A 115343-nucleotide genomic window follows, 5' to 3' on the forward strand; every position below is an offset into this window, starting at 1 on the left:
GCTAAATGACTTCGACTTCTGGAAGGGGCTTATGGAAAAGCCACCCTTGAAGGGTGGTGAGTAGGTATGGATATTAAGGCAAGATATTTAGGCTCAACATGTAAATCTGAGAGGGTGCTACCTAAAGATAAAGCAATGAATACTCGTTACGCTCAAAAAGCTAAACGAAGAAATAGTGGATTCAGGAGGGGTAAAAATGGTCAAAGACTTAAAGCAAACTAGAAACATTGATATTAAACTGCACACCAGAGCAGCTTCGAGTGGAAACGATATGTTCATCGAAGGTTACTTCGCTCTTTATGGAGTGGAAACCATGCTGTGGGAAGGAGCATATGAGGCAATTGCTCCTGGGGCGTTTGAAGATGCGTTAAATGATGATGTAAGAGCCTTGGTAAACCATGATACTTCATTGGTCCTAGGCCGCAACAAGTCCGGTACATTGGAGCTTAAATCTGATGCTAAGGGCCTGTGGGGACGAATCAAAATCAATCCGAATGATGCCGATGCAGTTAACCTTTACCACAGGGGCGCGAGGAATGATGTTACCGGCTGTAGTTTCGGATTCAACATCCTAGATGAGGAAACGGACTTCCGTCAGGATGGATCAATTAAATGGATTATTAGAAAGGTCAAACTGTTTGAAGTATCCGTCTGTACCTATCCGCAATATGAGCAAACAGGTGTGCAAGTTAGAAAAAAACAATACGATCAGGCTAAAGAGCAGATGAAAACCAGAGGGGTTAAAAAACCTGATGCGACAAAGAGACAGCCAGAATCAGTTCTTTCACAAGAAGAAAGAAGACAGCAGTTGAGAAACAAGTTGAAAGCCAGTTCCAATAAACAACAATCACAAACCTTTGGAGGCGAAGAAGTAATGAAAATAAGAAATCATGTAATGACAAGATCCCGGCGTTCTGAGTACCTGAATAAACCTGAAGTTCGTTCGTTTTATAAAAAGCTAAGTGAAGTTAGAAACATGCAGGTAGCAATCCCTGAAACCGTGCTGAATGTAATTCGAGATGGACTTTATGAACATTCAAAGCTTCTGAAATATGTTCGATTGAAGCCGGTTAAAGGTAGTGGAAGACAAATCATTTCAGACAATGTGATCGAAGCAGTCTGGACTGAAGCGTGTGCAGCTCTTCACGAACTCGAACTTGGTCTGAATGGATACGAATTTGAAAGTTACAAGCTTGGAGGGTATATCCCTGTTTGCAAAGCTAACTTAGAAGATGCCAATGAAGATGCCCTATCTGAGGATGCAGAGTTTATGTTAATGAAAGCAATCGGATACGCACTAGACAAGGCGATCATATACGGAACAGGCAATAGAATGCCGTTGGGGTTTGCATCAAGATTGGGACAGTTGCAGAAGCCAAGCAATTACCCGGAATATGCTCCTGAGTGGAAGGATCTCCATACATCGAATATCAAGAGTTTGAACGGAACAACATTAACTGGTGTGGAGCTATTCAAAGCTCTCATTAAAGAAACGGTTCATGCCGACAGCAATGGATCTCATAACGGTATGGTGTTGGCTATGAATGAAAAGACATGGAAAGGTTCAATCCTTCCTGAATCTCTAGCTATTAGCGGCGGCTTAATTACAACAGCAAATGGAGGTTTCTTCCCAGCACTCAACGCCAATATTGAATTCCTAGACTTCATTCCTGAAGGAGACATTGTAGGTGGCTACCTGGAGAAGTATCTGTTGGCAGAACGTAGAGGCGGAGAGATTGGATCATCAGATCATGTTGGGTTCTTGACGGATGAGAGAGTTTTCAAAGGCACAGCTGATTATGATGGCCTTCCGCTGAATCCTGAATCGTTCATTACAATCAATGTGAACAATGAACAGCCAGCTACAACAGTACCATTTGCATACGATCTAATTAATCCTTAATAGATAAATATAGAGGGCCATGCTCTAAGGAAGATAATGGCCCTCGTTTACCTACACGGCCTTCAATGCTTCAATGCGCTCAATAAGGATGCGATGGAATTCATTTAAATCACCGCTGTCTATATTCTTATCATTCAGATGTATCTCATCACCATTGGGCGCATAGATAGCTAGGGCTGTTACCTGATCGGAGTTCATGTTAACGGTAGCTCTGATTTTTAATCCAACAAGCTCATAGAAAGTAGTGTGGTGAATGTTCATATCGAACTTCAATAGATGTGGATTCTCAATGCTGTACTTGATATTACCTGAATCTATACTAGCTGGGTTACGGGACATCTCATTCACTCCTACATGTATTGGTTCATGAATACATTCGACAAGATTCATATTAAATCCTTTGAAGGAGCAGCAGAGGTATCCCCCCTGGGTGACACTATTTTCTAGAAAAACCTGGGGACCGGTATGGGGAGCCACTTCCAATAGACTGAAATTTAGAGAAAAAGGGGTGTTTGAATGCCAAAGACAAAGCAGGCGCTTGAAAAGGAAATACAAAAGGAAATGACCGCACTTGGTATATATAAACCGGAGTACAAAAAGCTAATTAACATTTTTGCTGGGATGCTGTTCCAATACCAGGAATTCGAAAGACAGTTTGAGGAAAGCGGCTTTCAACTTACGGAGGAATACACCAATAAGGCGGGGGCGACCAATGATCGTAAAGTGCCATTATACACGGCAATGGAGAGCCTTCGAAAGGACATAGCAACATATAGTGATCGATTATGTTTAAATCCGAAATCGCTTGAGACAGTGACCACAGAAGTAAAAAATAAATCAACGTTAATTAATGTTATTAGTGAGCTAGGTAATCGTTAACTAAAAACAGGTAGTTTTCATTAATGAATATAAATTGGAAGGATGTTGATATAAAATGGCAAACATCGAAATCATTAGAGGTGCAGACAACGGTAATCCACCTGATACTTTGAGACAAATGTATCCCAAAATTAACCGTAATTTCAATAAAATAAACAATGAATTATCTAATACAAACAGTGAATTAGACGCACATAAAAAATCAACAGCAGCACACAAAGCCGAAAACATCACATACGCTGGATTGGTTCCGGGCGATGATGTAAAAGAAGCTATCGACAATGTAAATGAACGCATTAGCGAGATTGTCGCTCAATCTGGAGATGATATCACAGAGTTAGTCGATGCCCGCGGCGGATACTCAGTTTTATCAGCTCGTCTCAATGCGTCTGATACAAGGTTAGAAGGAAAAGCAAATAAACGTTGGTTTGATGTACTGGATTATGGAGCAGTTGGAGATGGAGTGACATTTTCAGCAGCTTCCATTCAATTAGCATTAGATGCCGCTGAATTAAATGGGGGTGGAGTAGTATTTGTTCCTTCTGGGGTGTATCTGATTAACGAAATACTAAGGATCGGATCAAATACGACTTTACTATCAACAGCTAACTCCATATTTAAGAGATCGGCAGAAATAACCGCAATAATACTAAATAAATCAGACGGCACTATTGGAGGGTACAACGCAAATAAAAACGTAGTTATTTCTGGAGGTGTTTTCGATGGGAGCAAAGATGAATATACGACTGCAGCATCTAGTATTGCCTTTGGACATTGCACAAACATACTAATTGAAAACGTGAAATGTATAAATACACAAATTTATCACTCAATTGAGATAAATGCTGTGAAAAATGGTGTTGTTCGAAACTGTGTTTTTGACAATTATTCTGCTGGAGGCACCGAATATATTCAAATTGACCTTGCCTTAGAAGCTCCTTTTCCATGGTTTGGACCATATGATAGTACAATGTGTTACAACATTACTATCGAAGGATGCTTATTTCAGAATGGTATCGACGGTATTGGGAGCCATTCTTCGCAAACTAATTTAACACACAATAATATTTCAATATTGCGTAATACCTTCAAAAGCATGTCTGGAATATGCATAAAACCTCTAAATTATCGTGATGTGGCAATCTCTAATAATCAGGTAGAGGACTGCTTTAGAGGGATTGAAATCCAACCAGCTGACGGGGCAGGTCCTGGTAATTATACGATCACTAATAACGTGATGACAAACATGAGATATTCTCTTGACCAGTCACGCGGCATACTTGTCAATGCAGGTAACACACATGGTATTATTTCAGGAAATATTGTAAGAGGCACTGGTAGACATGGAATTGGTACAGACGGATGTTCCAATTTCACGGTTTCTAATAATATAATTGAAGGTTGTGGTGGAAATGGGTTATGGGTATACAACTCAGATGATTGCATTGTTGAAGGCAACAGGTGCTACAACAATTTTAGTAAAGTCGGAACTGGAGATATATGCATTGGAGAGGCAGTTACATTTGTGTGCGATAGGATCTTAGCAACAAATAATTATTGTGGAAGGATGGCTATATCTTATACAGATAAATTAATGATGACTAATAATTTTATCAACACTCTTTCTAACAGCAGCAATACGAATTTACAGAATAAAAACAATTATATTAATGGAGTGTGGACACCTTAATATCTCCAAGAACCTTCCAGTGATTGGATTATAAGTAGGTATTGATTGTGGCTGAGCAAAAGATTATTTCCAAAGAGCATGTGTATGAAGATGGCGTGGTTGTTATAAAAGAAACAATTGAAAAGAAATTTTCGATTGATGAACTTCAGAAAGAAATTAGTCAGTATCGTACACAACAACAAGGGATATTGAGACAAGTTGATACTCTTAAGGCACAATATAATTTCCTTAAAAGCGCAGCAGCTGAAGTGCAAAAAATATTAGATGCCGTAGAAAGTTTAAACGTAGATTGAATTATCAGCGCAACTTAACTTGCCGCCTATGTATATGGCGGCTTTTTAATTAGTAATAAACGATTTACAGAATGTTCCACTCGTGATAAGTTATAAGAGTTATATTGTTTTCGGGTGAATGGGGTGGGGGAATATTGGCTGATATACTAAAAGAGTTTTTTAGTAAACTATATCCTTGGCATTTTCATGTTGCTGGAGCTATGTTACTTGTTGCATTGGCACTTTTTTTATGGTTCATGATCTTTGGGGTTAGAAAGTTCTCACAAACTGTGGATTCAGTTATTGAACGCGACAAAGAGGCGCAAAACCTCCGTAATGAATTAGCGGATCTTAAAGCAGCGAAAGAAACAAATGAAGCATTAGCATTATATTTGTCTCATATAGTATTCGGAGTGAAATCATTTATTGATGACTTAAACGATCTGTCCTTTATTCAAAACCCTGAAATAAAAATGACAGAAAGTTATAATTTGATACAAAGAACTATTGACTCGTTAGCTTCAGATATTAAATTTCATTCTGGAGATCATCACAGATGTTGCTTGTGGCTTCTTGATAGCGACGAAACAAGATTGCACCCAGCCTTTGTTAGTGCCGGTTTCCCCTCGAATTACTCTCAATCTAGGACGTTACATAAAGATCATTCAGTTGCAGGAAGAGCGTTGCGGACTGGCCGTGCTCAGAATATTTCCAACGTCACGATAGATACAGACTGGAGTAGAAACGAGGATTCACGTAGTAACTATAATTCTCTTATCGCGGTCCCAATCGAAAATGGAGTATTAACAATAGATGGGGTCAGCCCCATGAATACAGAGAGTCAATACATAGCAGAACTATATGGCGCAGTTATTGTTGGAGCCATGAATTCATATTACTCGGCACACATTGAATATAGTTCCTATGCGGAAGTTGCGGCAAATGAAGAAAATGTTTAATATAGAGTAGAGGAGTGATATTTATGAATAGCATATTAATGCGATCTTCCGCTAAAAAGGCTCTAAACGACGGTAACGTTAGCCAAAGGAAATATTCAGAGATATTAGCCCGTGCACAGCAAATAGACAATCAAAAAAGAATGTTAGACAAAGAAACGATTAAAGCGATTCAACGTGACTTGATATGCAAAAAAAATTGAATAATGCCATCATTAAGTAGGCTCGTAGGTAGTATTTTACCTACGAGTTTTTTGTAATGATTTTTTTAAAAAAATGAACCACGATAAAGGGGGATACCATTCAAAAGAGGTATGGTAATACAGTAAAGCGTGAATGGGTATTAGAATATGGAGGAAAGTTTGATTCCATAAGTGATGATTTATTATGAGGAGATCATGATCTAATGAATATAAATTGGGTAACTATATTAACTTCAACAGTCGTCTCTACATTAATCACAGTAATACTTGGAGGGATTATCAAATATTCAAGTGATAAAAGGTTAGAAACGCATAAACAAAAAATTAATGAATTGAATGATTCCTTAAGGTTTAATTTGCAAAGACAGATTCATGATTTCAATCAATATTCAGTTAAGAGGCATTCATTATACCCTGAAGTGTATAAGCTCTTACTCATAGCTCATGGTAATATTAGCAGCTTGTATGGCTTAAAAAGATCCTTGTCTTTTGAAGAGTTTAATGACCAAGACTTTTTAATGTTTATGGAAAAGGAAAACATACCGCTCGGCAAGAAAAATTCAATTTCGTCATTGTTAAGTGCTGGAAATAAAAAAGGTGCAATAGATAATTTGAGATTGTATCTGAGAAACCTTGAATTTCAAGAAGCAAGAAAAAGCTTACAGGAATCTATTAATCTTATCCTTTTTTCCGAATTGTTTATGTCGGATCAAGTTAGTAAAGGTTCTAAGAAGACGACTAATCTTCTTAACGAGATGTTGTTATATATAGAATATCCTGATCCTGGGTCCTACAGAGAAAGAGATCGAATAAATGATCAAGTTGGTGAAGAATTATCAGAACTAAAGAAAACTATGAAAGAAGAACTCTCTTCCTCGTATTACGATAATTATAAGTGACCAGATTAAAAACTACATTTCAGTATACATACTATCGGTATTGTCGTACCTGAAAGATGATAATGATCAACCACAATCGATGACAACAAGGAGTAAAAGATGTGCTATTGCACATATTAATGACCCTGCCGGTTGGCAGTTCCCTGGTCTTTGATTTAATCGTAAAAAAGGTAGGTGTATGATGTCATGAGAAAGAGCGAGGAGTTAGAACCATATGAAATAGAATTTTTAAAACTTCTTGCTAAAGGAGTTCGAGTAATGGCTGAAAAGAGAGAACAAGAAAGGGCAGAGGCTAGAGATTTAGATAAGAAAAATAAACACGTAGAAGACAACATAACTCAGAATCCGAAAAGAATTTTGTCTCGTTCAGAACTGCCTAACTATCTAACACCAAGGAACATTCATCAGTTCACAAATATTAACCTTCGGTCAGTGTATGACCTAATGAATAAGAGCCTAGACCATGGCGGCATCCCAGCATTTAGGATCGGTAAATCATTATACTCAGACAGAGAAGAATTTTTAAAATGGTGGGACGAGACCAAAGAGCGAGGGAGAAAATGAATTCCAAAGAACAATTACTTAGTCGAATTACATCAGAAATTGAACGATATATTGATGAAGAAGTTGAACGAGAAGTTGAAAGAAGGACAAAAAAACACCTAAGTGATAAGATCCCTAATGAACCAGATCTCCCACAGGCCATAGATATATTAACAGCAGAAGAAATCTCAAAGTATCTTGGGGTATCAAGGGCAACCATATATGAATTGTTCAAGGTGAATGTTGAGTATGGAGGTATACCAAATTTCAAAATAGGAAACTCAAGGCGAGTTGATAAAAGGGATTTAATCAAGTGGATTGAAGATAGAAAAAAAGAACACAATGAACAGTTTCAAAAATAAATCGAATCAGCAAAATTATGTTATAGGTGGTGTTGCACTTGCTTAAACATACTGAGACAGTAACTGTTAAATATAAACCCCATGGAATACTGAAAAAACTAATGAAATTTAATGTAGAGGAAGGTAAACAAGTATTTGATTGTTGGTCATTTGAATCGGAGGACTTTTCAATCGATTTCGAAGATAGTAGCCTTATTCATGCGTTGGAAGAGTTATCAATTGAAGGTTGGGAACTAGTTTGTCATTCAGAACAGGAAGGATTTATTTTCAGGAAGAAAGAGGAGGAAGAAACCACGATTGATTTTTATGAGGACGACGAGATCTTTCTTTACAAAAAGTAAACAGAGAATCGAAGCTTGTGACAAGAGAGCGCTTAGATAGCGCTCTTTCTTTTGCCTATTCCTAATTTAAGTGACGTTTCACCTTTCACATCTTCAAAGTTATAATAATTCTGGTGGAATTTCTATACCTGTATGAATCAAGTAAGCTTTCTTTAATAAATTCATTTTTTTAGGAGTTACTTCAGTGATTTTAAATTTAAAATTCGAATAATGTAGAGTGGTAATTTGTTCAACAAGAGCTGTGCTATCTTCCTTTAGTCCTTCATAAGTGAAAAAATCAACATGAACAGGAAACTTCTTCTTCACTTTTGATGTTAATGGAACAATGCCAATCAAAGGTGAGTAATCGTGATTAAACATCACAATGACCGGTCGTCTACCACTCTGAACACTACCCTCTTTTTTGCCTAGATCGGCAAACCAAATTTCACCCACGTTGATATTTTCCTTAATATTCTCCATCATATCGGATTCTTCCAATCTCATCAGGATTTTTTTAAAAAAAACTATATATCTAATCCCATAATAAAACATGTGGACGATCATGCATACGGAAATTTATTAATGTTCTTGATGTGAAATTGATGTGAATATTGATGTCAAACACCACTATAACCCAGCAATAAAAGATAATCGAAAGCGAAAAAAACTTGTAATCATGCGGTTTCTTGGCAATATAACAGAAGGGCTGATAATTGGATGGTTTCCCGCATACGGTGCATGTGGAGTGTTGCGCACTGTTAGTGCGATAGGTGTGGAAGGCAATTAAAGTCATCTCAAAGCAGATAAAGTCGTGTTAAAGCCTAAAGTTGTGTTACAAGCCGGGCGAAATTCAGGTATCCACTCCTGTTTTTCCTCGGTTTTTTTATTGAATCCTTCCCCCTTCATTTTTCCATAGTCTTTCTTCTGTTTTTAGCACGACTTAAATTGCCTTTTTGGTCCCGATCTTCATATCCTCCTACCGTATTATTAAAAACAGTGGAATTAATTTAGGAAATGGAAATAAAGTAATATAATAGTAAATTTAAAACCTGTAGCATGTCTCATGGGAGCGCTACAGATAAATAAAAAACAAGGAGGTTTGAAAAATGACTAATAAAAGGTTTTCTTTTAATCCCGTATCACTTTTGCTAGTTTTAGTAGTATTTCTATCCACATTTTGCACAGCCTTACCGTCAGTGAGCGCAGCCGCTAGAGGAGCATGGGCTCCAAATACCGCATATGCAGTAAATGACACAGTAACCTATAGTGGAAGCACTTATACCTGTCTTCAGGCACATACTTCTCTCGTAGGTTGGGAACCGTCCAATGTCCCTGCATTATGGCAGAAAGGCGGAAGCGGCGGAACTACGCCACCAACCACACCACCGACAACGAACGGAGTAACATTCTATGCAGATATAAACTATGGAGGAAAAGCAGTGACACTCGGGATAGGCAATTATACACTGTCTCAGTTGAACGCATACGGAATTCCGAACGACTGGATGTCGTCTCTTAAGGTTCCAAGCGGTTGGACAGTTGAAGTATATGAGAATGATAATTTTGGAGGAACCAAGTGGACCTTTACTTCAGATTCTTCCTGGGTTGGCAACACGATCAATGACAAAATGTCATCGGTCAAGATTTATACGGGTTCACCACCTCCTACAGTAACAAAGCCTGCCGAGGTTCCAAGCCATATATGGACATATGTCATGAATGCGGACAATGCCTATGGGAAAGGCGGAGATTTTGCTTTATTGCTAAGTGCCGTTATCAAAAAGGAAAGCAGCTTTGGAGCGGGTTTACCAGGTAGTCCATCGGCCGGCGACGGATTGATGCAGGTAGAACCAAACACACGCAATGCGTATTTATCTCAATTCAGCTCAAAATTTGGCCGTGCGTATAATCATAGTAGTGAACAAGATCAGGTATATCTGGGGGCATTAATTTTAAATGAGAAGATTACGAAGTTTGGAAATATCTACAACGGATTATTACACTACAACGGTGGAGACAACTGGTATCCGGGAGCTACCGATTCTTATGGCCGTCCGATTCTGGCAGATCAATATGCAGATGCAGTTTACGCTACTTACAAGGGCTATGGTGGTAAGAATTAAGTTACATTGATAGGTAAATTGAAAAATAGCGAGACGTGAAAGGATTTGCTTGTTGAGTGGAAGCGTCTTATTTAATTTGAAAGGGCATGAGTTACCAAGCAGATCATTGCTTTCATAACCCATGCCCTTTTTTCTTTATCAGGTTTTCTTCGACTACTAATTAGGCACCAAGGAACATCTTCATATCATCTTCCACATTGGTAATGCCGCCGATGCCGAAGTTTTCCACGAGGACTTTGGCAACGTTAGGCGACAGGAATGCAGGGAGCGTAGGGCCCAGATGAATATTTTTAACGCCAAGATATAGCAGGGCCAGCAGCACGATCACCGCTTTTTGCTCATACCAGGCAATGTTGTAGGAAATCGGCAAATCATTAATATCCTCAAGGCCGAATACTTCCTTCAGCTTCAATGCAATCACGACGAGGGAGTAAGAATCATTGCATTGACCCGCGTCCAGGACCCGCGGGATACCGCCGATTTCGCCTAGATCCAGTTTGTTGTATTTGTATTTGGCACAGCCTGCCGTTAGAATGACCGTATCTTTAGGAAGTTCAGCCGCAAAATCGGTGTAATAGCTGCGGGATTTCATCCGTCCATCGCAGCCGGCCATGACGAAGAAGCGGCGGATCGCCCCGGTTTTCACGGCATCGACGACTTGATCGGCCACGTTCATCACAGCGGCATGAGCGAAACCGCCGATGATCTCACCCGTTTCAAGCTCCGTTGGAGCTGGGCATCCTTTCGCTTGCTCGATTAGTAGGGAGAAGTCTTTCGGAGCACCGTCTGTTCCTTCTGGAATATGGCGGACACCCGGAAACCCCGTGTTGCCTGTTGTATAGATACGGTCCTTATAACTCTCTTTCGGCGGAACGATACAGTTGGTTGTCATTAATATCGGTCCATTAAAAGCTGCGAATTCGCTATTCTGCTTCCACCAGGCATTCCCGTAATTGCCTACAAAATGCTCATATTTCTTGAATGCCGGATAATAGTGGGCAGGCAGCATTTCACTGTGCGTGTACACGTCCACGCCGGTTCCTTCCGTCTGCTTCAGCAGCTCCTCCAAATCCTTCAGATCATGGCCGCTGATGAGAATGCCGGGCCGGTTGCTTACCCCGATATTGACCTTCGTAATTTCCGGATTTCCGTAAACCGAGGTGTTCGCTTCATCCAGCATCGCCATGGCGTTTACGCCGTATTTCCCGGTTTCCATCGTCAAAGCGACCAGATCCTGCACTTCAAGGCTGTCGTCAAGCGTGGCGGCAAGCGCACGGCGCATAAAACGGTTTAATTCGTGATCATCCTTCTCCAGATGCAGCGCGTGGTACGTATAAGCAGCCATCCCCTTCAAGCCATAAGTAATCAATTCGCGCAGCGAGCGGATGTCTTCATTGCGGGTCGAGAGGACACCCACCGTACGTGCTTTTTCATCAAAAGAAGCTTCGTTATCTGCTTGCCAGACGGCAGCATCAGGGAGATTGGCGGTTCCTTCCGGATATTGTTCGTTATAATAGGTGCGCACCTCGCCGCGGAGCTCGATCGCTTCCCGGATTCTTCCCACAAAAACCTCGCGGTCAAAGTTGGCGTTCGTAATCGTTGCAAACAAGGAGTCCATCATAAACAGCGATACGCGCTGTTCAAGCACCTCCGGCAGCCGGACATCCAGACTGAGAAAAGAGATACCTTTCAGCAGATAAATCAGCAAATCCTGCAGGTTTGCCACATCATGCGGTTTGCCGCATACGCCGACAATGGTGCAGCCTGTTCCTTTGGATGCTTCCTGACATTGAAAGCAGAACATAGACGGTTGATGCGTTAAGGTCTGTTCTGTCGCGTTGTTATTCATTATTTCTCCTCCAATTTCGTGATTATTTGTCGTAAGGTCAATTTAAGATTGCCTCGCAATTGGACTGTTGAAGACAGTATACTTCGCTCCCACAACCGACATAGTGATTGGAATCACAATTTCTTAAGTAGTGAGTTTAATCACAAACCCCGTCCGTTTCTTCTTTTAAACTGGAATTAATGACCTAAGAAGAAATGAGGAGAGAACATGTCGATTTTACCTCAAAAGAATGAACTGGGATTTTTCGAGATCCGTCTCGAATCCATCGGCGGGCTTGGCGCCAATCTGGCCGGAAAAATGCTGGCCGAAGCGGGGGTTACCGGCTCCGGACTTAACGGTTCGAATTTTTCCAGCTATGGTTCGGAGAAAAAAGGGTCGCCAGTGAAGAGTTTCGTAAGGTTCTGCGCTCCCGAGGTGGAAATCCGCGATCACAGTCCCATTGAGCAGCCGCATGTCGTCGGCGTATTTCATGAAGCCTTGTATAAGACGATCGATGTCATAAGCGGATTACAGCCTGATGGAACGGTGCTTGTTAATACGGCGCGAGACCTTTCCGAAGTGGCCGTGGATCTGAACATGACCCAGGGAACGCTGGCCGTCGTTGATGCACTGAACATTTCCGTTGAGGAAAAAACGAAAGTGAATACGGCCATGCTGGGGGCTTTGTTCCGGATTTGCAGCTTCCTGAACCCGGACGATATGCGGCAGGTGATCCGTTCAACATTTGAGAAAAAGCTGCCCCACCTCGTGGAAGCGAATGTGAGGACCTTTGACAGAGGATATAACGAAGTCCTGTTCCTTTCCTTGGGAAACGGCTCAAAGCTTATAGACCAAATCGCTTTCGCAAGACCGCAGCCGATTCTTGGATATGAAACGCAGGAGCTGGGCGGGATTCTGAACGTTACGGCGAACAGTGTCCTGAAGGATCTTAGCGGCTCCCGGCAGGGATATTTGCCGGAGTACAAGATCGAGGACTGCATTCACTGTGCCGCCTGCGATACGGTATGTCCGGATTTCTGCATCGTGTGGGAGAAGAAGCCGGATAAGCGCGGGAATATGCAGATGTTTATGAAAGGCATCGATTATCAGTATTGCAAAGGCTGCTTGAAGTGTATCGAAGCTTGTCCGACCACCGCTTTGGCCGCCATGTTAGAAGAGCCGCATTATGCGGAGCAGCACCGTGTGCCGCAATTTTTTCCCTATTTAACTGCGGAGGGAGTCCGATCATGAATATGCAAATTCAAGAAACAACGGAGAACAAGCTGGCGGCCGCTCAAACGGCAGTCTTCGAATCGGGCAACGAAATGGCTGCCATGGCGGCTGCCCAGATTAACTATCACATTATGGGTTATTTTCCGATTACACCTTCTACGGAAATTGCCCAATATCTTGACATGATGCGTACACGCGGCGAACATGACATCAAGCTGATTCCAGCTGACGGCGAACATGGCTCGGCGGGGATTTGCTATGGTGCGGCCGCAGCCGGAGCACGGGTATTCAATGCTACCAGCGCGAATGGTTTCCTGTATATGATCGAACAGCTTCCTGTGCAGGCGGGCACACGTTTCCCGATGGTCATGAATTTGGTGACGCGTGCAGTCAGCGGACCGCTGGATATTCGTGGTGACCATTCGGATCTTTACTACGGCCTGAATACCGGCTGGGTGATTTTGACCGCTCGTTCACCGCAGGCCGTGTATGACATGAATATCATGGCGCTGCGTATCGCGGAACATGAAGACGTGCGCCTGCCGGTCATTGTAGCTTATGACGGATTTTTTACATCGCACCAGAAACGCCGGGTACACATATTTACGAACCGGGAAACCGTTCAGGCGTTTGTAGGGGAAAAGGCGCCTGAATATCCACATGTGCTGGACGAGAACAACCCGATCGTTGTTGGGGCTTATATGAACGGCGACGATTTGATGAACAACCACTTCCAACAGTCCAACGCCATGTACCGTGCGGGCGAGGTATTCAAGGAAGTGGCAGAGGAATACGCAGCTTTGTCCGGAAGATCCTATTCGCCGCTTGATCTGTACCGAATGGAAGACGCGGAGGTGGCTTTATTCCTGCTCAATTCGGCGGCCGAATCCTCCAAAGACGTCGTGGATCGGCTGCGGGCGAAAGGAATTAAAGCGGGCGTAATCAGTCCGAATATTCTCCGGCCGTTCCCGGCAAGAGAAATTCGCGAGGCGCTTATAGGTGTCAAAGCACTACTGGTTGGCGAACGTGCCGATTCTTACGGTGCGCACGGGGCCAATCTGACCCATGAGGTCAAAGCGGCCCTGCAGGAAATCCGTGGTCCGCAGCCAATTGTGTTGTCCCGCATATTTGGACTTGGCGGGAAGGACTATTACGCGGATGACGCGGAAGCTTTTTTTGCCTTGACGATTGAGGCCATGGAGCTCGGTTATGCCAAAGTACCGTTTGATTATTACGGCCAAACACCGGGAGCTGAGGAGCAGAGACTGCAGCCGGTCATTGCCCCGATGAATGGAGATAGCTTTAAATCGGGCCTGATCACCGTAAAGGTAGATGAAGAGACAAGTAAACTATCCGTTAAAGTGCCGCCGATGCGGGCGCTTGCCGCGAAACCGAAACGGTTTGCTTCCGGTCACGGAGCCTGCCCGGGCTGCGGCATTTTCCCGGCGCTGGAGCTCTTTTTCAAAGGGATTGAAGGCGATGTCGTTACTTTATTCCATACTGGCTGCGCTTATATCACAACCACGGGTTATCCGTATAACTCGCATAAGCAGAGCTTCATTCATAATTTGTTCCAGAACGGACCGGCGACTTTATCCGGCACGGTAGAAGCGTTCCTTGAGCAGAAACGCCGTGGGGAAATCGAAGTTCCTGAGGATTTCACTTTTGTGATGGTGACCGGCGACGGCGGCATGGACATCGGGATGGGTTCGGCCATCGGGACGGCGCTGCGGGGCCATAATCTGATCATTCTGGAATATGATAATGAAGGCTATATGAACACCGGTGCGCAGCTTTCGTACTCCACACCATTAGGACACATGACCAGTACGTCCGGTGTCGGCAAACAGCAGCAGGGCAAAGCGTTCCATCATAAAGATACGGTACAAATGATGGCGGCGGCGCATATTCCGTATGTATTCACGGGGACGGAAGCATTCCCGCAGGATCTTGTGAAAAAGGCGGCAAAAGCGCAGTGGTACGCCCAGAATGTAGGTACCGTCTATGGCAAGCTGCTGATCACATGCCCGCTGAACTGGAAATCGAGCGACAAGGATGGGGAGAACATCGTCCGCGCGGCCGTGAATTCAAACTTCTTCCCACTGTATGAAGTGGAGCAAGGAGAAACGAACATTACGTACGATCCTGAAGCGAAGAAAAAACAGGTGCCGCTCAGCGACTGGCTAAAATACATGGGCAAATCAAGACATCTGCTCAAGGAAGAAAACAAAGAAATGCTCGGCGAATTTGAAAAAGAAGTGGAGCGGCGCTGGTCGATTCTGAAAGCGAAACACGAGAACCCGCTGCTATAAAATATTCAATTCAGCATACTAGGTTTACAACAACGGAGCGGGCATTGTCCCGCTTCTTTTTTTTGTTTAGGTATGGGCGTATCGTTATGACTATGGAGAACTATAACCCAAAAGGTGCTTTTTAAGTTATAATAATTAAAAATTCGTGAAAAAACGGTGGGAGGGTTGATCATGCAGAGATCCTGGTACAAGCGTCTATTGCTCTCCTATATGCCCATTTTTGTCATTGTGATTACCTTTATATTTTTTGTTTTCTTTCAGCTGTTCAGCGAACAGAGCCGGCGGGAGGCGCTTAATGCCAATAAATCGCTTTCCTTGCAAGCGATGCGCATGGTGGACACGTCGCTGAAGGTGATCGACAATATGATCGTCCTCGAGAGCATCAACAGCAAGGCTTTGAATGATTTTTTCAAATCATCTGCCGTTGGCGATCCATATATTAATATTCAAGCTGTTCAGAAGCTCAAGGAGATTATTAATTATTATCCCTTGATCGATTCGATTTATCTGGTGAGGAATTCGGACGGCTATGTGCTCAGCAATGCCACGAATGGATACATAAGTACATATCCGGACCATGAATTTATTGAACAATATCAAGTATCGAAAACGCCGAAATGGACAGGCGCGAGAAATTTCGAACAATTTAAAATGAAGGGCGGCAAACAGGTGGTCAGCCTGGTCAGAGGATCGCCTTATATGAAAAACGACTTAGGCATGATCGTTGTCAATGTGAGCACGGAATCCTTGAACAAGCTTACCGAAGAGATGCTGGATTCCAACATGAGCTTCATTCAGGTTCAGGATACCTCCGGAAATCATTTGTTCGGCACCAAAGCGGATCGTCCGCCATCCCAAGTCAATTCCCAGTATGTATCAAGCTATACGAATTGGAACTATGGAAGCGGTTTGTTGAACAACGGTTTTGTAAGCGCTGTCTCTTATCTCTATAATCTTTGGTTTATCATAGGTCTTGGCATGATTGCCATCGGCTTCCTATGGATGATTTATGTTTCCAGGCGAAATTCCAAGCCCATTGAGGAGATCGCTGCCCGTTTCAGCAGCTATTCGCTTCCGGTGGTGAGCAGTAGCCGACGTAAGGGGAAGCTGGATGAATTCGCATTTATCGAATCCGCCTTTGACAGCATACTGGAACAATCCAAGGAATATCAGGAGAAATACCGGGAGGATCTCCATGTCAGGACCCGGTTTATGTTCCGCCAGCTGATCGAAGGGGACTCGCCTCTATCTGTATCCGAATGGAAGTCTGAAGCGGCTCGACTGAATTTGCCGCTGCCACTGGATCGATATCGTATGCTCATCCTGGAGATTGATAAGTACGGGGATTTCTGTCGGGATTATTCCAAGACCGATCAAGATCTGCTTAAATTCACTCTGCGGACGGTCGTGGATGAGATCGCTTCGAAATGGGACTGCCGGCTGTGGTCGGAATGGACATCACCTCACAACCTGTCCATTATTCTGTTTGAAGAACGGGATCAGGACAAGTTTGAGGAGGCCGTACTGGTTCCGATTGCGGAACAAATCCTGGCATGGACGCACCAAAACTTGAAATTTACAATTACGATGGGAATGGGTCGGTCGACAGATCAGATTGGCGATATTCCGCAATCCTATAAAGATGCGATGCAAGCCTTAAAGTATAAAATTGTGCTCGGTGAGAATCGTTTGATCCGCAGCGAGGATATTTCGAGCCATGGCATTGTCGAGGTTTATACGCATTTAGGTGAGATTCGTGCAATTATCCAGTCCTTCAGAATGCAGAAGGAGCAGTGGAGCGAGGATTACGATCAATGGTTTGAACAGCTGAAGAACAGCTTCTTGACCAATGATGAAATATTCAGCCTGATGAATTATCTGGTTTATTACACCGGCAGCGAAATGTCGCGACTAGGCAAGGAAATTTACAACAAGTGGATACAGGAGGAATTGCCGAAGCTGACGGTAAAGGTAGACAATTCCTATTCCCTGGAACAGCTGAGACAGGAAATTAAACAAGTGCTGACGGAGCATTATGAACAGATGAAGCAGATTCATCATGACAACCAATACTCCAGCATCATTAGAAACATATGCGATTTAATTGAGCGTGACTATGCCAATCCGGATCTGTCCCTTGAAATGCTGGGGGATCGTTTTCAGCTGAACGCCAAATATGTGAGCAAATTGTTTAAGGAAAATACCGGACAAAGGTTCGTTGATTTCCTGATTGATATCCGTATGAAGGAAGCGAAGCGGCTGTTGACGGAAACGGACTATTCCGTGCAGGAGATTGCAGAGCGGGTCGGATATGCCCATGCTATTTCGTTTACCCGCGTTTTCAAGAGGACAGCTGGAGTTACCCCGGGCGAATACCGGAATGGCCGGAAGGCCAAGGAACGGGGAGAAAATGATTCAGCAGTAGAAAACGGTTAAGGCGGCGATCATGGATCGCTGCCTTTTTTGATTGAGAATGAACCCGTTGTTAAGGCGTTCCGTCCGCCTGGAATGAACCCCGATTCGCTTTCTATGAGGAGGCCCAGGCGAAAATGGTTAGTCGTTTTTATTTTTGTTTCTTGTTGCCGGATGACATTGTTGTATACACTCGGTTTACATCGCAAGGACCTGAAAGTAGGAATGGACGAAAGGAGCTAACCCGCATGCCGAGACTGAACGCTAGGCTTCAAACCGAACCAAGCCTGGAACCGAAACCTCCCACAATACTGAAAGCGCTGCCAGAAGTGAAGAAAGGAAGGTCCAGAGGAAAACAAATTAAGCGTCATTGGCAGCTGTATCTCGTTCTCTTGTTACCCGTGCTTTATTTGATTATTTTCAAATACATACCGATGGCCGGTATTGTAATCGCATTCAAGAATTATAACGTCATCCAGGGAATCTGGGGCAGCGACTGGGTCGGGCTGAAATATTTTCGCCAGTTCTTCGATTCGCCGAACTTCTGGCTCTACATTAAGAATACGCTTGGCATTAGCTTCTACGGATTGATTGTAGGCTTTCCCGCACCGATCCTGCTGGCACTCGCGCTGAATGAAATCCGCAACGGCCTATTCAAGAAGACGGTACAGATGGTTTCATATGCCCCTTACTTCATATCTACGGTGATTATGGTTTCGATCATTATCGTCAACTTGACGCCAAATGTGGGGATGATCAGTAAATTTTTCGAGATGTTAGGTATGAGTAATACGAATTTTATGGGTATACCGGGCCTGTTTAAGTCCATTTACGTCTGGTCCGATGTTTGGCAATTTACAGGTTACGGAGCGATTATCTATATCGCGGCACTGTCCGGCGTTAACCCGGAGCTGTACGAATCAGCCAAAGTAGATGGCGCGTCCCGCATCCAGAAGATTCTGAACATCGATATACCAAGCCTTATTCCCGTATCGGTCATTCTGCTCATTCTCAATCTGGGCAACATCATGAAACTAGGCTTTGAAAAAATATACCTGATGCAAAATCCGCTTAACTTAAGCACATCGGAAGTCATATCCACTTATGTGTACAAGGTTGGTTTGCTGGGCTCCAGCTTCAGCTTCTCAACGGCGATCGGTCTCTTCAACTCGGTCATCAATCTTATTCTGCTGGTGTCCGTCAATTACATCGCCAGAAAGCTGTCGAACAGCAGCTTGTGGTAGGCCTGTTCTACGCAGCCAGTAAACAATAGCAACTTTGGAAAGAGAGGAGACCCTATGTTCAAAAAAGCCGCTATACGTGAATCGAAAGGCGACCGCCTCTTCATGTTCTTGATCTATCTGTTTTTGACCCTGGTTCTTATTGCCGTAGCTGTACCATTAATCTACATCGTAAGCTCGTCCTTCAGCTCGCCTCAGGCGGTTACATCGGGCAAGGTTTGGCTGTTTCCCGTAGATTTTACGCTGGACGGCTACAAGGCGGTATTCAATAATCCGCAGATCGGCGTCGGCTATCTGAATTCCCTCTTTTATACCGTTGTCGGCACCCTCATCAATGTAACGCTCACGATTATGCTGGCTTATCCGCTGGCGAAGAAGTCGCTTTACGGCCGCAATTTCTTCATGGTTCTGCTGGTGATCACGATGATGTTCGAAGGAGGACTGATTCCTTATTACCTCGTCGTTAAGAATCTCCATCTGCTGGATACGCGGTGGGCCATGATTTTACCGGGGGCACTGGGGGTATTCCAGGTTATCGTCGCAAGGACGTTTTTCCAAACCACGATTCCCGATGAATTGGCGGAAGCCGCGGAGCTGGACGGATGCAGTGACATCCGGTTCATATTCAGCATTGTCCTGCCGCTGTCCAAACCCATTATTGCGGTCATGACATTGATGTATGCAGTCGGGCATTGGAATGCTTATTTTGATGCACTGATCTTCTTAAGGAATCCTGACTTGTTCCCGCTTCAAATCATTCTCAGAAACATTCTAATTCTGAATTCAGTCGATGCTTCCATGATGGCGGATGTGAGCCAGATGCAGGCGCAGCAGGGGCTCAAGGATTTGCTGAAATATTCCTTGATCGTTGTTGCCAGCTTGCCTGTGCTTATCATATATCCTTTCGTCCAGAAACATTTTGTCAAAGGCGTCATGATCGGCTCGCTAAAGGGCTGATCATGACAGAGCGATCATGGTTTCAAGGAGGTGAGGCTGTACATTATTCAGATACGGCAAAAGCTGGTGGAGGTAAAAGCATAGGAAAGGGCCAAACGCCCGAAATACGGATGATAAACGGGGGGTATATTCGATGGAAAAGAGCATGAAGAAGAAAAACTGGCTAGGTATCATTAGCTGCCTAATGGCTTGCATGCTGCTGCTTAGTGCCTGCGGCGGAACCAATTCCGGCAATCAGTCAAATGGCAAGACGGCCGACAACGGTGCTGCCAATGAAGATTTATTTAATGCTGTTGGTTCCTATCCGATCGTGAAGGAGCCGATGACCATTAAAATGTTCGCGCCTCAGTTTGCGTCAATCGAAAACATGGATACCAACCTATTTACCAAACATCTTGAAGAGAAGACGAACATCAATATCGCTTGGGACCTTGTACCGGAAAATGCTTTGAACGACCGCAAGCAGCTCATGCTGGCCGGCGGCGATTATCCTGAAGTCATTCTCCAAGGGAATTTGACCAAGGAAGAGCAAATGAAGTATGGGGCGCAGGGCGTGTTTATCCCTCTGAATGATTTGATAGACCAATATGCACCCAATATCAAGAAAGCGATGGAGGATATCCCTTACATGAAAGCCTCCATCACGACTCCGGACGGCAACATCTATGCATTGCCGCAGGTCAATGAATGCTACCATTGTGACAATGCGCTCAAAATGTGGATCAATAAAAAATGGCTCGATCAAGTGGGACTGCCTGTTCCAACGACAACTGACGAATTTTATACGGTGCTGAAAGCGTTCAAAGAGAAGGATCCGAACGGCAACGGTAAACAAGATGAACTCCCGCTGACAGGCTCGGATGAAATGTGGGCAGGCAACGTCTCCGCCTTCCTGATGAACTCGTTTATCCTTGATGATTACGTCGACAAGGGTTCGGGTACGTTCCTCCGCGTCATGGATGGCAAAGTTGATTTTACGGCAAACAAAGAAGAGTGGAAGCAAGGCCTCCTTTATCTGAATCAATTGTACAAAGAGGGATTAATTGATCCCGCAGCCTTTACCCAGAATGCCGATGCTGTTCAGCAAATGGCCAACCGGGAACCGGACAATATTATGGGTACGTTATCAACTGCATTAATTAGTTATGCTTACAGCATGGATGATAAGGCGCCGCGTCATAAAGATTATGTTGCCCTGCCTCCGCTAAAAGGCCCGAATGGTGTGCAGCAGACGCTGAATTTTGCGGGAATCGCTGTCTCACAATTTGCGATTACGAATAAAGCGACGAAAGAGCAGCAGATTGCCGCCATCCGGTTAGCGGATTATCTGTATACGGAAGAAGCGATCGTGTTGCAGGAATATGGCCCTGAAGGCAAAGGGTGGCGGAAAGCTGAATCCGGAGAAAAGGGTATGGATGGAAAGCAGGCTAAATATACAGCTATTCCTATCCCCGACAAAAAGCCGACGCATAATGACGGTTGGGAGCAGATCGGTCCATCACTGAGAACCTACGCTTATCGCGCGTCCTGGACAGCTCCTCAGGATCCGCTCGCTCCCGATGGATACGGTACCCGTCTGAATAAAGTCTCCGAGGAATATGAACCGTATCAATCCAAGGAGCAATATCCATCGGGATTGTTCATAGCACTTGAAGATGCCGAGCTCGTAGCTCAGATCAAGACAACGCTTGTCGACTACGTGAAATCCAATATGGCCCAGTTTATTACAGGCTCCAAAGATATTAACAAAGAATGGGATGCATATGTGAAAGGGCTGGACGGCATGCAGCTGAACCAGTACCTGGAAATCTATCAAAAGGCATTGGATGCCGGAAAATAATGCTAAATCGGTTCCCTGCACACGGGTCTCCCTTGCGCAGGGGATCATCATTTTCATAGAAAGCAGGTGTATGATTCAATGAATGAACTTGCAAAGCCATCTCCGCAGCAGCTGGCATGGCAGGATATGGAGCTGGGTATGTTCTGCCATTTCGGTATGAATACGTTTTGCGATCAGGAGTGGGGAGACGGAACGGATTCAGCGGAAATCTTTAATCCGGAGCAGTTGGATGCACGGCAGTGGGCCAGGACCGCAAAACGCGCAGGCTTCAAGTATCTGGTATTGACCGCAAAGCATCATGACGGGTTCTGTCTGTGGCCGACGAAAACGACCGATTACTCCGTGAAGTCCAGCCCATGGAAAGGCGGCAAAGGAGATGTCGTCCGTGAGGTTGCCGATGCCTGCAGAGAGGAAGGGCTCCAGTTCGGATTATATCTGTCCCCCTGGGATCGGCATGAACCTTGCTATCCCGATAAAGAGGCTTATGACGATTTTTATGCGGAGCAATTAACGGAGCTTCTGACCGGGTATGGACCGCTGGTCGAAGTATGGTTCGACGGAGCCGGTTCCCAAGGCAGGGAATACGATTGGAACAGAATCATCGGTCTGATTGATAAATACCAGCCGGATGCGATGGTCTTTAATATGGGGCGCCCAACGATTCGCTGGGTAGGGAATGAAGACGGCGTTGCGCCTTATCCGTGCTGGAATACGGCCACCACGGCGAAGGAGAGCATGTTCACCAGCGATATGATGACCTGGATGGAAGGGACTCCGTCTTGGGTACCGGCTGAATGCGATGTTCCGATCCGCAAGCGTCACTGGTTCTGGCATCCTGACGATGAAGCAAGCTTAAGAAGCCTGGAGGAAGTATTGGATATTTATTACCGCTCGGTCGGTCATGGCGCTACGCTGCTCTTGAATATATCCCCGGACAACCGCGGACTGCTGCCTGAAGTGGATGTGGAGCGCGTCATCGAATTCGGAGATGAAATCCGCCGCAGATTCGGGCTGCCGGTTGGCCAAACGAGTGGAGAAGGAACCGAGCTGCTTCTGAAGCTGGAGTATATTCAGCCAGTCAATCACGTCATCATCATGGAAGACATTGCCCATGGGGAGCGTGTGCGTGAATATGTGCTCGAAGCATTCAGCTATGGCGAATGGAAAGAGCTTGTACCTGGAAGTGCGATCGGGCATAAAAAAATCGACCGGTTCGACACCGTCGAAGCCGATCAATTGCGGGTTCGTATTCTTTCCAGCGTGGAGCAGCCTTTGATCCGCAATTTGGCTGCATATCACGTGGAATGAAATTAGTAAAACCAAGAACAGACTGCCGCGGCAGTCTGTTCTTGGTATTTGGTACTTCGTCTATATTTCTTAAGTGGAGCTTAGAAAATACGGCATGGGTATCTTGATTTTACGCGCTAATCACGTTACCGCAATAGTCGCATTCCTTCTCATCATTAGCATGCACGATGATCCTGGCTCCGCAGCTCGGGCATTCCATGGATCTAGGTCCGCGCCCCCGATCCTCGCTTTCATCGTATTCGTATTCGTTGTCTTCATATTCCTCATCACCATATTCGTCAACATATTCTTGTTCATAATCAGCATCATAGGCTTCATGATACTCTTCGGGCTCAAGTTCGAGGGTGCCATTCTGAATTCGGCCGAAGGGCAGCATGTGCTCAGTGATCATAAAATCCAAGTCTCGAATGACGTGACTGGGAGATTGTTTCGTCTCTACGGCGATATGATCCATTTCTCTGATCCTTCTGTTCATAACAAGGTGGTAATACTGGTGCAATAATAGGCTGAATTTACTGTCTGCCCGGCGGCCCAATATGAAAAAAACGATAGCCGGAATTAGAAGCATTATTCCATATATCCAGGCAGAATCCCAAAAAAGTTGAACATCCTCAGGGTTGTTAAAGTCAAAAGCTAAAATAAATAACCCCATGATTAAAATAAAAGTATAAACCAAAAGCCATCCAATCAGTCGATGATTTCTTCCCTTGCGAGCGTGATGAACATGAGTCGCCAGTACACGGAATAATGTCATCAAGAGACCGACGGGATATAATGTGAAGGCGAGTGTTAGGATGACACGGTCGAACTTGGAATATTTCGATTTATAAGGTAAATAATCTTCCATCCTTAGTACTCCTTTTCATACGGTACTATCAAATGTATGTATACTGGTTCTAATATACGATCATTGTATACGATTTATGGTCTTTGTTGTTGCAATATTTGGAAAAAACGGTCGGACATTAGGGGAACGGCAGAGAAGGAAGCCTTGATGAGCTGTCTAAACGAACCTAGAAGCCGATATTCCATTCAATATGCGGGACATGTTATGGGTTGTTTTTTGGCAGGGGTTTATTCATACTGAATAAGATGTGCAGATGAATACCGCACCCCTCAGGGTTTGAAAACATAGGAGGAACCATGTCCTGGAGCAAATTGAAGCAACAGCTGGAGAGTTTTCTCAGTCCTGCATTAGCTGGAAGAGTTGAATATCGCGCAACCGGTTATCGTTATTTACCTGATAAAGCAGGGCTTTGTTATATTTCGGTTGATAAAAAGAACGTACTCCATATGAGTGATAAAACCAGCTCCATAAGGTGGTATCAGACGGAGCTGGAAATTAAGAATGATCCCCGTATCCAAATTCCGATCAGCGATGATGAATTGGAAGCCGTCAGAAAGGAAACCAAAGGGACCGTTCCGGAGGATCGTCTAATCGTCATTGCAAGAAATAGAAAAGTGTCCGTACTTGCAAAGGAGCTTTTGTCAGCACAGGCTGCATTAAGTAAATCCAATTTTGTCGCTACAGCGAATAAGTTCTTATCTACTTCTATAGAAGAAAGCATGGAGAGCGATGATATCTTATTGAATATTCTAGCTTTGGTAGACAGACGAGTTGGCAAAAAGCGGATTGTAAACATGGCCGAGAAGATGAAGTTAAAGCATCCGATTGTGCAGTATTTTTATGAACTGCGGCGCCGTGCGTGATGAGCATGAACTTGCATTGACGGGTCACATCGCTTTAGGAGTGCTTTCACTGCTACGATTAACATATACTGCCGTTTGATTTACGCTGCTTAAACATGCTATAAGTGAAGAAAAAGCAAGGACATGAACAGGTTGTATTTACTATTTTGGGATAAAGATTTGTCCTGGTATGTATAGAGGAGTATTGGATATGACAGATAATTTTTGGCGTGATTTACCGCGGCCTTTCTTTATACTGGCGCCCATGGAGGATGTGACGGATGTTGTGTTTCGTCATGTCGTAAGTGAAGCAGCCAGACCGGATGTGTTTTTTACGGAGTTTGCGAATACCGAGAGCTATTGTCACCCGGATGGGAACCACAGTGTGCGCGGACGTTTGACTTTTACAGAGGATGAACAGCCGATGGTAGCCCATATCTGGGGAGATAAGCCGGAATACTTTCGTCAAATGAGTATCGGCATGGCGAAAGAAGGGTTTAAAGGCATCGATATTAATATGGGTTGTCCTGTAGCGAATGTAGCGGAGAATGGGAAGGGAAGCGGGCTGATCTGCCGTCCCGACATTGCAGCGGACATTATCCAGGCCGCCAAAGCCGGGGGACTGCCCGTCAGTGTAAAAACAAGGCTCGGTTTCACGGCCGTAGACGAATGGCGCGACTGGTTAACCCATATTTTGAAACAAGACATTGTGAATCTGTCCATTCATCTGCGAACAAGAGAGGAAATGAGCAAGGTCAACGCTCACTGGGAACTGATTCCGGAGATTAAGAAGCTTCGTGATGAGGTGGCACCCGATACACTGCTAACCATTAACGGGGATATTCCTGACCGTCAGACCGGCCAGAAGCTTGCTGAACAATACGGTGTGGATGGCATTATGATCGGGCGTGGTATTTTTCATAATCCGTTTGCTTTCGAGAAGGAGCCGAAGGATCATAGCAGTGAGGAATTGCTTGATCTGCTGCGACTGCATCTGGATCTCTATGATCAATATTCAGCACAGATGCGGCGCTCCTTCAGCGCTCTTGTCCGCTTCTTCAAAATCTATGTCCGTGGATTTCGAGGGGCAAGTGAACTCCGAAATAACTTAATGAACGCAAAGTCAACAAGTGAAGTACGTGCGCTGCTCGATGAGTTTGGAAGCAAGAATCAAGATGAGGTAGATGAACGCGGAAATTAAATGGACAGACTGGAGAAACAACAGCGCTTCAGGAGAACAAATAACATGTTTGGAAAACATGGCCGACTTGGCTGTGTTTTTTCTTTTGGAAATCTCATCCGTCATTCTTGCTATAGCTTTTAGCTATAACTAGTTATGAGATTTTGGTATGCCTTATAACTCCTCTCGTCGTGATATGATATCGCTATACAACGAGGGGGTTATGTACATGACTGATAAGTTCCAGATCGTAGGAAGTTTGTTGCGGCCCGAAGAGCTGCTGAAATATAAAACGCAAATTGAACATCGTGATGATATCCAGTATCCGTTCTATGAAAACTTCGAAGGGTATGCCGAGTGCGAGACCGAGGCGATCAAACAGGTCGTGAAAAAGGAAATCGAGCATAACCTGTCGGTTATTACGGACGGCGAATTCTCCAAATCGATGTGGCATCTGGATTTTGTATGGGGTTTTGGCGGAGCCCAGCGTTATATCGCGGACCATGGCTACTTTTTCCGGGATGTGGACGGAACCTCGAAATATGAAACACGCAAAGATATTGGCCTGCGCATTACTGGCAAACTGAGCGGAAAGAATCATCACTTCATTAAGCTGTTCAAACAGCTGCAAGATACGGCTGGAGATCAGCAAACGAAACTTTGCGTACCGTCTCCTTCCCATATCTTCGGTGAGCTTTCCTGGTCGGATAACATTGGCGGCACCGATGCGGTATATCAGAACAAACAGGAGCTCAAAGCGGGCCTTGTAAGCGCGTATAAGGAATTTGTGGCGGAATTCGCTGCGGCTGGCGGCAAAATCCTGCAATTCGATGATTGCTTGTGGGAGCTGTTTGCAGATGATAACCCGAACTCTCCGTTTACAGGGGAGCATATTAATCAAGCGGAAGTACAGGGTCTCGCCACCGAATTTATTGATATAAACAATACCGTGATTGACTTCGGTCATAGCCTGGGCTTGAAAATGTGGACACACAACTGCCGCGGCAACTACGATTCCCGCAACATGGGCGGTGGATCTTATGCGAAAATCGCCAACCTGTTCCTGAAGCAATTGAAATATGACCGCTTCTTCCTGGAGTGGGATGATGATCGTGCGGGTTCGATTGAAGCCCTGGAGGTTTTCAAGGACAGACCGGAAACGGAGATTGTTCTGGGCTTGCTGTCTTCCAAAACCAATACGCTGGATGATGAAGCACGCGTCATCCGTCTGCTTGACGAAGCCTCCAAAATCATTGATAAGGATCGTCTGCTGCTCTCGCATCAATGCGGCTTTGCGTCCTGCGATGGCGGTAACGAGCTAAGCGAAGCCGAGCAATGGGCAAAAATCGATCAAGGTCAACAGATTGCCAAGCAATATTGGAATAACTAAATTCGGATATGTATCAGTATCATCTTGTGCTAAAAGGGATGACTCAAAGGGCCGCTAATGGACCCCGCGAGCCATCTCTTTTTGTATGCAGCGTGTTCCTCTGTTCAAAAGCAGAAACTACGAATCAGGTCGTGAATATGAATTGTATGCCTAGCTTCTTCTATACATCAAGCAGGCTGCAAAAGGCCGATTCCGTAGGCGAAGTCGGTCTGAAATGTCGCATCGAACAGGAGAAGCCTTCGCTGATGAAGAAGTTATATACTCCCAGGATGCTCTACCGGAATCATGAGCATGAGGCGATTCGTCTGGCGGCACTGGATATTTAGACCGTGCTTGAATAGAAGGGCTGTTTGGGGTGGATGGTTGCATCCATAGAATAGCCAGGTATGAATATCAAACTTGCATTATTTAATTTTCCGGGAGGTGAGCGAGTTGATGCTATATTTAAGTAACTTCAAACTCTCTTCGACCATTTCCAGCAACCCGAATATATATCCCGATCATGTGTTCAGGCACATGGCAGGGGAAGTTCTGCTGTTTGATCGAATCACGGTATTATACGGCAGTAACGGCTCCGGCAAATCCACCTTGCTGAATCTGATCGCCAACAAATTGGGAATGGCGGGCGCTGAGCGAATGGCCACTTATGGACACAGCATCTATGTTCAGCGGTTTATCGAGGAAAGCAGCTATCAACTCGGGCATGATGATCAGGAGCGTCCCCTATATAAGCTTCCCGATGGGAGCCGGTACGTCAAGTCAGAGGATCTGTTGTATGAAATCAAGAAAATACAGCAGGAAAGCGCGCTTCGCGAAGGGCTGCTGCATGAACAGTTCGTACAGGGAAAGAGCAAGGCTGAGGTAGAAGAGCTGGGGCAGTCGTATGAATTCAAGAAGAAGATGGATATCATTCAATTCGCTCAGGAGAAGTATTCGAACGGGGAAAGCTCGATGCAGTTTTTTGAGGAATATTTGCTTCCCGGGAAACTGTATTTATTGGATGAACCGGAAACTTCGCTTTCGCCGGCGAATCAAATCAAGCTGGCCGAGCAAATGAACGATTTGGCGCGTTATTTTGACAGTCAATTCATTATTGCTACGCACTCTCCTTTTGTTCTGGGTACACTTCATGCGAAGATCTACAATCTCGATGCCAAGATTTTGCAAACGGCAGAATGGTTTGAACTGGACAATGTACAGTTTTTTTACCGATTTTTTCATAAACATCAAAGATTATTTGAATGAATAGGTTCGGGTTTCTAGAAGAGGTATCCTTCGAGTAAAGGATATCTCTTTTTGGTATGGGCTCCCACTAGGTTATGTACTCGACTCAGGTATTTAAATATGCAACAATAGAGGATCAGGTGCACGGGAGAATGGACCTTAGGCACAGCAATGCAAGCCGCAAGATCACTTACCAATTTACGTTCCAATAATTTATACTATATAAGCTAGAATATATCTAAGGAGCTGCCGAATCCGATATGAACAAAAAAGAAGTTGCCAATATACGCAAGCAATTTAAGCTGGATCACGATTTAATGAATATTTACGATATTCTCAATGTCTATATTACGAAGGAAACGAATGAAATCTATCATTGGGAGCGCCTGCCGTTCGAGCTGGTGGATCGGGAGAAGCAAGAGTTATACATGGGTAATTTCAAAAAACTGCTGACCGGCGAACTGGATCAAAAATTGTTCGAATTGAGGTTTCAGGAAGCAGCGGAGGAACCGGCGCAGGTCATGCTCCACCAAGCTCTCGTGTCGGGTGATCCGGAAGAATGGCAGGACTTGATGCTGATGCTGGTGGATCGAATGCTGAAGGATGCCCAATATGAGCGGGATATGGTGGTCACGTTCGTGCGGGGACAGTATTATTTGCCGACCAAGGCGAGAAACGATGAAGCGGAAGAGAGCGAGAAGAACGAGGTGTTCGCCCATCCGTTCATTTTATGCAGCGTGAATTCTACGGAGAAACAACGGAAGACGCTCTTGTTCGATTATGTGGAGCGGGAGTTCAAGTACAATGTCATTGTAGATCCGATTATCAAGTTAAGCACGCCGGAGCAAGGATTCCTGTATCCTAGCGTGACCGACAATTATTCCGATGTGAATCGTATTTTGTATTGTACGGGAAAATCGAATTTTCCGGATCCGCATTTTGTCGCGCAGGTCTTGAACGGAGAAAGATCCGTGACGGCACTTGAAGAGCGAGCGATCTTCGAGGATATCGTCAAGGAAGTGGCCGGCGAACAGCTCGATTCAGCCACCATTGCCCAGGTGTACGAGGAAATCAACCGGGTGATCGAAATGAACGAAGAGACGAAGGAGGAAGAACCTCCGAAGCTGGATTATAAAGATCTGGAGCGCGTATTGAACGCAAGCGGTGTGGAGGACGTAACAACCGAGAAGGTGGAGCGGGCATTCGAAACCATCGTGGACAACAAGAACTATGAAATGAAAGCAACCAGCGTCATGCCGAAGTATACTTCCAAATCCATTAAGATCGAAACCAAGGTAGCTACGATTTCGATTAGCCCGCAGGATTTAAGGTATGTCAAACAGGTGAATTTCCAAGGTAAACGCTGCATCATGATTGAAGTCGACGAAGATGTCGCGATTGAAGGGTTTACGCTAGCTTCAGAGACGCTTTTAAGTTAAATCAGTTCCATTCAGACAAGATCAGGTATCGTACTTAGGAACAGACCTCTATCCCACAGTTGGATGGCGGTCTGTTTGTTTTTTGCCTTTTGGAAAATTCCTTCCTGATTCAGCAATTGTAAGCGCAGAAGAAGAAAAAATGTGAGGTGGGAGCCCTTCCGGATTCTTCGGAAGGGTTCTTTGTTTGCTTGAGCCTCGTGTTTCCTCAGGAATGGAGAGGATACAGGGGAATACCGGAGCAAAGTGATCTATGTCGACCTGGATAGCTGCAAGGCGGTTTTCACCTATGAAGCGAACTTCCTGAACTGGTACGAGCTTTGGCTGGATGTGACCTAAGAACACACACTATCTTCACATCTTAGTTGATAATATATTTACAGGGGATAAATACCTTTTTGACTTCTAATTCAAGGATTATTTCTATACATTGCAATGAAGAAAGGGGGAGCCCATGATCAAGAGTTTACCGCATGAAGTGATTGTCGCGATACAATCTCATGAACCCTATAACGTTATCTATTGGATGTTATGTGATCGAAGCATAGATGGCGAAGGCTACGCACACACGTACTTAATTCTAAGCAAGGAAAAGTTGCTTGTTGTATCTTACCCAGGGGATGAGGCGAATGTAGAGTCCATTGATATTGACAATATTGAAACCGCATTCACCGTCAATTTAATCGCCTCCGGTATCCTTGTTCTAAAAGAGGATGAGGAGCGGGTCATCGGAGCATTTACGAATGGACAGATGGGGAGTGCTGCCAAGTTTGTCTCGATTTTTACTAAGATGAAGAAGAAAGAAGACATTCGCGATGAAGATGTTGAAGATCGTCAGGAGAACATCACTTGTCCAACATGCGGAATGAGATATCCCGAAGAAGGCAGGCCAATTTGTCCGAAATGTATGAAGAAGCATGCCATCTTCTCTAGGCTGCTAAGATTTGCTGGACAGTATAAACTTCTGATGTTTTTCATTGTTCTATTTATGCTGCTCAATTCGGCTACAGGTCTTGCCATACCCTATCTGCAAGGTACGGTATTGTTCGACCAAGCACTTGGGAATACCGGAGACTTCGCTGGACGAATAGGTCTCGTGATCCTACTCATTTTCGGTTTTCGAACGATTTCCTTATTGTTCGGGGTTCTATTTAGCATGATCAATGCCAGATTGGCGGCGAATGTCGTATTTGACTTGAAGGCAAGCGTGTTCGCTGCGATGCAGCGGTTATCGCTTAGTTTTTTTCAGAAAAAACAAACCGGACAGCTCATGACCAGGGTTAGCAATGATGCGCAAGAATTGCAGTATTTTTTCGTAGATGGCATTTCTTACTTTATCGTCAATGCCATGAATATCGTCGGTATTACAACCATTATGTTGATTATGGACTGGAAACTCACATTGATCTGCTTCATCCCGATTCCATTTGTCTTGCTGCTGATCCGATGGGTGTTCCCTAAGCTTTGGCGGTTGTCTTGGCGGAGACACAGACGTGTGAGCATGCTCAACGCCATGATCAGTGATACGATACAGGGTACGCGAGTCGTAAAAGCATTTGGGAAAGAACGTCAAGAGCTTGAGCGTTTCCAGAGAGCAAATTCATCTTATTCTGAATCGGAACAGTCCTTTAACCTGATGAGCAGTACAATCTTCCCGATATTAACGATTGTTACTCAATTCGGGGGCATCTTAATCTGGGCTTTTGGTGGTTGGAGGGTCATGCAAGGTAGTATCTCGTTCGGTGAAATCATGACTTTTGTAAGTTATATTTACATGCTGTACGGTCCACTGCAGTTTATGAATAACATTGTCAATTGGTGGTCCAGCTGTATGAGTGCGGCACAGCGCATTTTTGAAATACAGGATTCCGTTTCCGATGTTGTTGAAAGGGAGGATGCGGTTCCTCTGGAGCGCTTGAATGGTGATATTCGACTTTCCCATGTCACCTTCGGTTATGAGCCGAACAAGTTGATACTGAAAGATGTGTCAATGCATGCAAAACCAGGCCAGATGATCGGTGTCGTGGGACATTCGGGTGCCGGTAAATCCACACTCGTGAATCTGATTTCTCGCCTATATGATGTTACAGATGGTGAAATCGTGATAGACGGAGTTAACGTGAAAGATCTCAAAATCGACACGATGCGCAAAAACATCGGGATTGTGTCGCAAGAACTATATGTGTTCATGGGAACAATCGCCGAGAATATTGCTTACGCTGATCCAGAATGCTCGATGGATGACATCATTACCGCTGCTCGAATTGCGAATGCGCATGATTTCATTGAAAAGCTGCCTGATGGTTATGACACGATCGTAGGTACTGGAGGTCATATTCTATCTGGTGGAGAAAAGCAAAGAATATCCATCGCACGAGCGGTTCTGCATAATCCCAAAATTTTAATCCTGGATGAAGCAACGGCCTCACTGGATACCGAGACGGAACTTCAAATTCAAGAAGCACTTGAAACGTTAATTCAAGGCAGAACGACGATAGCGATTGCACATCGGTTGTCTACATTAAGAAATGCGGATTACTTACTGGTTATGGATGGAGGCAAGGTTGTTGAAGAAGGGACACATGAACAATTAATGATGATAAAAGGCATATACCATGGCTTAGTACAAAAGCATGATGAAGCGCTGAGCATGAGAAGGGTGGGTTAATCTTTTAATGCATATCACGGAACCTAATCAATCCGATTTGTCTGTCGCAGCGGGCATGAATTATTTAACGGCTGATAACACAGTGTTTACAAAAACGAAAGGCCAAATGCTTATGGTTCAAGTGAATGATGAAAAATATCCGGCGGTATATTTGCACTGCTCCTTCCCACACACCAATAGAAGAGAATATATATCGGTTCGCACAAGTGAGAATAAAGAGATTGGCATCATCAAGTCTTTGGATGAAGATTTTCCGAAGAATACCGTTAGCCTGCTTGAGGCGCAAATAAAAATGAGATATTTTGCTCCTGAGATAACGAAACTGATCAGAATTAAAGAAGAATTCGGGTACTCCTACTGGGAGACAGAAACCGTTTCCGGGAGTGTACGGTTTACGGTTCGCAGCGGCGGAGGGAATGTGAAGCTCGTGACCGATCGCAAACTATTAATTATCGATGTGTATGGGAACCGATTCGTCATCGAGGATATCAAGCATCTAAGCGAAAAGGAATATCGACTGGTGGAAATGTATATATAGGGGAGGCTGCGATGAACCTTCAATATAAGCTATCAGAGCAAGATCTTCTAGCTGTTCAGCAAGCCTTAGGAGAAAATATTACGTATTGCGTCCCCGCCGATTTATCGTTTGACAGCCGAAGAACGGATGGTTACTTTGTGATTGGGGAGACCAAGTGGGTCCACGTAGACAATGGGACAGTTACCGAAACCTGTGGTATTCATGAGGCACATGATTATAAGGTTGTTCCTTTAATCGGAAATGTGATGATTGAGGCGACGCATATGCAGACCCCGAGGATCATCATCCGGTGCACGATGCAGCATGCGGCAAGGCTCTCTTACATCGCTCAAATTCTGAATTACATGGCTTCGAACAGTAAGATCCGAATCTACAACAATGAGAGCGAGAGTGTATGTTCACAATGTGGCGGCTACCTTGTTAAAGGTACTAGGTTATGTCCGAAGTGTATGAATAAAGGAGCAGCCTTTAAGAAGCTCTGGGACGTTTCGAAGTTACATTGGAAAATATTGATCACGGCACTCGCCGTTCTATTAATCATGTCGGCTGTTACATTAACGGGCCCTTATTTTCAAAAAATACTCGTGAATTCGGCTTTGCAGCCGCCAGACGGCGTAAACCCAAGTACGCGGATATTTCTAATGGCTATCGCGGGAATTGCATTTGGTTTAGTGGCAGGAGAGCTGTTAGGGGTATTAAGGGGTAGAATTATGGCTCGTGTAAGCTCAAGAATTGCAGCGGATTTGCGTAATCTTGTCTTTGAGAAGATTCAAAGCTTGTCGCTTGGATTCTTAACCTCGCAGCGTGCTGGCGATATCATGAACCGAATTAATTCTGATACAGACCGCATCCGAAATTTGATTCAAGAAGTATTTTCAATGGCTATTTACCAAGTCATTATGCTGGGCGCTGTGAGCTTCCTGCTATTTTATACCGACTGGAAGCTTGCCCTTATTATTATTTTGCCGGCGCCGATCGTTGTATATGTTCAATATTTTGTTTGGAAGGTCGTGCTTAGAAAGCTCTTTCACAAGCAGTGGCGGGTTCATGATAGAGCCAGTTCATTCCTGCATGATGTGCTGAGCGGGATCCGCGTGGTCAAAGCATTCGGTAAAGAGAAGCGGGAGATTAAGCGGTTCAGAGCCTATCATCGAGAGTATGCCTTAGCTACAATCCGAAGTGAAAAAGTATACAGTTATTTATCGCCTATTTCTCATTACTTGATCCAGATCGGACAATATTTTGTATTGCTAGTAGGCTGTAACATGATTCTGGGCGGGAGGCTGTCCCTTGGTGAATTAGTTCAGTTTACGGGTTATGCAGCCATGATCTATGGTCCACTTGGATGGTTAATGAATATGCCTAGATGGATCGCTAACGCCCTAATCTCTGTAGAGCGTGTATTCTCCGTCATTGATGAACAGCCGGAGATCATCGACACGGCGAAGTCCACGAAGCACAGGATCGATGGGATGATAAGCTTTAAGAATGTTACCTTCGGATACCACTCATATGAACCCGTGCTCAAGTCCATCGATGTCGATATCAAGAAGGGGGAAATGATAGGACTCGTTGGTCACTCGGGATCGGGAAAATCTACGTTTATCAATCTCATCTCCCGCTTCTACGATGTCAATGAAGGAACGATAAGCATCGACGGTGTGGATATTAGAGATATCAAGCAGGAGGATTTACGTTCTCAAATCGGGGTTGTGCTGCAGGAGACATTTTTGTTCAGTGGAACGATCATGAATAATATCAAGTATTCAAAACCGGAGGCAACGATGGAAGAAGTGATACAGGCTGCAAAAATAGCCAATGCTCATCATTTTATTAGCCAGTTCCCAGACGGTTATGATACCAAACTGGAGGAGAACGGGAACAACATTTCAGGTGGTGAAAGACAGCGGCTTGCCATTGCTAGAGCCGTGTTGAACAATCCTAGAATCCTAATATTGGATGAAGCAACGGCTTCGCTAGACATCGAGACAGAGTCGGAAATCCAAGAAGCACTGCAGCGTGTCACCAAGAACCGGACAACCATTGCCATAGCACATCGATTGGCCACATTGAAAAATGCGGATCGACTTCTTGTACTGAATAAAGGAATCATAGCAGAAATCGGGACCCATGAAGAATTGATCGAGAAGCAAGGAATATATTACAAGCTGGTAACTGCGCAGCGAAATATGTCTAAGACCCAAACCGAACGGATGCTGGAGCACACCTTACATACTTGATGCATTCGGATACTGCAAGCCCGGCGGATAGCGGCCCTGATCCCAGAAAGATAGAACCTATCCCGGTCTTTGTCGGGATAGGTTTTTTATCCAAAGAGGGGAGTCCGGTCATAAATGCTTGAAGCGATGGAAAGGGAACGAAAGGCGAGTCCTTTGTCCACAGTTATATTAAAAATTCACACGAAACACACATGATAATCACTGGAAATTCACACCGGATTATGAATTTTTTGATACATTATATCTAATCCATTCATCTGACATATCCAAAGGAGGGGACGCGTCACTAAAAGTAGATTCTGTACGATTTAGTGTAAGGGCTTACATCGTGAGCCTACAATTCGAATGGGGGCATTTTATGAAAAAGTTCAAAAAACTACGGTTTATGTTACTTATTTCTACGTTCCTTGTTTCAATCTTTCTCTCTGCATGCACAAGTAGTGGTGAAGTCAAATCGGATGAGAATAAGACAGAAGATGTAACCGATTCAGGTGAGCAAGTGACGATTAAATTTATGACACCTTGGGGTGCGGAAGAAGTTAAAAGCCGACTTTCGGATGCACTAGAGGCAAAATACCCGAATATTAAAATCGAACATATTGGTGCATTTGCATCTGCTGAGAAAATCCAGGAAGCCAATGCCGCGAATAATTCTCCAGATATTATGCTCGTAACCGATCCGTTCGTGACATTAGATGAATTGGAAATGACCTATCCTTTGGATAGTTTAATTGCTGAAAGTAAGCTGGATTTGACTAAATTCCGTGATGGCGCAATTGATGCCATTCGGTTACGTGATCCGGAACAGCAGGGCCGATTACTTGGCTTACCATTTGAAGATGTTGTCGTGAATCTATTCTATAACAAAGATATCTTCGATAAGATGGGGATTGAATACCCAAGTGAAACACCAACATGGGATGAAGTTCTCGATAAGGCAGCGAAACTTGCAGGAAAGCATGGTGACAGCAAATACGTTGGCTTAGCCACACGTGGCCTATCCCAAGCGATGCTTCAGTTATCCGCTCCTGGTACAAATCCGGAAACAGGAGAAATTATGTTTGAGAAAGATCCTGCTTTCGCTAAATATTTTGATTTAATCCATCGTGTCGTGAGTATCCCGGACAATGTTCCCGCTGAATCAGAGAAGGATGATTTTGGCTTTGAAAAAGGGAATGTTGCCATGATCCTGTCCTTTGTAAACAGTGCTAATTTATATGCTCATACAGAAGGTTTGAATTTCGGTATGTCTGCGTACCCAAGCTGGAGCGAGCTTCCGGGTGTATTGCCAAACAACGTACCGCTTACACTGGCTATTAACCCGAACAGTGAACACATTAAAGAGGCGTTTCAAGTGTTAGAATTCGCAGTTTCTGATGAGAACCAGAAGAATTTATCCATTGGCGGAGCTCCTCCAGTGGTTAAGAACGCTGAAATACGACAATATATGGCGGGCGAAGATAATGTAGGCGTTTATAACATTGATGCTGCCTATAAAGGAGAACCGGCTAAACCGGTCTATTCACCTTTTGGTCCAGACATTTTCTATTACGAAGCCAACATTATTGATGATAAGACGGCAGAGTTTATTAAATTGAACGGCAAGGAAGACATAAACACATTTTTACGCAAAATGGTAGAAGAATATGATGCGTTATTGAAAGAGAAAGAGAGCAAGAAATAAAGTCATGCATTATACCAGATTATGATTAAATAAGGAGAAGCAGGCTTGTATAAGAAATGCCTACTTCTTCTTGTTCTTATTTTTAATTCATGCTGCTTATTTTAGGGAAGGCTGTTAGGTGATAGAATATATGGATATTGAGTTTACTAAATTATGGGGGGAAGAAGAAATATAGCATGAACATTTTAATCGTTGAGGATGATGAATCAATTTGCAATATATTACAATCATATCTGGTGAATGAAGGTTGGACGGTATATACCTCGGAAGATGGTAATGATGCCCTGCAAAAAATTCATAACTTTAAAATTGATTTGTTAATTCTGGATTTGATGATTCATGGCATACCAGGGGAAGAAGTTTGTCGGAAAGTAAGAGGGTCTTCCAGCATGCCGATCATTATGATTACATCCAAGGCTCGAGAAATCGATACGATTAATGGTCTTAATCTTGGTGCGGATGACTACATTACGAAGCCTTTCCGTATGAAAGAAGTCATCGCTCGAATTCGAGCTCTGGAGCGAAGAATGAATATGCTCTCTATAAATAGCCGAACTGTGATGCGATTTAACAAAGGAAGACTTCAAATCAACTTTGAATCGAAGGAAGTATATGTAAACGGTAAACTCGTGAATTTAACGGTTACAGAGTTTAAGCTGTTAAGTGTATTGCTCAAAAAACCAAATAAGTTATACAGTCGACAAGATTTATCTTATGAAGTTCAAGGTTATCGAGATATTGGGGACGGGAGAACGACAGATACGCATATTAAAAATATCCGCAAAAAAATTGAAGAAGATCATAAAAATCCGGTTTATATTGTAACTAAAATTGGTGCGGGGTATAAATTTACGTTCCATCCGGATGAAGATTACTAATGGAACTGTGGAATAGATTACGCCAGACCCACTGCATTCTCTTTATCACCCTTAGTTTGACGTCTTTGTTCTTTTTGTTAGCGGCCTATTTCTTATTCCGTGTTTCATTTGATCGTTCCATAGAGGTTTATAAGATGAAGTTTGTAGAGGATCAAACGCAGAAAATTGCCTTTACTTTGCGCACTCATCTAGAACCGGGCAAGCTATCGATCGAGAAGATGGACTGGCTTAAACAGGCAGTTAATGTATATTCAATGAGCGTACGTTATTATGCTCCGGACCATGAAGAAGTGCTGTATGATTCAGGGCTGGAAATTCAGCAATATGGCCGGCCCTTCACGGCGAGCAGTCCGATTTATGTCGATGGCCAGTTAATCGGAGTTTTGGATGCTACGGTTGATTTGGATCATGATTTCAATCTTCCTTCCGTATCGTTTTTTTCGTCTGCTTTATTGGGAGGTAGCGGCGGTGTTGCCATCATCTTATTATGTCTTATAGTAGTTATCTGTTATCTTCTTGCCAAGCGATTGTCGAAGCCGCTTCGTTTAAGCAGCCTTCAGGCGAAACGTATTGCTGGGGGGCATAGGGACACTTTAATTACGGAAACGGGAACGTTGGAGCTGAATCAGCTAATTACTTCGATGAATAAGCTTGTCGTAGATTTGAATAACCAAGAACACTGGCGGGAACAATCGATGCAAGATTTAACGCATGAACTTCGTACTCCGCTAACTTCGATGTTATCCAGAATGGAAGCGCTTATTGATGGGATTTATCCAGCGAATGAAGAGAATTTAAATCGGATTTACGCCGAAATTGATCGGCTATGCCGCCTTGTGGATGATGTGGAAAAATTGTCTGAAGCAGAGGGAGCTAAATTCCAGCTGGATACCGAATTAATCGATATCCGTAATCTGGTGAAGGATGTTTACGAGAATTTAATCTTCTTAGCTAAATCCAAAGATATAAATTTTACCCTGCATACCATCTATACCCCTTGTCACGTGGAAGTAGATCCTGACCGTTTCGTCCAAATTATGACGAATATTATATCCAATGCGATCAAGTATACGGCAATTGGAGGGAGCATCGATGTGGGAGTCACGATTGATCACAAAGAAATGGTTACTATTTATTGTAGAGATAACGGCATAGGGATATCTGAGCATGATTTGCCGCTTATTTTCAACCGGTTTTATCGGGCAGATAAAGCCCGTACTAGAGATACAGGTGGAATTGGAGTTGGATTAAGTATTGCTAAAGCACTGATTGAAGCTCATGGGGGAACTGTTCAAGCAGAAAGTAAGATAGGTGAGGGTTCGATGTTTCGAATTGATATTCCGTTAGTCCGATCGCCCAAAAACGAGCTGCTGGTGAAGTCCTATTCGCCATATAAGTTGTGACGGAGGTTTTACTTCATCATGAAAAAAACATTCCGCTTGCTAGTCAGAAACCCATTAATTATTATGTATCCGATTATTTTGGATGCGCTATCATTCATTATAGGGCTTATGATTGTTGGTTTTATTGGAGTACCTTCACTATCCATACGTCTTATTCTGGAGATGGGGATTCCATCGGTCAGTTATGTGAGTAATATTCCGCAGCTCATCAATCAAATGCAGTTTATGGGTGATACGGTATCCGTGAGAGCGTGGATTCCCGTTATTTTCATGCTGTTGCTGATGGCTTTTGCTCAGGGGGGTTATATCGCTTCTTTGCGTAATGTTGTGGAAGGCAGTCCCATTTCAATCGGCCAATTCATGAAGGACGGCAAAAAATACGCGGTCCGCTTTATCTTCTTGTTTATGATCATAACAGCAGCAAAGACAGCAATTACAACGTTATTGGCAGCGTTTCTAGGTGTTATCGGACTGTTCCTGTCCCTCGTTATATTTGTAGTTCTCCGGATCATCTTTATTTATGTAGAATATTGTATTGTTGTCGATCAATTGAATGTTGATGCAGCGTTCCGTCAGAGCAGACGTTATTTTCAAGCGTCAAGTTTTAACACGTCAGGGATTATTATTGTCATGATGATCAGTTCAGGCGTCATTAGCTTGCTGCTTCACTATTTATGGAGCCCGGCAGCAGTAGTTGTGGCGATCCCTATCTGTGCCGTTGTCATGGGTGTTGTTCAAATTGCCTTCATGCAGCAGTTGTTGTTAAACAAAGCGTCTACATAAATAAATGTAATGAATCCCTGATACATAATTAATCTTTTTAAATAGCAGTAAGGACACTCGTCCTTACTGCTATTTATCGTTATGGATCATCACATGAAATACGCAGCATCTTCACACCACCTTCACAACAGAATTGTTAAGATTAGAAAAAAAGTTGAGGGGGGTCTTTATGATAACGAATTCGATGATTAAACCTACTCTTAGGCAGTTAGAGTATCAGGGCTGGGAGTTTGGTATGTTTTTGCATTTTGGTCTGCGTACATTCTATGAGGGGTATGTTGATTTTGATAAGCGCCCGATGTCACCTTCGGCATTCAATCCGGTTCAGTTAGATTGCGAGCAGTGGATTCGAACAGCTAAAGAATCTGGGATGAACTACGCGGTATTGACAGCCAAACATCATGACGGTTTCTCTAACTGGCCATCGAAATATAGTTCATTCACGGTTGCTGAGTCCCCATGGAAAGAGGGAACAGGGGATGTGGTGAAGGAGTTCGTCGCCGCTTGCCGTAAGTATGATGTGAAACCCGGATTATATTATTCTCCATTTGACGGCTCGGCAGATTTTTATAATCAGGATGCCCGTGCATATGATGATTACTTTGTTAATCAAATTACGGAACTGCTTGGAGATTATGGAGACATTGATATTCTGTGGTTTGACGGTTGCGGCTCTGAAGGCCATGAATATGATTGGGCAAGGATTATGGGTGAGATTCGAAGGCTGCAGCCGAATATTTTAATTTTTAATATGGGCGATCCTAATTTCCGGTGGGTAGGTAATGAAGACGGAATTGCACCGATTCCTTGCTGGAATGTTACAGATGCAACGGAATTCTCGATTTTAACCCAGCAGAAGGATGCATTGGGTGAACATATATGGTTACCTGCTGAATGCGATGTACAGATGCGGGCGAATTGGTTCTACAGTGACAGTGATGAGCACACCATCAAGAGCCTGGATCAACTTATGGGCTTGTATTATTATTCGGTAGGTCGAGGCGCTAACTTGCTATTAAATATCGGACCGGATCGAGAAGGTCTGTTACCTGCGAAAGACACAGCACAGTTACAGGCAATGGGTGATGAGATCCGTAGAAGATTCGATCATCCTATTGCTTCAATCGAACAGTGTTCGCAGAATAAGTCAGGATGGTCTTATGAGGCAACGAAACCTCATCTAATCGATCATATCCTGATTCAAGAGGACTTAGCGAACGGAGAACATGTACGGAGCTTCCGGATTAACGTCACGACTGAAAAAACACATCGGTCCATCACGGTGTACGAAGGAAGAAACATTGGGCATAAAGCAATTATTCGCATCCCTGCGATTAAAGTTCGGGGTCTTCAATTAGAAATAACAGATTATGATGGTGTGCCTTCAATCCGCCAAATGGCTATCTACTATGTGGGGGGGACTCGAGAACAATCTGAGCATCAGCCAGAGAAGTAACTAACCCCTTACAGTACGGGGGGATGCTTTTTTAAAAATTTGTAGTTCATATATGTGAGGGGGATGAATTGTGATGATAAACCGAAAAATGTGGAATGTACTTATGATACTGTGCCTTATGTTTACCATTTTTGTAACCGCTTGCAGCAGCTCGGATAATACAGCTAATGAACCGGAAAGCCAATCTGAAGCGACGGATACCAATAATACGGATACAAACACGGAGGAAGGTAAGGAAGAGGAACCGAAAGAGCCTGTCAAACCATTTAGCGATGAACCCGTAACGCTGAAAATAGCGACGCCGTGGGGAATCGACTATTTCACACCTAGAATGATTGATCCGATTCAAGAGCAATTCCCCCATGTCACCGTCGAGCATGTTGACTGGAACGGAACGGCTGAGAATATGCAGGAATTAAGCGCGCAGGGTATTGTTCCAGATATTGTATTAGGTTATACCGGTCAAGCACCGTTTGAAGAACTTGAAATGGTATTCGGTCTGGATGACATGATTGCTGAGTATGGCGTTGATTTAAGTGGTGTCAATCCGCAACTGCTTCAGGAATTGCGTTCAAGGGACAAAGAAGGACGTCTGATTGGTCTTCCGGATGCTGGCGATGTCCTCGCATTGTACTATAACAAAGAAATATTTGACCTGCTAGGGGCTGAATATCCGACTGACAATATGACTTGGGATGAACTTCTTGACCTGGCGAAGAAGCTAACCGCTAAGAAGGATGGTGTTCAATACAGTGGTCTTGACTTAGGGGCCATGCCAACGGCGTTATTTAATCAACTATCGATGAACTATACAGACCCGGAGACGGGTGAAGTATTGTTCGATAAAGATCCTAAGTTTGCAAAGATGATGGAGGTTCTCAAGAAATATTTCAGTATACCCAACATCTATAATCCAGAAGAACAAAGTAAATTTGAAGGCAAAACAGCTGCAATGGTCGTGAACTGGCATGGCTTCTTAACTTGGTTTGGCGGAGAAATCGAAGAGAGAGTCGAATATGAGAAAAACATGGATATGGTTCCCGTTCCTTCGTTTGCAGATATGCCGGGATTAGCTCCTAAACCAGGCGCTCATCCATGGATCATCAATGATTTCAGTGAACATAAGGAAGCAGCACTACAAGTGTTAACCTACGTGATCTCCCCTGAATACCAGATACAATACCGGATGAGAATGGGAACGCCTTCCGTATCCTTAAGCCAAGAGGATGGGAAATTGTTCGGTGCAGACGATCCAACGTATACAGGCAAAAATGTGACTGCGATGTTCCAAAATCCATTTGCTGAACCACCCGCACGTAAAAGTCCATGGGATCGGCATGTCGCGTTCAGTGAGGCACTTACTAAGTTTGCGACTACCGATTTGAATATAGCGGAGTTTACACGTGTGCTGAAGGAAGAGTCAGAAATCAAGATTAAGGAAGAGCAATCCAAGAAATAAACATGAAATGCATTAGGGGGAGCGTTATATGAAGCAGAAACGCATATTAGTCCTACTGTCAGTGTTTATTTTATCCATTTCAATGTTGTTGTCAGGGTGCAGTACGGATGGTGGTGGCAAACAGGAAGACACAACGGAAACGGTAGCCACGGATACACCATCTACGGATGCGCCATCCACAGATGCGAAAACAGAGGATGAGCAGGCCGTATCGACAGATGAGGTTACCATCAAGATTTTGTATCCATGGGGACAAGAGGCGTTCGATAAACTTTTTAAGGATATTGATGAGAAGCTTCCGAATATTAACGTGGAATTAGTTGACTCCCAGGCACAATTGGAGCCATTGCAAGAGCTGAACGCGAAACAAATCGTTCCCGACATCATTTTTGCCAATTGGGGAATCGACGCGCTACAAGAGCTAGATATGATCGAACCGCTCGATGGTTTGATCGAATCCCATGAATTTGATCTTAGTGGCATAGACCCCTCCATAATAGCTTACTGGCGATTAGTCGATTCTGAGGGCAGATTGCTAGGGATGCCTACGGCTAGCGACAATTATGCGTTGTTTTACAACAAAGAGGTTTTCGATCTGTTTGGCGTGTCTTATCCAACAGAGGATCTGACGTGGGATGCTGTGGTTGATCTTGCGAAGAAGCTGACGGGTGAAAGGGACGGCATCCAATATCATGGGCTAGAGATGGGCCCTGGATTTGCAGGAACAGAAGCCTTGGTGCCTCTAAAACAATTGAATGTGAACTTGACAGACCCAGAGACCGGTGAGGTATTGATAACGAAGGAACCGGCGGTTACGAAATACCTGGAACTGATGAAGAAGTTCTACAGCATCCCTGGCATTTATAGTGATGATCCGGAAGTCAGAAAGGATTATTCCTTTCAAAATAAAAATGTCGCTATGATCGTATCTTGGCCGGGATACATAAAATGGGGCATTGGAGATCCGGAAATCGCGAAACATATTCAATCCGTACCTGTGCCGGTATGGCCGGAATTACCGAATATTGCACCAGCTTCATTCTCGCATCCATTCATTATTAATAAACACAGTGAGCATAAAGATGAAGCATTTCAAGTTCTTGCTGAATATGTATCTCCCGAGCATCAGACTAAATTAGCCAGAATTGGTGACCGCCCTGTACTAACCGATCCGAAAGTTTCCGAAGAGTTTGGCGCGGAACTTGAAGTGTATGAAGGTATGGATATTAGCGCATTCTTCTCACGTGAGCCAGCCATTCCAACAACGATCAGCAAATGGGATCAATATGTGGATCTTTCAGGGAGTCTTCTGAAATTCTCGGAGTCAGATATGAACATTCCAGAGTTTCTAAGAGTATTACAGGAAGAATCCGAGGCGAAAATCAAAGATGCCATGGCTAAGGGACAGTAGAGGTTCCCGGACCAGATAAGATTCAAACTATCTAGATTGAACTAATGAAAAGAAGAACCTCAACGGAGAAGGCGGAATTATTCTGGAGAAGCGGTAGCGGTCGCCTTTGCACCCGGATTTCAACCATTTTTAATAGATTGATAGAAATCTGGGGGCAACAGCGATCGGAAGAATAATCCGTATTCGTAGTGATGCTCCGGCTGAGAATCTTTAGTTCAACTTATATAAGTAAGGATTGGGGAAAAACGGGATCTGCAAAGGAGGAATTCCAGTGTCGAGAATTATATTTAATCATGTTCACAAACGTTACGGGAAATATAAAGAATACGCGGTGAAAGACTTTAACCTCGAAGTTGAGGATGAGGAATTTCTTGTCTTTGTAGGTTCTTCAGGATGCGGTAAGTCGACAACATTACGTATGCTAGCGGGATTAGAGGATATTTCAGAAGGCGAAATTTACATTGGCGATACCATTGTGAATGATATGCCGCCTAAAGATCGTGATATATCGATGGTATTCCAAAACTATGCGTTATACCCGAACATGTCTGTCTACGATAATATTGCCTTTGGTCTGCAAATGAGAAAGCTTCCGAAACATGAAATTGAGTCATCGGTTAAACGGGCTGCCCGTGTACTCGAAATTGAGAACTATTTGGACCGTAAACCAAGAGAATTATCTGGCGGTCAGCGACAGCGTGTTGCACTAGGTCGGGCGATCGTTCGTACACCACAGGCATTTCTTATGGATGAACCGCTCTCCAACTTGGATGCTAAACTGCGCGTGCAAATGCGTTCGGAAATTATTCGCCTTCACAAAAAAATCGGTGTCACGACGATTTATGTTACCCATGATCAGATCGAAGCGATGACGATGGGCGATCGTATTGTGGTCATGGAGAAGGGGATTGTTCAACAGGTAGATACGCCAGAGGTCATTTATAATGAACCAGCTAATCTGTTCGTAGCCAACTTTATCGGAAACCCGCCGATGAATTTTGTGACCGGTAAAATTGAAGAGCGTGAAGGGTTCCTTGAATTCCATACGAAGCGCTTCGGGCTCAGGCTCACAGAGAAGCAAGCTCATACGATAAGACAGATGAATCTTGTAGATCGAGGAATCATTATTGGAATGCGGCCAGAAAACATTAGCTTTGAGGAAATCATGTTGGAAGCGTATCCACAATCGATTATTAACGGAACGATGGAATTAAGTGAATTTGTTGGATCGGACCGTTACTACCATATGAATATAGGGTTGGAGAAATATTTAGTTGCCCGCGCTCACCCACGCTATCACTTTGATGATGGAATGAGAACTGCTGTCGCAGTGGATATGAACAAAGTATTATTTTTCCATAAGGATACAGGGATTCTATTAACAAAGTGATGGAGGGATACGAATGGTAAAGAGAAGTACTAAATTTCTTAACCGATTATTGCTCGTTATCTTATCCGTAGCCCTTATAGGTAATCCGGTATTGCCAGGTAACGCACAAGGGGATCCCAAGACTGCGGAAACTAGCAGTCCGGATGCACTTACTCAAGATTTTTCGAGCCATGAACCCTATTTTTATACCATATCGAAAGCATGGGAGCAGAAGAAGGTTAAGGTGGGAACGAAGGAGGTTGAGATCGACGCTAAATCGTATCATGCGAAGTCGGATGATGCGGTCGTCTCCGTTGGCTCCTATGAAGGCGAGAATGATGTTCTTCTATGGTCTCAGCCTAAAGGCTGGGTAGAGTACAAAGTAAATGTAGATCAAGAAGGCTTATATGAATTGGCTACGGATTATCACCCGTTTCTTTCAAAGGATGGGCTCGGTCGCCAGTCGGTGATCATGAGTGTCCAGATTAATGGGGAATATCCGTTTCGAGAGGCACATTCCGTCTCGTTGGAACGGCGATTTTCTGAAGTGAGGCCTGAGAAATATGATGAAGAGGGGAATCAAATCCGCTCATTAATTGACGAAGAAGCGGGTTGGAAAACGACTTCTTTTCGTGATTCTGAGGGGTCTTATAGCCAACCGTTGCAATGGCATTTGAACAAAGGGGAAAACACGATTCGTATAGAGACGATTCGTCAGTCGGTCGCGCTGAAATCATTCCGTTTAAAAGCACCTAAAGACATTGTTAATTATGAAGACGTGAAAAAAACGTATCCAGCTAATGGAACGAGCGGCAGTAAGGAAGCCATTGTCATCGAGGGTGAGCAGTTCTGTCTTAAAAACTCCTCTTCGATTCAAACGCAATACGATCGGAGTCCGTTATCTGAGCCTAAGTCGCTCGATCTCGTTCGATTTAATACGATAGGTGGTACGGGCTGGAACAAAGGCGGTCAAGCGGTGACTTGGGATTTTGAAGTTCCGGAAGATGGCGTATACCATCTGACATTCCGTGTGAAACAAAATTTGCGTAAAAATGCTACGGTATTCCGAAATATTTATATTGACGGTGAAATTCCTTTTAACGAAATGAAAAATTATCCGTTTCCGTATGACAGCGACTGGAAAAAGGTAACGCTTGCTAATTCGGATGGGGAATCATTTGATTTCTATTTCACCAAAGGGAAGCATTCGATCAAGATGGAAGCCACTGTCGAGCCTTATATCCCCGTCATAGCCGACATCGATCAAATGTCGAAGGAACTTCGCGATGTTTCCAGAGAACTTCGTATTGCCACAGGGAACAGCACGGATGCGTATCGCGTATGGAATATCGAGAAAGATATCCCGGGTATGACCAAGAGGCTTGAAGCATTAAGGGATAGCTTCAACAAACTTACAGATGAAATGCTCGCCATCAACAAGGTAAGAGACAATGTGTCACAATCCTTTAAGTCCAGTGTGCGAGATCTGGAAGATTTATTGAAAGATCCGAATGAAATTCCTTATAGTCAGTTAACCATTGGAACGATGCAAGAGAAGATTGAGGCCCAGCGTGTGGATTTGATGAATACCCCGCTGCAAATTGATCGAATTTATGTAGCTGCCCCCGATACAAAACTGCCTAAAATCGAGGCGAACTTCTTCGAGAAATTATGGAACTCGATCGTTACGTTGTTCTATTCCTTTACAAGCAAGAATCAGCTTGATCGGAATGCAGAAGATGAATTGAATATTTGGATGTTCAAAGGGCGTGATTACGTCGATGAGCTGCAGCAGCTTGCCAATGAACGATTTACACCAGAGCATGGCATTAAAGTGAATATCAATTTGGTCCAATCGCCAGATTTAGTAGTTCTCGGTAAAGCAGCCGGGATATTACCTGATATAGCGATTGGGGTACCGAGTGCATCGATCTTTGATTATGCATTACGTAATGCCATTTATGACTTTACAAAGTTCCCGGATTCGGAGGAATTGTTAGATGAATTCCATCCAGGTATTATGCAGCCTTACCGTTATGACGGTGGCGTTTATGGTATACCGGAGACGAATAACTTTAACATTATGTTTTATCGCAAGGATATTATGAATCAGCTTGGCCTATCGGTTCCGGATACTTGGGATGATGTATACCAGATCCTGCCGACGTTATTGCAGAACGAAAGTAACTTCTATATCCCGCCTGATAACTTCTCGTATCTGTTCTTCCAAAATAACGTGGAGTTGTATTCGAAGGACGGACTGACGAGTGCATTGAATGACCCGAAAGCTTTTGAAGCGTTCAAAGAATGGACGGAAATGTTCAATGTGTACGGGATGGAACGACAAGTGAACAGTTTTTATCAACAGTTTAGAGATGGAACCATGCCGATCGGTATTTCAGATTTCAATACATACATGCAGCTGCTTGTCGCAGCACCGGAAATTATGAATGAATGGGCAATTGCTCCTATTCCTGGAACCAAACAGGCAGACGGTACGATTGCAAGATGGGCTGCCGCGGGAGCACCGACAGCGAACGTTCTTTTCAATGATACACCGAAAGAGAAACGCGATCTCGCTTGGGATTTTGTGAAATGGTACATGTCCGAAGATATTCAAACCGAGTTTGGACTTAATCTGGAGCAATATCGCGGTGAAACCTTCCGCTGGAATTCAGCTAATGTTCATGCGTTTGCGAATATGCCTTGGAAACAGGAGGATCTCAGCGTTATTTTGGATCAATGGCAGTGGATGCAAGAGTGGCCCAATGTACCGGGAGGATATATGACGGCTCGAGAACTTGGTTTTGCTTGGAACAATGCAGCCATTGATCAAGTAAATCCAAGGATTGCATTAGAGAAGGCGGTTAAAGAAATTAACCGGGAGATGAAGCGTAAACAGCAAGAGTTCAATTATATCGATGAAAACGGGCAAGTATTGAAGAAACTCGATCTGATCCGGATTACAGAACCTTGGGAAGGAGCGATTCTGAATGACAGATAATGCAGCAGCCCTTTCTGAGAAGATGAGCGGAGCTCCTACCAAGCTCGGTAAGACGAAGCCTAGTATTTCGGAACGGATCCATTATTTACTGAAAGACATGTGGAAGTACCGCTTATCTTACTTATTTATTTTACCGTTTATGGCGATGTTCATCATATTTATTCTGATTCCTGTTGTTTCAGGTATTTTGTTAAGCTTCACCTATTTTAATGCCTTTGATTTTCCATCATGGCGTGGCTGGCTTAACTATCAGAATTTATTCTCACAGGACATTATTTTCTTGCAGTATGTATTGCCTAACTCGTTTAAGTTTGCCGTATTCGTAGGGCCGGTTGGTTACATCTTAGCCTTTTTGTTAGCCTGGTTAATTGCTCAGTTGCCAACAACGATGCGCACTTGGTATGCACTTGCCATGTATGCTCCTTCGTTATCTGCAGGTGTTGCGATGGCAGTCGTTTGGACGGTTATGTTTACCGGGGACCGATCGGGTTATATTAACAGCTTTTTGCTCAAATGGGGAATCATTGATCAGCCGGTTTTATTCTTACTCGATAAAGACTACTTGCTCAATATTATGATCATTGTCTCGATTTGGTCATCCATGGGTATTGGTTTCTTGGCCATCTTGGCCGGTATTCTCAACGTGGATAGACAATTGTACGAGGCAGGACGAATTGATGGTATATCGAGTCGTCTTCAAGAAGTGTGGTACATCACCATTCCAATGATGAAGCCGCAGATGATGTTCGCAGCCATTATGGCGATCGTTCATACGATTAAATCCGGTGGTATTGGGGTTCAATTGTCGGGTACGAACCCGACCCCGAATTATGCGGGTCAATTATTAATTGATCATATCAATGACTATGGCTTTATTCGTTTCGAACTCGGTTACGCGAGTGCGATTTCTATCGTCGTTCTTCTGATGTGTTATGTGTTAAGTAAATTTTTCGGTTATTTATTTGCACCGAAGGAGGATGAATAATGCAAGAGGCACGGATGACTGCCATGCAGCGGAAATTAAAGATAAAATGGAGCGATTTTGTATTAGCTCTGAGATTGATCGATCGAGCACAAATATGGATTGCCATCTGTATCTTACCGCTTGCCATTTTCATGCTCCTTCCGCTTATTTATTTGTTCAACCATGCATTTAAACCATTACACGAGCTATTCATGTTCCCGCCCACATTTATTGTTAGGGAGCCGACAACGGGGAGTTTCTCGGAACTGTTTGCCATGACGGCAAGCACCATTGTGCCGGTATCCAGGTATGTATTCAACAGTATTGTGGTTACCTTGTTGTCTAGCGTTGCCATGGTGATCACAGGAGCGATGTGTGCCTATCCTTTATCAAAGCATCCGTTCCCAGGATCGAAAATAGTGCTCGGTTTAATTATGCTGTCGTTGCTATTTGCAACAGAAGCCATCGCCATTCCGCGTTTTATCGTCATTCAAAGCCTAGGGATTATGAACACTTATTTGGGTCACGTACTGCCCCTTGTCGCGATGCCAGTGGGCGTATTCCTATTAAAGCAGTTTATGGACCAAGTGCCTAACGAGCTGCTGGAAGCCGCGAAGATCGATGGCGCGAAAGAATTCACCATTTTCCTACGCATCGTTATGCCCATCGTTACACCTGCCATTGCAACGATTTCAATCCTTGCTTTCCAATCGGCATGGGGGAACGTAGAGACTTCAACTTTATTCATGCAGGAAGATTCCATGAAGACGCTCCCGTTTTACATGAGCACATTAACATCTGGGCTAAGTAACTCGGTAGCTAGACAGGGAGCGGCGGCGGCAGGAGCATTGATCATGTTTTTACCGTCATTGATCATCTTTTTGATCTTCCAGAGAAGAGTAATCACGACTATGGCGCATTCGGGGATCAAATAAGCAGAGGAATGGGGGAGGTGTACCGTGCGCAACCATCAAAGCAAATCGAAATATGTGCTTTGGCTAGTCTGCTTGATTGCACTGACTGGATTCCCGATGATCGCAAGCGCTGATGTTCCTTATCGTACCTTCACAGAAGATAGTTATGAACGTACGATTATGACGCAATCTGCTTATTCTCCGGTCGGCGTATTAGCGCAGGAAATTCCAGTAGTCAATGAAAAGGGTGAAGTAGAGTATACATCGCTGCAACGCCCTCAAGATCTATTCATCGCAGACAACGATGATATTTATATTGCGGATACCGATAATAATCGGATTGTTCATCTGAATGAAGATGGTGAGCTCGTTCGGATAATCACATTGCCAGAAAGTCCGCTAAATCAACCACAGGGTGTGTTTGTGGCCGGTAACGGCGATATTTACATTGCGGATACAGGGAATAAGCGGGTGGTTCACCTTGATAAGAATGCGAAATTATTGAATGAAATTGGTCGTCCTGAATCACCACTTATTAATGAATCCTTTGTATATGAACCGACAAATATGGTTATCGATAAACGCGGCTTTATCTATGTTGTATCGAAAGGGAGTTATCACGGGATCATTCAATTTACCCCTGAGGGGAAATTCGACCAGTTCTTCGGTACGAATAAAACGGAAGTAACGCTGATGGATATCATTCGGAGACAGTTCTATTCGAAAGAGCAATTGAGTCGGCAAGTTCGATTGCTGCCTGTAACGATCCGGAATATAGATATCGATGATCAAGGCTTCATCTATACGGTTTCCGGTTCCAAAACAGAGCAAGTCAAGAAATTGAACATTCGCGGCGAAAATATATGGAAAGAGATGTCGTTCAATGAACGATTGTTTTCCTTAGCTTCCGTAGAATCGGACGAATTGATTGAGAAGCAGCTTACCGATGTCTCATTGGACCAGAATGGTAATGTAACGATTATTGATAAATCACGGAATATTGTTTCCCAGTATGATGCAAACGGAACGATGTTATTTTATTGGTCGGGCCGTTCGGCCTTAGGTAATTCGCTGGTTGGATTAACAGCGGCACCTGTTGCAGTAGAAACCAACTCGAACAAACGCCTTTATATTTTGGATGAGGCGCTGAGCCTCATTCAAGTCTATGAACCGACTGAGTTTGGAGCAACGGTTCACGAAGCTTACAAGTTAATGGAGGAAGGAAAGTATGCAGAAGGGGAGCAATATTGGAACAAAGTACTGAAGTTGAATGCTCATTTCTCTCCAGCTTATAAAGGAATCGCTCAGGCCGCATTTTCTCGCGGTGAGTACGAGCGCGCTAGAGCCTTGTTCAAGCTTGCAGGAGATGGTGAGGGATACTCAGACTCATTCTGGCAAATTCGCTTGCAATGGTTCCAGAAAAACTTCTCGACCTTGGCGAACTTTGCTATTATAGCCGGCCTCGTATTATGGGTGTTTATCAAGCTCAAGAGAAAATTCAATTTCCGAATGATGCCGAAATCGAATAAGTTGAACAGTCAAACCTGGTTCCAGCAATTAAAGCATGTATTCTACATTTTGAAACATCCCATAGACGGATTTGGTGATTTGAGATATTTGAATAAAGGTGGCTACATTAGTGCTTTCGTTATTCTCATATTAACGGTGGTCATGCTTCTGGTGAAATCGTTCTATACGAGTTTTACATATAATCCAGTGCCGGTCTATGCAAAAGGTTCAACTTATATGCTCACAGTCTTCTTGGCCGTATGGTTATCATGGGTGGTATGTAACTATCTGGTAGGTTCGATCAAGCAGGGTGAAGCAAGGTTTAAAGATGTATTCGTTGGAAGCTGTTATTCATTGTTCCCGGTCGTGTTACTCGGGATCCCGCTTGCTCTTATTTCGAATATCTTTACACAAAGCGAAGCATCCATTTACAGCTCTATTGAGGTAGGTATGCTTTTGTGGAGCGGGCTATTATTCTTCTGGAACATTCAAGCGCTGCAAAACTACGGCGTTGGCGAAACGGTATTGAACATTACACTTACGGTCATCACGATGACCATTATGTGGGTACTTGTGTTCATCTTAATCGGACTCACATCCGAATTTGGCAACTTTGTTTACACGATCTATCAGGAGGTGTCGATGTGATGCGCTTATTACGCTCCAAAACACGATTCATGGTAGCTGCGATCTGCGTCTTATTCGCGTCGACGCTCGTCGGTTTTATGTTTGCTGCATCCGCTTCAACCGATAAGAAGCAGACCGAGGTTCAAACTACGGCACAGACTGAAACGCAAACGGAGACCAAAAGGGCACCTCAGACGAGTACGACAAAGACAGTAACCCCTGCAAAATCAAATGGAAAGTTGCCGGATGAAACCCAATTTCAAAGGATAGCGGAAAATGAGAAATTATTGCTTAAAGCGGATAAGGCCACCGGTCATTTTACCGTAACAAGTAAAACGACAGGAGAAGTATGGCGCTCTTTTCCTAATCCGAAGGATTGGCAGGATAAGCTGAATACGGATGCATGGAAGTTGCATCTTGCTTCACCCTTTATGTTCCGTTATGTAGAGTTTAATCTGCGTAAAGATTTGCTGAAGGAGACTAACCTTTATGCTCAAAAAGGGGGAATAAGCCAGTTCGAAGTAACGGATCAGGGATTTAAAGTGATGTATGACATGCCGGATCTTGGCTTCATGATTCCTGTAGAAGTAAAGCTCGGCGAAGATTTCGTGGAAACGAAAGTGTTGGCTGAAGGTCTTGTGGATGAGAAAGTCATTCCGAAGGAAGAGCCGGCGGCAGCTGCGGTTGATAAGGACGGCAAAGAAGTCAAGAAACCGAAGCCCAAGAAAGATCCGATGGCTCGCCTAGCGTCCATTCGCTTATTCCCTTTCTTGGGTGCACAAACTTCGGATGACGAAGACGGATTTCTATACATTCCAGACGGTCCGGGCGCTTTAATTGATTTCAGAGAACGTCGTGCGGGTACACAAAACCTCTATACGGAACGTGTTTATGGCGACGATTGGGCATACAGTAACCGCAATACCATGTCTGATCGTAATCCGATTACCATGCCGGTATTCGGGATTAAATCGAATAAGCAAGCACTCCTAGGAGTCATTACAGAAGGTGAAGAGTACGCGAACGTGGTTGCAGCACCTTCGGGATCATTCAGTCAATTCAACTGGGTTGCACCAGAGTATCAGTACCGGTTCAAGTTCTTCCAACCGACAGATACGAAGAAACTTAACGGTTACCTGACGTATAGCAAAGAAATAACGAAATCGGATCGTGCGACCCGTTATTATATGATCGATGAACAAGATGAAGAAATTAGCTATGTTACATTAGCTGAACGTTATCGGGAATTATTGATGAGAGAGTCTGCGATGAAACCGTTAGAAGGTGAACAAGCGAAGCTGCGGCTTCAGCTGCACTTACTTGGCGGCGATACCGAAGACGGATTTTTGTGGGATTCCTATCTACCATTAACAACCACGAAAGAGGCTGAAGCTATCGTCCAGGAGTTGTCTGCACTCGGTGTGGATCACATGGATATCACTTACCTCGGATGGCAGAACGATGGATACAGTAAGTTCGGTGGTGACTTCCCCGTTCCAGATGAACTTGGCGGTAACAAGGGAATGAAGAAATTTACCGATTTCGCTCATTCGAAGGGCTATGGGGTTTATCTCGATGCCTCTTCCTATACGTATAACAGAGGCGGTAAAGACGGATTTCGGAAGAATAGAGACGGTCTTCGTGACCTAGCTTCTTCTGTCATTGAATCGATGAATTGGGATAGCAGACGGAAGACGTTTGTCAGTCCTCAATTTATGAAAGGTGTTATAGAAGAAGATCTCCAAGAAGCGAAATCATTAGGAATCAATGGCTATGTATACGGTCAAGGAATCGGATCGTTCTTGAATACGGACTTTAATGAGAACTATCGAGCGACAAGAGAACAATCAAAGGAAATTCAGACCCAATTGTTTCAGAAGGCTAAAGAAACATTCGGCAGCGTAAAAGGGGCAGGAGGTAACGCATACACCTTCCCCTATATCAGCCATATGGACAACATGGCCTCTAACTTCTCTTATGACATGTTTATCGATCGTGTCATACCATTCGCCCAAATTGCTCTTCATGGTCTGACAACATACTCATTCGAGTATGCGAACTTGAGTGATGACTATGCGGACAATTTCTTAAAGGGAATCGAATACGGCGCAGTACCATCGTTTGTCGTTACGAACGCTTCATCACAAGAATTACTTAAATCACTTTCTCTGCATGAATTCTACAGTACCAACTACAAGGACTGGCTTGAAGAGATCGTGTCACAGTATCAAAAGTACGAAGAAGCACTTGGTGATGTGCAGAACGAGTTCATTACAGGCCATCGTGAAATCGTAGGCGGCGTATTTGAAACAACTTACAGTAACGGGAAGCAAGTCATCGTGAATTATAACGATCAAGAGGTTCGTGTCGGGAATGTTGTTGTGAAAGCCAAAGACTACATCGTAAGCAAAGGAGGTGCGTAGTATGGCCCCAAAGCGAATACTCTCTGCTAAGAGATCTCGAAAGCTGGAAGGGTCGTTATTTATTGCACCGTGGTTGATCGGATTTATCGCTTTTTTAGGATTTCCGTTAGTCTTCTCACTCTTTATGAGCTTTCACACGGTAAAAATATTGCCGAAAAAAATTGTGTACGACTTTGTTGGCATTAAATATTACCGGGAGATCTTGTTTAACAGCTCGGATCTATACGATAAGTTAATTCCGTATTTTCAAGAAGTCGTCATCATGATCCCGGTTATCGTCATATTTGCCTTGATGATCTCTATTATGCTGAACCAAAAACTGCCCGGTCGATTTTTATTCCGTGCCATCTTCTTCTTACCGGTTATCTTCTCTACGGGTGCTGTGCTGATGTCATTTATTAATCAAGGGGAAGGCAACCTGGGATTCCTTGAACGATTTAATATTGGCGGTTACATGGATATGTTCCTTGGGGATAGCTCCTGGGCGAAACCCGTAAAGACCGTATTGAATCAGTTTGTCCTCGTTTTATGGTATTCCGGGGTGCAAATTCTGCTCTTTATTGCAGGGCTGCAGACCATTTCAACATCTGCGTATGAATCAGCTCGAATCGATGGTGCGACACCGTGGGAAGTATTTTGGAAAATAACCCTCCCAGCGATGTCACCGTTTATCCTGCTGAACTTAATTTATACCGTTGTAGATATGTTTACGTTCCCGTCCAATCCTGTCATTAGTTTGATTAATACAGGAAACTACGGATTTAATAGTGCACTGGCATGGATTTACTTCGCTATTATTCTTGTATTCTTGGGAATTGTCATTCTCATCTACAGTAGAATTAACCGGAAACATGTCGGAGCAAATCGTTAGTGAAGGAGGGAGGCAGAACATGAAGGTTGAAATAGCGACGCGTGTGAAACAAAAGTTCACAACGAAACGTGGATTACGGCAAGTGAAGTATACGATTCTAGGTCGAGAGATGAATCAAGGGCTGTTATTTAAACTAGTCTTGTACGGCATATTCATCGTAACCTCCTATGTGTATATGAACCCGATTTTAAAAATGCTCGTGAAGATGGTCATGAGTGCCAAGGACTTAATTGATCCAACCGTGACGTGGATTCCGTCTTCCGTCTACTTAGGTCATGTGGTCGAAGCATGGAAGCTTTTAGATTATCCGAAGTCTCTCTCCATCAGTATACTGATTGCGATTTCGACTGCTGTGCTCCATTGTATTTCGTGTGGGCTAGCGGGCTATGCCTTGGCAAGGCTCGATGTCCCATTCAAGAGGACGATTCTATTCCTCGTCTTCCTGGCATTCATTATTCCGCCTCAAGTTGTTATTTTGCCTACGATTATGGTGTATACGAAGCTTGGGTTGAATGGTCATTTATTAACCTTAATTTTGCCTTCTATTTTTGGGTTCGGTGTCAAGGGTGCACTCTTTGTCATCATTTTTCGTCAATTCTTCTCCACGCAGCCTAAAGCATTGGAAGAAGCGGCACGGATCGATGGTGCTAGTGCTTTGAGGTTTTATGTACGCGTTATGTTTCCGTTGGCAAGACCAGCCATTCTCGTCGTCCTGTTGTTCTCGTTCGTCTGGACTTGGAATGACACGTACTACCCTAGGATGTTCCTGGGTTCAAGCGGCGATATGCCGTTAGCACTGAAGATGTCATTTATCGATAGTCAGTTGACGACGTTTATTACGAATGGAGGACTGCCGGAATATCTAGCTGAACCGATTAAAATGGGTGCAAGCTTCCTGGTTATATTGCCTCCGCTTATTCTTTACCTCGTTGCCCAGCGTTACTTTGTTGAGAGTGTTGAACGTACAGGTTTGGTCGAGTAGACCTGGATCCATCATTTGGGATAATACAGGAGGATTATGAATGAAGAGAAAATCGATTTTTCTAATCATTACTTTTGTATTCATGCTAACCACATTACTTTCAGGTTGTACCGGCAATGATTCGGTAGATAAAGCACTGGAAGCTGCATCCGAAGCGAAGCCTGCTGGGACTAACGAAGAAGCTGCACAGGAAGAAGAAGTGGATTGGACGAGTAAAGCTGTGACGGATTTCAGCGAGGAGACAACGATCACCATTCAACATGAATGGGGCATAGATCAGATTGCTCCTCTCATGCAGCCCATTGAAGATAAGCTTAAAGCAGAAGGTAAGAATATAACCGTTCATTGGATTCAAGGTGATTCCACTTCGGAAGCATTGCAAGAATTGAACGCTAGTGGTGTCATCCCGGATATTATTTACAGCTCCAAAGGAATTGATGGTTTGAAAGAGCTGGATATGGTTGAGCCCATTGATGACTTGATGAAGATATACGAAATGGATGAAACCAGTATCAATCCATCTGTCATATCCTTGTTCCGCTCCTACGATGATAAGGGTTCCATGGTAGGTGTACCTACGTTTGCTGATACCATTACGTTATTTTACAATAAAGAGATTTTCGATATGTTCGGCGTTCCTTACCCGACAGACCATATGACATGGGATGAAACCTTTGAGTTAGCTAAGAAGTTGACCGGAGAACGAAATGGTGTAAACTACCGTGGTCTGGAGATGGGCTATACGAACAGCCTGACAAGCGAAGCGCTCGCACCTCTTAAAGAAATTATTACGAATGTTGTGGATCCTGAAACCGATGAAGTATTGCTTACGAAGGAGCCGGCAGTTACAAGATATTTCGAATTGATGAAAAAGTTCTATAGCATACCAGGGGTATATGAACGTGATCCGGATAAACAAGCAAGCTTCTTTGCCGGTGGAACGGCTGCGATGTTAGTGTCTTGGCCGACATATCTGGAATGGGGGATTCCTGAAACCATTCGACCGAATGTAGATTCGGTTCTCATGCCAATCTGGGGAGGGGAAGATCAGTTAGCGACACCAACGCAAGCCCATATGTATGTATTGAATAAATACGGTGAGCAAAAAGATGCAGCTTTCCAGTGGATGAAAGAAGTCGTTGCGGAAGATATGCAGATGAAGTTCTCCGCTGCAGGGTATCCGACGGTTTTGAAGAGTCCGGAAGTTATCGCGGCATTCGGCAGCGAAAAGGATATTTACGAAGGCAAAAATGTAAAAGCGTACTTCCCGGAAAACGCAAGAGTCATTGAAGGTAGAAAATCGCAATATCAACGATTAGCTGAAGGTATGATTACCGAGAAACTGAAGGACTTCGCAAACTCGGATATGAATATCGCCGAATTTTTGCGTAAGCTGGAAGAAGAAATGACGATTAAGATCAAGGAAGAGAAACAAAAGAAAGAGTAAGGGCAATAAGAACCTCTGGTCGCTTGCATACGATTTGGTTAAGAACCTGAGGCCATCGTCTCAGGTTCTTGGCGCTATATAGCTTTGCGCACGTGTTGGACTATTTTGCTGATTAAATCTTCACACTATCTCTATGGGGATTATTGTATTGTAAAGGAAAGGGATTAAGCAGCCAAAAAGCGGAGAAGGTGAATTCTTGATGTATGATAAGCTTCCAGTCCTGGATCCAGAGGAAACGATCCCGTTATTGCAGGATCAATTCTATTACCCACCTTATATTACGCTTGCCCATATGTACAAACCTCCAACGGGTTGGTTTATGATACCTCAACAAATTAGTCAATATCAGCTTCTATATGGAGTTGATGGGAAAGCGGATAATATGATGAATGGCGTTAAGTGTCCGCTTGGAAAAGGGGATATTTACATCATTCGCCCCGGTGCTGTTCGTTCATTGCAACCCTCTAAACATGATCCATATGTGGGAATAACCATTTCATTTCATTTTGGAATGTCAAAGTCGCCAATAGAATTCATGTTTGGAAAAGACTACATTAAGGGGAGCGATCCAGATGGATCGTTACTAGGCAAACTCATCCCCTTAATCCAGGCCATCCAGCAGCATTCCTTGTCAAGCAATATGCTTGCGCAAGGACTGCTGTTACAAATATTATATGATTTGGCTAATAACCATCCGGTTGATGGAACAGCGAAGCAAACCACAAAAATCAATGCAAAGATGGTGAAAATCTGTAATTACATTAAAGAAAATTATAGTACGACGATTCGTTTGGATACGCTAAGTGAGATGACGGGGCTGAGCAGAAACTATATCATACGGCAATTTCGCAAGTGTTACGGTATGACGCCGTCTGATTATCTGGCTACGATTCGTATAGAGAAGGCGAAGCAGCTCGCGCTTGAAACCGATCTTTCGATCAGCGAGATTGCGAACCAGGTCGGATATACGGAGCTGCATTCATTTAGTCGGATGTTCAAAAAACGAATGGGAATCAGCCTAAGTCAGTTTAATGCAACGCTTATTTCGTCGCTCGATATCGTCTCCCCCCTAGAAGAATCTTAGGGGGTTATTTTTGTTATAAAAGTGTTACTCTGGGCTAAATACTTCCAAAGATTCGCCGAGTAAACTATGAATTAAAGACCGGGTTGAGAACGCTTCCGAAGGATAGGGAATAGTTCAAGTTGATTCTGGATTCGCTTGTTCAAAGGTAAAAAATCCGGATCGAATGGCTCTTGCATTGATTTAATCCATTATTTTCACATCGGTATTATGAGTTAATGACAATGGGAGGGTTTATGTATGAAAAGAAGTGGTCAAAGAACTCTGGGTCTGCTGTTCATGATGTGTCTCTTGTTCATGTTCGTTCTGGGAGCATGTTCATCAGGAGAAAGCGGTGAAGTAACAAGTGATAAGCCAGATACAACCGAATCCACCGAAAGAACGAATGCGAACACGGAAGAACAAGCGGAGGAAGCTGAACCTGTAGAAGTGAAGCAATTCTCGAATGAACCCGTTACGTTAAAGGTAGCAACCCAATGGGGGGAAGAAAATTTCCAGAACAATTTTGTTCAGGATATGAAGGAGCTGGTTCCCCATATTACATTCGAATATGTCGATTGGAATGGAACGGCTGAAGGGATCCAGGAGATTAACAGCGCAGGGACGGTTGTGGACCTACTAACGCCCAACCTTGGGGTGGATGTGCTGCTCGATCTTGATATGGTACAGCCGCTGGATGAGATGGTAAAAGAGTATGGGATCGATTTGAGCACAGTGGACCCGTCGTTTATTGCTCTGATTCGCTCCCAAGACCCTGAAGGACGGCTGATTGGATTGACGGGCAATGGAGGGATTTATGGTCTCTTCTACAATAAAGAAGTATTCGACCTATTTGGTGTTCCTTATCCGACGGACAACATGACTTGGGATGAACTCATTGACCTAGCTAAGAAGACGACAGGTACCCGAGATGGAAATCAATACGTAGGACTGGAGTTCGGCTCGGATACGGTGGATGCTGCACTGTTACAGTTATCCACAACATTGACGGATCCTGATACGGGGGAGGTGTTATTGTCCAAGGATCCGAAGTTTACAAAGTATATGGAACTCATGAAAAAAATATATAGTATTCCCGGCATCTACAATCCGGAGGAAAAAGATAAGTTTATGCAAAAAACAGCTGCGATGGAAATCAACTGGCATGGTTTCCTGACTTGGTTCGGAGGGGAGACCCCGGAGGAAAGAGCAGAATTTAAGAAAGACATGGACATTCTGCCGATACCATCCTGGCCTGATATCCCAGAGACTGCTCCAGCCGTTCATACGGCCCCTACCGTCATTAACCCGTATAGCGAGAAGAAAGAAGCAGCGCTGCAAGTCCTTCAAGCGATTATTTCCATCGAGAATCAAACGAAGGCTACAAGAAAAGGCACGATACCGGCCACATCGGATGTGGAAATTCGCAAGCAATTTGGTGCAGATAATCCAGATCATCAAGGTAAAAATGTAATGGCCATGTTCCAACATCAGTTTGCGCTTCCTCCTGCTAGAGCAAGTGTATGGGATAAATACGTTGATTTGAATGGGGCTATGCAGAAGTTTGCGACCTCGGACATGAACATCCCGGAGTTTATCCGTGTGCTGGAAGAGGAATCTGCGATCAAGATTAAAGATGCTATGAATAAACAGTAAGAGAGTTTCAGACAAAATGGATGCACGGAATAGGAGCGAGTAAATCATGACAGATATGTTGCATAAGGAAGGCTGGACCCTCGTATTTCATGAAGAGTTTGATGGCCCAACGCTCGATCAGACGAAGTTCTCCCCCTACGGTTTATCCCATTGGAAGACGTTAGAGGAAGCAGAGGCGACCTATCAATTCCGGGATAGTTGTATCGTGTTACAGCTGCCTGATGAGCATAAGCGTGTATCCGCGATTGTTACGGGGATGCGAGATGGACTGCACCGTTACGGTGATGATCTCGGGCTAAACCATCATGACCGTGCCTTCATGAACCTTGTGACGAAATATGGTTTCTTCGAGGTACGTGCGAAGGTGGCGAAAGGGAGCGGGCTTAATTCAGCTTGGTGGATGATCGGTTTCGAAAATGAGAAAGAGCAAAATGCCGAAATCGACATTTTCGAATTGTTAGGCAAAGATACGCGTTTACTGAATACAACGCTTCATTCATTGCGTGATACGAAATTGAAGTATGCCCATATTCCGTATCGAACGGATGTGGACTTATCTGAAGATTTTCACGTATACGGCTTTGAGTGGGATGAATCCGGTATGAAATTCTATCTGGATCATGAGCTATATTGGGAAGTTGATCAGTCACCGGATTATCCGATGGTTACCTTGCTGCAAATTAATGATGGGGATGGAGGATGGATTGGCGACCTGGATCGATCCATTCCGTATCCGAAGGAATTCCTCGTTGATTATTTAAGGGTGTATAAGTGTGAAGGGATGCCTATGGAGCTCATTCCGATGGAAGGCAAAGAAGGCAATCTCGCCCGGTTTGCTATTAGCGGTGTAGGTAACGATATTACCTGGGGAGATTTGTACAACGCACAATCGCATATTTGTTATATCAATGACGGCGATCCGAATACCGCTCTAATCAGCAAACCGGAAGAGTCATTACCTCACTATATTTATTTGGATTGGATGGAACCGAAAGTATTGGATACGGTATCGTTAACGACACGAGCTGGATTGAAGCAAGGTCCGACACAGTGGGATATTGAAGTATCTCCTGATGGACTAACCGATTGGCGTAGAGTGGGGGAGTCAGGGCAGGTTGCATGGAGCCATCGTGAGGATGAGACAGAAACGCACGAAATCACGCTTACACAAGAAGAGCATGCGAAGTCGATTCGAATTGTGATTCAAGCATTCAATGGGAGCCAAGAGGCAGGAACGTATCTGATTCAGGATATAGCTGTCTACTTGAGCACAAAGGCGTAATGGTGGTGACTGTAATGGGCCCTGGAACATCATACAGACAGATAAAAGCCGTCAAGTTCGCTTGACGGCTTTATCCTGTAAGGCGGGATCAATCGGGCTCGGATTGCGGGATCCACATTCAGGATCTGGAGAAGGAAGATCCACCGGTTTATAACGGAACAGTACCGTTTCTAGGTATAACTAAGTGTACGGGCGGCAGCACCTTGATCTATAATAGGGGACGTGGCATTCAATGGAAAAATTCAATCGTGAATGAATAGGAGAACAGGATGAATAAACAAAGAATGGCCGTTATCGGCTTAGGGCATATGGGCCGGCATATGATTCACCGCTTACTGCCCCAATACACAGAGAGGATCGAATTGGTCGCCATTTGCGACAGTGCTGAATCCAGTCTGCACCGGGAAGTCGCAGAGGCAGAGACTCGTCCACGGCTGTATACCGACTATCGCCAGCTGCTGGACGAGGTGCCGCTTGACCTGGTGTATATCGCGGTTCCGCCGTCCCTGCATTATGATGTGGCCCGGATCGCATTTGAGAAAGGCATCCACGTCTTCTGCGAGAAGCCGCTGGCCAACTGCTTGACCGAAGCCCGGAGTCTGATGGAGTTGGCCGAGAAGGCCGACATGCTCCATGCCGTTCATTTCTCGCTTCCGCTCGACCCGGCTGTTCTGAAGCTGCGGGAATTGCTTGAGGAGCAGGCGATCGGCCAGATTCAAAGCATGGATCTGTACCTGGAGTTTCCGCAGTGGCCGAGGGCCTGGCAGCAGAATCCATGGATTACGTCAAGACAGCAGGGCGGATACCTGCTGGAGGTCGGCATTCACTGGATCCAGATGATCCAGCAGGTGTTCGGACCGATTACGCATGTGAAGAGCGAGATCGAGTTTCCGCCGGATTCGAATCAGTCCGAAAGCCGTGTCCAGGCCGTTCTCAGATTACATAATGATATCGAGATTCGCCTGTCGGGAACCGACCAACGGGAAGGGGAGGAGCGTGTCTCCCTGGTGGTCCACGGTATGGAAGGAACCTTGGCATTGGAGAACTGGTGCAACCTGTACCGAACCGGCAAGAATTCCGATCTGCAGCCTATATCTGTGGATGATGTCGTCAGCCCGCTGCCGATCCTGAAGCAAATCATTCAGATTTTGAACGGAGAGTCCGGTCTCATATATGATTTTCATGACGGGTATAACGCGCAGGTAGTTTTGGAAGCTCTGCGTAAGCCGGGCGAGGGCTTTGTGGATGTACGGCCGCAATTGATGGGGGATCAAGTGGTAGGGATTTAGAACGATTGAAAGCAAAACTAAGCAGCCTTAGTGCGTTTTTTTTGATGGCTAACGCAACGGAAGATGATAGAAGGAACTAGTGGAGGGTTTATTATGTAAGGTGAAAACGAATCGTCATAGAGGTTTGCAACAGATTCGCGACATAATCAATTAGCATGCTAGCGATTCATATAGAAAGGGGGATTTCTCAATTCGATAGCAATTTCTTCTTGGCCCGTGTGGTAGACGATGTTGTTGTTTTTGCACGTTAGAAGCTCTTTGGTCGCCTCAGAAGGGTCTTGAATGGCCCGAACAAGAGCAACCTCGTCAACGTACTGTATGTTGTCTTCGGTATGTGAATTAAGGATTTCTAACAAGACATATTGATCGGGATAAATCGAACGCACTTCTCGCCATTGCATTGTGATCACTCCCATTCGTTTATTGTAATTTCCGCTTTGATGGGTGAAATGTGAAGATTATCTTGATTATATCTTATATCAGGAACAAAGAATCGCTCACATTCTGGAGTTGTCGAAACTGCGGGAGTCTATAGGAGTATGGGATAAGGAGCTAGTGGATGCTATGCTGTATTCTGGCGTGAAATTGCATCAGGAATTTGTGGCTGGATGAGCTGCTGCAGGATTCAGGCTCGTTGACTCCAGGTGTGTGAGAAGGCTGAGCCCTTAGATGATAAACCAAATAGATTCTACAAGACTAGTGTCTTGATTCACGGTAACCATTCCTTACTTAAGAGGAGTGGTTTTTCTTATTGCTCTTGTAACGATTTGAGTTTTTCCTCATTACACGTAGGAAGCCTTCTTCAAGGGATTTTCTGATATGATACAATATGAATACATAATTAACCATGTAAAGGATGAGAATCTATGCCGGTTTACAATAAGCTAGTTCGGGATCTGATTCCCCAAGTCATTGAAGCTACGGGCAAAGAATTTCGCACACGGATCTTGGATGAGGAAGAGTATAAGAAAGAATTGATCATAAAGCTTAAAGAAGAGTCGGAGGAATACTTTGCCGCTGAAAGCTCAAAGGAGTCATTGGAAGAACTTGCAGATATGCTTGAGGTTATCCGGGCATTGGCAGTCGTACATAGAGCAACATGGGAAGAGCTTGAAGCCTTGAGAGAGAAGAAGGCGAAAGCTCGAGGCGGATTCCAAGAACGGGTGTATCTAATCGATGTCGACGACAACGCTTAATGTCAAACTGATTACAGAAAACTTAGCAGATGATTTAATCACCGGGATGCAGAATGCTTCTGGAATCTATATTATGACTTCCTTCGTTATGCAATCAGGGGTGCGTTTATTAGCGCCCCATTTGAAAGGTGCGATCGAACGGGGAGCTGAAGTAAAGGTTCTCGCTGGGGATTATTTATTCGTTACGCAGCCTGAAGGTTTGCAGGCATTACGTAATATCGATCCCCGGTTGGAGGCAAGGCTATGGCGTAGTATGGGAACTTCAGAACGTTAGAAGAAGAATGTGACAAAGCTATGGTCGTCATGGCAACCGGACTCGGAAAAACCTATCTAGCAGGCTTTTTCGCCCAGCGTTTTCAACGGGTGCTGTTTATTGCGCATCGAGAAGAAATTCTCTATCAAGCCAAACGGTCATTTCCAGCGCATCATGCCGGACAAAACTTTCGGTATCTATAACGGTGTCAAAAAAGAAGGGAACGCGGATTGCGTGTTTGCCTCAATCTACACGTTAGGGATGAAGAAGCATCGTGAATCGTTCGCACCAGACGGATTTGATCTTATCGTGGTGGACGAATTCCATCATGCAGCTGCAAACTCATACCAATCGGTTATCCAGTATTTTGAACCGAAATTTCTACTGGGCATTACGGCAACCCCAGATCGAATGGATGGGAAGGATGTGTATGCCCTTTGCTATGGCAACGTCGCCTACCAGATTCATTTCATTGAAGCCATCCGTCGTGGCTGGTTGTCCCCGTTCCAATATTACGGGGTCTATGACGATACAGATTATTCATCAATTCGGTGGCTCGGAACGCATTATGATGACGAACAGTTGACTGCAGCTCAGCTGAGAGAGTCGCTGGCAGACAAGATCTACGATGCCTGGAACGAGCATAAGCAAACACGGACGATTGGCTTTTGCTCATCGATTCGACAAGCGGATTTTTTGGCGGGTTATTTTCAAGACAAAGGAGTAGCAGCAGTCAGCCTTCACTCAGGAGCCATAGGAATCACGAGGGGAGAGGCAATAAACCGTCTAGATAAAGGAAATCTAGAAATCATATTTACTGTAGATTTGTTCAATGAGGGAGTAGATATTCCTAGTGTGGATACGCTGCTTTTTGTCCGACCGACCGAATCCTTAACCGTATTTACACAGCAGGTTGGCCGGGGACTGCGGTTATCGGAGCAAAAGACGCACTGCACAATCATTGACCTCATCGGTAATTATCGTAATGCAGACGTGAAGCTTCGATTATTCGGAAATGATGGTGAAGGAAAGAAAACGGCAAAGGAACGGATTATCCCGACTGTACCGGATGGATGTGAACTCCATTTGGAGACGTCTGTTGTTAACCTACTGGATGAACTAAGCCGTAAGAAACTGCCGCATCGCGAGCGTCTGCACCGTTCTTTCCTGGATCTCAAGAATGAGCTCGGTCGCATCCCTACATATTTGGAGCTTCACCTGCATGGGAGCTCGAACAGCTGGGAATATCGGAATGAATTCGGTTCTTATATCGGATTTCTCCTCTGGGCCGAGTGCTTAACGAAGGAAGAAGAGGAGATTTATTATCAATATGAGTCTTGGATGCGTGATGTCGAAAAGACCGTCATGACCAAGAGTTATAAAATGATCGTGCTCCTGTATATGCTTGAGCGTGGTCCTGAGCACTGGGCAGAACCGGTTACTCCTCAGGAGGTAGCGCCATTCTTCCACAGCTATCTAACAGAAAAGGAATACCGGAGAAGAATCGATTTCTCCGATAAGGATTCGAAGCGTCTCTGGGAATACAATGAGACCGGCGTTAGCCAGCTCATCGAGCGGATGCCAATGACAAAATGGGGTTCGGCTAAAGGAAGCATGACCCGCTTCGAGGATGGTGTGTTTAGTCTAAAAATTGAAGCTGCTCCTGAGCATCGATCCACTTTGCACCGGTGGACAAAAGAAACCTGCCTATATAGGCTGCATCATCATTTTGAACGTAAAGAGCAAGCAGGAACCCCTTCAGTGATGAGGGGGTTTTCAAATATTAAATCGCTAGCTCAAACAATTAAGGAGTTGCTGCCATATGAAACAGGGCCTTTATGAGCAGATTATAAATAATCTTACTAGAAGACAGTTATTGACTTTGGATAGTTCCTTATACGAAATTGGGATTGAGCCATTAGACCCGGAGGAAGCGCGCAAGGTGCTCTCTAATTACTTAGGCACCGTGATTCGTAGAGCTTTGAAAATCATTCGGGAAAGTAGCAATGATGATGAAGCACTCCTGTTACAGGTACGTGCCTGCAATGAAATTATTGCCACTCTACGTAATACTCTGGACAATGAAGAATTAAGGGAGTGGCAGCTTGATGAACAGGGTGAGGTTTTAACCTATGTCTATTCCAAACTAAATCATATTCGAGGCATCAAGGAGTCTAAGATTCATCGTCCTACAACCCCCTTGTCACAAAGTTCATTGTTTACGGGTTCCCATTCTGAGCCTAATATGATGAGTGAGCTTAAAGCAGAGATTATTACTTCGGATCAGGTTGATCTGTTGGTATCTTTCATAAAATGGAGCGGGCTACGTTTCCTAATGGAGCAGTTAGAGGAGTTCACGGCAAATGGAGGCCAGTTACGTGTCATAACAACAACCTACATGGAAGCGACGGATTACAAGGCTGTGACAGAATTAAGTAATCTCCCGAACACAGAAATCAAAATCTCATACGATACAGAGCGAACACGGTTACATGCGAAGGCATATTTGTTTAAAAGAGACACTGGATTTACTACGGCTTACGTCGGATCATCTAATCTTTCAAATCCTGCTCTTACGAGTGGCTTAGAATGGAACTTAAAGGTTACGGAGAAGGATTCTTATGACGTCCTACGGAAAATAGAGGCAACCTTCGAGAGTTATTGGAACGATCGTGAATTTAAAAGTTTTTCCTTTGCGGATCAGGAGCATCAATTGCTTCTCCAGCAGGCACTTGGCAAAAAGAAAGAACATGAGCGAAATCAGTTAACCTTCCCATTTACCCTTACGCCTTACGATTACCAGAAGGAAATCCTTGAGAAGCTCGAGGCTCAGAGAGTGATATATGGAAGAACGAGAAATCTACTAGTGGCGGCTACGGGAGTAGGAAAGACGGTTGTTTCCTCTTTCGACTACAAACGGTTTGCCGACCGGAATCAAAAGTCGAGATTACTCTTCGTAGCCCATCGTGAGGAAATTCTAAAGCAAAGCTTAGACACCTTCCGTTTTATACTGAAAAACCTGAATTTTGGAGTGCTTCACGTAGGGAGTAACCAGGCCGATTCGATTGATCATCTATTTATTAGTATTCAAAGCTTCAATACTTTAAAACTTACTGAAAAAACCACTCGGGATTTTTATGATTACATCATCGTTGATGAGTTTCATCATGCCGCGGCCCCTTCTTATCAAAGGCTACTGGCATATTATCAGCCACAAATTTTATTAGGTTTGACAGCTACGCCTGAGCGAATGGATGGGAAAGATATTTTGCACTACTTTAATGATACAATTGCAGCAGAGATTCGCCTAACAGATGCAATTGATCGAAAACTGCTCTGTCCCTTTCATTACTTCGGTGTGACGGATAGTGTCGATTTGTCTCAGGTCAAGTGGTCAAGGCGAGGATACGATCTAAATGAGCTTGAAAATTTATATTCCCATAATAAAATTCGGGCAAGCCAAGTTATAAACAGTCTAAAGAAATATGTAACCGATTTGGATGAAGTCAAGGGCCTTGGTTTTTGCGTGAGTGTCGCTCATGCACTTTACATGGCTAAAGTTTTCAATGAATCGGGGATAGCCGCGATTGCCTTGCATGGAAAGTCAAGCAACGATGAGCGTAACTCTGCGAAGAGACGATTAGTGTCAGGGGAAATCAAAGTGATCTTCGTTGTAGACCTTTATAATGAAGGGGTAGATATACCGGAGATTAACACGGTTTTATTCCTTCGTCCCACAGAGAGCTTGACCGTATTCTTACAACAGCTTGGCCGTGGACTTCGTTTGGCAGAAGGAAAAGAATGCTTAACGGTTCTTGATTTTATTGGGCAAGTCCATAAAGAATATAATTTCCAGGAGAAGTTTAGAGCATTGCTTGGAAAAACAAAGCATTCAATACAGCATTATGTCGAGAATGGTTTCTCGAGCCTGCCACGTGGAAGCTTTATTCAGCTTGAGAGGCAAGCTCAGGAATACATCCTGAGAAATATTAAGCAAACCACAATCAATAAGAGAAGTCTGATTGAGAAGCTGAAACACTTTACAGAAGATACCGGATTAAGCCTGACACTTGATCATTTTACTCAGTATCACGGAATGAGTCTTTACGAGTTTTATGGTGGACGTAATGGGAGACGGACATTTCGAGGATTGATGGCTGAGGCGGATCTGATCGAACCATTCGAATTCAAGAATATGGAGTATCTGATAAAACGTATTCCAGCTTTATTAAGCATAAACTCCAGGAGATTTCTAAGTTTTTTAATCGACTATCTTGAGGATCCTGGGAAAACCGCACGTACAGAAGAAGAACGACTGATGTTAAATATGTTTTACTATACCTTCTACCGATCAGAACCGAAGAAACAAGGGTTTCTGGACATTAACCAGGCTGTTCAGTCTATTGTTTCCTGTAAAGAGTTCAGGGATGAGATCGTTGAAATATTAAAGCATAATTACGCACACATTAACTTTGTTGATAAAAAGAATAAATTCCCATTCGTATGTCCATTAGATTTACATTGTACATATTCAACGGACCAAATTTTGGCGGCTTTTGGTTTTTGGAATGAAGAGAAGGCCCCAGCCTTTCGTGAGGGTGTGAAATATTTCGAGGATAAGAAAACGGATATTTTCTTTATTACGCTAAATAAATCCGATAAGGACTTTTCTCCTTCTACTTTGTATGAAGATTACGCCATAAATGAACACCTGTTTCACTGGCAAACACAAAGTCGTATTTCGGAAGAAACGAATACGGCTAAGCGATATATCCATCATAGACAGACGGAGAACAGAATTGCATTATTTGTCCGTGAATACAAAGAGGAGAATAATTACACTTCGCCCTTTGTGTTCTTAGGAGAAGCCGAGTATGTGAAGCATGAAGGCAATAAGCCAATGAGTATTGTGTGGAGATTGAGAGAAGAGATGCCTCCGGAATTAGTGCCGGCAGCAAATAAAGCTATTGGGTAGGGGGTGAGTCGATGCTCGTGGTAGCAGCGGCCATCATTGAAAATGAAGTGGGTCAAATCTTAATAGCCAAACGTAAGATGGGAAAGGCGCAAGAAGGCTTATGGGAGTTCCCCGGTGGCAAAATCGAGCATAATGAATCGGTTGAAGATTGTTTAAAGAGAGAACTGCAAGAAGAAATGAATATTCAAATTCAACCGTATGAGTCGTATGGTGAACATGATCATAATTATGGATCGACACATATTCGCTTATATGCCCACAAGGCTAATTTTGTGAGTGGAGAAATAATGTTAGTTGACCATGACGAGTATATGTGGGTATATCCAACAGAGCTTGGAGAGTATGAATTTGCTCCGGCTGATGTTAAATTCGTAGAGATGTTAATAGGATATTCAGCAGAGTCCATGGATTAATCCATGGGCTTTTTAATTTCAGGAACATGCATTCGCTGACAAACAGATGTTCATTCAGAACTATAGAATAGGGTTATCAACGATCGAGGCTGAATTTCTGGAGTACATAAAATATGAGTTTCAGTTAGAAATGGAGAGTAGGCGTGCATGGGACAAATTTATATCGCAATTACCGGGGCATCGTATTATTTTGGCGCAAGTTTTTTGAATCCGGGGATGGTCGTGCAGCTTATTAAAGATCCGGGCAATCCGTATGACGAGTAAAGCTCATATTTAGAAACACCCCCGGTGCTTTTTTGTTTTTAAGTTCTATTTCCATAAATTTTGAAGGGACATGTGTTAACATGTCGAAGTATAGAAGTATAATAGTACTTATGACTTAGTTGTATACTGGAGGCAATATGAGCATACTTACACTTCAACAATTAGAATCACATTTGTGGGAATCGGCTAATATCCTGCGCGGCAGTATCGACTCCTCTGACTACAAGAACTATATTTTTGGAATGCTCTTTCTGAAGCGTCTGAACGACGTATTTGTCGAAACCGCGAAGCGTATAGAGAAGGAAGAAGGCGACGACTACGGTTGGTATGATCGGGATGAGCATCAGTTCTTCGTTCCTGAACGTGCGCGCTGGGAGCAAATACAGACGCTGACTCAAGATATCGGAGACGCGATCAACAAAGCATTCGAAGCGCTTGAGGAAGAAAATGCATCTCTGCAAGGGGTACTAGCTACCATTGACTTTAATGACAAGGAAAAGCTGCCTGACAAACTACTTCAGCGTCTTATTCAACATTTCACGGCTATAGAACTTTCTAATGGTAACCTATCTGAACCAGATATGCTTGGCCGTGCTTATGAATACCTAATCAAAATGTTTGCTGATGATGCAGGGAAAAAAGGCGGGGAGTTTTATACGCCAAGCAAGGTTGTTGAGTTGATTGTTAAGCTCATTAAACCAGAAGAGGGCATGCGCATCTGTGATCCAACTGCGGGATCTGGTGGTATGCTTATTCAATCTGTCGATTATATCAAATCAAAAGGTGGCAATCCGCGTAACCTGACCCTTCACGGACAAGAGCGCAATCTGAACACCTGGGCGATCTGCAAAATGAACTTGCTTCTGCATGGACTAAGCGATCATTGGATTGCTAAAGGAGACACAATACGTGATCCTAAGCTGCTTGAGGATGGAGAGCTTATCCTCTATGACCGCGTAATTGCAAATCCTCCGTTTAGCTTAAGCAACTGGGGACGCGAAGAAGCAGAGGCAGATACACTAGGACGTTTCCGTTTTGGTCTACCTCCAAAGGATAAAGGGGACTTGGCGTTTGTACAGCATATGGTGTCGACTCTAAATCATGAAGGGAAAGCAGGAGTTGTTATGCCGCACGGTATTCTGTTCCGTGGGGGTGCTGAAGCAGCTATCCGCAAAGGATTGTTAGAAGAGGATCTTATTGAAGTAATTATTGGACTCCCTTCTAACCTCTTTTACGGTACGGGTATTCCAGCAAGCATTATTGTCTTTAATCGTAGCAAGGAGGAGCAAAAGAAAGGGCAAGTGCTGTTTATCAATGGCTCGAATGGCTACCAGGAGGGGAAGAACCAGAACACCCTTCGTGATCAAGATATTGAGAAAATTGTATCGGCATATAACAATTGGGATAATCAAGAGAAGTATTGTCGAGTGGTGGATCTCAAAGAGATCCGTGAGAATGATTTTAACCTTAATATAGTCCGATATATTGATTCGACTGATGAAGAAGAGCAAATTAATGTGGAAGAGTCATTGGCTGAATTGCGTCAACTGGAACATGAACGAACCGAGATTGAAGCCACCATGTACGTATACTTGAAGGAGTTAGGGTATGTTGAGTGAATGGCAGCACCGTAAAACAGAAGAACTATTTAAAAACTCCTCCATTAAAAACCAGGAGGGGGAGGAACTACTCTCTGTTACTCAAGATAATGGTGTATTACCAAGAAGCATGCTAGAAAGACGAGTAGTAATGCCAGACGGTAATACAAAAAACTATAAACTTGTTGAAAGAGGAGACTTTATTATAAGTCTACGTAGCTTCCAAGGCGGGTTGGAATTTTCTGAATATAGGGGGCTTGTCAGCCCTGCGTATACTGTAATTAAGCATAAGGTTCCAATGGAGGAAGGCTTTTATAAACAATATTTTAAATCCCAACGGTTTATAAGTCAGTTAAATAGTTCAGTAGTAGGAATAAGAGACGGAAAGCAAATAAGTTATCAGGTGTTTAAAAATATGGAAGTACCATATCCCCCTTTGGCAGAGCAACGTAAAATCGCTGAAATCCTTACTTCCGTTGATAATGCCATCTCCAAAACAGAAGTCATTATTGAAAAAACGGAGAAAGTCAAGAAGGGGCTCATGCAGGAACTTCTTACCAAAGGGATTGGACATGCAAAGTTCAAGCAGACGGCGATTGGTGACGTTCCTGAGAAGTGGGAAGTTTATTATATTGAAAAGTTAGCTGAGCAAAACAGAAATGCTATTAAGCCTGGACCGTTTGGTTCATCTTTGAAGAAAGAATTTTATGTTAAGCATGGATACAGGGTGTACGGGCAAGAACAAGTAATTGCCAAGGATTTTAGCAAAGGTGATTATTACATTGATGATCAAAAGTTTAAGGAATTGAAATCTTTCGAAGTTAGGCCTAACGATTTGTTAATTAGTTTGGTAGGTACTTTTGGTAAAATAGCAATTGTCCCTGAAAATGCTGAGCCTGGAATCATTAATCCTCGATTACTAAAAGTAACATTCGATAGTTCAAAGGCTAATGTAAAGTATTACTACTACTACATGTCATCGCCTTATTTTTACAAGCAACTTGAAGCATTAAGTCAAGGTGGAACAATGGGAGTAATTAACGGGAAAATATTGAAAAGCCTATTATTCCCTTGCCCGCCAGTATCGGAACAAAGGCAAATAGTGAAGATATTTGAATCCATAGATGCAAAACTCATTGTGGAGATGGAAAAACTCGATAAACTCAATAAACTTAAGAAAGGTCTTATGCAAGTCCTCTTAACAGGTAAAGTTCGCGTCAAGGTGGAGGACCATGAGGCGGCGGTGACCAAATGACCTCAATAAGTGAATGGAATGAGAAACATCTTGTTGAGAACAGACTGATTGAGCAACTCAAAAAAATGGGCTATGAACATATTCATGGCCCCTCTTTAGATATAGAGCGCGAGTCAACACGTACAGTTATCCTGCAGGAACGTCTTATTAAAGCTATTAAACTCCTTAATCCTTGGATTAACCATTTGAGTCTCAACAAGATAGTACGGAGAATTACTCACATTGAAGCAAAGAGCCCTATGGAAGCTAACGAGGCATTCCATAACACTCTGGTTAACTATACATCCATTCAACAAGACATGGGGAAAGGCAAGAAAAATCAAACGGTAAAAATCATCGACTTCGATAACCCGCTCAACAATGAGTTTCTCATCGTTGACCAATTCAGCATAAGTGATGCCAGCGGCACGATCCGTCCCGATCTCATCGTCTATGTGAATGGTATACCCCTTGTAGTTATTGAATGCAAAAGCCCAATGGTCGCCGTAGATGAACAGATCGGAAAAGCGGTTAAGCAACTAAATAGATACCAGAATCAGTGTGAGCACTTATTCCACTACAACCAGTTCATGATAGCAACGAGCAATGACCGTGCCAAAGCAGGTACGATTGGTGCTCACCTTAAGCATTTTGGAGAGTGGAAAGATCCATATCCATTAACGTCACCTGAAGTAGGCGATAATCCAACGCCTCAAGATATTCTTGTTGCGGGAATGCTCTCCAAAGATAATCTACTGGATCTCATCCAAAACTTCATAGTCTTCGAACCTGAGAACGGACGCATGATAAAGAAGCTGGCTAGATATCAGCAGTTCCGCGCGGTCAACAAAGCTGTTAATCGCCTCATGACAGCAAAATCACCTCGTGAACGCGGTGGTGTCGTTTGGCATACACAGGGCAGTGGCAAATCCTTAACCATGCTCTATTTAGCTGTAAAGCTTCGCCGTATTGAGTCTCTGAAAAATCCAAGCATCATTATCGTAACCGATCGATCTGATCTGGATGATCAGATTACCAATACATTCCGTCGGTGTGGTTTTGCTAATCCACAGCAAGCTTCAAGTGTGGCTCAGCTTAAAGAACTATTAAAGCAAGGCCCAGGCTCCACTGTCATGACCCTTGTCCAGAAGTTCCAAACGAGTAATGAAGAAGCCCAATTCCCTGAGCTTTCGGACGCAGAAAACATAATCGTCATGGTTGATGAGAGCCACCGATCACAATATAAAGGTTTAGCTATGAATATGCGTACGGCGCTGCCAAATGCCTGTTATCTGGGCTTTACAGGGACACCGATTGATAAGGAAGACAAGAGTACAACTCGTACATTTGGACCATACATTGACAAGTATACAATTGAACAAGCAGTAGATGACGGTGCGACAGTCCCCATTTTCTATGAAGCCAGATTAACGCAGCTTCATGTAGAGGGTGAAACATTGGATCAGCTGTTCGATCGCAAATTTCGTGAGTATGACGAAAAAACGCGAGAGCGAATCATGAAGAAATACGCTACGGAAGAGGCCATTGTCGCCTCACCAAAGCGAATTCAACAGATTGTACTGGACATTATCAAGCATTATGAAACCCATATCATGCCAAACGGATTTAAGGCACAAATTGTCGCTGTATCACGTGAAGCGGCAGTTATGTACAAAGAAAAATTAGACGAGCTCAGCGATCTTGAATCTACTATCGTGTTTTCTGGTGGGAACGACGATAAGGAAAACTTAAAAAAACACCACATTAGCAAAGATGAGGAGAAGTCCATTATAGCCCGCTTTAAGAAGCCATTGTCCGAGGACAAACTTGCTTTCATCATCGTTTGCGATAAACTGCTTACAGGATTTGACGCACCGATTGAACAGGTTATGTACTTAGATAAGCCGCTTAAAGAACATAATCTGCTTCAAGCAATTGCAAGAACAAATCGTACTTACGAGAAGAAGGATTATGGTTTAATTGTCGACTATTTTGGTGTATCGCGTTTCTTGGAGAAGGCGCTGGCTATTTTCTCTAAGCAAGACATACAAGGTGCTCTAATGCCAGTAGAAAGTGAACTTCCACGTCTTCAAACAAGGCATAGAGCAGCTATGAAGTTTTTTGACTATATTCGTCAGGATGTGGAGTCATGTATTCAGCTTCTAGAGCCTGAAGATGTGCGTCAGCAGTTTGATCTGGCATTCAAGCGCTTTGCATCAAGTATGGACATGATTATGCCTAATCCCAAAGCTCAGCCTTATGTTGCTGATCTACAGTTCCTGGGAAAGGTTCGGCAGCTTGCGAAATCCCGTTATCGCGACGAAGCAATGGATATTTCGGATTGTGGAGAAAAAGTAAAACAGCTTATTGCCGAGCACATGCGAGCCTCTGCTGTTGAAATTTTACACGATCCGATTGATATTCTGTCCAGCAAGTTTGAGAAGAAAGTCGATGAGCTCAATGGCGGTGAAGCAAAAGCTTCCGAGATGGAGCATGCAATTCGTCATGAGATCAGGGTCAAGATTCAAGAAAACCCTGTTTACTACACTTCATTAAAAGAGAAGCTAGAGAAACTGATCGAGGCTCGGAAACAACATCAGATGGACATTGTTGAGTTGGTAGAGCAGCTTCGTGGAATGATCAACGACATGAGAGACAACGCAGCAAAGAGCCAGATTCACGGTCTGACAAGGGAACAATATCCGTTTTATCAAATGTTAGAAAAACAGCTTCCAGTCGAAGATGACAAGGAAGCCTTAAAAGAATTGACACATATCATTACGGAGATCATCGTTGAACAATCCGTTGTTGAGTGGACCAGCAAAGAAGACGTGAAAAGAGAAATGCGCCAAAAAGTTAAACGGCAGCTTCGCGTAACGAAATGTCCTAAAGACCAAATTGAAGAGTTAACCCAGAAGTTGATGGCGCTGGCTGAGGTGCATTATAAAAAATAGTAGCTTTTTGGTTAAAGAGTCAATAATGGGCCATGGATCCGCAGCCATTCCTTCCGCTCATCGTAATCAGGCAATATAGAGCGTACGAATTGCCAGAAGTCTGATGAATGGTTCGGGTACCTTAAATGGCCCATTTCATGCACTAGTACATAGTCTATAACCTTCATGGGAGCCATCATGATTCGCCAATTGATATAAATGGACTGATCTGACGTGCAGGATCCCCAGCGCATATTCTGATCTTTCAACAGTAATTTGGATGGGGATACTCCCATCTTGGGGACGTATATTTTCAGTCGCTCATGAAGTTTAGCTTGCCCATGTAGCACGTACCAATTGATGAACAGTGAACGAAGTTGTTCAGAAACCTCTCCCTGTGCGGTGTTCGTTGGAACTGTAGCTATAAAACGGCCCTTTTGAAATAGTAATGAAGTCCTGGATTCTTTGGCTTCCTTCTGAACCTTTAAGCGATACGCTCTGCCGAGATAAAGAAACTTCTCACCGCTTACATATTCCTTGGGACTAGGTGGTAAATCGATCTCATCGAAATCAAACCACTTACTCATGAGCCATGGCGACTTTTTCTGCAACACTTCCTGAAGCTTTATATCGTCCACTGAAGGAGGGGCTATGACTCTGACGCCATCCATCCAGTCAACAGAGATAATGATATCTTTAGCGTCATGTTTAAATTCTAGGGTATATTCGATCAATGTGTTACCATATCTAAACTCAGGCATTGATAAGCTCCTTAGTGTGTAGTAACTACACTGTAGTTTAATGATCCGACGTAGTCAATAAAAAGGAGGGCCAATGAATACTAATAATCTAAAGCAGGCATTGATCAGAACCGTTGGGGAAATTAACGAGAATAAGGGTGTTCCACTGGTAACAGCAGCGTCTTCAATTAAATACCTGAATGTATACATACCTATGGAATACTGGAGGGCGAAATCTTTTAAAGATACATTAAATAAGTTTCTTAAAGATGTTGAGATAGCAAATAACTTATCCACCACTCAAATAATAATTACACTTAATTCTATGATTAAGGCGTTACTTGAATCTGAGAAAGTAAGCCAAGATGCTGCGCTACATCTTGAAGAGCTAAAAAAGAAACTTGAAAATGCTAGAGAATATATAGTATATGTTCCCATAAAGGGAGTTAGAATGTACATTGAGTCTTATGATTTTGGCATATATACCAAAATTGTTTCAATCTCAGAAGAAAGACCACATGAATTATTAAGGAATGGAAGATATGAATCACTAGATTACCTCAAGCCCACGGCTCTGGAGTTTAGAATCAAAAGTGCAGACAACCTAAAAGCTATGGAATTGGCTGTTGAAGGCAGTAAATATATTCTACATTTTCTTCGATTGATTGATTACTTAACTTGGGATGAAGAGTCATTAGGGTTAGGGTTACCTGGCTTTGGAACATCTACAGATGAGTTACGTGTAACAGCGTTAGAAGGTGAAATGGAATTTGATTGGAGGTTAAAGGAAGCTGCAGAGGAAGAATTTGATATTGACCCAGCCTTTAGGGAAGATGCCAAAAAATACGGGGTCCAAAAATTCAGTATGTTCCTAGATGCATTTTTTAATAATTCACAAACGGAAATTGGAAAATCAGTTATGCGCTCCTTAGTGTGGTTTGGTGAATCGAGGATTGACCATGACATAGCATCTAGATTTTTAAAGTTAATGCTTGCAATCGAATGCTTGTTAAATACAAACGATGATGCACCTATAACTGCAACATTAAGTGAGAGAGTAGCATTCGTACAAGGTGAGAAAATTGATGAAAGATTGAATTTAGTTAAAGAGATGAAGAGATTATATAAAATAAGATCTAAAATTACACACCATGGTTCCACAGAGGCAGGATTAGAGGATTTGGGGGTGCTTGAAGAAGTCGTATCTGAATTAATTGTTATATTCTTAACAAATGCGAAATACGATCTCGAAAATAAAGCAGAGCTTAATCAAATGTTTGAAAGATTAAAGTATTCATAATGATCTTAATGGTTGTGCATTACTGGTTTTGTGTTGATAAAATTAAATATCCTTACAGGATTTATGAACTCAATCAAGTTATCAATCCTATTGAGTTAACGGGTTATAGATAGCGTAGAATCTAGTATCTACGCTGGTTTTGAGGAATTGGCAGATGCACAGGAATTAAAATCCTGCGGTAGGTGACTACTGTGCGGGTTCGACCCCCGTCCTCGGCATCAATGAAAACAAGGGTTTCAGCTAAATTGGGCTGAAACCCTTGTTTATTTTTGTAGCTGTAGGAAATTGCTCGAAAAGCTCCTGAATTGTATAGCTGTCGCTGATTTCCCGTAATGATTCGGGAACTAATTCTCTTAAAACATTCTCCGTGACCTGTCCTATAGTTTCTAACCTCCCTAACAAATTCTGACTATCGTATACATATTATAGATTTCAGAATTTAAAATTTGCGACATGTTTACACAATTCCCTTAAATAGAACGCTTGTTTGGAAGGTCATGGTAACTTTTTGGCGAATTATGTATCTCGATATAGTTCTAAAGTCTATGGTCAAGATTTCTCACCACTTCAGATAATTAAGGATTTAAGTATAGAATGTCTCAATGGAGAAGCATTAAATATGAATAGGAGGAGATTAGCCATTTCTAGCTATGTGAATAAACACGTTGTTCCTGGAAGTATATCTGGCTATCTGTTCCAACCCGAAAGAGCTGTATTTTGGCTGGCAAAAAGCAGGATTGGGGCATTGGTTGGGATTGAAACGGAAGATGATGTAGTAAGAATTGCTAAGGACAGAGAAAACAATGTTTACGAACAGGACAAACATTCGATTTCAAATAATGTTCCCTTCGGTGATCATAGTAAAGATTTATGGAATACTTTATGCATATGGCTTAAAGCCGCTGCGGAGCCTGAATTTGATTTAGACAATACCGAATTTCATTTGGTTACTAACAAAATAGTTAAAGATGGCTTAGTAATATTGATTGCACAAGCAAAATCAGATCAAGATTGCGTTGTGTGTTCAGAGACAATAAGAACGCTTGCTGCTAATGTTCCTGACGGTATTAAGAAGTATGCTGATAAAGTTTGCGAATATGATATCAGTCTCCTACAGAAATTAGTAAGCAGAATTATTTTATGTGATGGCAATAATAGTAGTCATGGAGAAGAATTAAAGGAAGAAATAAAATCACTATTACATGTATCAGAAAGTCTACCTTTTGAAGAAATTTATAATTCTTTGTTGGGATGGGTTCACAGTACTGCTATGCACTGTTGGCGTAATAATAGACCAGCTTGGTTATCCAGAGACAGTTTTACAGAATACTACCAAAAAATATTGACCAGATATAATCTTAAGCGCTTTGTTGAGACCGATAAATCCCTAATCTCTCTTTCACTAGTGGATAAAGAAACTCAATATAATGAGTTATTCGTAAGACAGCTTTACTTACTGGCCTTAGAAAAAGATGATAATCTTCTTATCAGCTCTATTGAGGATTATTTACGATGCAATCATGAGAGAACCCGTTTTAGTATTGAAGGAGAGATTACAAAAGAAGAAATGGATAGATTTGACCAAAATCTATTGGATAGGTGGGAGATTATCTTTGCTCAGTTTGATCGAAAATATAAAAGATCACTAAAAACCTGTACAGATGCCAGCATCTTAGGCGAAGATATGGGAATGGAAATTCTTGCGAAGACATTGGATCATAGAGAACCTTTAGTAAATCAACCTACAGAGCAATATTACTTGACACGAGGCAGCTATCATAGGCTTGCCAATAATAAGCAATTAACTTTGGGATGGCACCCTGAATTTAAATTATTGCTGAAATAAGGAGAGTAACTATTGGAGCATTTAGATGAGTATGAAATCGTTCAAAATGTAGCCCTCGCTTCTTTAGTTCTTTGGTCGTTTTCTGTAAAGTATTACTCCACGACTGAGGAAAATAAAGGTGTGGATTTACAAGCTCTTATGATGGTTCTGCCTCTAGTTTTTAATGAGAGTGTTGTTAATTCTATTCACAGGAGAAATTTTAAGAAAGGATTCTTTGTAGCTCTAAATGACAATAGGAGTTTTTTTGTAGGGCTGCAAGAGAGAGTTCAAAATATGTCAAAAATGACTTTTAGTGCTATCAATATGTGCATCTCAAGCAAACTACTAATGTATGAACAGGAAACTTGCAATTTTATACCAGTTCGGACTTCTGTTCCGAAATACAGTGAAACCGAAAGTATTAAGCGAATGATTGCAGCATCTGATCGACTTGGTTACTGGTTTGCAACAATTGACTTTTCTGAACTATGTCATCTGTTAAAAGTGAGGTTTTAATTATGGATTTTAAGATAAAACATATCATATTGTGGCCAAAGGACAAAAGTAAAAAAGAAAGGATCTTAAGTTTCGATCTGATAAAAATTAATGTTATTACTGGTGATAGTCAAAAAGGAAAATCATCAATAATTCCCATAATTGATTATTGTTTAGGGAGTTCTAAATGTACAATTCCTGTAGGTATCATAAGAGAAAAAACTGAGTGGTTTGGTATTGTTGTGTCAATCAAAGAAGAGCTGCTATTACTGGCTCGTAAAGAGCCAGGAATACATAGCCAAAGTGGTGACGTATTCATTTTTGAAAATGTAGACCTGGAAAAAATGCCTAGGCCTGAAGCAGAACGCAATGTTGAATTTTTGAAAAATAAACTTAATGAAATTGCTACCCTTCCTTTCCTGACACTATCCGATGAGAATGATATTGAATCTTCAAACAAAAGAGCTAGTTTCAGAGACTTTTCAGCTTTTCAGTTCCAACCTCAACATATAGTAGCAAACCCATATACTCTTTTTTATAAAGCTGATACATATCAAAACAGAGAGAGATTGAAAAATATATTCCCACTTGTCCTTGGCGCAATTGATAAAGAAATATTATATCTAAGACAACAACTGAAAGAGTTGGAAAAGGAGCATAAACAGAAGCAGAACGAGCTTACTGAACTAAAAAAGATAACTTCACATTGGTTCTATAATGTGAAAAGTTATTACGCGCAAGCAAAAGAATACGGACTACTCTTAAATCCCTCTAGTTCGGAATTAGGCTGGTCTACGCAAGTGTATATTACTCAATTATCAGAGATACCAAAAAGAATTCAATCACAGACGTTAACATTTAAGGATATAGATACACAAGCTGCTGTAACAGAGCTAAGCAATTTATTTAAAGAAGAACTTAATCTTTCTCATGAAATCGGCTCTCTGAGACAGAGATTGTATAAAATGACAAGACTTTTTGAATCGGAAAAGCTCTATCAGGAATCTCTTGATGCGCAAAAAGAAAGGTTACAACCGTCAAATTGGTTAGTTCAGTTACTAGAGCCTAAAACAATATGTCCATTTTGCGGTTCTGAAAACAGTAAAGCACATGATGAAATGCATCGGCTTTACAATTATCAATCTAAAATCAGTTCAACATCAAATAATATTGAAAAATCCTCCGCTATGTTAGATAGGGAAATTGTAAAACTAAGAATTCGACTAAAAGAATTAGAAAGTTCACTGAACTACGTTAGAAAACAAAGAACTGAATTAGAAATAGAATCAGAGGAAGTAAGAAGATCCAGGCAAACTGAACAAGAGATTTTTCGATTTATAGGACGTCTAGAAAAATCATTATCTGATTATAAATTAACACATGAAAATAATGACTTAGAATCCGAAGTAAAAGCACTCGAAGAACAAATTTTTATTTTAAGGCGAAAAATAGATCCTAAGAGTATAGAGGCAAAACTTAAATTAGCTTTAAATACAATCTCAGAAAAAATAAATAGGTATGCGGACTTTTTAGGTGTTGAAGATGCAGATCAGCCAATTGAACTTGATATAACTAATTTAACCTTGAAAAAAAAATCTGGGCAAAGAGAAGATTATCTCTGGGAAATTGGTAGTGGTGCTAACTGGATGGGGTATCATGTAGCCACTCTACTCGCCTTACATGAGTTTTTTATTGATTTGAAGTGGAATCCTGTGCCTCAATTCCTTATCATTGACCAGCCCAGTCAAGTATATTTTCCCGAGAAAATTGTACAGAGTAGATCAGAAGATCAAGCTGTGGAAGGACAACAAAGTGCTTCCCCTCCTGCATTTAGACAAGAAGATATAGTACGTGTACAAAAAATCTTTACTGCCCTTTCAACCTGCTTAGGCCTTACAAAACACTCCGTTCAATTGATTATTATAGAACATGCTGATGAAATTACTTGGAGCGGCACAGAACAAGACATTTATGTAGTGGAAAGATGGAGAGGGGAAAATGAAGCTTTAATTCCAGAGGATTGGTTATAGAATTACTCAATGATAGGTAATAATTAGAATGATATATTAAAATGGTTTAGTGAAGGGAGTATTTCATGTTAAAAAGTTGGACTCTTAAACAATTTAAGTCCGTTTGTGAAAAAACCACCTTAGAGTTAGCTCCACTAACAGTTTTTACTGGAGCCAACAACTCTGGCAAGAGCACTATTATTCAAAGTATGTTATTAACTGCTCAGACCTTACAAAATCCTATTAAAGAAAGACCAATTATTTTGAACGGTCACATAGTAAGGTTAGGGTCATTTGAAGATATAGTATCAGCTAAATCTAAAGATATCTCTATTGGATTTGAGCTTCACTTTGATGATCCAACCGACAAGTCTTCTCGCAGAGTTCTTTGGGCAGGTCGTCCAAGGAGATTACTTAAAGATATCTTTATTAACTTTAACTATGAATTTACATATGATGGTAATAATGAAACAACCAACTTATATCCATTGCTAAAACAATGTGATATAAAGACTAAAGCAGCAGGTAATCAGTATGAAGAGATATCTATAGAAAGTAGAAGTAATTCTGATGCTCTAAGTTCATATAATTTATCAAATGAATATCTCGATACTTTTGAAGAGACCCTAAAATATGAAGTTAGTACTGTAAACCATAGTAGAAGAATTAAAAGAAACCAACCTGTAAACGGGAAAGCAGTAGGAGCTACGTTAGAACATTTCTTGCCGAACAAGATAACGCTTGTTTATAACATAATTGAGGATGAAATAATTAACTTGTTAAATATTTGCACTCAACCTGATAGCAGTTTTTACTATAGAATAAATGATTTCGATAGATTTGATAGATATGTAACTAAAGAATTCCATAATATAATTATCCAATGTTTAAGTGAAGTTTTTTGTAAAAACATTAGTAACTATGCAGAAAAACGAGCTAATACTCATAAAAAAGCTTTCAATAAATTTGCAGAATCTGCTTTTTCATTCGATAAATTGAAAAGATGTTATGAAACTTTATTGGTTGATGATCAGAGGAAATATAGTAATTCTGTCCTTGGATTACATGCAGAACTAAAAGACTCTATAGCGTTTAGTGCTAGTACAGAATATGCTTTGATTAATTCTGATCTCGCCGAATTAACTAGTTATTCTTTAGAATTAATCACTAAGTATTTTAATAATAATGTTAAATATTTAGGTCCTTTAAGAGATGAACCAAAAGCGATATATCCTCATGCTGGTTCAACTGATTCAGATGATGTTGGGTTTAAAGGAGAATATACTGCAGCAGTATTAGAGATACATAAGCAAACTAAAGTTAACTATATTTCACCAGAAGACATAGAGTTAAATAAAAAAACAATAAAAAATGATTATTTGATCGATGCTGTTCTTGAATGGCTGCAATATATGGGAGTAGTAAATAAAGTTGAGACACATGATAGAGGAAAGCTAGGACATGAGCTTAAAGTAGGTGTTAGTTCAGAAGATAAGTGGCACGATTTGACCCATGTTGGTGTTGGAGTCAGTCAAGTGCTCCCAATATTAGTTTTATCTTTATTAGCTAATAAAAATTCAACTTTAATATTTGAACAGCCTGAGTTACATCTTCATCCAAGAGTACAAACACGTCTAGCTGATTTCTATGTCTCAATGTCATACTTGGAAAAACAATGTATAGTGGAAACTCACAGTGAGTATCTAATTAACAGGTTGAGATATCGTACTGTTGTCTCAGATGAGCCGAATTTCTCGGATTCTATTATATTATATTTTGTTGAAAAAGAGCTAGGCGGCTCTAATTACAAACCAATAAGAATCAATAAATTTGGTGTTATTGAAGATTGGCCAAAGGGATTTTTTGATGAGAATGAAGAAAATTCAGCTGCTATTTTAAAAGCTGCAATTGCTAAAAGAAAGAAGGAGCAACGGTAGATATGAACTGTATTTTTATTGATCCATATACATTAGCGTATCCATCTGATTACGAAAAAATTAGTATAAACGAGTTTGAAAACTATCTCGATAATATTTTACTTTGGAGACAGTTGAAAGATGTTCCATTATCCAATGTAGTAATTAGCAAACAAACAAGTGATATACTTATGGACCATAATAACTATCCTTATTGGGACAGTTTAAAAAATGCATTATTAAAAACGGGACTGAGTACTTTCTATCAGCCAAGAGATATTATAGGAGTTATTGAGGGCTTTTTACAACAACCTTCATTCGATGAAACATTTAACTTAGTTGATATCTTAGTAGATAATGTCGCTATTTTTCCTAATGATCACTTGGAAAGACGTCCCCCAATGTACTCTGAGGAATATAAAAAAATAGTGATTGTATTGTCTCTGATGAATATTACTTTAAATAAAGGGAAACAAAGTTATTTTGTTACTAGAGATTCTATAAAGGAAATTATGGTTCAAGGGGAAATTCATGAATGTGAATTTACAAATGATGAATCATTTGATCTTGAATACCCTATTAAAATAGATGATACAGTTTATTCTTACACCCATTTATCTGAGTTAATAACTAATATCAACGTCGTTAAAAGTTGGGAAAATGCAACAACAATAACGGAGTATTATGAATTAATGAATCTTTTTATTAAACAAAGGCTTATATCTTCAAATTTGGATATCTCAGAAATTCCAAATTGGAGATTTGGTCATCATTTTTTAGATACTTGTAGAGAACTTGGATTCTATCATGAAGAATCTAAGATTAAGACTTTACTAAGATCTTGTGCAGATACTATATTAAATCAAAATCTGACAAATACCCATGCCTTAAGGAAAGATGAGAGTGGGAATAGTCCTCAAGTTACTAGGGAGAAGGATAAAGCATGGAGGCGAGATATAGATTATGAATATCATCTTCACTATTGGCAAACAAGCAATGGTCCGGAATTAGCTGCGGTAGTAGTTCATAACAATATGGATATTCCAGCTTAGTTTTCTTGAAATCGTCAATAATTTGGTTGAAATCTTGTCTATTGCTAATGCTTGATTTCCGAATAGAAAGTTATCCAAAACCCTTGTCTTGCTTAACATCTCCCTCTATTTTTTTCTGTATAGAAGCCTGCAAACACCTATAGGATTCGTCCTAAGCTTACTCAGAATGGACAAATTTCCAAAATTTAAAGTGATTGGACTAAATATGAGCAGATGCGTAAGGATCCTCCACAAATCCTTCTGCTACCATTTTTGCTAACATCGCTGCATATACAAATTTCTGAGCGCAGAGAGTATGGAACATAAAAAACGCCTTTACCCGCGTGGTTAATGTATTTGTGTTCGAGCTTTCCATGGTGTAGAAAAGGGGTAAGGAGATTACTTCAGGGCTTAAAAACCTGCGGTAGGTGACTACCGTACCGGTTCGAGCCCATCTTCGGCATCAATAAAAGCAAGGGTTCAGCTCTCTTTGGCTGGAACCTTTTTTGTGTACGCCCAGCATGGGCGTCATCTCTAGGGTGAAAGTCCGAACGAGGACTGGCGAGCGCCTATCGTTAGCCGAGGGCAAGGGTGTCCACGTGAGATGGAGTCTGAAGGAAGCCGAAGGCAAACGCACGGGCCTAGGTACACTAACTGGATTAGAGGAAAAGATAGTCGGATGAGTTGCCTCTACACAACGAAATCCCAAGCCGCCAAGGGCTATCACTGTAAACTCCATCGGTCGCGGGCGGAAAGATGACGTTCTTATCTGGGTGGCCTATGTGAGGAAATAAATCCGAAGTAACTGTAACCAAGAGGTTCCGCTGAACCCACAGGAGTCAGCAGAGGCCATGGTGCGGGAGTACTTACGCGCTTGCGTAAACTGAGAGATATGGGAGTACCGGAACGGTCAGCTTTTAGGATAAGAAATCCCCATCGAGGTGCTTGGGAAATGCCCCGCGACACTAACAACGCCCTTCCGACTTCCTATTGAGAGCGAAGGGAGGGCTGAATAGTTTTCTTTCTCGTTTCCGTGAGCATTGTTAATCTTTTGGAACTGCCGTGCGCGGCTACGCATGTTCGGTGGTGTGAGAGGACGGGGGGGGGGAGAGCCGCCCACCTCCTGGTCGATTATGTATTATATATTATATTTACTTATGATTAAAAATCGCTTTAATAGGGAGTCAGGCCCTCATTTGGATACTGTGATGTTTATTCATTCAATTCATATTCTAGCAAGTTACAAAGATACTGCCTTCCTTCAACAAATCCAAACCGCTCATCTTCAGAGGTTGTTAAGGAGAGTGGACGATGTACTAGCTTACTTATCTCGAAAAAGAATTGCAACGTGTAGCTCAGGAGAGTACCGGTCCATATTTTCTAAATGAGATGCTCCATAATCCTCTCAGGTGCAATTCTTAATGATACAATACGTAAAGGAAAATGTTAGTAACATTTGAGCCCAGAGGAAATACGGGGACATTTCGAAGTTCAACACACAGCAAAATGCTGCTGAGAATTCAAGGGGATTGACGAATACTCTTTTTATTACAGCGGATTTTCATAATCTATTTGGAACGGATTTGAAAGACTATGGAGATGTATTACAAAGACCAAGGATATGTGGTTGAACGAGTTGGTGGTTCGGGTGGATAGTGAAATGGATTTAATTCTTCGAGGAAAAGAAGGATATAAGATTGCCGTGCAGTGTAAACGCTGGAAGCAAAATGTCGGAAATGATATTGTGCTTCGATTGAAAGCGGGAAAGCAAGTTCATGGTTGTTATGATGCTTGGATCGTAACGACAAGTAATTTTACCAAGGACGCCAGAAGAGACGCTGAACGATTAAACATTCAATTAATAAACGGGATCGCTCTCGAGAACAAGTTGAATGCCTGGAGAAAGAAGAAACGGACCGGCTGAATAATATAAACCTATAGAACGGAGCCCTCTCATGCTAAAAAAATTAATGTCGATATTCAAATCAGATACTTCAGATAAGAAGCCTACCCAACCTATTAAAACCAAAACATCTAGCAGCAAACCTAAGCCTAAAGTTCAGCCGACCCGAGTCGGAGAGCTGGGAGAGCATAAGATTAACATTCAGCTAGATCAGCTTCCTAAAGGGTGTAAATACGTAAGTGATTTAATGGTGGCAAATCCGAAGTCTCGTACCGGGTATTCGCAGATCGACCACGCAGTGATCACTCCGCATGGATTGTTTGTCATTGAGACGAAGAATTACAACGGAGAAATTAAGGGGACCAGGGACAATAAGTCTTGGACAGTGAGCAACCGGTTTAAAATGTACAACCCGTTTATGCAGAATTACGGTCATATTCAAGCAATTAAAAGCTTACTCCCCGACTACCAAAAGATCCGGTATATATCTCTCGTTTCATTCACGATGCGTTGCCGATTTAGCGTGGACCCTGAATTGAGAAAAATCCAGTCGGATGAGCTGATCGTGTATGACGTTGAGCTATCCGAATATATTCAGCGTAAAATGAACCGAATTCAAGCCGAGAAGACGGATCCCGTTCTGACGGATTCGGATATTCTGAAGATCTATCAATCTCTGAACGAAGCCAATATCACTGATCCCAAGGTTCGGGCTGAACATGTAGAGAGGGCAGGGAGTGCTGGGAAGGCGAAAAAATAGTCAATAAAAAAATTGCCGCTGTACCACTAATGGAAGTGGAGAGCGGCAATTTTTTGTAGGAGGTTAAACATAAAAGTAGACAATGAACTAGTAAACGGGTTGCATAAACACTTTATCCACATATTTATAATAATCGAATAATCCTTGAGATCCATAAGGGGCAATGATTTCATCACCATCAAGCACTATGTACGATTGACCAGTAATTGATAATTCCTGCTTGATTGGATTGATTTTCTGCAAGTCCCCAACGGTCGTAAAGGAATATACCCAAATGCTTAAGTCAATTATTGAGTTGCCAGCTGTGACGATTAATTCGCTAATGCCATCTTGATCAAAATCATGGAGAGCGGCTTGTATTTTATAACCCTCCAGTAATTCCCCGTATTCGTCGAATACTTCCGTATCCATACTATACAGGTCAAGTTGCCAACCCACGGAAGTAGAAGGGAAGATCATCACAGCCTTAGTCCCGTTAGGGTGATCTAGTCCTAGAACTAATTCAGCCTCCGTTGTACCAAATCTTATAGGCAAAGTCACATCGGGCGCACCAGGCTTCCACTCAACTTGAGATAAATTCTTTCCTTCAGGAGAACGAATTAAAGAGTCGGACGTCGGAATATCTAGGACTACATGATCTGGCTGTGTCTCAACATTATTCGGTGTATCTTCTTGCTGACTAATGTGGGAAGTAGTTGTAGTTTCCTCGTTGTCAGGTGGAATGTTTAAGCTATCGTCCCCCTTGTTCTTTTGTTCCTGATGCTTTTCCTCGTTGCTCTGTAATGCTTGGGAAGTATTTAATTGGTCACTTGTTTTTCCACAGGCAGATGTCACTGTAAGGATAAAAATAAATGCGATTAGTATTGCTAGTTTTTTCATTTCTTGATTTTGTCCTTTCTGATAACATGTAGGTATTATTATCCAATAGGGATTGGCAATATTATCTATTATATTTGATCGATAATATTTGGAAAGTATTTTATTAATCTTTTATCGCCAACGTTCCTAAGTGATGTAATCATTTAATACTGATTGGAAAAGGAGCCAGCTCATATGCCCATCGAACTAGGAGTGTGGAAAATCAATGAAAAGGTGGAGAAGATCCATTTTTCAAGTATAGAAACCGAGCGTAAGCTCGAGGATGTCATTGCCGATGATATTAGCATTATTGACCCTTCCTTGATGCTTATCGGCAGGCAGATCAGTACGGCATTCGGAAAATTCATTGACATCTTAGCGATGAATGCCGAAGGTAATTTGGTTGTGATTGAGCTTAAGCGTAACAAGACGCCTCGTGAAGTTGTTGCGCAAACGCTGGATTATGCCTCCTGGGTCCAACAGCTAGATTACACGGATATCATTCGTATTTATAGTGATAAAAATCCAGGAAAGCAGCTGGAGCAAGAGTTTGTAGATCATTTCAAGACTGATTTTCCTGATGCCTTAAATGAGCTGCACGAATTAATTATCGTATCAGCTGAACTGGATCCGTCCACTGAACGCATTATTAATTATTTGACGACCTTCGGTGTACCTGTGAATGCTCTCTTCTTCCATTATTTCAAAGATGGAGATAACGAGTATTTAGCTAGGAACTGGCTCATTGATCCCAACCAAGTAGAAGCGAAAGTTTCCAGCGTGACGTCCAAAAAGACAGGAAAGGCTCCTTGGAACGGAAAAGACTATTACGTTTCGTTGGGAGACGGAATTCATCGAAACTGGGAGGACTGCAGACGATACTGCTTCATTTCAGCTGGGCAAGGAAGGTGGTACAGCAATACACTGAATCTCCTTAAGCCTGGTGCCCGGATCTTTGCGTGTATTCCTAAGGTAGGGTATGTCGGTGTAGGTATTGTTACCGATGAAGTGGTGCCTATTAAGAATTTTCAAGTGTTGGTCGAAGGGGAGAATAAACCACTGCTCGAGGCCGACTTACAGGTCAGCATGGATAAGGATGTCGATGATCCTGATCTCTGCGAGTATGTGGTGCGCGTGGATTGGATTGAGACGCTTCCGAAGCATGAAGCTATCTGGGAAAAAGGGATGTTCGCGAACCAAAATTCCGCATGTAAATTGAGAAACCAATTCACGATCGAGCGTCTGACAAAGCATTTTCAGTTAGATGAGGAGTAATAGATTAAATATTTATCAAAGGAAGTTCTAAAACGATGAACATAAACAACCAACTTGATGAACTATTTGGGCAATGGAGAATGCACGATGCGTGCACCGAGGGGATTTTCATTCCGGATGGGTATGTGGACGAGGAAGCATGGTCAGGAGCAACGCTTAAATTGATGGTACTGCTGAAAGAGGTTAATTCTTCGGACGCCGGATGGGACCTGCAGCAGTTTGTAAGAGAGAAGGGGTATCTAAAAGAAAGCAGCACCTGGCCAGTACTCCTTCGTTGGACGTATGGAATCCTGAATGGATTCCCAGAATATAGCGAAGTTGAGCAGCGTTATCTAGAAGTCAAGGAAGAAGCGGACGAGTTCCTCAGGAAAGTCTATTTTGCAAATGTAAAGAAGATTGCAGGTGGCGCCAAGGCCAATCATACAGATGTCGAGCGCCATATACAGGAGACTGGCGAGCTTCTTCTTCAACAAATCAGGGTCGTCAATCCCGACCTGGTTCTATGCTGTGGCGATGTTATATTCCAAGGTGTCCATGAGCTATTGAAAAGATCGGGTCCCCATATATTTGAGCTTAAGCAGACTCCCGGCGGCCTGGAGTACATCATGTGGGCCGATATCCAAACGGTCTTTATTCGTTATCATCACCCTAACGCTTACTATCCAAGAACGATGTCTTATACATATCTGATGAAGGAGATTCAGGAAATACTTCCCTAATCTTTAGTTGAAAAAGTCCGAGGGAGTCCCTCCTAGGTATCTAGTTTCATCTCCCTCTCATAATCCTCAATTAGAACCGAAGGCTTAACATGAAGCGCCCTTGCTAATGCGGTAATCGTTAGCAGAGAGGGCGCTTTTTCGCCGTTCTCCAGCTCACTGATATAGGACCGGTCTACACGGGAATAGAGACTTAGCTCGTCTTGGGTAAGTTTCTTCTCTTTCCGAAGGTTTCGTAGAGCTCTGCCGAAGGCAAGCAATTCTATGGATTTCTCACTATTAGCCACGTTCGATAACCCCTTATTTGATAGTTAAACTAATCTTATGCGGTTCTATAAGGGAATTTCTGTAGGCTATTGCCTACAAAACAATCAGAGTGATATAATACAGATAATGGAAACGGTGATTTGGATTACTAGATTATATTCTTCGTAAATGGGAGTGAAGGGAATATGAAATCAATGGTAACCAGTAATGCCAATCTAAATACACATCTCTCATCCCCCCAACATAAGAAAGAAGCAGGCCGCTTTTACCAGGATATGATTGTTCTTCATGCCAACTGCTCACAAGAATACATGAAATTATCCATGCATTTCTTGGATAGAAATCTGCTTTACGTCAGTTTATTATTATGCAACAGGGCGTTAAAATCCATGTTAAATGCCCTATATATAAAGGAGGAGGGAAGACAGCCTAAGTCAGACATTTTATTCGAAGATATGCTACGGATGTTCCCCGAAGGCTCCGGGATGAATGCCGAGTCGTTGATATTTATACAATCTTTATCCTTTTTGTCACAGGAGAGCTCTTTAATCAGTAAAATGAAGCCTACACATCTAATGAACCTGATCAAGAGAACGGATGAGATCCTTCTCCAAATATCTCGCCTGCTAGAATTGCCTTACCAATCATACCACTCCGTTTTAAAATATAGGACCTAAGGACAAGTACAAATTATTCTTTTCTAAACAGATATTCAGTGCAAGCAAGCAGGGCGAGAATAATAAAGGATAAATTAATCCATCTATTCCCACCCTTTTTTTCGGTATGTCATGTTCCGTGACTCCCTTCCTCCTACAACTCCTATAATAATGGTCATGTTATTGGGAATCCCGCTCGTAATAAAGTCCCGCTACCAACTGAGAAAAAGATCCTAGTCATAAAGTGACATAGCAAGGCCTCGAGAACCTTTTCCATATAATTCTAATGGAGTAAAATATTTAAGTTAACTATGATCGGAGATCGGGTTCAATCCCGAAAGCAAGATGGAGAGGTTGTTATGAGTAGAATTTTGGTCACACCGGAGATGTTGCTGCACGTTGCAGCGCAATGCTCCAGGGCGCATGAACAACTGGAAGCAATGATACACATGCTGAGCCAGAACATTCATATGCTGGAGTCTGCCTGGGAAGGTACGACGAGATCCCGTTTTTACGCGGATTTTCAGCAGGCGCATTGGGAGATGACGCAGACCACTGAGCATATCCATCGGACAAGCCTGGAGCTGAGAGGGATTGCCCAACGATTTAAGTCAGCAGATGAGCGGGGACAATCGATCCAAGTTGCTGGGCATGTGCTGGGAGCGTACCCTATGATGAGGGGACCCGCAGGTGCCGTAGAGGATGCCGGGAGAAAAGCGGAGGAAGCCTGGAATTCGGTGCAGCAGGAAGCCGGGAAGGCATGGGACACCGTGAAGCAAGAAGCAGGGGAACTATGGGAGGGCGTAAAGATCGGGGCCGCCCAGTTAGGGAACTCGTTAAAGGATACGGCGATATCCTTGTACGAAGATCCGCTTGGAACCGGGAAAGAGATGCTCTATAATGCAACCATCGGGACGGTCGAGGATATTTGGGACACGGGGATATGGGCCGGCCGAATGGTTTTTAGTAACGAATATCGTGAAAAAATCGTGGCAGACACAATGAAAGAAGTCGATTCAGCAGGCGGCTGGTCCAATTACTTGGGTCAACAGTCGGCTATGATCCTTGGAGGCGCTATTCTCAACCGTGCTGGAATTAGGGGGAGAGGCCCGCTGAATAAAAAGCATGATGATCTTGGTGGCGGTAGTGGTGGCAGTAATGGTGGCGATAGTGGTGGTGATGGTGACGGTAAGAAGTCGGGGGATGAGGGTACGGGTAAAGCCATGGGCAACATGATCAACGATATAAGAACAAAGACACCAGATCAATTGCTCAAAGAAGGCTGGCAGGATGTAACTGATCCAAGGAAAGCCCAGAATACCATGTCTCGGGAATATTATAATCCTGAAACAGGTGTAAAAATCAGTTATGATCCAGGAAAGAAAGGTGCAACAGGATTTGAAGCGGTAGACCATTACCATATCCACAATCCGAATTATACCGATAAAAAAGTCGATTATTATTTTGATATTGACGGAAATCCTGTGGGTAAAGGTTCGAAAGCTTCTCATATTGTAATAAAGGACAAGGACGGTGAGTAAGTATGAAAATAGCTACTTTTATTGAAGAATACGATCTGCATGACAGCCTATTAGAAAATATTAGTATTAATGACGAGAAACTGGTTCTCGATATCGATCTCTGTAATTGGAGACAAAAAAATTACAGTCCCGAGGAAGATGAAATGAAAGTAATTAAGGTTACTTTTGAAAATGTACAAAGTTATCATTTAGATTCAACAAATGATACGGTAGATTCCGATTCAATCTTGGAGATCAGTTGTACGGATGTGGATTCTTCTTCAACGTCGAAAGACATAAAAATCGTCTTTGAAGGTGAAGGAGATATAAAAATAATGACATTTAGAAGTGATAATGTAACCGTAGAATAATTAGTATAACCTTGATCGAGTGCTCGTCACTCGGTCAAGGTTTTTCTTTTGCCCTATATTACCCTCTTCCTTAAACAATAGAACACTCTAAAATCGAAACTCGTGCGCTAAAAAGGCATACTGAATCAGCAGATGAAGAAATAGATCGTATTTGAATACCAATAGCTCATGCAAGTTTTTTTGTCACAAATACATAAACCTCATGCGCATAGTGCTTATTTCAAATAAAGTACCTCATGCAAGTAATTCGGGAACGAAAATCACCCCCATGCTCATAATTTGGACCCCTCTTGTCAGCAAACGTTTTAGTAAATCGAGTAGAAAGGGGCGGCTAACCCCCGTCCTCTCGATTAGTATGAAATATCAATTATTGATGACAAGGAATTATGGATTTCCCAGAGTCGGTTGAGATTTGAAGTTTTTTTTATGGGTCACATTTTAGTATCTCAGCGTTTAGTAAAACTTTCAGTATCTTTAAAGTAAAAGTAATTTTTCAGATATTTTTTAATTCAAACAAAGTAAATTTTATTGTATCATGTCATCAGCCAGCACCGACATTTCAATGTTTTTCTAGTGATTAACCCATTCACGCATAAGCTTCCTGTGCTGGGCAACATTGATGCTGTCCATTTTTTTGTGTCCGCGGATCATTGGTCATTCGGAATGCCTCCCGATCTTATGTGGCCGGGACTTAGAAGTGCCGGCATCTGATCGGATTCGCGTACGAACGTTTTATAACTTAGGGTTCCTCGGAATAATCATTCTGTTCACAGGGATGGTTGTTACGGAGAAAAAATAAGATACAGTAACTGTATCTTTCAAGAAAAGAAAAAAACATCTTTCTACGCGAAAGGTGTTTTTTTGCTTTATATTCATAACAAAGGGGAGATGGATTGGTTGCGGAAAAAACCAGCCAGAAGGCCGCTCTTGTTAAAGGCGTTTTTCATTTTGCCTTCGACTTCCCACCAAAAAAACAAGTCCAATTCGGAACGGTGCCCGCTTCGAGCGATTGCTAGGGTGTATCGAAAAGCGTGCTTTTGAGACAAAGAAATAACAATCTTTTTTACGTATCAAAATGCCTTAGAATTGATTTTGAAACGTCTCGTTAACATAAGGGACTTTTTGATACGGTTAGGGGAGTGGCACAGTTGAAGTTAGCATATGGAAGGGTACGTGCGAAGGACCAAAATCCAGAACGACAGCTTGTTAAGTTTAGGGAGCTTGGTGTCGAGGATCGTATATTCGTTGATAAGCAGAGCGGCAAGGACTTTGAACGGCAGCGTTATCAGGCTATGCGAATGATGATCCGGGAGGGAGACTTGGTTTATATGGATGCGTTGGATCGATTAGGGCGCGATTACGACGGAAAAATAACAGAATGGAAATACATCACTCGTGAAATAAATGTTGATATTGTTTGCTTGGATAATGAAGCCTTGTTTGATAGTAGAAAATTCAAGACGATGGGGGACATCGGGAAGCTTTTGGAGGATCAGTTTTTAAACATGTTGGCTTACGTCGCCGAGCAGGAACGGAAGAAAAACAGAAAGAGGCAAGCAGAAGGGATTGAAGTTGCACGGGCTGCTGGAGTAACATTCGGTAGACCACGGAAAAAAGTGGACGAAACGTTTATCCCAGAGTACGAAGAATGGAAGGTAGGAAGAATAACAGCAACGATGGCCATGAAAAATTCCCGACTAACTAAGCCAACATTTTACCGGCGTGTGAGGGAATATAAGGCAGGAATGAATAAGTAAACCTTGATTTAACGCCTTGGAACCAGTAATACTTAATATGGAAGAATAACGCTTATACATTACCGATAAACCACGCATTGGCATTTAAAGGAGGTTTACACATATAGTGAATGTATTCAAAAGCATAAAAAGAAGATATTCTTCGATCAGACAAAAAAATATCTTCGCAATAATGTTCTTTTATTTTATATTAGAGCCATTATTTGTAGGGATGTTTTTCTGTTTCATGCTTGGCGTATTAACGCGAGGGAATGGTATGGTCATATTGATTTCACCTTTTATATTAATTCCATTGTCCTGTGTATTGTGGGTGTTACTTGATAATAGAGATATTGATTTTTTAAAAAGAGCTAAGGTAGCACTTGAATGGAACCAAGCAATTGCAAGTAGTGTTTCTTTGTTCGTTGCGATTTATATTATAGTAGTTCCAGAATCAGATTTAGGGTTTCTAAGATATTTGTTTTCACCAGCATCAGGTGACGACGGAATTACTTCTCGAGATGCAGCAAACCTTGTTTTTCTAACACTTTCATTTCCATTCGTGATTAGTTTCACTTTTGCGAAGGCCACTATAGAACATATTCTGTTCAGAAAAGAAAAAAGCCAGAGTTATACTGATGAAATCAATAAATCTAAGTCAGTCAGTTAGTTGGGCTATAAAATACTTCATGTACAAGCGCGGCGCATACGAAAACCACCGGAATATTAAACCTATTCTGAAGTGACCCTAAAAAGTTAGGCAGTTATTTATTATATTAAGCGACACTCTGGGAATGAGTTCGATACTGGACCGGGCTCATTCCCTTTAGTTTAGCCTTGAACGCTTTTGATTGTAGTACTCAATATAAATAAAGAGCTCTTGTTTAAACCGCTCAATACTATCGAATTCTTTTAAATATAGGAATTCAGATTTCATTGTGCCAAAGAAACTTTCTATATACGGCGTTATCGTAGCAATTCCCTTTGCGCGACATACTTTGCTGGATACCACGTCGTATAAGAGCATGGCGATAGGCTTTCATTTGATAGTGCCAGCCTTGATCAGAATGAATGAGAGGGCTATCTTCAGCTGAAAATCGTTCAAATGCTTGATCCAACATGTTGGAAACTAAAGTGTATACAGGCCTTGAATCAATCGTATACGTAATAATTTCGCCGTTAAACAGATCGAGCATGGGAGAAAAATATACTTTTTCTCCACAACATTTAATTTCTGTTATATCCGTGACCCACTTCTCATTGGGCTTCTTCGCATGAAAGTCACGCTCGAAATATTAGGTGCTATCTTACCAACCATACCTTTATACGAACGGTATTTTTTCATCCGCACACTGCCATTCCGGGATCCTGAGCGGAATTATAACTTTTGATATTAGCCGGATTTGCTTCACTAATTGGGATCCCTCAGCTCGTTTCGTCGGGAGACCAACCTGCTTTAAGCAATAAGCTACCTAGAGCAGGCAATATTCCATTGCCCATCTAATTCTCCTTTGTGTTCTATGTGTTTTAAAATACTGATTATCATCTATGAATGTTAAAATTAGCTAGAGGAATGCCGATTAATATTTTTAATTGGTTGAAAAAGGGGGATAAATATGGCTTAACTGCGAGACTTGACTTTCAACGGTCTGGATTATCTGATTACTTGCCTCGAAAAAATAATCAGGATGCGCAATATGATTCATTGTATTTGAAAGTCAAAGAGGCCAGATCACGGGCAGTACTTCATGAAGAGTCTCAACCAATTGGTTTTTTTACATCAAAATAATTCGACACCTCTCCGAGAATTGATATCATTGCCAGCACACCTCCATGATAAGACGATTCGCGAAGTTCTGTTTGAGTCTTTGGATGGCAGCACTGTTGATAGTCGTATGATGAATGCATTACATCGGTTCGGCTACACGTGTTTAGAATTAATGGAACTAACTCCTTACGACTTTATGGTCTTGCGTAATTTGGCGCAAGATCCCAGAAACGTTTTGCGGAGTTGTTGTGGTCTTTGAAGGAATAGAAGATGAGAATTTAGTCTAAGGGAGATGACTATTAGTGAGTAGTCTTGTATCAGAAGGTAGAATTGTAAATATGGGACAGGAAGCTTTTAATGACGCTTTGAAATATGTAAAGGAGGCAAGGGAATGTCTTGCATCAAATAGGTATCATGGTATGTGGAGTGCGGCTCGCGCTGCAATGTTTAGTATGTGTTTGTCTGCAGAATCAGATTTATCTAAATTGATTGCATTAAGCCTAAGGAGAATTGGTGATACAAATTGGACAGGAGTTCAAACAGAAATTTATGAAAATTTAACTGCCTACTCCAAAGAGAATGAATATCCTCCGGATGAAATAAAGACAATTGGTAAAAAGTATAAACAACTACTCTTAATTAACGGGTACAACGAGGCGCCACTTCCTGATGGTTACTGGGATGCTGCCAAATTGAGAAACAAAATTACTCATTATTCATTTTCTAAACAGCACTCTGTATATTCAATGAGTATTGTTGACGACATAGTAGTTTCATTGAACGAGATAAGGAATTTTATCCTTCATATATGGTCTATTGCTGATCAGGGAACCCCTCATTGGATACATGCAAGTGAGTATAAAGAGCTTGACGAACTTGACGCATCCAATGAAACTCATGTCAACAGAACTATAAGACGCGTTAGAAAAATTTAGATGGGATTCTAACAAATATAAACTTCAAAAGATATCATATATACTAAGTCTATACAATATAACGCAATGCATGATAAAATTTGCTTGTAAGAGGATAACAAATAAAAGGGATTCTCTGGTTAAGTTTCAAGCATAATTTAGAGGATTCTGTATAAACTAAAAGAGTAGAGATGTTGGTAGCATCCTACTCTTTTAGACAACAGCCGCTAACAAAGCGGAAAGCCTAAAGGTTTTAGCGGAGAAATAGACCGTTCCATTGCCGTGGGGGGTCTATTTCTTTTTGGTGTATGTAAGAAATGCCAGAATGAACATACCGAACATGAACATTAAGGAGAGTGCTTGATATACTTCCATGCCATCACCCCCTCTCGGGTGATTTGCTGACCACCTATTAGCTGATTTCTGCTGTTATAAGAATAATTATATCTTGTTTTGCTGGATATGCAATTAATGTTCGTATTATATGAGAACAGTTTTTTATGAAAGATTTAGACTTGGACTTTGAAATTTTAGGGTAGGATTTAGTTATGCCCGATTGGAGATAGCCAAATGAGGCAACTCGTGGGTGTGACGACGGCCGACGATGATGATGATTTCAAGCCTAGAAATCTACGGCGATAGTTTTGGTGCTGGCTTTCCTGCTTTGCTTGCCATCAACTAAGGAAATACCGGGCCGGGATTCGCCTGGAAGGAAACTAAAAAAGGTAATTTCGGCCTATTGTATTGATACTGGAGCAATAGGCAGTTACAGGGACTAGAAATAGGTCATTTTCCGTTCACGGTCAACCTATTTCTTTTGTTCAATGCTAGGTCAATCGTAAAGCAGAAAAAAGGACACGAAGTCCTAAGCAGACCTCGTGCCCTCGAATCAACGGATTCATAATTCCGTTGTACTTCTTGTTATTTCACGAATGTATCCAGCAGCTTTAGGGTGACGACAGCATCGTCAGTCTCCTGCAACCCCGAATCACTTAGAAATTGCTCGCGGAGCTCTTTTTTATTCTTACCTAATGCATACTTAACACTAATATCTACGACATTGCCATGCGAACGAAATGCGGGGAATTGGTCCAACGAAAAAACAACCGCATCCGCTTTATATGTCTTCGAATCATCAGCCCCACAAGGAGATTTGGAATCATCCGGACATATGTTTACGGTAATGGGAAGGTGCCGCGGATCGTGCTTGGCTATTTCCCAATTGATGGAGCCGTCGATGTACTGGCTGATTTCGTGATCCTTCCTCGTATTCTCGACCGCAGAAACGACATAGAGCCGATCCGGAACGGCTTGATTATTCTGATTGACGGCATCTTTCACCAAGAAAACGTATTGGTAGCGGATGCTGATATTTTCTTCTCGATCTCAGAGATTTCTGTCAAAGGTTCTGTCTTCACTGAACCAGCGGATTTGATGCCTTCCAAATCATAGATTACGCTTAAAATCGATTCAGGGTCCGTGTTCTGCGGGACGGTTTGTTTGACGGACGTGCTGCAGCCGGTAAAAAGGGCAGCGAAGGCCATGAAGATGGCTATGACATATCTGTTCTTTTTGCGAATCACGCCTTTCCCAATCCTCCTTCAACTGCATGTATGATCATGTTTAATAAATGAAGCTATCAAAAGTAAGTTGATGGAATTCGTGGCATAATGCAAGTTAGGACGATACTTAGGGACGGGTGAAGGAGAAGACGGATCAAAGATCCTTAATGGCCTGCGTGGTAAGCTACCTTTAACCGAAAGCCAAATCCAGAACTTACAGATCCATCACCACTTTCTGCATGGACCGGCCGATTGATATCGTTGAACATGAAAAAAAGGACACCAAGTCCTAAGCAGACCTCGTGCCCTCGAAAGGTTGCATATTGGAATTTTTACCGAACACTGCCTGATGCTCACTGCTCCTCTAAGCTTCCTCAACCGGCTTCACTTCAACGTCCTCACATCCACCGTATTAGATATAACATCAACTTCATTCGGAATAATCCCTTTTTCAAACATATAATCGGCCACTTCTTGCCAACGTTGGCGGACGGTGTCATCAATAGGGTCTAGCGGGAATAAAGAGCCTTCTAATTGTTGATGAGCAACGGGTTCGGAGACGCCTTGGATGTCCTGAATTAATTGGACGGTGTGATCGATGTCCTCGGACAGAAGCGCGGACTCTTCATTCAAGCCTTCGAACACTTCAAACACGAGTTCAGGATGCTCCTTCAGGAAGCCGTTTCGCACAATATACACCGTATCATTATCGGATTCGATGTCGCCTGCGGAAATGACCAGCTCTGCACCGAAGTCGACGAGCGCCACGGCCGTGAACGAACCCCATGTCGCCCAAGCGTCGACTTGCCCGCTTTCAAAAGCGGGACCTGCTTCCGTTGGCGGAAGATAGACAATCTCGACTTCGCTTGCATCGAGTCCGCCTTTCTCCAGCGCTTTGTATAGTAGGTATTCGCCCGTACCGCCGCGGTTTACAGCTATCTTCTTGCCTCGAAGGTCGGAAGGACCCTTAATGCCCGCTTCCGGTTTGGCCACAATGCCTTGATTATCTTGATCGCCTTGCTGCTTGGTAAAAATGGTGAATTCCGAGGAGCCTCCGACAAGTGCGCTGATGGCCGCCGTAATCGAGCCGATCGTAATGTCGATGGAACCGGCGTTTAACGCTTCGATCGCCGGCGACATGGCGGCAAAACCGCCTGTTTTTTCAACTTTCGCTCCGGCTGCTTCCAGCCTTTTATAGAGGGGACCGCCTTCATCGGATAGACTTAATGGCTGGGCACTGCGCAGTATGCCAAGACGAACGGGTACAGCCTCATCCTCAGCATTGGCTTGTTTCGCTTGACCGGCTTTACCGCAAGCCGCTAACGTAACTAACAGAAATATGAATAGTACATGTAAGCTTATTTTTCGCATAGGACACTTCCCTTTTTGCCGGATCAATTAATGGATTTGATGAGCCCAAGTGAAAACCTTCTCCTGTTCTTCTTGCTTCGGTGTGGTTGCCGCTTGATGGTCAATGCGAAGATGGGGCAGGATGTATTCTCCTACACGGTAAGCTTCTTCGAGCAATGGAACACCGGAGAATATAAAGGTTGAAATGCCAGCATCTTGATACTCTCTTATGCGCGCCAGAACGGTTTCCGGACTGCCTACGATCGTTGTGCCCGGACCTGGTCTTACCAGACTCATCCCGGCCCATAAATCCGGATAAATTTCGAGCTCTCGAGCGTCTGTAGGAATTTGGCCGTTGTGATTGCGAAGCATGCGCTGCTGCCCCACCGAATCGCTATTTCGAAGGATGGTTTGCATGTTTTCCACGGTCTGCGGATCCATCGTCTTCAGCAGCCGATCCGCTTCTTGCCAAGCTTCTTCATCCGTATCGCGAACGATCAGATATAGCCGGATGCCATATCGCATGGTACGCCCTTGCTCTGCAGCTAATGCTTGAAGATCTTGAATCTTCTCTGCGACTTGCGGAGGCGTTTCCCCCCAGCTCAGGTACGTATCGATATGCTTGGCTGCCGTGAGATGAGCAGCTTGCGACGATCCGCCGAACCACAGGGGCGGCGTTGGCTTCTGCGTGGAGGTGAGCTGTAAGGCTTTGCCTTCAGCCGTTATATACTTGCCATGGAAGTCCAGGCTGTCTCCGGCCACCGCTTGTTTCCACACCTGAATCCATTCATCCGTGTAGGCATAACGTTCATCATGCCCAAGCGTTGAACCATAGGCGCGCATTTGCGCCGTGTTTCCGTTCACGATGTTTAATAATACGCGTCCTCCGGAAAAATCATCGAAGGTTTGCGCCATTTTCGCGGCCAGCACGGGTGAAATCAACGGTGGATGAACAGCGATCAGAAAACGCATGTTGTTCGTGCTGGATATGAGGGATGATCCAAGCACCCACGTATCATGCGGGCCCGTTGCAAGCAGTGCACCGGTAAACCCTAATTGGTCTACAGCCGAGGCAATCTGCCTTAGGTAAGGTAAATCGATTTTGCGAGCGCCCTCCGTTGACCAAGGGCTGCGGCCATCCGGCGCTGTTAAATACCAATACACTTCAACGTTGTCTTTATGTGCAGCCACGTTATTCTCCTCCAATTTCTACGGGTACAGGCAAAACGGCATCTGAAACGACAATTTTCTTAGGCAAAATGTGCTGTCGTGCTAACAGATCGGCAACCCGCTGCTGTTCAGTTATGAATTCTTCGGTAATCGGCTGCAGCCCCCAAGGCCTCCGCCGTAGTGCCGCTTCCCATGAATCCACGGAAGGCCAATGGGGCAAATCCCGTGCAAAAAGCTCTGCCGCTTCACGCGTATTTTCTTGAATCCAACCATCGGCCTGCTGCAGAGCTTCGACAACGGCCTTGAGCAGCTGCGGTCGATTGGTCGCAAAATCCCGATCGGCAAACCATACGGAACGGTGAGAGATATGGGACTCAAGCGGCACTAGCGTGCGAACGAGTCCTTTGTTATGCAGTTCCGTCAGCTGCGGATCGTTGCCGACCCAAGCCTCCACTTCGCCGGCCAGCAATGCATTGGCACCCTCATTGCCTATATCAACACGAGCGACATCATCATATAGAAGGCCTTCTTTATCGAGCGCGGTTGCCAGAAAACTCGTATGCCAGGACCCTTCGGAAAGCGCAATGCGCAACCCTTTCAAATCCGCAACGGATTGCACCGGCGACTCTTTGCGAACGACTAAGGCTCCGCTAGCTGTACGAGGGTTCGATACCGCAACGTACACAATATCGATATCCGAAGCCTGCGCGGTTAACGGCGGCGTAGACCCTGTACCTCCAAAGTCGATTTCTCCCGAAGCGATACGTAGAGGCGTCTTCGCTCCATCGGTGTAATCGACCCAAGCAACGGATGCGTTATGGTCTTTAAGAATCTCTTCTAAAAAGCCTAAGCGGCGCAATACAAATAACGAATGATTATTGGGATGAACGCCGATGGTTACGTCTGCTTTACTTTGAGTCATGTGAGGACACTCCTTTGGGTATGTTTTGTTCAGCCGCGGCTAATGGTTCTGGAAGACTCCAGTCCCATACGTTCACGGGATTCGGGATGAAACCATGCTCGAACAGGAACCTGCTTTGGGCATCAAGGGCCGTTAGATAGTCTTCGCGTAGTGCCGGTCGAAGCGAAATATTACGGTAAGCGGAGGCCACATATTCGGATGAAGCGCCGGTTTCTTTTGTAACGACCCGAATGAAATCATTGGGATGATCTTTGGACCAATCCGCGGCGCGAAGCAGAGAAGTGAGAATCTGTTCAACGACATGTTCCTGCTCCGTCAATGCCGTATCGACGGTCACGGTTCGGGGCACGCCATTGTTGACTCGCACCAGCGGATCCGGATGGAACCCAAGCTCGATCACTTCCTTCACGGCGACCGTACGGGCGGTCTCAAGCCCGGTAGCTCCTTTGACAAAAACGGCATCGATCTCGCGTCGCTGCAGCGCCTCGATCTCGGTATTCCATGAATCCCTTCTTCCTTCAGGAACCGCCTCAAGATGAACGATGCTTACGTCATCCAGCGTAAGATTCGCAAGCGAGAGCGCATTATGAAAACCGCGAAGTGCTTGGGCCGCTCGAAAATCAATCTCTAAATAACGATGGCGAGGAATTCCGATTCTTTTTCCACGCAAATCGCCAGGCTCCTGAATATCCGAGTCGGGAAGGGTAAGGATCGCTTGATATTCATCGACCCAGCTAAGTCCGATCAGCCGTGTATCACTCCCGGTAGAGCGCGCCCATAAAGCCGGAATATTTCCTCCTTCCCGCACCAGGAAAGGCAAGGTGTGATTAAAATGCGCATGAGGCAAAGCGTGATTGGCGTCTCTTGTCAGTTCCGCCGCCGTACATCCGGACTTTTCAAGCTCCTGATGAAGCAGCCCTAGGTCAAGGGCCAAACTGGCTGCTGTCGGAACCGGGCAGCGGGTAATCCTAATTTCCTTCACGATTTCTTGCGGTTTATCGATGTTAGGCATGCTTCAGGGCTCCTTTCTTTTTTCGGTTTCACGTCCGGTCATCGCTCGCTTTTGATCCACCTCCTTCAAGAAATGGTTATCCATTAAGCCTTACAAACGGGCATATGCTAGAACCTATGACCCTTTCTTTAAGGGATAGGGGAGGTCTTCTGCTTCATTTCGGCTTTCCACTTCGGTTATGCCCATGACCCGTTTAAGGATTTTATCGATGAATGCTGCCACCTCGGCATTTCCCCGTTGACGCGGACGTGAGAAAGGGACAATTCGATCCATAGCGATGCTGCCCTCTTCAATGAGCACCACGCGGTCGGCCAAGAGGACAGCCTCTTCGACATCGTGCGTAATCAAGACGGTCGTAAATTGCTGCTGCTGCCACAGCCATTCGATTAATTGCTGCATTTCAATACGGGTCAATGCATCCAGCGCTCCTAAAGGTTCATCGAGCAGCAATAATTTAGGATGGCTGGCTAACGCTCTTGCTAAGGCGACTCGTTGTTTCTGACCGCCGGACAGCACGGATGGCCATTCATTGGCTCGCGCACCCAGCCCAACCTGCTCTAAAGCGGCTTCGGCTTTATGACGGTCTTCTTTTCGAAGTCCGATCGCAACATTATCGATGACCTTATTCCAAGGCAAAAGCCTTGCATCTTGAAACATCATCCGAGTTTCGGGATGTACATGCTGAACCGGTTGGTCATTGATCCATATTTCTCCCGACGTGGACGGTTCCAATCCGGCGATCACGCGCAATAACGTGCTTTTCCCGCAGCCGCTTCGCCCGATAACGGCAATAAACTCTCCTGGCTTCACGTCTAGCTCAATGCCTCGAAGCACAGGTTGTTCGCCAAAGCTTTTCTGTAATCTTGCAATATGAAGTTGTACACCATGGGTAGAGGAGTTCAGGGTCGACACATCCTTTCAAACTTACTTTTGATAATTCGGGTTCCATTGTAAAAACCGCTTCTCTAACAACTTAGCTATGGAATCGGCCAACTTTCCAAATAAGGCATAAAGCAAAATGGTAAGAAGAATAATGTCGGTTTGCATGTATTCTCTTGCGTTCATGGCAAGAAAGCCAATTCCCGAATTCGTAGCAATCGTTTCGGATACGATTAGGGTCAACCACATGATGCCTAAAGCGTAGCGTAGTCCGACTAAAATGGAAGGAAGTGCGCCAGGCAGAACGACTTTCCAAAAGAGCGAAGCTGAGCGCAGCCCGTATACGTTCCCCATTTCGATCAATCCGTTGTCTACGGAGCGAATGCCGTGCATGGTATTGATGTAGACCGGGAATAACACGCCGATCGCGACCAAAAATATTTTCGACTCCTCGCCAATGCCAAACCATAGAACGACTAATGGAATCATCGCCAGATGAGGAATATTGCGTACCATTTGAATCGTCGTATCCAAAAATTTTTCGGCGATGGACGATAAGCCGTTAATAAAGCCCAGTACAAGACCGATCCCCCCGCCGATTAAGAAGCCAATGAACGCTCTTTGAAAGCTAATGGAGATATGCTCGATTAATTCTCCTGATAACAGCAAATCTCTGAAAGAAAATAAAACGTCCTGAGGCAGGGGGAGGATCTTCCTGGATATCACATCTTGATTGGATAATATGGACCACAGAACGATTAGTAAGATGGGGAGAACCCAAGGCATGCATTTTCCGATCATGGGATTGGAAATGAACTTTCGAATCACCTTCAACTCACCTAGCTTTCAATAATAGGATGGTAAAAATAAAAGGCCACAACTCCAGCAGAATATCCTGCTGAGGCTGTGACCTCCATTTGAATGGTCGGTATCATTTAATGATTAATAATTCCTATAAGTTTAATATGGATTTGATTATACTTCTCGATTTTAGTTTCGTCAACCTGAATTATGCTGAAGTTATGTTAAAATATGGTGCACTACGAATTCTCTCTCATTACGGAAAATACTTACTTGATGAAGATTTATAGGAGTGTTTCATATTAACAAAAAAATAGTCTTGTTGTATGTTGTTCTTGTTGCGTCCATCATAACTTCCTGTTCGCCAAGAAATCAGGAGCGAATAGAAGAATCCATTACATTGGATATGATAAATATTTATATGTACCGTAATGATTCCAGTTGGGTTCAACCCGAATTGATCAATGTACAAAATGATCCTGATTTGTTGAAGATTGCTGCACAATGGTCACAGAGTGGAGAATCCGAACAGCTGCCTAATATTCAAGAAATTAAACAAATGTATGTCTTTCAGTTTCAATTTCGCAACGGTGATACCATTCAAGATGTCAATTACATGTACGTTACGGATACGAGTAATGAGCATTATATGAAGGAATTTGAAGGGAGTCTTAAAAAGGATATCGACAAATTTGATGCTTCCGAAAAAGAATGGATACTAAATTTAATAGGACTTGAAGGCTGGAAAAAGGTTTCAGCATCAGACTTATTAAATTCGTGAGTTTATAAGACACGAAATGGGTCAGGACAAGAGAGTCTATTATTATGCTGAACATTGAATGAACAAATTAATTGAAATCGTTGCGAATGGGCGTATCAATGTTCTCTAGAAGAACTCGCAGAAGCTTGTTGAACGATATACATCGAGGAGGTTGACCCAACTAAATGAAAGCGAATATCGAAGGACTTCTCCATGTATTAGGAGAGCATCACAAGGAGGCCCACGGCATTTCTGAGGGAGACATTCAAGCAAAGGAACAGAGCTTGGGTTTCCCGTTGCCGACGGTGCTGCGGGAATATTATAAGATTTTGGGACGATCCCCATATATCACCCAAGGGTGCAATAACCAATATGAACCGCTACCTCTGCAGGATTTGTTCATTCCCGATGACACGTTTTTTACGACAGATAAGGCGTTTCTGGTTTTCTATCAAGTGGAGGAATCCGTAATCTATTGCGGGATCCGCATTCAGGATTTGGAGCAGGAAGATCCACCGGTCTATCTTTGCGTATGGAATTACCCCGACTGGCAGCTGGAAAATCAGTCGCTTCAACGTTTTCTCGCTGGCAAGGCACTTGTTCAGTTAGGCGTCGAGGATCGGCTACCGTTTTGGGCTATTTTCGATGAGAGTTTGTGGAGCTTGTCCGACTACTGCAGAAGCATATATTTGGAGCGGGAGCATGAGATAGATGAGGGGTCAGAATTGAATGCATGGAAAATCTACGTAAAGGACGATGTGCTGATCGTATTTGAACTCGACGTATCCGAGGAGGAGACGGATGAACTGTTGGCTGTATACCTGGCGTCCTTTGAGCAAGCTAGTTTGGAGAAGTTGCTGAGGGAGATGGGGAAAGTAAACAATTTGCCTACTTTTCGAACGAATCTGTCAGAACAGTGATGGATTGAGGAAGCAAGTTATATTTTTGGATTACTTGGACTTTTCTGTGTTTACAATACTGGGTAATATTATGGTACAATATGTATATAATAAAGTGAAGTGAGGATGCTGCTAACACCCTCACTCCTAACAACAGCCGCTTTTAAGGGCGGTAGGCAGTTATAGGGACTAGAAATAGGTCGTTACCCCATCTACGGGCGGCCTATTTTTTTTGTTTTGGTTCAATGCTAAGACAATGGTTACGACCAACCCGACCAGCGTGACAAGCAGCGAACCGAATTGGATCATTAATGTCAGAGCATCCTTAACCTCCACAGGCATCACCCCCCTTCCGGGAGACTAGCCGACCGCCCATATTAGCCATTCTGTTGTTATGGTTAATTATACCATAATAATAGAAGAGCGCCTATCTTATGGGCTGGTTCCGAAATCTGGTTATAACCGAATTACCCTTACAAAAAAGCCACCCCCAAAGCCTACGACAAACGTAGTCTCTTTAGGGACAGCTCCGTTTAATTTACATACAACTCCAACTGCCTTGCTCTACAACTTACTTCGCACTAGGCAGCAATTTATTCAACAAGATCGCTGCAAGCGAAGCAGCTAGAATCGGTGATCCGAGTAAATACTGTACGAACGTAGGCAACGTATACAAGAAATCTTTAGGAATGAGTACTAACGCTAACGTCAAAATCATTGGTATGGCGATAATGTACATTTCTTTTTCACCGATTTTTTCGTTCTTCATGACCTGGATCCCGTTAATCGAGATGATGCCGCAGACGATGGCGAATACGCCGCCGATGACCGCGGTTGGGATCGAGGAGATCAGCGCGGCTAATTTGCCGGAACACCCGAAGAGGACAAACCATCCGCCTACCGCCAGAAAGACTCGACGACTGGCCACACCCGTGATGGAGATAATGCCTGCATTCGTGGAATAGCCGGTAACCGGCGTGGAGCCGAGTCCTGAAGCAATCAGGCAGCTAATCCCTTCACCAATCACCCCACGGTTAATGTTCTTATCCGTTAACGGTTTATCAATGACGTTGCTGATGGCAAACCACGTACCCGTCGTTTCTGCCAGCAGTACGAGATAAATAATGATCATGGTGATGATCGCCGAGAGGTCGAACGAGAAGCCAAAATCCTTAAACGGAATCTGCGGCATGCTGAACCACTTGGCGTTTGCAACAGCGCTGAAATCCAGCACACCCATAAAGTTGGCCGAGATACATCCGATAATTAATGCGACCATCACGGACGTAACTCGGAATATCGCGCCTCTCGTGCGGAACAAAGAACCCAGGATCACGAACAGGATGAGTGCACCAGCTGAGATTAGGGCCAGCAGCACGTTTTGATTGATGGTAGCGTCCGTGGCGCCGTAGATATTGTCTCGAATAGCAACAGGCAATAACGACAGACCGACGATGAAGATGATCGTGCCTCCGACAATGGGCGGGATGAAGGATGTAACGATTTTATTGAAAACTCCCGTATATCCTAAAATAATCACGAGGATCGCGCCAATCAAGCTCGCGCCCAGCACGGAACTCCAACCCATCTCCCCGCCGCCGCTGGCGGCATAAATGGCGACAATCGCGCCGAGTGGAACATAGGAAGGACCCTGCGCCATCGGCAGCTTCATACAGAAATACGTTTGCACGATCGTGGCTAGCCCGGCCGCAATAAACGTGGATTGAATCAATGCGCTGGACTGATTGGGCGCCAAGCCGATTAACATGGCAATCAGGAAAGGGACGACATAGACGTCCATCGCGACGACATGCTGTAAACCGAGAATGGCGGATTTTCCGAATGAAATCTTACCGTCGGGAGGAACCGTTAAATGCTGTGATTTTGTTTGCGCGTCATTTAGCTCTTCTGCTTGTGTTTTCACTCCGCTGGACACCTCGAATGTTAGGATGAATTGCTTTTGAACAACCTCTATCTTTCTTAACGCGTATGAACCTTTTCCCCTTGTACCCACACCTCGCGGATATGCTCAGGACGTGCCAGATACATGATCTTCTGAAAAATATCTTGTACGTCTTCATTCACATCAAAAATCGGCAGCTTCGCGGATGGAAGTCTCGTATCGATCACCTGTACATCCCACGCGTAGTTTTCTTGAATGCGGCCGATCGGCAGGCTCAGACTTTCACCGCCTCCGGCCGTAGCCAGATAGAATGCCTCATGGACCGTAATCCGCGACTCGGGTACGCCGCGAGCTTCCGCAGGAAGGGAGGTATTCACGCCATCTTCCAGCATCCGCGAAGACATCACGGCTTGTCTTATGTTATCGAAGAGACTGGGCGAGAAGCCGCCGGATAGATCCGAGCCTAAACCGATCTCCACATTTTTGGCATGGAAGCGAGCGACCGGGATGACGCTGTTGGCGAAATATGCGTTGGATATCGGGCAATGCGCGATCGCGGTGCCGGTGTCAGCGAATAATTCGGCATCCTGGTCATCAAGGAAATTACAATGAGCCATCACCGATTTATCACGCAGCAGGCCAAAATCATGCAAGGCAAACGCATCATTTTTCTGGAATCGATCTTTCACATAACCATGCGCCCAATCGCTTTCGCTGCAGTGGGATTGCACATATGTATCGTATTTAGCTGCCAGCTCGCCTAAACCCTTCAACCCTTCGTCGGTACAGCTTGGAATGAAGCGTGGGGTGACGACGGGATACACGCCTTGTTTTGTGGTCTTGGCCAGTTCCTGTACAGCGATAATAAATTCCTCTGTATCCGCCAGCGCTGTGGATGTGTTCGCATCGCGGTAGTAATCCGGATTCTGCTCGGGATCGTCCATGACGACCTTTCCGACAAGTCCGCGCTGGCCTTTGCTTGCACAGATTTGGGCTAACAACAAGCTGGCTTCTTTATGCACCGTGGCAAAATAAAGGGCCGTCGTTGTTCCATTGGCCAGCAGGGTGCTTACCACATCGTCGTAAACCTTTTGCGCAAACTCCAGATCGGAAAATTTCGATTCCAGCGGGAAGGTATAGGTGTTCAACCAATCATAGAGCGGAATGTCCAATGCGGTTCCGGATTGAGCCCATTGCGGCGCATGAACATGCAAGTCGACAAAACCGGGCAAGAAATACTGTCCTTCCTCTAAACGATGAAAGCTGTCGGTGCCTTGATATGTATCCAGCAGGGATTGGTAGTCGGCGTCTTCCGGCGCTACGACTCGCTCAATTATGCCGCCCGTATTGACGCAGTAAAGATAGTCCCTCAATACTTGAATTTCTTTGGGAGATTTGCTTGAAAAAGAAGTCCCTTGAAATAATAACATATATTTACTCATACTTACCGCCTTAATGTTCGTTTTTTGGAGCGCTTTTGTCATTATAGTCCGTTAAAAAAGAGATGTCCATAGTTTAAAGGCGAATAGATATGAGAGAATATAGCGATCATTCATCCTTACTCAACAGTCTCCAACATAACTCCCGCCTTCATTAAATCATTCACAGGATGGAATCTCAGGCGCTCAAGGGCAACTATTTCAGATGCTGGTTGGTGTAAGAATTCATAACGAAGGTCATGCGATTGGCAATCACTCCTACAACGATCCTCTATGGACTAAGGTCTCGTTGCAGCAGTTTCCACAACAGATATCCCGTCTCCACTCTTGTACGATTTAAATACTTGATGTCTCTGTTGCAGTATCGTTGAAACGAATCACTTGTTCCATAAGTGACATTCCCGAACATGAGTGCATAATCTATGGATAAGTCTATGGACGAAGGGAACAGGGAATGTTCGCATCTTATTTTTAGAAAGCCATCCCAGGTGGATCTGAGGGCTTTCCCAACGAATAACTCCATTCAAGAAAAACAGCACAAATACCGTTCGGAGATTGCTCTCATCGCGAATGCTTATCCGAAGCTATATCGCGAAGAGCCGGATCATTCGCGCTTTCGGTGGAAATTTATGCTAACGAGTGATACACCTGCGGTAAGGCGTTATTTTACACCCGGAAAAGACCTGGTTACTGCCGGGAACAAAGAAGAGATGAAAAGAGTCATTCACTATTATTTGAACCATCCTGCTGAAAGAAAAGCCATTCAACACCAAGGCCAGATAACGGTCAGAAAGCATATGTATAAGCATAGAGCGCAGGAGATTATACAAGTCCTCAAGCGCAAAGGCATTATAACAGCGGACGACTAAAAAGAAGCCATGATCCCCGGCTTAACTCTTCGGGAGAGTGAAATACAGTGAAATTACAAGCCAAGTCAAAGTCAAAATTGCACATCAAAAATAAAAGAGAAATGATCATAAAGAAAGGGTATAAATATCTTTCAACACCTTATCGTTTGGGAGCAAAACCTTTTCAGACTGATGAATTTGACTGTAGTTCATTTGTTCAATATCTGCATAGTCATTTTTGCATACCTCTCCCCCGTACCTCCCGCCAGCAAAGTCTGCTTGGTAAGAAGGTAGAAAAAAAGGAGCTGCAACGCGGAGACTTGTTGTTTTTTACGAATCGATGGCGTTACAGGAGAAAAGGGACAAAGAGGGTGGCTCATATTGCTATCTACCTGGGGAATAACAAAATGCTTCATTCATGCAAGGAAGAGGGAGTAACCGTATCTAAATTAACCGAGATTATTAATGAATCCAAAAGCAAGCGGTGGATCGATTATTACCTCTTCGCGAGGAGAATTCCAGATTGCGTTGAGGATAAAATGGGGATAACCAAAAAGTAGAATACCAGGCTCTTAGTCTAAGGGAACAAGGCAGCACTCGGACGGATCTTCTATAAGGAATCCCCAATCGACTTTTAACGAGGAACTGACGTCAATCATATTGACGCCAGTTTCTTTTGTTAGATCGTCCTTTACACGAAGATTAGAAGGTCGATCCTTCTAGAAGAGGATATCAGCTGGCCTCCACAGAATAACTGAAGCTGCAATCATTTTAGAGATTTGAAGGGGATTTGAAATGAAGACAAAATTGATCATGGTCGAGGGTCTGCCGGGATTCGGTAAATCGACGACATCCCGTATGATTTATGATATTTTAACCGAACGAAACATCGAAGCCCGACTTGTAATGGAAGGGGATGTTGACCATCCGGCAGATTATGAGGGAACGGCGTGTTTGGCTGAAGAGGAATTCGGGCGGCTGCTGCAAGCCGCAGGCTCCTTTAAAGAAATATGGATCGAACGGGCCGCCAAAAAAGGCAGCTGGTATCTCCTGCCCTACCAGAAGCTGAAGAACGAATACGGTACCTCTTTTCCGGATGACCTATATCATTCCTTGTCCAGGCAGGATATTTACGAGCTTCCGCTGGACCTCAATAGGAGACTCATCACCGAACGGTGGGAGGCATTTGCGGAGCAGGCGTTGCATGAACCTGTTGTCATGATTTTTGAGTGCTGCTTCATTCAGAACCCGGTGACCGTCGGCATGGTGAAGCACGATGAGCCGGAAGACCAAGTGACGGACTACGTGCTGGGGCTGGAAAAAGCGATTCTTCCGCTAAATCCCCTACTGTTCTACATTGAGCAGAACGACCTGGAATACGCTTTCCGCAAGGCCATTCGGGAACGCCCGGAGACTTGGTATTCAGGGTTCGCCCATTACTACACTGGACAGGGCTACGGCAAACATCACGGTCTAGACGGCGTCGAAGGGACTCTGCAAGTATTGGAAGCTCGGCGCGAGCTGGAGTACAGGATCTTGGACAGGCTCGGACTGAATAAAGAGCGAATCAACAACTCCCATTATGACCATGAGACGTACAACACCATGTTGATGGACAAGCTGAAGCTGCATGGGGTTATCCATTAACAGGATTTTGAGTATAAGGAAGGACGATTTGATGAGGCACTTTTTAACGATCATGCTGCTCTATATGACGGCTCTATTAACAGGCTGCGATAAGGGCCCCGGTTGGGAAACGATGCAGCTTCTGGACGAAGAGGTCGTCGAAATCCGGATTTCGGCATTTGAGTCGTGGGACGAGATGAACGGGGATACACTGCTGTCTTTCAAGGATACGAAGGCTGTAAGGGTATTTGAGGAAGCGATCCGTACTGCTCGCAAGCAGGCGGATGCTGCCAAACGAACGGCCCCGGATTACGATGTGATGGTCATCTATGCCCAGCAATCTCCAATTCATGCCATCAAGCTGTGGCTAGGGGAAGAGGGAGAGGAAAGTGTGTTCAGCTACGGTTTCAAAGATGGGGAGGAAGCTGTATATGTGGCCTCGGCCAAACATTCTGATCGGATGAGAGAACTCATCTTGCAAGAGGGGCGCTAACGCCGTTAGCGGAGTGAATCTTTCTCTTTTTAGTAGGTTATTCGATCCCTATACCTGTCTTGGGAATCAATGATTAACGCCGAAAGCCCCAAATCCCATAATATGACGGTTGAGATGTATAAAATCAGGGTATTGGGAGATGAATGGATACCATCATCAGGAGGCGATGAAGTGAACAAGAAGAACTACAAGTTGAAACATATGGCCGGAGCGTTTCTTGCTGGAGCCATGCTGTTTTCAGGATTTTCGCTGGCGGCTGCGAATCCCGAAGGAACCTTAGAAGCGATTAAACACACGACGTCTAAAATAAGCTACTACGTCAACGGCAAGGACCATTCGACACCTGCCGGCCAATTTATGAACCAAGGGACGGCGGCCCCGGATTCCATTATTCACAACGGCACGACCTATGTGCCTGTACGCATGGTTTCTGATCTGGTTGGCCAACCGGTGTATTGGGAACAAGCTTCCAGGACGATCTCTTTGGGACTTCCTGTGGTCAAGCTGTACAATGCGGCGGGCGAGTCTGTTGGTTCCGCTACCTTGGAACAGATCAATGACGGGGTGAAGGTAAAGATCACCGCATCGGGCCTCACTCCCGGCAAGCACGGATTCCATGTACATGAGAATGTG

At 43.3% G+C, this 115343-nt stretch carries 96 protein-coding genes and 3 pseudogenes (2 of these 99 cut by a window edge); 78 read left to right on the forward strand and 21 right to left on the reverse strand.

Annotated features, from left to right (window positions below):
* Together PAEVO_RS25690 and PAEVO_RS25695 are read left to right on the forward strand one after the other, a co-directional pair.
* Positions 1-64: the 3' end of a hypothetical protein gene (locus PAEVO_RS25690; RefSeq protein WP_100540349.1), read on the forward strand. It extends 218 nt beyond the left edge of the window; only the last 64 of its 282 coding nucleotides appear in the window; its start codon lies beyond the left edge, outside the window; it ends in the stop codon at positions 62-64.
* A gap of 132 nt (positions 65-196) precedes the next feature.
* Positions 197-1903, forward strand: a complete 1707-nt coding sequence (locus PAEVO_RS25695; RefSeq protein ID WP_100540350.1) for an HK97 family phage prohead protease — start codon at positions 197-199, stop codon at positions 1901-1903.
* Positions 1904-1954: 51 nt separating this feature from the next.
* Here PAEVO_RS25695 and PAEVO_RS25700 read toward each other — a convergent pair whose 3' ends face one another.
* On the reverse strand, positions 1955-2242 hold the full coding sequence (locus PAEVO_RS25700) for a hypothetical protein (RefSeq protein WP_100540351.1): 288 nt from the start codon (positions 2240-2242) through the stop codon (positions 1955-1957).
* Between the two features lie 177 nt (positions 2243-2419).
* Between PAEVO_RS25700 and PAEVO_RS25705 the strand changes: the two genes are divergently transcribed.
* The 9 genes from PAEVO_RS25705 (at position 2420) to PAEVO_RS25740 (ending at position 8048) form a co-directional block, all read left to right on the forward strand.
* Positions 2420-2782 carry a P27 family phage terminase small subunit gene (locus PAEVO_RS25705; protein ID WP_100540352.1) on the forward strand — a complete coding sequence of 121 codons (363 nt, stop codon included), beginning with the start codon at positions 2420-2422 and terminating at the stop codon, positions 2780-2782.
* 55 nt (positions 2783-2837) lie between these two features.
* The gene (locus tag PAEVO_RS25710; protein WP_100540353.1) at positions 2838-4472 is read left to right on the forward strand and encodes a glycosyl hydrolase family 28-related protein; all 1635 of its coding nucleotides are present in this window, start codon (positions 2838-2840) and stop codon (positions 4470-4472) included.
* Positions 4473-4519: 47 nt separating this feature from the next.
* Positions 4520-4765 (forward strand): hypothetical protein, encoded by a 246-nt coding sequence (locus PAEVO_RS25715; protein ID WP_100540354.1) that lies wholly within the window; start codon positions 4520-4522, stop codon positions 4763-4765.
* 134 nt (positions 4766-4899) lie between these two features.
* Positions 4900-5703 carry a GAF domain-containing protein gene (locus tag PAEVO_RS25720; protein ID WP_100540355.1) on the forward strand — a complete coding sequence of 268 codons (804 nt, stop codon included), beginning with the start codon at positions 4900-4902 and terminating at the stop codon, positions 5701-5703.
* A gap of 23 nt (positions 5704-5726) precedes the next feature.
* Complete coding sequence (locus PAEVO_RS33980; protein ID WP_165789756.1) at positions 5727-5903, forward strand: hypothetical protein; 177 nt, start codon at positions 5727-5729, stop codon at positions 5901-5903.
* Between the two features lie 203 nt (positions 5904-6106).
* A complete protein-coding gene (locus PAEVO_RS25725; RefSeq protein ID WP_100540356.1) occupies positions 6107-6802 on the forward strand; it encodes a hypothetical protein in 696 nt (231 codons plus the stop codon).
* Positions 6803-6988: 186 nt separating this feature from the next.
* Positions 6989-7366 (forward strand): DNA-binding protein, encoded by a 378-nt coding sequence (locus PAEVO_RS25730; RefSeq protein WP_100540357.1) that lies wholly within the window; start codon positions 6989-6991, stop codon positions 7364-7366.
* Complete coding sequence (locus PAEVO_RS25735; protein WP_100540358.1) at positions 7363-7707, forward strand: helix-turn-helix domain-containing protein; 345 nt, start codon at positions 7363-7365, stop codon at positions 7705-7707. Before PAEVO_RS25730 ends, PAEVO_RS25735 begins: the two co-directional genes overlap by 4 nt.
* A 38-nt stretch (positions 7708-7745) precedes the next feature.
* On the forward strand, positions 7746-8048 hold the full coding sequence (locus PAEVO_RS25740) for a hypothetical protein (RefSeq protein ID WP_100540359.1): 303 nt from the start codon (positions 7746-7748) through the stop codon (positions 8046-8048).
* 99 nt (positions 8049-8147) lie between these two features.
* Here the strand turns inward: PAEVO_RS25740 and PAEVO_RS25745 are convergent, their stop codons facing one another.
* Positions 8148-8513, reverse strand: coding sequence for a type II toxin-antitoxin system PemK/MazF family toxin (locus PAEVO_RS25745; protein ID WP_165789757.1), 366 nt, complete (start codon positions 8511-8513; stop codon positions 8148-8150).
* 623 nt (positions 8514-9136) lie between these two features.
* Here PAEVO_RS25745 and PAEVO_RS25750 point away from each other — a divergent pair.
* Positions 9137-10153: a carbohydrate-binding protein gene (locus PAEVO_RS25750; RefSeq protein WP_100540361.1), complete on the forward strand. Its 1017-nt coding sequence runs from the start codon at positions 9137-9139 to the stop codon at positions 10151-10153.
* A 160-nt stretch (positions 10154-10313) separates the two neighbouring features.
* On the opposite strand, the gene hcp is transcribed toward PAEVO_RS25750, so the two are convergent.
* Complete coding sequence (gene hcp, locus PAEVO_RS25755) at positions 10314-12002, reverse strand: hydroxylamine reductase (RefSeq protein ID WP_243390934.1); 1689 nt, start codon at positions 12000-12002, stop codon at positions 10314-10316.
* Between the two features lie 207 nt (positions 12003-12209).
* Here hcp and PAEVO_RS25760 point away from each other — a divergent pair, with 207 nt between their 5' ends.
* From PAEVO_RS25760 to PAEVO_RS25790, 7 genes are all read left to right on the forward strand, one after another.
* Positions 12210-13232 carry a 2-oxoacid:acceptor oxidoreductase family protein gene (locus tag PAEVO_RS25760; protein WP_100540362.1) on the forward strand — a complete coding sequence of 341 codons (1023 nt, stop codon included), beginning with the start codon at positions 12210-12212 and terminating at the stop codon, positions 13230-13232.
* Entirely contained in the window at positions 13229-15526 is a 2298-nt protein-coding gene (locus tag PAEVO_RS25765; protein ID WP_100540363.1) for a thiamine pyrophosphate-dependent enzyme, read from the forward strand. Before PAEVO_RS25760 ends, PAEVO_RS25765 begins: the two co-directional genes overlap by 4 nt.
* Positions 15527-15697: 171 nt before the next feature.
* Positions 15698-17962, forward strand: coding sequence for a helix-turn-helix domain-containing protein (locus PAEVO_RS25770; protein ID WP_100540364.1), 2265 nt, complete (start codon positions 15698-15700; stop codon positions 17960-17962).
* Positions 17963-18186: 224 nt separating this feature from the next.
* A complete protein-coding gene (locus PAEVO_RS25775) occupies positions 18187-19182 on the forward strand; it encodes an ABC transporter permease (RefSeq protein WP_100540365.1) in 996 nt (331 codons plus the stop codon).
* 54 nt (positions 19183-19236) lie between these two features.
* Positions 19237-20136, forward strand: coding sequence for a carbohydrate ABC transporter permease (locus PAEVO_RS25780; RefSeq protein ID WP_009593409.1), 900 nt, complete (start codon positions 19237-19239; stop codon positions 20134-20136).
* A 133-nt stretch (positions 20137-20269) separates the two neighbouring features.
* A complete protein-coding gene (locus PAEVO_RS25785; protein ID WP_100540366.1) occupies positions 20270-21976 on the forward strand; it encodes an ABC transporter substrate-binding protein in 1707 nt (568 codons plus the stop codon).
* 78 nt (positions 21977-22054) lie between these two features.
* Positions 22055-23284, forward strand: a complete 1230-nt coding sequence (locus PAEVO_RS25790) for an alpha-L-fucosidase (RefSeq protein ID WP_100540367.1) — start codon at positions 22055-22057, stop codon at positions 23282-23284.
* Between the two features lie 109 nt (positions 23285-23393).
* On the opposite strand, the gene PAEVO_RS25795 is transcribed toward PAEVO_RS25790, so the two are convergent.
* Entirely contained in the window at positions 23394-24131 is a 738-nt protein-coding gene (locus tag PAEVO_RS25795) for a TFIIB-type zinc ribbon-containing protein (protein WP_100540368.1), read from the reverse strand.
* A gap of 296 nt (positions 24132-24427) precedes the next feature.
* Between PAEVO_RS25795 and PAEVO_RS25800 the strand changes: the two genes are divergently transcribed.
* The 29 genes from PAEVO_RS25800 (at position 24428) to PAEVO_RS25940 (ending at position 64120) form a co-directional block, all read left to right on the forward strand.
* Positions 24428-24994, forward strand: coding sequence for an SF0329 family protein (locus PAEVO_RS25800; RefSeq protein ID WP_100540369.1), 567 nt, complete (start codon positions 24428-24430; stop codon positions 24992-24994).
* A 190-nt stretch (positions 24995-25184) separates the two neighbouring features.
* Positions 25185-26174 carry a tRNA dihydrouridine synthase gene (locus tag PAEVO_RS25805; protein ID WP_100540370.1) on the forward strand — a complete coding sequence of 330 codons (990 nt, stop codon included), beginning with the start codon at positions 25185-25187 and terminating at the stop codon, positions 26172-26174.
* A gap of 208 nt (positions 26175-26382) precedes the next feature.
* On the forward strand, positions 26383-27543 hold the full coding sequence (locus tag PAEVO_RS25810) for a cobalamin-independent methionine synthase II family protein (protein ID WP_100540371.1): 1161 nt from the start codon (positions 26383-26385) through the stop codon (positions 27541-27543).
* A 137-nt stretch (positions 27544-27680) separates the two neighbouring features.
* The gene (locus tag PAEVO_RS25815) at positions 27681-27869 is read left to right on the forward strand and encodes a hypothetical protein (protein WP_133120356.1); all 189 of its coding nucleotides are present in this window, start codon (positions 27681-27683) and stop codon (positions 27867-27869) included.
* A 109-nt stretch (positions 27870-27978) separates the two neighbouring features.
* On the forward strand, positions 27979-28788 hold the full coding sequence (locus PAEVO_RS25820) for an AAA family ATPase (protein WP_100540373.1): 810 nt from the start codon (positions 27979-27981) through the stop codon (positions 28786-28788).
* A gap of 239 nt (positions 28789-29027) precedes the next feature.
* The gene (locus PAEVO_RS25825) at positions 29028-30206 is read left to right on the forward strand and encodes a DUF4317 domain-containing protein (protein ID WP_100540374.1); all 1179 of its coding nucleotides are present in this window, start codon (positions 29028-29030) and stop codon (positions 30204-30206) included.
* 451 nt (positions 30207-30657) lie between these two features.
* On the forward strand, positions 30658-32871 hold the full coding sequence (locus PAEVO_RS25830; RefSeq protein WP_100540375.1) for an ABC transporter ATP-binding protein: 2214 nt from the start codon (positions 30658-30660) through the stop codon (positions 32869-32871).
* A 7-nt stretch (positions 32872-32878) separates the two neighbouring features.
* Complete coding sequence (locus PAEVO_RS25835; protein WP_100540376.1) at positions 32879-33409, forward strand: DUF1854 domain-containing protein; 531 nt, start codon at positions 32879-32881, stop codon at positions 33407-33409.
* A gap of 11 nt (positions 33410-33420) precedes the next feature.
* A complete protein-coding gene (locus PAEVO_RS25840) occupies positions 33421-35649 on the forward strand; it encodes an ABC transporter ATP-binding protein (protein WP_100540377.1) in 2229 nt (742 codons plus the stop codon).
* Between the two features lie 358 nt (positions 35650-36007).
* A complete protein-coding gene (locus tag PAEVO_RS25845; RefSeq protein WP_100540378.1) occupies positions 36008-37333 on the forward strand; it encodes an ABC transporter substrate-binding protein in 1326 nt (441 codons plus the stop codon).
* A 176-nt stretch (positions 37334-37509) separates the two neighbouring features.
* Positions 37510-38211, forward strand: a complete 702-nt coding sequence (locus PAEVO_RS25850) for a response regulator transcription factor (RefSeq protein ID WP_100540379.1) — start codon at positions 37510-37512, stop codon at positions 38209-38211.
* Positions 38211-39614 (forward strand): sensor histidine kinase, encoded by a 1404-nt coding sequence (locus PAEVO_RS25855; protein WP_100540380.1) that lies wholly within the window; start codon positions 38211-38213, stop codon positions 39612-39614. The genes PAEVO_RS25850 and PAEVO_RS25855 overlap by 1 nt, the downstream gene beginning before the upstream one ends.
* Positions 39615-39632: 18 nt before the next feature.
* Positions 39633-40397: a hypothetical protein gene (locus tag PAEVO_RS25860; RefSeq protein WP_100540381.1), complete on the forward strand. Its 765-nt coding sequence runs from the start codon at positions 39633-39635 to the stop codon at positions 40395-40397.
* A gap of 184 nt (positions 40398-40581) precedes the next feature.
* Positions 40582-41853 carry an alpha-L-fucosidase gene (locus PAEVO_RS25865; RefSeq protein ID WP_243390935.1) on the forward strand — a complete coding sequence of 424 codons (1272 nt, stop codon included), beginning with the start codon at positions 40582-40584 and terminating at the stop codon, positions 41851-41853.
* Positions 41854-41926: 73 nt separating this feature from the next.
* Positions 41927-43312, forward strand: a complete 1386-nt coding sequence (locus PAEVO_RS25870) for an ABC transporter substrate-binding protein (RefSeq protein ID WP_100540383.1) — start codon at positions 41927-41929, stop codon at positions 43310-43312.
* 28 nt (positions 43313-43340) lie between these two features.
* Entirely contained in the window at positions 43341-44723 is a 1383-nt protein-coding gene (locus PAEVO_RS25875; protein WP_100540384.1) for an ABC transporter substrate-binding protein, read from the forward strand.
* A 271-nt stretch (positions 44724-44994) separates the two neighbouring features.
* Positions 44995-46113: an ABC transporter ATP-binding protein gene (locus tag PAEVO_RS25880; RefSeq protein WP_100540385.1), complete on the forward strand. Its 1119-nt coding sequence runs from the start codon at positions 44995-44997 to the stop codon at positions 46111-46113.
* A 13-nt stretch (positions 46114-46126) separates the two neighbouring features.
* Entirely contained in the window at positions 46127-49096 is a 2970-nt protein-coding gene (locus PAEVO_RS25885) for an extracellular solute-binding protein (RefSeq protein WP_100540386.1), read from the forward strand.
* On the forward strand, positions 49086-50081 hold the full coding sequence (locus tag PAEVO_RS25890; RefSeq protein ID WP_100540387.1) for a carbohydrate ABC transporter permease: 996 nt from the start codon (positions 49086-49088) through the stop codon (positions 50079-50081). The genes PAEVO_RS25885 and PAEVO_RS25890 overlap by 11 nt, the downstream gene beginning before the upstream one ends.
* A 23-nt stretch (positions 50082-50104) precedes the next feature.
* Positions 50105-50995 (forward strand): carbohydrate ABC transporter permease, encoded by an 891-nt coding sequence (locus PAEVO_RS25895; protein ID WP_243390971.1) that lies wholly within the window; start codon positions 50105-50107, stop codon positions 50993-50995.
* 24 nt (positions 50996-51019) lie between these two features.
* Positions 51020-53131, forward strand: a complete 2112-nt coding sequence (locus tag PAEVO_RS25900) for a YIP1 family protein (protein ID WP_100540389.1) — start codon at positions 51020-51022, stop codon at positions 53129-53131.
* On the forward strand, positions 53131-55533 hold the full coding sequence (locus PAEVO_RS25905; RefSeq protein WP_100540390.1) for a DUF5696 domain-containing protein: 2403 nt from the start codon (positions 53131-53133) through the stop codon (positions 55531-55533). The genes PAEVO_RS25900 and PAEVO_RS25905 overlap by 1 nt, the downstream gene beginning before the upstream one ends.
* Position 55534: 1 nt before the next feature.
* Entirely contained in the window at positions 55535-56404 is an 870-nt protein-coding gene (locus PAEVO_RS25910; protein ID WP_100540391.1) for a carbohydrate ABC transporter permease, read from the forward strand.
* A 19-nt stretch (positions 56405-56423) separates the two neighbouring features.
* The gene (locus PAEVO_RS25915; RefSeq protein ID WP_100540392.1) at positions 56424-57386 is read left to right on the forward strand and encodes a carbohydrate ABC transporter permease; all 963 of its coding nucleotides are present in this window, start codon (positions 56424-56426) and stop codon (positions 57384-57386) included.
* 40 nt (positions 57387-57426) lie between these two features.
* The gene (locus tag PAEVO_RS25920; protein ID WP_100540393.1) at positions 57427-58833 is read left to right on the forward strand and encodes an ABC transporter substrate-binding protein; all 1407 of its coding nucleotides are present in this window, start codon (positions 57427-57429) and stop codon (positions 58831-58833) included.
* Positions 58834-59032: 199 nt separating this feature from the next.
* Complete coding sequence (locus PAEVO_RS25925; protein WP_100540394.1) at positions 59033-59917, forward strand: AraC family transcriptional regulator; 885 nt, start codon at positions 59033-59035, stop codon at positions 59915-59917.
* A gap of 237 nt (positions 59918-60154) precedes the next feature.
* Positions 60155-61549 carry an ABC transporter substrate-binding protein gene (locus PAEVO_RS25930; protein WP_100540395.1) on the forward strand — a complete coding sequence of 465 codons (1395 nt, stop codon included), beginning with the start codon at positions 60155-60157 and terminating at the stop codon, positions 61547-61549.
* Between the two features lie 46 nt (positions 61550-61595).
* Entirely contained in the window at positions 61596-62831 is a 1236-nt protein-coding gene (locus tag PAEVO_RS25935; protein ID WP_100540396.1) for a family 16 glycosylhydrolase, read from the forward strand.
* A 269-nt stretch (positions 62832-63100) separates the two neighbouring features.
* Positions 63101-64120, forward strand: coding sequence for a Gfo/Idh/MocA family protein (locus tag PAEVO_RS25940; protein WP_100540397.1), 1020 nt, complete (start codon positions 63101-63103; stop codon positions 64118-64120).
* A gap of 158 nt (positions 64121-64278) precedes the next feature.
* Here PAEVO_RS25940 and PAEVO_RS25945 read toward each other — a convergent pair whose 3' ends face one another.
* On the reverse strand, positions 64279-64521 hold the full coding sequence (locus PAEVO_RS25945; protein ID WP_100540398.1) for a hypothetical protein: 243 nt from the start codon (positions 64519-64521) through the stop codon (positions 64279-64281).
* A gap of 465 nt (positions 64522-64986) precedes the next feature.
* On the opposite strand from PAEVO_RS25945, the gene PAEVO_RS25950 reads away from it, so the two are divergent.
* The 8 genes and pseudogenes from PAEVO_RS25950 to PAEVO_RS25980 all read left to right on the forward strand — a co-directional run bounded on the left by PAEVO_RS25950 (position 64987) and on the right by PAEVO_RS25980 (position 77007).
* Positions 64987-65316: a nucleoside triphosphate pyrophosphohydrolase gene (locus PAEVO_RS25950; protein ID WP_100540399.1), complete on the forward strand. Its 330-nt coding sequence runs from the start codon at positions 64987-64989 to the stop codon at positions 65314-65316.
* A gap of 46 nt (positions 65317-65362) precedes the next feature.
* Positions 65363-67309, forward strand: a pseudogene (locus tag PAEVO_RS25955) (DEAD/DEAH box helicase family protein); the annotation flags it as partial.
* 82 nt (positions 67310-67391) lie between these two features.
* Complete coding sequence (locus PAEVO_RS25960; protein WP_100540400.1) at positions 67392-70544, forward strand: DUF3427 domain-containing protein; 3153 nt, start codon at positions 67392-67394, stop codon at positions 70542-70544.
* Between the two features lie 11 nt (positions 70545-70555).
* Entirely contained in the window at positions 70556-70957 is a 402-nt protein-coding gene (gene mutT, locus PAEVO_RS25965) for an 8-oxo-dGTP diphosphatase MutT (RefSeq protein WP_100540401.1), read from the forward strand.
* Between the two features lie 147 nt (positions 70958-71104).
* Positions 71105-71221 (forward strand): HIRAN domain-containing protein, encoded by a 117-nt coding sequence (locus tag PAEVO_RS34500; RefSeq protein ID WP_243390937.1) that lies wholly within the window; start codon positions 71105-71107, stop codon positions 71219-71221.
* A gap of 137 nt (positions 71222-71358) precedes the next feature.
* The gene (locus PAEVO_RS25970; RefSeq protein ID WP_100540402.1) at positions 71359-72840 is read left to right on the forward strand and encodes a type I restriction-modification system subunit M; all 1482 of its coding nucleotides are present in this window, start codon (positions 71359-71361) and stop codon (positions 72838-72840) included.
* Positions 72833-74074, forward strand: coding sequence for a restriction endonuclease subunit S (locus PAEVO_RS25975; RefSeq protein ID WP_165789759.1), 1242 nt, complete (start codon positions 72833-72835; stop codon positions 74072-74074). Before PAEVO_RS25970 ends, PAEVO_RS25975 begins: the two co-directional genes overlap by 8 nt.
* Positions 74071-77007 carry a type I restriction endonuclease subunit R gene (locus PAEVO_RS25980; RefSeq protein ID WP_100540404.1) on the forward strand — a complete coding sequence of 979 codons (2937 nt, stop codon included), beginning with the start codon at positions 74071-74073 and terminating at the stop codon, positions 77005-77007. Before PAEVO_RS25975 ends, PAEVO_RS25980 begins: the two co-directional genes overlap by 4 nt.
* An 11-nt stretch (positions 77008-77018) precedes the next feature.
* Here the strand turns inward: PAEVO_RS25980 and PAEVO_RS25985 are convergent, their stop codons facing one another.
* The gene (locus PAEVO_RS25985) at positions 77019-77747 is read right to left on the reverse strand and encodes a M48 family metallopeptidase (RefSeq protein ID WP_100540405.1); all 729 of its coding nucleotides are present in this window, start codon (positions 77745-77747) and stop codon (positions 77019-77021) included.
* 73 nt (positions 77748-77820) lie between these two features.
* Between PAEVO_RS25985 and PAEVO_RS25990 the strand changes: the two genes are divergently transcribed.
* The 8 genes from PAEVO_RS25990 to PAEVO_RS26025 all read left to right on the forward strand — a co-directional run bounded on the left by PAEVO_RS25990 (position 77821) and on the right by PAEVO_RS26025 (position 88965).
* Positions 77821-79026 carry a HEPN domain-containing protein gene (locus tag PAEVO_RS25990; RefSeq protein ID WP_100540406.1) on the forward strand — a complete coding sequence of 402 codons (1206 nt, stop codon included), beginning with the start codon at positions 77821-77823 and terminating at the stop codon, positions 79024-79026.
* A 652-nt stretch (positions 79027-79678) separates the two neighbouring features.
* Positions 79679-80872, forward strand: coding sequence for an ABC-three component system protein (locus PAEVO_RS25995; protein ID WP_165789760.1), 1194 nt, complete (start codon positions 79679-79681; stop codon positions 80870-80872).
* Between the two features lie 12 nt (positions 80873-80884).
* Complete coding sequence (locus PAEVO_RS26000; RefSeq protein ID WP_100540408.1) at positions 80885-81367, forward strand: three component ABC system middle component; 483 nt, start codon at positions 80885-80887, stop codon at positions 81365-81367.
* Between the two features lie 2 nt (positions 81368-81369).
* Positions 81370-83376 (forward strand): DUF3732 domain-containing protein, encoded by a 2007-nt coding sequence (locus PAEVO_RS26005; protein ID WP_165789761.1) that lies wholly within the window; start codon positions 81370-81372, stop codon positions 83374-83376.
* 65 nt (positions 83377-83441) lie between these two features.
* Positions 83442-85292: an AAA family ATPase gene (locus PAEVO_RS26010; RefSeq protein ID WP_100540410.1), complete on the forward strand. Its 1851-nt coding sequence runs from the start codon at positions 83442-83444 to the stop codon at positions 85290-85292.
* 2 nt (positions 85293-85294) lie between these two features.
* Positions 85295-86323, forward strand: coding sequence for a hypothetical protein (locus PAEVO_RS26015; protein WP_100540411.1), 1029 nt, complete (start codon positions 85295-85297; stop codon positions 86321-86323).
* A gap of 1600 nt (positions 86324-87923) precedes the next feature.
* Positions 87924-88226, forward strand: coding sequence for a restriction endonuclease (locus PAEVO_RS26020; RefSeq protein WP_243390938.1), 303 nt, complete (start codon positions 87924-87926; stop codon positions 88224-88226).
* A gap of 31 nt (positions 88227-88257) precedes the next feature.
* Positions 88258-88965 carry a nuclease-related domain-containing protein gene (locus tag PAEVO_RS26025; protein WP_100540412.1) on the forward strand — a complete coding sequence of 236 codons (708 nt, stop codon included), beginning with the start codon at positions 88258-88260 and terminating at the stop codon, positions 88963-88965.
* 87 nt (positions 88966-89052) lie between these two features.
* On the opposite strand, the gene PAEVO_RS26030 is transcribed toward PAEVO_RS26025, so the two are convergent.
* Complete coding sequence (locus PAEVO_RS26030; RefSeq protein WP_100540413.1) at positions 89053-89844, reverse strand: hypothetical protein; 792 nt, start codon at positions 89842-89844, stop codon at positions 89053-89055.
* A 192-nt stretch (positions 89845-90036) separates the two neighbouring features.
* Here PAEVO_RS26030 and PAEVO_RS26035 point away from each other — a divergent pair, with 192 nt between their 5' ends.
* The gene (locus PAEVO_RS26035; RefSeq protein ID WP_243390939.1) at positions 90037-91098 is read left to right on the forward strand and encodes an endonuclease NucS domain-containing protein; all 1062 of its coding nucleotides are present in this window, start codon (positions 90037-90039) and stop codon (positions 91096-91098) included.
* Positions 91099-91133: 35 nt separating this feature from the next.
* Positions 91134-91817, forward strand: coding sequence for a hypothetical protein (locus PAEVO_RS26040; RefSeq protein WP_100540415.1), 684 nt, complete (start codon positions 91134-91136; stop codon positions 91815-91817).
* A 32-nt stretch (positions 91818-91849) separates the two neighbouring features.
* Here PAEVO_RS26040 and PAEVO_RS26045 read toward each other — a convergent pair whose 3' ends face one another.
* Positions 91850-92101, reverse strand: coding sequence for a helix-turn-helix domain-containing protein (locus PAEVO_RS26045; RefSeq protein ID WP_100540416.1), 252 nt, complete (start codon positions 92099-92101; stop codon positions 91850-91852).
* 995 nt (positions 92102-93096) lie between these two features.
* Between PAEVO_RS26045 and PAEVO_RS26055 the strand changes: the two genes are divergently transcribed.
* The 4 genes from PAEVO_RS26055 to PAEVO_RS26070 all read left to right on the forward strand — a co-directional run bounded on the left by PAEVO_RS26055 (position 93097) and on the right by PAEVO_RS26070 (position 97034).
* The gene (locus PAEVO_RS26055) at positions 93097-94278 is read left to right on the forward strand and encodes a WXG100 family type VII secretion target (RefSeq protein ID WP_100540418.1); all 1182 of its coding nucleotides are present in this window, start codon (positions 93097-93099) and stop codon (positions 94276-94278) included.
* Positions 94279-94280: 2 nt separating this feature from the next.
* A complete protein-coding gene (locus PAEVO_RS26060; RefSeq protein WP_100540419.1) occupies positions 94281-94628 on the forward strand; it encodes a hypothetical protein in 348 nt (115 codons plus the stop codon).
* Positions 94629-95776: 1148 nt separating this feature from the next.
* Positions 95777-96385 (forward strand): recombinase family protein, encoded by a 609-nt coding sequence (locus PAEVO_RS26065; RefSeq protein ID WP_100540420.1) that lies wholly within the window; start codon positions 95777-95779, stop codon positions 96383-96385.
* 106 nt (positions 96386-96491) lie between these two features.
* Positions 96492-97034 (forward strand): hypothetical protein, encoded by a 543-nt coding sequence (locus tag PAEVO_RS26070; protein ID WP_036673345.1) that lies wholly within the window; start codon positions 96492-96494, stop codon positions 97032-97034.
* A 106-nt stretch (positions 97035-97140) separates the two neighbouring features.
* Here the strand turns inward: PAEVO_RS26070 and PAEVO_RS26075 are convergent.
* Positions 97141-97715, reverse strand: a pseudogene (locus PAEVO_RS26075) (IS3 family transposase); the annotation flags it as partial.
* Positions 97716-98434: 719 nt separating this feature from the next.
* On the opposite strand from PAEVO_RS26075, the gene PAEVO_RS26080 reads away from it, so the two are divergent.
* Positions 98435-99067 (forward strand): hypothetical protein, encoded by a 633-nt coding sequence (locus PAEVO_RS26080; RefSeq protein WP_133120358.1) that lies wholly within the window; start codon positions 98435-98437, stop codon positions 99065-99067.
* Between the two features lie 270 nt (positions 99068-99337).
* Here the strand turns inward: PAEVO_RS26080 and PAEVO_RS34720 are convergent, their stop codons facing one another.
* The 9 genes from PAEVO_RS34720 to PAEVO_RS26115 all read right to left on the reverse strand — a co-directional run bounded on the left by PAEVO_RS34720 (position 99338) and on the right by PAEVO_RS26115 (position 106742).
* Entirely contained in the window at positions 99338-99421 is an 84-nt protein-coding gene (locus tag PAEVO_RS34720; RefSeq protein ID WP_279300487.1) for a putative holin-like toxin, read from the reverse strand.
* Between the two features lie 546 nt (positions 99422-99967).
* Entirely contained in the window at positions 99968-100390 is a 423-nt protein-coding gene (locus PAEVO_RS34510; RefSeq protein WP_243390940.1) for a hypothetical protein, read from the reverse strand.
* Entirely contained in the window at positions 100384-100629 is a 246-nt protein-coding gene (locus PAEVO_RS34515; protein WP_243390941.1) for a hypothetical protein, read from the reverse strand. Before PAEVO_RS34515 ends, PAEVO_RS34510 begins: the two co-directional genes overlap by 7 nt.
* 363 nt (positions 100630-100992) lie before the next feature.
* Entirely contained in the window at positions 100993-101979 is a 987-nt protein-coding gene (locus PAEVO_RS26090) for an ABC transporter substrate-binding protein (RefSeq protein ID WP_100540422.1), read from the reverse strand.
* A 27-nt stretch (positions 101980-102006) separates the two neighbouring features.
* On the reverse strand, positions 102007-103149 hold the full coding sequence (locus PAEVO_RS26095; RefSeq protein ID WP_100540423.1) for an LLM class flavin-dependent oxidoreductase: 1143 nt from the start codon (positions 103147-103149) through the stop codon (positions 102007-102009).
* A gap of 1 nt (position 103150) precedes the next feature.
* Complete coding sequence (locus PAEVO_RS26100; RefSeq protein ID WP_100540424.1) at positions 103151-104050, reverse strand: aliphatic sulfonate ABC transporter substrate-binding protein; 900 nt, start codon at positions 104048-104050, stop codon at positions 103151-103153.
* Complete coding sequence (locus tag PAEVO_RS26105; RefSeq protein ID WP_100540425.1) at positions 104037-105062, reverse strand: ABC transporter substrate-binding protein; 1026 nt, start codon at positions 105060-105062, stop codon at positions 104037-104039. Before PAEVO_RS26105 ends, PAEVO_RS26100 begins: the two co-directional genes overlap by 14 nt.
* A gap of 114 nt (positions 105063-105176) precedes the next feature.
* Positions 105177-105974 (reverse strand): ATP-binding cassette domain-containing protein, encoded by a 798-nt coding sequence (locus PAEVO_RS26110; protein WP_100540426.1) that lies wholly within the window; start codon positions 105972-105974, stop codon positions 105177-105179.
* A gap of 12 nt (positions 105975-105986) precedes the next feature.
* Positions 105987-106742: an ABC transporter permease subunit gene (locus PAEVO_RS26115; protein ID WP_100540833.1), complete on the reverse strand. Its 756-nt coding sequence runs from the start codon at positions 106740-106742 to the stop codon at positions 105987-105989.
* A 406-nt stretch (positions 106743-107148) separates the two neighbouring features.
* Here PAEVO_RS26115 and PAEVO_RS26120 point away from each other — a divergent pair, with 406 nt between their 5' ends.
* Together PAEVO_RS26120 and PAEVO_RS26125 are read left to right on the forward strand one after the other, a co-directional pair.
* Complete coding sequence (locus PAEVO_RS26120) at positions 107149-107523, forward strand: hypothetical protein (RefSeq protein ID WP_243390942.1); 375 nt, start codon at positions 107149-107151, stop codon at positions 107521-107523.
* Between the two features lie 164 nt (positions 107524-107687).
* Complete coding sequence (locus PAEVO_RS26125; protein ID WP_100540428.1) at positions 107688-108422, forward strand: SMI1/KNR4 family protein; 735 nt, start codon at positions 107688-107690, stop codon at positions 108420-108422.
* A gap of 207 nt (positions 108423-108629) precedes the next feature.
* On the opposite strand, the pseudogene PAEVO_RS33985 reads toward PAEVO_RS26125, so the two are convergent.
* From PAEVO_RS33985 to guaD, 3 genes and pseudogenes are all read right to left on the reverse strand, one after another.
* Positions 108630-108737, reverse strand: a pseudogene (locus PAEVO_RS33985) (putative holin-like toxin); the annotation flags it as partial.
* 235 nt (positions 108738-108972) lie between these two features.
* Positions 108973-110325, reverse strand: a complete 1353-nt coding sequence (locus tag PAEVO_RS26130; RefSeq protein ID WP_100540429.1) for a uracil-xanthine permease family protein — start codon at positions 110323-110325, stop codon at positions 108973-108975.
* A gap of 56 nt (positions 110326-110381) precedes the next feature.
* Positions 110382-111746: a guanine deaminase gene (gene guaD / locus PAEVO_RS26135; protein WP_100540430.1), complete on the reverse strand. Its 1365-nt coding sequence runs from the start codon at positions 111744-111746 to the stop codon at positions 110382-110384.
* 419 nt (positions 111747-112165) lie between these two features.
* On the opposite strand from guaD, the gene PAEVO_RS26140 reads away from it, so the two are divergent.
* The 5 genes from PAEVO_RS26140 to PAEVO_RS26160 all read left to right on the forward strand — a co-directional run.
* Positions 112166-112612: a glycosyltransferase family protein gene (locus PAEVO_RS26140; protein WP_100540431.1), complete on the forward strand. Its 447-nt coding sequence runs from the start codon at positions 112166-112168 to the stop codon at positions 112610-112612.
* Positions 112613-112659: 47 nt separating this feature from the next.
* On the forward strand, positions 112660-113151 hold the full coding sequence (locus PAEVO_RS26145; protein WP_100540432.1) for a C40 family peptidase: 492 nt from the start codon (positions 112660-112662) through the stop codon (positions 113149-113151).
* Positions 113152-113386: 235 nt separating this feature from the next.
* The gene (locus tag PAEVO_RS26150) at positions 113387-114238 is read left to right on the forward strand and encodes a P-loop NTPase family protein (RefSeq protein ID WP_100540433.1); all 852 of its coding nucleotides are present in this window, start codon (positions 113387-113389) and stop codon (positions 114236-114238) included.
* A gap of 31 nt (positions 114239-114269) precedes the next feature.
* Entirely contained in the window at positions 114270-114710 is a 441-nt protein-coding gene (locus tag PAEVO_RS26155) for a YhfM domain-containing protein (RefSeq protein ID WP_100540434.1), read from the forward strand.
* A 171-nt stretch (positions 114711-114881) separates the two neighbouring features.
* On the forward strand, positions 114882-115343 hold the 5' portion of the coding sequence (locus PAEVO_RS26160; protein ID WP_243390943.1) for a superoxide dismutase family protein. It continues 291 nt past the right edge of the window; the window shows 462 of its 753 coding nt (coding positions 1-462); it begins with the start codon at positions 114882-114884; the stop codon falls past the right edge of the window.

The organism is Paenibacillus sp. GM2FR (assembly GCF_002803325.1).
GTDB classification, from domain to species: domain Bacteria; phylum Bacillota; class Bacilli; order Paenibacillales; family Paenibacillaceae; genus Paenibacillus_AQ; species Paenibacillus_AQ lautus.

Excerpts from the sequence above, each read along its gene's own strand:
- PAEVO_RS25855 (WP_100540380.1), top strand. The coding sequence starts at position 38,211 with ATGGAACTGTGGAATAGATTACGCCAGACCCACTGCATTCTCTTTATC.
- PAEVO_RS26020 (WP_243390938.1), top strand. The coding sequence starts at position 87,924 with ATGTGGTTGAACGAGTTGGTGGTTCGGGTGGATAGTGAAATGGATTTA.
- PAEVO_RS25940 (WP_100540397.1), top strand. The coding sequence starts at position 63,101 with ATGAATAAACAAAGAATGGCCGTTATCGGCTTAGGGCATATGGGCCGG.
- PAEVO_RS25830 (WP_100540375.1), top strand. The coding sequence starts at position 30,658 with ATGATCAAGAGTTTACCGCATGAAGTGATTGTCGCGATACAATCTCAT.
- PAEVO_RS25970 (WP_100540402.1), top strand. The coding sequence starts at position 71,359 with ATGAGCATACTTACACTTCAACAATTAGAATCACATTTGTGGGAATCG.
- PAEVO_RS26015 (WP_100540411.1), top strand. The coding sequence starts at position 85,295 with ATGAACTGTATTTTTATTGATCCATATACATTAGCGTATCCATCTGAT.
- PAEVO_RS25775 (WP_100540365.1), top strand. The coding sequence starts at position 18,187 with ATGCCGAGACTGAACGCTAGGCTTCAAACCGAACCAAGCCTGGAACCG.
- PAEVO_RS25810 (WP_100540371.1), top strand. The coding sequence starts at position 26,383 with ATGACTGATAAGTTCCAGATCGTAGGAAGTTTGTTGCGGCCCGAAGAG.
- PAEVO_RS25765 (WP_100540363.1), top strand. The coding sequence starts at position 13,229 with ATGAATATGCAAATTCAAGAAACAACGGAGAACAAGCTGGCGGCCGCT.
- PAEVO_RS25805 (WP_100540370.1), top strand. The coding sequence starts at position 25,185 with ATGACAGATAATTTTTGGCGTGATTTACCGCGGCCTTTCTTTATACTG.
- PAEVO_RS25890 (WP_100540387.1), top strand. The coding sequence starts at position 49,086 with ATGACAGATAATGCAGCAGCCCTTTCTGAGAAGATGAGCGGAGCTCCT.
- PAEVO_RS33980 (WP_165789756.1), top strand. The coding sequence starts at position 5,727 with ATGAATAGCATATTAATGCGATCTTCCGCTAAAAAGGCTCTAAACGAC.
- PAEVO_RS25930 (WP_100540395.1), top strand. The coding sequence starts at position 60,155 with ATGAAAAGAAGTGGTCAAAGAACTCTGGGTCTGCTGTTCATGATGTGT.
- PAEVO_RS26090 (WP_100540422.1), bottom strand. The coding sequence starts at position 101,979 with ATGCGAAAAATAAGCTTACATGTACTATTCATATTTCTGTTAGTTACG.
- PAEVO_RS25790 (WP_100540367.1), top strand. The coding sequence starts at position 22,055 with ATGAATGAACTTGCAAAGCCATCTCCGCAGCAGCTGGCATGGCAGGAT.
- guaD (WP_100540430.1), bottom strand. The coding sequence starts at position 111,746 with ATGAGTAAATATATGTTATTATTTCAAGGGACTTCTTTTTCAAGCAAA.
- PAEVO_RS25935 (WP_100540396.1), top strand. The coding sequence starts at position 61,596 with ATGACAGATATGTTGCATAAGGAAGGCTGGACCCTCGTATTTCATGAA.
- PAEVO_RS26010 (WP_100540410.1), top strand. The coding sequence starts at position 83,442 with ATGTTAAAAAGTTGGACTCTTAAACAATTTAAGTCCGTTTGTGAAAAA.
- PAEVO_RS26060 (WP_100540419.1), top strand. The coding sequence starts at position 94,281 with ATGAAAATAGCTACTTTTATTGAAGAATACGATCTGCATGACAGCCTA.
- PAEVO_RS25885 (WP_100540386.1), top strand. The coding sequence starts at position 46,127 with ATGGTAAAGAGAAGTACTAAATTTCTTAACCGATTATTGCTCGTTATC.
- PAEVO_RS25700 (WP_100540351.1), bottom strand. The coding sequence starts at position 2,242 with ATGTCCCGTAACCCAGCTAGTATAGATTCAGGTAATATCAAGTACAGC.
- PAEVO_RS25815 (WP_133120356.1), top strand. The coding sequence starts at position 27,681 with ATGAATTGTATGCCTAGCTTCTTCTATACATCAAGCAGGCTGCAAAAG.
- PAEVO_RS26030 (WP_100540413.1), bottom strand. The coding sequence starts at position 89,844 with ATGAAAAAACTAGCAATACTAATCGCATTTATTTTTATCCTTACAGTG.
- PAEVO_RS25860 (WP_100540381.1), top strand. The coding sequence starts at position 39,633 with ATGAAAAAAACATTCCGCTTGCTAGTCAGAAACCCATTAATTATTATG.
- PAEVO_RS26155 (WP_100540434.1), top strand. The coding sequence starts at position 114,270 with ATGAGGCACTTTTTAACGATCATGCTGCTCTATATGACGGCTCTATTA.
- PAEVO_RS25825 (WP_100540374.1), top strand. The coding sequence starts at position 29,028 with ATGAACAAAAAAGAAGTTGCCAATATACGCAAGCAATTTAAGCTGGAT.
- PAEVO_RS25835 (WP_100540376.1), top strand. The coding sequence starts at position 32,879 with ATGCATATCACGGAACCTAATCAATCCGATTTGTCTGTCGCAGCGGGC.
- PAEVO_RS25725 (WP_100540356.1), top strand. The coding sequence starts at position 6,107 with ATGAATATAAATTGGGTAACTATATTAACTTCAACAGTCGTCTCTACA.
- PAEVO_RS26055 (WP_100540418.1), top strand. The coding sequence starts at position 93,097 with ATGAGTAGAATTTTGGTCACACCGGAGATGTTGCTGCACGTTGCAGCG.
- PAEVO_RS25945 (WP_100540398.1), bottom strand. The coding sequence starts at position 64,521 with ATGCAATGGCGAGAAGTGCGTTCGATTTATCCCGATCAATATGTCTTG.
- PAEVO_RS25785 (WP_100540366.1), top strand. The coding sequence starts at position 20,270 with ATGGAAAAGAGCATGAAGAAGAAAAACTGGCTAGGTATCATTAGCTGC.
- PAEVO_RS25950 (WP_100540399.1), top strand. The coding sequence starts at position 64,987 with ATGCCGGTTTACAATAAGCTAGTTCGGGATCTGATTCCCCAAGTCATT.
- PAEVO_RS26025 (WP_100540412.1), top strand. The coding sequence starts at position 88,258 with ATGCTAAAAAAATTAATGTCGATATTCAAATCAGATACTTCAGATAAG.
- PAEVO_RS25840 (WP_100540377.1), top strand. The coding sequence starts at position 33,421 with ATGAACCTTCAATATAAGCTATCAGAGCAAGATCTTCTAGCTGTTCAG.
- PAEVO_RS25795 (WP_100540368.1), bottom strand. The coding sequence starts at position 24,131 with ATGGAAGATTATTTACCTTATAAATCGAAATATTCCAAGTTCGACCGT.
- PAEVO_RS25920 (WP_100540393.1), top strand. The coding sequence starts at position 57,427 with ATGAAGAGAAAATCGATTTTTCTAATCATTACTTTTGTATTCATGCTA.
- PAEVO_RS25705 (WP_100540352.1), top strand. The coding sequence starts at position 2,420 with ATGCCAAAGACAAAGCAGGCGCTTGAAAAGGAAATACAAAAGGAAATG.
- PAEVO_RS26120 (WP_243390942.1), top strand. The coding sequence starts at position 107,149 with ATGATAAATATTTATATGTACCGTAATGATTCCAGTTGGGTTCAACCC.
- PAEVO_RS25745 (WP_165789757.1), bottom strand. The coding sequence starts at position 8,513 with ATGATGGAGAATATTAAGGAAAATATCAACGTGGGTGAAATTTGGTTT.
- PAEVO_RS25820 (WP_100540373.1), top strand. The coding sequence starts at position 27,979 with ATGCTATATTTAAGTAACTTCAAACTCTCTTCGACCATTTCCAGCAAC.
- PAEVO_RS25760 (WP_100540362.1), top strand. The coding sequence starts at position 12,210 with ATGTCGATTTTACCTCAAAAGAATGAACTGGGATTTTTCGAGATCCGT.
- PAEVO_RS26115 (WP_100540833.1), bottom strand. The coding sequence starts at position 106,742 with ATGATCGGAAAATGCATGCCTTGGGTTCTCCCCATCTTACTAATCGTT.
- PAEVO_RS25895 (WP_243390971.1), top strand. The coding sequence starts at position 50,105 with ATGCAGCGGAAATTAAAGATAAAATGGAGCGATTTTGTATTAGCTCTG.
- PAEVO_RS25800 (WP_100540369.1), top strand. The coding sequence starts at position 24,428 with ATGTCCTGGAGCAAATTGAAGCAACAGCTGGAGAGTTTTCTCAGTCCT.
- PAEVO_RS25915 (WP_100540392.1), top strand. The coding sequence starts at position 56,424 with ATGAAGGTTGAAATAGCGACGCGTGTGAAACAAAAGTTCACAACGAAA.
- PAEVO_RS25770 (WP_100540364.1), top strand. The coding sequence starts at position 15,698 with ATGCAGAGATCCTGGTACAAGCGTCTATTGCTCTCCTATATGCCCATT.
- PAEVO_RS25710 (WP_100540353.1), top strand. The coding sequence starts at position 2,838 with ATGGCAAACATCGAAATCATTAGAGGTGCAGACAACGGTAATCCACCT.
- PAEVO_RS25985 (WP_100540405.1), bottom strand. The coding sequence starts at position 77,747 with ATGCCTGAGTTTAGATATGGTAACACATTGATCGAATATACCCTAGAA.
- PAEVO_RS26150 (WP_100540433.1), top strand. The coding sequence starts at position 113,387 with ATGAAGACAAAATTGATCATGGTCGAGGGTCTGCCGGGATTCGGTAAA.
- PAEVO_RS26140 (WP_100540431.1), top strand. The coding sequence starts at position 112,166 with ATGGATAAGTCTATGGACGAAGGGAACAGGGAATGTTCGCATCTTATT.
- PAEVO_RS25735 (WP_100540358.1), top strand. The coding sequence starts at position 7,363 with ATGAATTCCAAAGAACAATTACTTAGTCGAATTACATCAGAAATTGAA.
- PAEVO_RS25750 (WP_100540361.1), top strand. The coding sequence starts at position 9,137 with ATGACTAATAAAAGGTTTTCTTTTAATCCCGTATCACTTTTGCTAGTT.
- PAEVO_RS25730 (WP_100540357.1), top strand. The coding sequence starts at position 6,989 with ATGAGAAAGAGCGAGGAGTTAGAACCATATGAAATAGAATTTTTAAAA.
- PAEVO_RS34720 (WP_279300487.1), bottom strand. The coding sequence starts at position 99,421 with ATGGAAGTATATCAAGCACTCTCCTTAATGTTCATGTTCGGTATGTTC.
- PAEVO_RS26005 (WP_165789761.1), top strand. The coding sequence starts at position 81,370 with ATGGATTTTAAGATAAAACATATCATATTGTGGCCAAAGGACAAAAGT.
- PAEVO_RS26040 (WP_100540415.1), top strand. The coding sequence starts at position 91,134 with ATGAACATAAACAACCAACTTGATGAACTATTTGGGCAATGGAGAATG.
- PAEVO_RS26100 (WP_100540424.1), bottom strand. The coding sequence starts at position 104,050 with ATGACTCAAAGTAAAGCAGACGTAACCATCGGCGTTCATCCCAATAAT.
- PAEVO_RS25695 (WP_100540350.1), top strand. The coding sequence starts at position 197 with ATGGTCAAAGACTTAAAGCAAACTAGAAACATTGATATTAAACTGCAC.
- PAEVO_RS25925 (WP_100540394.1), top strand. The coding sequence starts at position 59,033 with ATGTATGATAAGCTTCCAGTCCTGGATCCAGAGGAAACGATCCCGTTA.
- PAEVO_RS25865 (WP_243390935.1), top strand. The coding sequence starts at position 40,582 with ATGATTAAACCTACTCTTAGGCAGTTAGAGTATCAGGGCTGGGAGTTT.
- PAEVO_RS25875 (WP_100540384.1), top strand. The coding sequence starts at position 43,341 with ATGAAGCAGAAACGCATATTAGTCCTACTGTCAGTGTTTATTTTATCC.
- PAEVO_RS25850 (WP_100540379.1), top strand. The coding sequence starts at position 37,510 with ATGAACATTTTAATCGTTGAGGATGATGAATCAATTTGCAATATATTA.
- PAEVO_RS25845 (WP_100540378.1), top strand. The coding sequence starts at position 36,008 with ATGAAAAAGTTCAAAAAACTACGGTTTATGTTACTTATTTCTACGTTC.
- PAEVO_RS25870 (WP_100540383.1), top strand. The coding sequence starts at position 41,927 with ATGATAAACCGAAAAATGTGGAATGTACTTATGATACTGTGCCTTATG.
- PAEVO_RS34500 (WP_243390937.1), top strand. The coding sequence starts at position 71,105 with ATGGGACAAATTTATATCGCAATTACCGGGGCATCGTATTATTTTGGC.
- PAEVO_RS25905 (WP_100540390.1), top strand. The coding sequence starts at position 53,131 with ATGCGCTTATTACGCTCCAAAACACGATTCATGGTAGCTGCGATCTGC.
- PAEVO_RS25990 (WP_100540406.1), top strand. The coding sequence starts at position 77,821 with ATGAATACTAATAATCTAAAGCAGGCATTGATCAGAACCGTTGGGGAA.
- hcp (WP_243390934.1), bottom strand. The coding sequence starts at position 12,002 with ATGAATAACAACGCGACAGAACAGACCTTAACGCATCAACCGTCTATG.
- PAEVO_RS26105 (WP_100540425.1), bottom strand. The coding sequence starts at position 105,062 with ATGCCTAACATCGATAAACCGCAAGAAATCGTGAAGGAAATTAGGATT.
- PAEVO_RS26125 (WP_100540428.1), top strand. The coding sequence starts at position 107,688 with ATGAAAGCGAATATCGAAGGACTTCTCCATGTATTAGGAGAGCATCAC.
- PAEVO_RS25960 (WP_100540400.1), top strand. The coding sequence starts at position 67,392 with ATGAAACAGGGCCTTTATGAGCAGATTATAAATAATCTTACTAGAAGA.
- PAEVO_RS25980 (WP_100540404.1), top strand. The coding sequence starts at position 74,071 with ATGACCTCAATAAGTGAATGGAATGAGAAACATCTTGTTGAGAACAGA.
- mutT (WP_100540401.1), top strand. The coding sequence starts at position 70,556 with ATGCTCGTGGTAGCAGCGGCCATCATTGAAAATGAAGTGGGTCAAATC.
- PAEVO_RS25780 (WP_009593409.1), top strand. The coding sequence starts at position 19,237 with ATGTTCAAAAAAGCCGCTATACGTGAATCGAAAGGCGACCGCCTCTTC.
- PAEVO_RS25910 (WP_100540391.1), top strand. The coding sequence starts at position 55,535 with ATGGCCCCAAAGCGAATACTCTCTGCTAAGAGATCTCGAAAGCTGGAA.